Annotated in this window: 81 protein-coding genes and 3 pseudogenes (2 of these 84 running past the window's edge); 44 read left to right on the top strand and 40 right to left on the bottom strand. The window is 70.3% G+C overall.

All coding sequences use genetic code 11. From position 1 onward, the window contains the following. The 3 genes from ACIQD6_RS29000 to ACIQD6_RS28990 all read right to left on the bottom strand — a co-directional run. Nucleotides 1–4,754, bottom strand: the 5' portion of a protein-coding gene (locus ACIQD6_RS29000; protein ID WP_401887903.1) for a type I polyketide synthase. The gene continues 10,996 nt to the left of window position 1, outside the view; only the first 4,754 of its 15,750 coding nucleotides appear in the window; it begins with the start codon at nucleotides 4,752–4,754; its stop codon lies beyond the left edge, outside the window. Next, nucleotides 4,751–18,676, bottom strand: a complete 13,926-nt coding sequence (locus tag ACIQD6_RS28995; protein ID WP_401887901.1) for an SDR family NAD(P)-dependent oxidoreductase — start codon at nucleotides 18,674–18,676, stop codon at nucleotides 4,751–4,753. The genes ACIQD6_RS29000 and ACIQD6_RS28995 overlap by 4 nt, the downstream gene beginning before the upstream one ends. Before the next feature lie 241 nt (nucleotides 18,677–18,917). Continuing rightward, nucleotides 18,918–19,691 carry a thioesterase II family protein gene (locus ACIQD6_RS28990; protein WP_401887898.1) on the bottom strand — a complete coding sequence of 258 codons (774 nt, stop codon included), beginning with the start codon at nucleotides 19,689–19,691 and terminating at the stop codon, nucleotides 18,918–18,920. 187 nt (nucleotides 19,692–19,878) lie between these two features. On the opposite strand from ACIQD6_RS28990, the pseudogene ACIQD6_RS28985 reads away from it, so the two are divergent. Continuing rightward, nucleotides 19,879–20,173 (top strand): annotated as a pseudogene (locus ACIQD6_RS28985) (hypothetical protein); the annotation flags it as partial. 4 nt (nucleotides 20,174–20,177) lie between these two features. On the opposite strand, the gene ACIQD6_RS28980 reads toward ACIQD6_RS28985, so the two are convergent. Both ACIQD6_RS28980 and ACIQD6_RS28975 read right to left on the bottom strand, forming a co-directional pair. Then, nucleotides 20,178–22,928, bottom strand: coding sequence for an AAA family ATPase (locus ACIQD6_RS28980; RefSeq protein ID WP_401887895.1), 2,751 nt, complete (start codon nucleotides 22,926–22,928; stop codon nucleotides 20,178–20,180). Between the two features lie 585 nt (nucleotides 22,929–23,513). After that, nucleotides 23,514–23,675: an aldo/keto reductase gene (locus ACIQD6_RS28975; protein ID WP_401887925.1), complete on the bottom strand. Its 162-nt coding sequence runs from the start codon at nucleotides 23,673–23,675 to the stop codon at nucleotides 23,514–23,516. Nucleotides 23,676–23,974: 299 nt separating this feature from the next. On the opposite strand from ACIQD6_RS28975, the gene dhaK reads away from it, so the two are divergent. The 5 genes from dhaK (at nucleotide 23,975) to ACIQD6_RS28950 (ending at nucleotide 29,605) form a co-directional block, all read left to right on the top strand. After that, entirely contained in the window at nucleotides 23,975–24,967 is a 993-nt protein-coding gene (gene dhaK, locus ACIQD6_RS28970; protein ID WP_401887892.1) for a dihydroxyacetone kinase subunit DhaK, read from the top strand. A gap of 116 nt (nucleotides 24,968–25,083) precedes the next feature. Continuing rightward, complete coding sequence (dhaL, locus tag ACIQD6_RS28965) at nucleotides 25,084–25,686, top strand: dihydroxyacetone kinase subunit DhaL (RefSeq protein ID WP_401887922.1); 603 nt, start codon at nucleotides 25,084–25,086, stop codon at nucleotides 25,684–25,686. Between the two features lie 2 nt (nucleotides 25,687–25,688). After that, nucleotides 25,689–26,099: a dihydroxyacetone kinase phosphoryl donor subunit DhaM gene (gene dhaM / locus ACIQD6_RS28960; RefSeq protein ID WP_401887889.1), complete on the top strand. Its 411-nt coding sequence runs from the start codon at nucleotides 25,689–25,691 to the stop codon at nucleotides 26,097–26,099. A 276-nt stretch (nucleotides 26,100–26,375) separates the two neighbouring features. Then, on the top strand, nucleotides 26,376–27,830 hold the full coding sequence (locus tag ACIQD6_RS28955) for an NAD(P)/FAD-dependent oxidoreductase (protein ID WP_401887887.1): 1,455 nt from the start codon (nucleotides 26,376–26,378) through the stop codon (nucleotides 27,828–27,830). 134 nt (nucleotides 27,831–27,964) lie between these two features. Beyond that, complete coding sequence (locus tag ACIQD6_RS28950) at nucleotides 27,965–29,605, top strand: SDR family oxidoreductase (RefSeq protein WP_401887886.1); 1,641 nt, start codon at nucleotides 27,965–27,967, stop codon at nucleotides 29,603–29,605. A gap of 121 nt (nucleotides 29,606–29,726) precedes the next feature. Here the strand turns inward: ACIQD6_RS28950 and ACIQD6_RS28945 are convergent, their stop codons facing one another. Both ACIQD6_RS28945 and ACIQD6_RS28940 read right to left on the bottom strand, forming a co-directional pair. Continuing rightward, on the bottom strand, nucleotides 29,727–30,698 hold the full coding sequence (locus ACIQD6_RS28945) for a M56 family metallopeptidase (RefSeq protein ID WP_401887883.1): 972 nt from the start codon (nucleotides 30,696–30,698) through the stop codon (nucleotides 29,727–29,729). Between the two features lie 4 nt (nucleotides 30,699–30,702). After that, nucleotides 30,703–31,254, bottom strand: coding sequence for a BlaI/MecI/CopY family transcriptional regulator (locus ACIQD6_RS28940; protein ID WP_401887881.1), 552 nt, complete (start codon nucleotides 31,252–31,254; stop codon nucleotides 30,703–30,705). A gap of 123 nt (nucleotides 31,255–31,377) precedes the next feature. Here ACIQD6_RS28940 and ACIQD6_RS28935 point away from each other — a divergent pair, with 123 nt between their 5' ends. Beyond that, nucleotides 31,378–31,953: a TerD family protein gene (locus ACIQD6_RS28935; protein ID WP_401887878.1), complete on the top strand. Its 576-nt coding sequence runs from the start codon at nucleotides 31,378–31,380 to the stop codon at nucleotides 31,951–31,953. 129 nt (nucleotides 31,954–32,082) lie between these two features. On the opposite strand, the gene ACIQD6_RS28930 is transcribed toward ACIQD6_RS28935, so the two are convergent. Further along, nucleotides 32,083–33,387: a cation:proton antiporter gene (locus tag ACIQD6_RS28930; protein WP_401887876.1), complete on the bottom strand. Its 1,305-nt coding sequence runs from the start codon at nucleotides 33,385–33,387 to the stop codon at nucleotides 32,083–32,085. A gap of 7 nt (nucleotides 33,388–33,394) precedes the next feature. Further along, entirely contained in the window at nucleotides 33,395–33,880 is a 486-nt protein-coding gene (locus ACIQD6_RS28925; protein WP_401887873.1) for a cation:proton antiporter regulatory subunit, read from the bottom strand. Between the two features lie 474 nt (nucleotides 33,881–34,354). Here ACIQD6_RS28925 and ACIQD6_RS28920 point away from each other — a divergent pair. Continuing rightward, nucleotides 34,355–34,588, top strand: a pseudogene (locus ACIQD6_RS28920) (response regulator transcription factor); the annotation flags it as partial. A gap of 129 nt (nucleotides 34,589–34,717) precedes the next feature. Continuing rightward, the gene (locus ACIQD6_RS28915; RefSeq protein ID WP_401887870.1) at nucleotides 34,718–35,608 is read left to right on the top strand and encodes an ABC transporter substrate-binding protein; all 891 of its coding nucleotides are present in this window, start codon (nucleotides 34,718–34,720) and stop codon (nucleotides 35,606–35,608) included. A gap of 58 nt (nucleotides 35,609–35,666) precedes the next feature. Here the strand turns inward: ACIQD6_RS28915 and ACIQD6_RS28910 are convergent, their stop codons facing one another. Together ACIQD6_RS28910 and ACIQD6_RS28905 are read right to left on the bottom strand one after the other, a co-directional pair. Then, nucleotides 35,667–36,080, bottom strand: a complete 414-nt coding sequence (locus tag ACIQD6_RS28910) for an ATP-binding protein (RefSeq protein WP_401887867.1) — start codon at nucleotides 36,078–36,080, stop codon at nucleotides 35,667–35,669. Between the two features lie 280 nt (nucleotides 36,081–36,360). Further along, the gene (locus ACIQD6_RS28905; protein ID WP_401887864.1) at nucleotides 36,361–36,507 is read right to left on the bottom strand and encodes a hypothetical protein; all 147 of its coding nucleotides are present in this window, start codon (nucleotides 36,505–36,507) and stop codon (nucleotides 36,361–36,363) included. Nucleotides 36,508–36,808: 301 nt separating this feature from the next. On the opposite strand from ACIQD6_RS28905, the gene ACIQD6_RS28900 reads away from it, so the two are divergent. Next, on the top strand, nucleotides 36,809–37,303 hold the full coding sequence (locus ACIQD6_RS28900) for an NUDIX domain-containing protein (RefSeq protein WP_401887862.1): 495 nt from the start codon (nucleotides 36,809–36,811) through the stop codon (nucleotides 37,301–37,303). Nucleotides 37,304–37,424: 121 nt separating this feature from the next. Further along, nucleotides 37,425–38,318 (top strand): glycoside hydrolase family 75 protein, encoded by an 894-nt coding sequence (locus ACIQD6_RS28895; RefSeq protein ID WP_401887859.1) that lies wholly within the window; start codon nucleotides 37,425–37,427, stop codon nucleotides 38,316–38,318. A gap of 56 nt (nucleotides 38,319–38,374) precedes the next feature. Here ACIQD6_RS28895 and ACIQD6_RS28890 read toward each other — a convergent pair whose 3' ends face one another. Both ACIQD6_RS28890 and ACIQD6_RS28885 read right to left on the bottom strand, forming a co-directional pair. Beyond that, nucleotides 38,375–39,904: an amino acid permease gene (locus tag ACIQD6_RS28890; protein WP_401887856.1), complete on the bottom strand. Its 1,530-nt coding sequence runs from the start codon at nucleotides 39,902–39,904 to the stop codon at nucleotides 38,375–38,377. 171 nt (nucleotides 39,905–40,075) lie between these two features. Next, entirely contained in the window at nucleotides 40,076–41,095 is a 1,020-nt protein-coding gene (locus ACIQD6_RS28885) for a hypothetical protein (RefSeq protein WP_401887854.1), read from the bottom strand. Nucleotides 41,096–41,767: 672 nt separating this feature from the next. Here ACIQD6_RS28885 and ACIQD6_RS28880 point away from each other — a divergent pair. The 4 genes from ACIQD6_RS28880 to ACIQD6_RS28865 all read left to right on the top strand — a co-directional run bounded on the left by ACIQD6_RS28880 (nucleotide 41,768) and on the right by ACIQD6_RS28865 (nucleotide 48,457). Next, nucleotides 41,768–43,267 (top strand): FGGY family carbohydrate kinase, encoded by a 1,500-nt coding sequence (locus ACIQD6_RS28880; RefSeq protein ID WP_401887852.1) that lies wholly within the window; start codon nucleotides 41,768–41,770, stop codon nucleotides 43,265–43,267. Nucleotides 43,268–43,422: 155 nt separating this feature from the next. Further along, complete coding sequence (locus ACIQD6_RS28875; RefSeq protein WP_401887850.1) at nucleotides 43,423–44,850, top strand: FAD-dependent oxidoreductase; 1,428 nt, start codon at nucleotides 43,423–43,425, stop codon at nucleotides 44,848–44,850. Beyond that, the gene (locus ACIQD6_RS28870; RefSeq protein WP_401887849.1) at nucleotides 44,847–46,211 is read left to right on the top strand and encodes an FAD-dependent oxidoreductase; all 1,365 of its coding nucleotides are present in this window, start codon (nucleotides 44,847–44,849) and stop codon (nucleotides 46,209–46,211) included. Before ACIQD6_RS28875 ends, ACIQD6_RS28870 begins: the two co-directional genes overlap by 4 nt. A gap of 515 nt (nucleotides 46,212–46,726) precedes the next feature. Then, the gene (locus tag ACIQD6_RS28865) at nucleotides 46,727–48,457 is read left to right on the top strand and encodes a TIGR03767 family metallophosphoesterase (protein ID WP_401887846.1); all 1,731 of its coding nucleotides are present in this window, start codon (nucleotides 46,727–46,729) and stop codon (nucleotides 48,455–48,457) included. On the opposite strand, the gene ACIQD6_RS28860 is transcribed toward ACIQD6_RS28865, so the two are convergent. Both ACIQD6_RS28860 and ACIQD6_RS28855 read right to left on the bottom strand, forming a co-directional pair. Further along, on the bottom strand, nucleotides 48,447–49,031 hold the full coding sequence (locus ACIQD6_RS28860) for a TetR family transcriptional regulator (protein ID WP_401887843.1): 585 nt from the start codon (nucleotides 49,029–49,031) through the stop codon (nucleotides 48,447–48,449). The two genes, ACIQD6_RS28865 and ACIQD6_RS28860, sit on opposite strands and share 11 nt — an antisense overlap. Further along, on the bottom strand, nucleotides 49,028–50,488 hold the full coding sequence (locus ACIQD6_RS28855; protein WP_401887841.1) for an MFS transporter: 1,461 nt from the start codon (nucleotides 50,486–50,488) through the stop codon (nucleotides 49,028–49,030). Before ACIQD6_RS28855 ends, ACIQD6_RS28860 begins: the two co-directional genes overlap by 4 nt. A 163-nt stretch (nucleotides 50,489–50,651) precedes the next feature. On the opposite strand from ACIQD6_RS28855, the gene ACIQD6_RS28850 reads away from it, so the two are divergent. Beyond that, nucleotides 50,652–51,908 (top strand): DUF4032 domain-containing protein, encoded by a 1,257-nt coding sequence (locus ACIQD6_RS28850; RefSeq protein ID WP_401887839.1) that lies wholly within the window; start codon nucleotides 50,652–50,654, stop codon nucleotides 51,906–51,908. Between the two features lie 57 nt (nucleotides 51,909–51,965). Here ACIQD6_RS28850 and ACIQD6_RS28845 read toward each other — a convergent pair whose 3' ends face one another. From ACIQD6_RS28845 to ACIQD6_RS28835, 3 genes are read right to left on the bottom strand one after another with little or no spacing between them, the layout of a single operon-like run. Beyond that, nucleotides 51,966–52,991 (bottom strand): NAD(P)/FAD-dependent oxidoreductase, encoded by a 1,026-nt coding sequence (locus ACIQD6_RS28845; RefSeq protein ID WP_401887837.1) that lies wholly within the window; start codon nucleotides 52,989–52,991, stop codon nucleotides 51,966–51,968. Continuing rightward, nucleotides 52,988–53,512 carry an isoprenylcysteine carboxyl methyltransferase family protein gene (locus ACIQD6_RS28840; protein ID WP_401887835.1) on the bottom strand — a complete coding sequence of 175 codons (525 nt, stop codon included), beginning with the start codon at nucleotides 53,510–53,512 and terminating at the stop codon, nucleotides 52,988–52,990. The genes ACIQD6_RS28845 and ACIQD6_RS28840 overlap by 4 nt, the downstream gene beginning before the upstream one ends. A 46-nt stretch (nucleotides 53,513–53,558) precedes the next feature. Beyond that, nucleotides 53,559–54,611: a type III polyketide synthase gene (locus ACIQD6_RS28835; protein WP_401887832.1), complete on the bottom strand. Its 1,053-nt coding sequence runs from the start codon at nucleotides 54,609–54,611 to the stop codon at nucleotides 53,559–53,561. A 188-nt stretch (nucleotides 54,612–54,799) separates the two neighbouring features. Between ACIQD6_RS28835 and ACIQD6_RS28830 the strand changes: the two genes are divergently transcribed. Together ACIQD6_RS28830 and ACIQD6_RS28825 are read left to right on the top strand one after the other, a co-directional pair. Beyond that, complete coding sequence (locus ACIQD6_RS28830; RefSeq protein ID WP_401887829.1) at nucleotides 54,800–55,702, top strand: UbiA family prenyltransferase; 903 nt, start codon at nucleotides 54,800–54,802, stop codon at nucleotides 55,700–55,702. Between the two features lie 123 nt (nucleotides 55,703–55,825). Continuing rightward, entirely contained in the window at nucleotides 55,826–56,002 is a 177-nt protein-coding gene (locus ACIQD6_RS28825) for a hypothetical protein (RefSeq protein ID WP_401887827.1), read from the top strand. Between the two features lie 60 nt (nucleotides 56,003–56,062). On the opposite strand, the gene ACIQD6_RS28820 is transcribed toward ACIQD6_RS28825, so the two are convergent. Both ACIQD6_RS28820 and ACIQD6_RS28815 read right to left on the bottom strand, forming a co-directional pair. Next, nucleotides 56,063–56,767 (bottom strand): dienelactone hydrolase family protein, encoded by a 705-nt coding sequence (locus ACIQD6_RS28820; protein WP_401887824.1) that lies wholly within the window; start codon nucleotides 56,765–56,767, stop codon nucleotides 56,063–56,065. A gap of 198 nt (nucleotides 56,768–56,965) precedes the next feature. Then, nucleotides 56,966–58,066, bottom strand: coding sequence for an acyltransferase family protein (locus tag ACIQD6_RS28815; RefSeq protein WP_401887920.1), 1,101 nt, complete (start codon nucleotides 58,064–58,066; stop codon nucleotides 56,966–56,968). 216 nt (nucleotides 58,067–58,282) lie between these two features. Here ACIQD6_RS28815 and ACIQD6_RS28810 point away from each other — a divergent pair, with 216 nt between their 5' ends. After that, the gene (locus tag ACIQD6_RS28810; protein WP_401887821.1) at nucleotides 58,283–59,047 is read left to right on the top strand and encodes an MgtC/SapB family protein; all 765 of its coding nucleotides are present in this window, start codon (nucleotides 58,283–58,285) and stop codon (nucleotides 59,045–59,047) included. A 121-nt stretch (nucleotides 59,048–59,168) separates the two neighbouring features. Here the strand turns inward: ACIQD6_RS28810 and ACIQD6_RS28805 are convergent, their stop codons facing one another. Both ACIQD6_RS28805 and ACIQD6_RS28800 read right to left on the bottom strand, forming a co-directional pair. Beyond that, a complete protein-coding gene (locus tag ACIQD6_RS28805; RefSeq protein WP_401887819.1) occupies nucleotides 59,169–60,032 on the bottom strand; it encodes an SRPBCC family protein in 864 nt (287 codons plus the stop codon). Continuing rightward, nucleotides 60,029–60,346 (bottom strand): ArsR/SmtB family transcription factor, encoded by a 318-nt coding sequence (locus ACIQD6_RS28800; RefSeq protein ID WP_401887818.1) that lies wholly within the window; start codon nucleotides 60,344–60,346, stop codon nucleotides 60,029–60,031. The genes ACIQD6_RS28805 and ACIQD6_RS28800 overlap by 4 nt, the downstream gene beginning before the upstream one ends. A gap of 309 nt (nucleotides 60,347–60,655) precedes the next feature. On the opposite strand from ACIQD6_RS28800, the pseudogene ACIQD6_RS28795 reads away from it, so the two are divergent. Both ACIQD6_RS28795 and ACIQD6_RS28790 read left to right on the top strand, forming a co-directional pair. After that, nucleotides 60,656–61,057 (top strand): annotated as a pseudogene (locus ACIQD6_RS28795) (hypothetical protein); the annotation flags it as partial. Between the two features lie 399 nt (nucleotides 61,058–61,456). Further along, nucleotides 61,457–61,828 carry a VOC family protein gene (locus ACIQD6_RS28790; RefSeq protein WP_401887816.1) on the top strand — a complete coding sequence of 124 codons (372 nt, stop codon included), beginning with the start codon at nucleotides 61,457–61,459 and terminating at the stop codon, nucleotides 61,826–61,828. A gap of 25 nt (nucleotides 61,829–61,853) precedes the next feature. Here ACIQD6_RS28790 and ACIQD6_RS28785 read toward each other — a convergent pair whose 3' ends face one another. After that, nucleotides 61,854–62,342: a GNAT family N-acetyltransferase gene (locus ACIQD6_RS28785; RefSeq protein WP_401887813.1), complete on the bottom strand. Its 489-nt coding sequence runs from the start codon at nucleotides 62,340–62,342 to the stop codon at nucleotides 61,854–61,856. Nucleotides 62,343–62,504: 162 nt separating this feature from the next. On the opposite strand from ACIQD6_RS28785, the gene ACIQD6_RS28780 reads away from it, so the two are divergent. Continuing rightward, complete coding sequence (locus ACIQD6_RS28780) at nucleotides 62,505–62,861, top strand: PRC-barrel domain-containing protein (protein WP_401887810.1); 357 nt, start codon at nucleotides 62,505–62,507, stop codon at nucleotides 62,859–62,861. Between the two features lie 105 nt (nucleotides 62,862–62,966). On the opposite strand, the gene ACIQD6_RS28775 is transcribed toward ACIQD6_RS28780, so the two are convergent. Further along, entirely contained in the window at nucleotides 62,967–64,034 is a 1,068-nt protein-coding gene (locus tag ACIQD6_RS28775; RefSeq protein ID WP_401887808.1) for a GDSL-type esterase/lipase family protein, read from the bottom strand. A 241-nt stretch (nucleotides 64,035–64,275) separates the two neighbouring features. Here ACIQD6_RS28775 and ACIQD6_RS28770 point away from each other — a divergent pair, with 241 nt between their 5' ends. Next, entirely contained in the window at nucleotides 64,276–65,196 is a 921-nt protein-coding gene (locus ACIQD6_RS28770; RefSeq protein ID WP_401887806.1) for a YhjD/YihY/BrkB family envelope integrity protein, read from the top strand. 121 nt (nucleotides 65,197–65,317) lie between these two features. On the opposite strand, the gene ACIQD6_RS28765 is transcribed toward ACIQD6_RS28770, so the two are convergent. The 3 genes from ACIQD6_RS28765 to ACIQD6_RS28755 all read right to left on the bottom strand — a co-directional run bounded on the left by ACIQD6_RS28765 (nucleotide 65,318) and on the right by ACIQD6_RS28755 (nucleotide 67,128). Next, entirely contained in the window at nucleotides 65,318–65,773 is a 456-nt protein-coding gene (locus ACIQD6_RS28765) for a tellurite resistance TerB family protein (protein WP_401887803.1), read from the bottom strand. Nucleotides 65,774–65,839: 66 nt separating this feature from the next. Further along, nucleotides 65,840–66,418 carry a TerD family protein gene (locus tag ACIQD6_RS28760; RefSeq protein WP_401887800.1) on the bottom strand — a complete coding sequence of 193 codons (579 nt, stop codon included), beginning with the start codon at nucleotides 66,416–66,418 and terminating at the stop codon, nucleotides 65,840–65,842. Between the two features lie 134 nt (nucleotides 66,419–66,552). Beyond that, nucleotides 66,553–67,128, bottom strand: a complete 576-nt coding sequence (locus ACIQD6_RS28755; protein ID WP_401887797.1) for a TerD family protein — start codon at nucleotides 67,126–67,128, stop codon at nucleotides 66,553–66,555. Between the two features lie 325 nt (nucleotides 67,129–67,453). On the opposite strand from ACIQD6_RS28755, the gene ACIQD6_RS28750 reads away from it, so the two are divergent. From ACIQD6_RS28750 to ACIQD6_RS28735, 4 genes are all read left to right on the top strand, one after another. Further along, nucleotides 67,454–67,897 (top strand): BlaI/MecI/CopY family transcriptional regulator, encoded by a 444-nt coding sequence (locus tag ACIQD6_RS28750; protein WP_401887918.1) that lies wholly within the window; start codon nucleotides 67,454–67,456, stop codon nucleotides 67,895–67,897. A 232-nt stretch (nucleotides 67,898–68,129) separates the two neighbouring features. Continuing rightward, a complete protein-coding gene (locus ACIQD6_RS28745) occupies nucleotides 68,130–69,524 on the top strand; it encodes an LCP family protein (RefSeq protein ID WP_401887794.1) in 1,395 nt (464 codons plus the stop codon). A gap of 328 nt (nucleotides 69,525–69,852) precedes the next feature. After that, on the top strand, nucleotides 69,853–71,187 hold the full coding sequence (locus ACIQD6_RS28740) for a hemolysin family protein (RefSeq protein ID WP_401887792.1): 1,335 nt from the start codon (nucleotides 69,853–69,855) through the stop codon (nucleotides 71,185–71,187). Further along, entirely contained in the window at nucleotides 71,184–72,215 is a 1,032-nt protein-coding gene (locus tag ACIQD6_RS28735) for a hemolysin family protein (protein ID WP_401887790.1), read from the top strand. Before ACIQD6_RS28740 ends, ACIQD6_RS28735 begins: the two co-directional genes overlap by 4 nt. A gap of 406 nt (nucleotides 72,216–72,621) precedes the next feature. Here the strand turns inward: ACIQD6_RS28735 and ACIQD6_RS28730 are convergent, their stop codons facing one another. Then, entirely contained in the window at nucleotides 72,622–73,401 is a 780-nt protein-coding gene (locus tag ACIQD6_RS28730) for an SAM-dependent methyltransferase (protein ID WP_401887915.1), read from the bottom strand. Nucleotides 73,402–73,915: 514 nt separating this feature from the next. Here ACIQD6_RS28730 and ACIQD6_RS28725 point away from each other — a divergent pair. The 4 genes from ACIQD6_RS28725 to ACIQD6_RS28710 all read left to right on the top strand — a co-directional run bounded on the left by ACIQD6_RS28725 (nucleotide 73,916) and on the right by ACIQD6_RS28710 (nucleotide 77,878). Next, the gene (locus tag ACIQD6_RS28725) at nucleotides 73,916–74,515 is read left to right on the top strand and encodes a sigma factor-like helix-turn-helix DNA-binding protein (RefSeq protein WP_401887787.1); all 600 of its coding nucleotides are present in this window, start codon (nucleotides 73,916–73,918) and stop codon (nucleotides 74,513–74,515) included. Nucleotides 74,516–74,518: 3 nt separating this feature from the next. Next, entirely contained in the window at nucleotides 74,519–75,238 is a 720-nt protein-coding gene (locus tag ACIQD6_RS28720; protein ID WP_401887784.1) for a hypothetical protein, read from the top strand. Nucleotides 75,239–75,474: 236 nt separating this feature from the next. After that, nucleotides 75,475–76,530: a hypothetical protein gene (locus ACIQD6_RS28715; protein WP_401887783.1), complete on the top strand. Its 1,056-nt coding sequence runs from the start codon at nucleotides 75,475–75,477 to the stop codon at nucleotides 76,528–76,530. 223 nt (nucleotides 76,531–76,753) lie between these two features. Then, entirely contained in the window at nucleotides 76,754–77,878 is a 1,125-nt protein-coding gene (locus tag ACIQD6_RS28710; protein WP_401887912.1) for an MFS transporter, read from the top strand. A gap of 55 nt (nucleotides 77,879–77,933) precedes the next feature. Here the strand turns inward: ACIQD6_RS28710 and ACIQD6_RS28705 are convergent, their stop codons facing one another. From ACIQD6_RS28705 to ACIQD6_RS28690, 4 genes are all read right to left on the bottom strand, one after another. Further along, complete coding sequence (locus ACIQD6_RS28705; protein ID WP_401887780.1) at nucleotides 77,934–78,977, bottom strand: glutathione S-transferase family protein; 1,044 nt, start codon at nucleotides 78,975–78,977, stop codon at nucleotides 77,934–77,936. Nucleotides 78,978–79,108: 131 nt separating this feature from the next. Then, complete coding sequence (locus ACIQD6_RS28700) at nucleotides 79,109–80,581, bottom strand: MFS transporter (RefSeq protein ID WP_401887778.1); 1,473 nt, start codon at nucleotides 80,579–80,581, stop codon at nucleotides 79,109–79,111. A 223-nt stretch (nucleotides 80,582–80,804) separates the two neighbouring features. Continuing rightward, the gene (locus tag ACIQD6_RS28695; protein WP_401887775.1) at nucleotides 80,805–82,430 is read right to left on the bottom strand and encodes a M4 family metallopeptidase; all 1,626 of its coding nucleotides are present in this window, start codon (nucleotides 82,428–82,430) and stop codon (nucleotides 80,805–80,807) included. Between the two features lie 400 nt (nucleotides 82,431–82,830). After that, nucleotides 82,831–85,788 (bottom strand): glycoside hydrolase family 48 protein, encoded by a 2,958-nt coding sequence (locus ACIQD6_RS28690; RefSeq protein WP_401887773.1) that lies wholly within the window; start codon nucleotides 85,786–85,788, stop codon nucleotides 82,831–82,833. Between the two features lie 258 nt (nucleotides 85,789–86,046). Between ACIQD6_RS28690 and ACIQD6_RS28685 the strand changes: the two genes are divergently transcribed. From ACIQD6_RS28685 to ACIQD6_RS28660, 6 genes are all read left to right on the top strand, one after another. After that, nucleotides 86,047–87,528, top strand: a complete 1,482-nt coding sequence (locus ACIQD6_RS28685; RefSeq protein ID WP_401887770.1) for a cellulase family glycosylhydrolase — start codon at nucleotides 86,047–86,049, stop codon at nucleotides 87,526–87,528. After that, nucleotides 87,525–89,255 carry a glycoside hydrolase family 6 protein gene (locus ACIQD6_RS28680; protein ID WP_401887768.1) on the top strand — a complete coding sequence of 577 codons (1,731 nt, stop codon included), beginning with the start codon at nucleotides 87,525–87,527 and terminating at the stop codon, nucleotides 89,253–89,255. Before ACIQD6_RS28685 ends, ACIQD6_RS28680 begins: the two co-directional genes overlap by 4 nt. Nucleotides 89,256–89,540: 285 nt before the next feature. After that, the gene (gene lanKC / locus ACIQD6_RS28675; protein ID WP_401887765.1) at nucleotides 89,541–92,189 is read left to right on the top strand and encodes a class III lanthionine synthetase LanKC; all 2,649 of its coding nucleotides are present in this window, start codon (nucleotides 89,541–89,543) and stop codon (nucleotides 92,187–92,189) included. 58 nt (nucleotides 92,190–92,247) lie between these two features. After that, on the top strand, nucleotides 92,248–92,379 hold the full coding sequence (locus ACIQD6_RS28670) for a SapB/AmfS family lanthipeptide (protein WP_401887763.1): 132 nt from the start codon (nucleotides 92,248–92,250) through the stop codon (nucleotides 92,377–92,379). A 226-nt stretch (nucleotides 92,380–92,605) separates the two neighbouring features. Further along, nucleotides 92,606–94,528: an ABC transporter ATP-binding protein gene (locus ACIQD6_RS28665; protein ID WP_401887760.1), complete on the top strand. Its 1,923-nt coding sequence runs from the start codon at nucleotides 92,606–92,608 to the stop codon at nucleotides 94,526–94,528. Beyond that, the gene (locus ACIQD6_RS28660; protein ID WP_401887758.1) at nucleotides 94,525–96,372 is read left to right on the top strand and encodes an ATP-binding cassette domain-containing protein; all 1,848 of its coding nucleotides are present in this window, start codon (nucleotides 94,525–94,527) and stop codon (nucleotides 96,370–96,372) included. The genes ACIQD6_RS28665 and ACIQD6_RS28660 overlap by 4 nt, the downstream gene beginning before the upstream one ends. A 79-nt stretch (nucleotides 96,373–96,451) precedes the next feature. Here ACIQD6_RS28660 and ACIQD6_RS28655 read toward each other — a convergent pair whose 3' ends face one another. Then, nucleotides 96,452–97,060: a LuxR C-terminal-related transcriptional regulator gene (locus tag ACIQD6_RS28655; protein WP_401887755.1), complete on the bottom strand. Its 609-nt coding sequence runs from the start codon at nucleotides 97,058–97,060 to the stop codon at nucleotides 96,452–96,454. 308 nt (nucleotides 97,061–97,368) lie between these two features. Here ACIQD6_RS28655 and htpX point away from each other — a divergent pair, with 308 nt between their 5' ends. Together htpX and ACIQD6_RS28645 are read left to right on the top strand one after the other, a co-directional pair. Beyond that, nucleotides 97,369–98,271, top strand: coding sequence for a zinc metalloprotease HtpX (gene htpX, locus ACIQD6_RS28650; protein ID WP_401887752.1), 903 nt, complete (start codon nucleotides 97,369–97,371; stop codon nucleotides 98,269–98,271). Nucleotides 98,272–98,389: 118 nt separating this feature from the next. Further along, a complete protein-coding gene (locus ACIQD6_RS28645) occupies nucleotides 98,390–98,974 on the top strand; it encodes a hypothetical protein (protein ID WP_401887750.1) in 585 nt (194 codons plus the stop codon). A 95-nt stretch (nucleotides 98,975–99,069) separates the two neighbouring features. Here the strand turns inward: ACIQD6_RS28645 and ACIQD6_RS28640 are convergent, their stop codons facing one another. Further along, on the bottom strand, nucleotides 99,070–99,921 hold the full coding sequence (locus ACIQD6_RS28640) for an SMP-30/gluconolactonase/LRE family protein (protein ID WP_401887747.1): 852 nt from the start codon (nucleotides 99,919–99,921) through the stop codon (nucleotides 99,070–99,072). A gap of 192 nt (nucleotides 99,922–100,113) precedes the next feature. Between ACIQD6_RS28640 and ACIQD6_RS28635 the strand changes: the two genes are divergently transcribed. Continuing rightward, nucleotides 100,114–101,679 carry a purine-cytosine permease family protein gene (locus ACIQD6_RS28635; protein WP_401887745.1) on the top strand — a complete coding sequence of 522 codons (1,566 nt, stop codon included), beginning with the start codon at nucleotides 100,114–100,116 and terminating at the stop codon, nucleotides 101,677–101,679. Between the two features lie 115 nt (nucleotides 101,680–101,794). On the opposite strand, the gene ACIQD6_RS28630 is transcribed toward ACIQD6_RS28635, so the two are convergent. Beyond that, nucleotides 101,795–102,778, bottom strand: coding sequence for a LacI family DNA-binding transcriptional regulator (locus tag ACIQD6_RS28630; protein WP_401887910.1), 984 nt, complete (start codon nucleotides 102,776–102,778; stop codon nucleotides 101,795–101,797). A gap of 382 nt (nucleotides 102,779–103,160) precedes the next feature. On the opposite strand from ACIQD6_RS28630, the gene ACIQD6_RS28625 reads away from it, so the two are divergent. The 4 genes from ACIQD6_RS28625 (at nucleotide 103,161) to ACIQD6_RS28610 (ending at nucleotide 108,708) form a co-directional block, all read left to right on the top strand. Beyond that, nucleotides 103,161–104,096: a carbohydrate ABC transporter permease gene (locus ACIQD6_RS28625; RefSeq protein WP_401887742.1), complete on the top strand. Its 936-nt coding sequence runs from the start codon at nucleotides 103,161–103,163 to the stop codon at nucleotides 104,094–104,096. Nucleotides 104,097–104,098: 2 nt separating this feature from the next. Next, the gene (locus tag ACIQD6_RS28620) at nucleotides 104,099–105,040 is read left to right on the top strand and encodes a carbohydrate ABC transporter permease (protein WP_401887739.1); all 942 of its coding nucleotides are present in this window, start codon (nucleotides 104,099–104,101) and stop codon (nucleotides 105,038–105,040) included. Between the two features lie 87 nt (nucleotides 105,041–105,127). Beyond that, nucleotides 105,128–106,459 carry an ABC transporter substrate-binding protein gene (locus ACIQD6_RS28615; protein WP_401887736.1) on the top strand — a complete coding sequence of 444 codons (1,332 nt, stop codon included), beginning with the start codon at nucleotides 105,128–105,130 and terminating at the stop codon, nucleotides 106,457–106,459. 170 nt (nucleotides 106,460–106,629) lie between these two features. Beyond that, nucleotides 106,630–108,708, top strand: a complete 2,079-nt coding sequence (locus ACIQD6_RS28610; RefSeq protein ID WP_401887734.1) for an RICIN domain-containing protein — start codon at nucleotides 106,630–106,632, stop codon at nucleotides 108,706–108,708. Between the two features lie 128 nt (nucleotides 108,709–108,836). On the opposite strand, the gene ACIQD6_RS28605 is transcribed toward ACIQD6_RS28610, so the two are convergent. From ACIQD6_RS28605 to ACIQD6_RS28585, 5 genes are all read right to left on the bottom strand, one after another. Continuing rightward, nucleotides 108,837–111,344: a CBM35 domain-containing protein gene (locus ACIQD6_RS28605; protein ID WP_401887732.1), complete on the bottom strand. Its 2,508-nt coding sequence runs from the start codon at nucleotides 111,342–111,344 to the stop codon at nucleotides 108,837–108,839. A 179-nt stretch (nucleotides 111,345–111,523) separates the two neighbouring features. Next, nucleotides 111,524–112,315, bottom strand: coding sequence for a carbohydrate ABC transporter permease (locus tag ACIQD6_RS28600; RefSeq protein ID WP_401887908.1), 792 nt, complete (start codon nucleotides 112,313–112,315; stop codon nucleotides 111,524–111,526). Nucleotides 112,316–112,413: 98 nt separating this feature from the next. After that, on the bottom strand, nucleotides 112,414–113,340 hold the full coding sequence (locus ACIQD6_RS28595; RefSeq protein WP_401887729.1) for a carbohydrate ABC transporter permease: 927 nt from the start codon (nucleotides 113,338–113,340) through the stop codon (nucleotides 112,414–112,416). 51 nt (nucleotides 113,341–113,391) lie between these two features. Next, nucleotides 113,392–114,714: an ABC transporter substrate-binding protein gene (locus ACIQD6_RS28590; protein WP_401887728.1), complete on the bottom strand. Its 1,323-nt coding sequence runs from the start codon at nucleotides 114,712–114,714 to the stop codon at nucleotides 113,392–113,394. A gap of 89 nt (nucleotides 114,715–114,803) precedes the next feature. After that, a protein-coding gene (locus ACIQD6_RS28585) for a LacI family DNA-binding transcriptional regulator (protein WP_401887725.1) crosses the window boundary here: on the bottom strand, nucleotides 114,804–115,343 show its 3' portion. The gene runs 507 nt beyond the window's last position; only the last 540 of its 1,047 coding nucleotides appear in the window; its start codon lies off the right edge, out of view; its stop codon occupies nucleotides 114,804–114,806.

Raw genomic sequence — 115,343 nt, 5'->3', positions numbered from 1 at the left:
GGCGAGCGCACCCCGCCGGGCAGTCGGCAGGCGACTGCCACGATCGCGATCGGTTCGTCGGCATCCGGCGCGGTCGCCGCCGGCCCGGGCCCCTCCACCTTCGCCCGCGTCGTGCTGTCGGCCCCGCCCAGTTCGGCGTCGAGGCACGTGGTCAGCCGGCCGACGGTGGGATGGTCGAAGACCAGCGTGGCCGGCAGCGTCAGGCCGGTCGCCACAGTGAGCCGGTTGCGCAGCTCAAGACCGGTCAGCGAGTCGAAGCCCAGCTCCCGGAAGGGGCGTTCGGATTCGATGGCGGTCGGATCGGCGTGTCCCAGGACCGCCGCGACCTGATCGCGGACGAGGTCGAGCAGGGCCGTGTGGCGTTCGGAACCGGGCAGGGCGGCGAGCCGCAGCGCCGTCTCCGGCAAGGCGGGGCCCGTGGCGTCGGCAGTGGGCGCGCCGTCCGAGGCGAGAGCGCCGCGTGCGTCGGGCAGGTCGGCGAGAAGCATGCTGGAGCGTGCGGCGGTGTACGCGGGCGTGAACCGGGACCAGTCGACGTCCGCCACCAGCACGGTGGTCTCGTCGGCGCCCAGCGCCCGTCCCAGGGCGGCGAGCGCCAGTTCGGGCGCCATCGACCGGACACCGGTGCGCCGCAGCCGCAGCACGGTGGCCGCGGACCGCGCGGCCATGCCGTCACCGGCCCAGGCCCCCCACGCCATCGCGGTGGCCGGCAGCCCGGCGGCCCGGCGCTGCTCGGCCAGCGCGTCCAGAACCGCGTTGGCAGCGGCGTAGTTGCCCTGCCCTGCGCTGCCGAGCACTCCGCCGAACGCGGAGAAAAGCACGAAGGCGGCCAGTGGCAGGTCACGCGTCAGCTCGTCCAAGTACCCGGCGGAGGTCGCCTTGGCGTCCAGCACCGACGACAGCCGGCCAGGGGTCAGCGCCGACAGCGGGACGTCGTCCAGGACGGCGGCGGCGTGCACCACTGTGGTCAGGGGGTACGCGGCGGGCACGGCGGCGATTGCCTCGGCCAGCTCGGCGCGGCAGGTGACGTCGCAGGCTCGGAGGGTGACCCGGGTGCCATGTGCCTCCAGGTCCCGCCGGAGGTCGTCGGCGCCGGGGGCCGCCGGGCCCTGACGGCTGAGCAGCACGATGTGCTCGGCGCCGCGCTCGGCCAGCCAGCGGGCGACGTGCCCGCCGAGGGCACCTGTTCCGCCGGTGATCAGGGTGCTGCCGCCGGGCGACCACTCCGGCTCGCCGTGCGTGGGGGGCGTGGCGCGGCGCAGACGACACGCGAGCATCCCGGTTGCGCGGACGGCGACTTGGTCCTCGCCCGTGGCTCCGGTCAGCACGAGCCCGAGGCGCTGGTACGCCGGGACGTCCGGGTCGGCGGGCAGGTCGATCAGCCCTCCCCAGCGGTCGGGGTGTTCCAGGGCCGCGACCCGGCCCAGGCCCCAGACCGCGGCGGTCTCGGGAGCGCGCACCGGGTCGTTGTCTTCGGTGCCGACCGCACCGCTGGTGAGGCACCACAGCGGCGCGATCACCCCGGCGTCACCCAGCGCCTGCACCAGCGCCAGACTGTCGGCCGGCCCGGTCCAGTCCCCGGGCACGGTGCCGACGGGAAGGGCCAGAGCGGACAGCACACCCGAGAGGGGAGCGGCGTTCACGGACAGCGCGCGCAGCCGGTCGGCGAGCGCGTCCCGCCCGGTACCGGGCTCGATGGTCAGTACCTCCGCCCGGGCCCCACAGCTCTCGACCATCGCGGCCAGCGGCGCCGACGCGCCCTCGTCATGGCCGACGACCAGCCAGGTGCCGGTCAGGGCGGCGGGGGTGGCGGGCTCCGGTACGGCCTTCCAGGTGACCTGATAGCGCAGATCGGCGAGGGCCCGCCGCTCCTGGTAACCGCGCCGCCACGCCGTCAGAGCCGGAAGCACGGCACCGGGAGGGGTGCCCTCCCCCAGCCCCAGAGCTTCCAGATCGTTGCGTTCGACCGCCTCCCAGAACTCCACCGTACCGGGGTCGACGTTCGGCTCTGATACGGAGGAGACTGACGCCTCCAGCCAGTAACGGCGCCGCTGGAACGCGTACGTCGGCACCTCCACCGGCTGCCGCGTCCGGGGAACCCAACGGTCCCACTCCACCCCGACGCCGTGCACATGCAGCCGGGCCAGACCGGTCAGCACACTCATGACCTGGTCCCGGTCACGCCGCAGGAAACTCGCGACAACCTCACCCGCACGCTCTTCCATCACGGCGGAAAGCGCGGGCTGCGGACCGACCTCGGCCCAGACGCGGGCCCCCAACTCCCGCGCCGTGTCCACTGCTTCAGAGAACCGCACCGGCTGCCGGGCATGCTCCACCCAGTACGCGGCGCTACCGAAATCAACACCAGCCAACTCCCCCGACACCGTCGAGACGACCGGGATCCCGGCAGGCCCGAAGGTCAGATCAGCAATGGCGGCGGAGAAGTCCTCCAGCATCGGGTCCATCAGCGGGGTGTGGAAGGCGTGACTCACCGGCAGCCACCGCGTCCGCACACCCTCGGCTTCCAGCTTCTCGACCATGCCGCGTACCGCGTCCGGCTCACCGGCCAGCACCACCGACTCCGGCGCATTCACCGCAGCCACCCACACACCGGCAACTCCGCCAACCCGCTCCTCGATCTCCTCAGCAGAGGCAGCGACCGACGCCATCACCCCACCGGTCATCCCTCCCATCAACCGGCCACGAACACACACCAACCGCACCGCATCAGACAGACTCAGCACACCCGCCGCGACAGCCGCACTGATCTCACCGACCGAATGCCCCACCAGCACATCCGCCCGCACACCACACTCGACCAGGACCCGCCACAGTCCCACCTCCAGTGCCACCAACCCCACCTGAGCGAAGACAGTCCCCTCGATCAGATCACCACGACCACCCTCACCGAACAACACCGGACGCAACCCCTCCGGCAACAACTCATCCGCCACCGCACACACTTCATCCACCACACCGGCGAACACCTCAAACCGCTCATACAACACAGCGCCCATACCAGCGAACTGGGAACCCTGACCGGTGAACAACACCGCCGACTTCCCACCCACCGGCGAACCCGTCACCAGGCCCTCGGCCGAAACGCCCTCAGCCAACGCATCCAGCCCCGCGACCAGCCCCTCCGCACCGGAGCCCACCACCACGGCTCGCGAGTCCAACGAAGCCCGGCCAACCAGCCCCGCAGCCGCCCCGGCAAGCCACTCACGGTCAACCGCACCCGCAGCCTGCTGCTCGCGTACAAAGCCCGCCAGCCGCGTGGCCTGTCCCCGCAGCCCCGCATCGCCCCGACCCGACACCACCCACGGCACCGGACCCTCACCCACCGGTGAGACAGCAACCGGCTCCACGACGGGCGACTCTTCAAGGATCACGTGCGCGTTCGTGCCGCTCACACCGAACGAGGACACCCCCGCCCGCCGCGCCCGCCCTTCACGCGGCCACGGCACCGGCTCCGTCAGCAGACGCACCCCACCCGCAGACCAGTCCACATGCGGCGACGGCTCATCCACATGCAGCGTCTCGGGCAGTTTCCCGTGCCGCATCGCCATCACCATCTTGATCACACCAGCCACACCCGCAGCAGCCTGCGTATGACCGATATTCGACTTCACCGACCCCAACCACAACGGCCCGTCCCCCGAACGGTCCTGACCGTACGTCGCCAGCAACGCCTGCGCCTCGATCGGATCACCCAGCGTCGTACCGGTGCCGTGCGCCTCCACCACATCCACATCACCGGCGGACAGACCGGCGTTCGCCAACGCCTGCCGGATCACCCGCTGCTGCGAAGGCCCGTTCGGCGCCGTCAAACCATTCGACGCACCGTCCTGGTTGACGGCCGAGCCCCGAAGCACCCCGAGCACCCGATGGCCGTTCCGACGAGCGTCCGACAGCCGCTCCAGCAGCAGCAGACCCACGCCCTCGCCCCAGCCCGTACCGTCCGCAGCAGCCGCGAACGGCTTGCACCGCCCGTCGGGCGCCAGACCGCGCTGACGGCTGAACTCCACGAACGTCCGCGGCATGGACATCACGGAGACCCCGCCCGCCAGCGCCAGCGAGCACTCGCCCGCCCTCAGCGCCTGCGCGGCCAGGTGCATCGCCACCAGCGACGACGAACACGCCGTGTCCACCGTCACCGCCGGACCCTCAAGACCGAACACATAGGCCACCCGGCCCGACGCCACGCTCGCCGCGTTCCCGATCAGGGAGTAGCCCTCGACCTCCTCCGGGACGACGGGGAGCCGGTGAGCGTAGTCCTGCCCGTTGGTGCCGACGAACACGCCGACCCGGCTACCGGCCAGACCGTCCGGGTCGAGGCCGGCGCGCTCGAACAGTTGCCACGACGTCTCCAGCAGCAGCCGCTGCTGCGGGTCCATCGCCAGCGCCTCACGCGGACTGATCCCGAACAGCTCGGCATCGAAGTCGGCCGCGTCGGAGAGGAAACCACCCTCGCGCACGTACGACGTACCGCTCCGCTCGGGGTCCGGGTCGTACAGGGCGTCCAGGTCCCAGCCACGGTCCTTCGGGAAGCCCGAGATCGCGTCGCCGCCGGCGGCGACCAGATCCCACAACTCCTCGGGAGACTCCACCCCACCGGGGAACCGGCAGCTCATGGCAACGATCGCCAGCGGCTCGCGCCGGTGCTCCTCGGCCTCGCGCAACTGCTTCCGTGTCTGACGCAGTTCCGCCGTGGCGCGCTTGAGGTAGTCAAGGAGCTTCGCGTCCTCGGTCATCGTGCACTACCTCCCTGCGGCCCGGAGGGTGCCGCCAAGTCGTCGAGTTCCTGATCGAGAATCGCGAACACCTCGTCCGCGGTGGCGGCCTCGATGTCGCTGTCGTCGTCGGTTTCCGGCTCCGGTCGCCGGTCCTGGTGCGCCGCGGTGTCGGTCAGCGCGGCCAGCAGCCCCTGGAGCCTGCCGACCACCCTGTCCCGGACCGCCTCGTCGGCGTCCAGGGACGACAGGCTGGTGTGCAGTTCGGCGAGGTGCGCGAACACCAGGTCGGTGGCGGCGGAGCCGAGCACCTCGGTGCGCAGGTGCGCGGCGAGGGCGCGCGGGGTGGGGAAGTCGAAGGCCAGCGACGGCGAGAGCGTGCGCTCGATGGCCACGGCCAGCCGGTTGCGCAGTTCCACTGCGGTCAGCGAGTCGAAGCCGAGTTCCTTGAACGCGCGGTCCGGGTCGACGTGTTCGGCGTCGGCGTGCGTGAGTACGTCGGCGACCGTGCGCCGGACCAGGGTGAGTACGGCTTCCTCACGCTCCCGCTCCGGCAGACCGGCCAGTCGCCGGGCGAACGGTTCGGCTTCCGGGCCCGCTCCGGCGGCCTGTCGCGAGGGTGCGCCGTTCGTCTCCCACAGCACGGGCGGAAGTTCCGCGGCCGGTCGGCGGGTCGTGTCGATGCCTGCCACCGTGAGCGGCAGGTCGGCCGCCAGGGCAGCGTCGAACAGTGCGAGGCCCTCGGCGGTGGACATCTCCAAGGCCCCGTCGCGCAGGATCCGGCGTACGTCCGTCCCGCCCAAGTGCCCTGTCATCCCGCTGCGTTCCGCCCACAGCCCCCAGGCGACAGAGGTGGCGGGCAGGCCCTCGGCCCGGCGCCGATGGGCCAGGCCGTCGAGGAACGCGTTGGCGGCGGCGTAGTTGCCCTGCCCGGCGGAGCCGAGCGTGGACGCCGCCGAGGAGAACAGCACGAAGGTCCGCAGCGCCGCCTGATCGCGGGTCAGTTCGTGGAGATGCCACGCGGCGTCGGCCTTGGGGCGGAACACGGTGGCGATCCGGTCGCCGGTCAACGAGGTGACCGTCCCGTCGTCGAGCACCCCGGCCGAGTGGATCACCGCGGTGAGCGGGTGTTCGGCGGGCACCGCGTCGAGCACCGCTGCCAGCGCGTCCCGGTTGCCGACATCGCAGCTCTCCACCGTCAGGTCCGCCCCGGCCCCGGTCAGCTCGGCGATCAGCTCGGGCATACCCGGCGCGGTGGCGCCCCGGCGGCCGACGAGCAGTAGCCGGCGGACCCCGTGCTCGCGGACCAGGTGCCGCGCGACCAGACCACCGAGGGTGCCGGTCGCCCCGGTGACAAGCACGGTTCCGGACGTGTCCAGCAGCGGTGCCTCGTCGGCCTTCCCGCGCGGTACGGGGCGTAGCCGGGGGACGAACAGAGCACCGGACCGCAGCGCAGCCTGCGGCTGGCCCGTCCCCAGTACGGCGGGCAGCGCGCTCACCGACTCGGCGCGCTCGTCGATGTCCACCACGACCAGTCGGCCGGGGTGTTCGGCCTGCACCGACCGGGCCAGGCCCCAGACGGCGGCACCGGTCAGGTCCGCCACGTCACCGCCGTCGGTGGATACGGCGGAACGGGTCACCAGTACCAGGCGGCCGGTCGCGAAACGTTCGTCCGCCAGCCAGGACTGGACGATCCGCAGCAGGTGGGCCACCACCGTGTGCGCGTCGCCCGCCGCATACGCCTCGCCCGGCGCGTGCGCCTCGTCCTCGTACACCTCGCCCACCGCGAGCACATGGGCCGGCCCGACCGGGACGAGCACGGTCTCCGCTCCGGTTGCCTCGGTCAGCTCCGCGTACCGGCGGATGTCGGCACCCTGGCTCCGCAACACCTCGAACAGAGGGCCCTCTCCCCCGCCCAGCACGGCGTAACGACCGGGTACGGAGGGCCGGGACGGCACACCGAGCGCTTCCCAGGCCAGACGATGCAACGGCCGGACCGTTCGCTGCCGCAGGGCACGCGCCTGCGCGGCGGTCGGAGGCCGCAGGGTCAGCTCACCCACGTCCGCCACCCGCACGCCGTCCGCACCCGCCAGGCGCAGCGACAGCGTGTCGAGCCCGGTCGAGGTCACCCGGACACGGATGTCGCCGGTGATGCCACGTACCGCCACGAGGTCCCGCCAGCGGGTGGCCGTCCGAGGCTCGGGGGCGGCCTCCATCGTCAGCGCGGCGACGGCTTGCAGCAGCGCGTGCGTGAACCGGTCGGCGGCAAGCTCCTCCCCCGCCGGTATCCGCCCTTCCACGAGCACACCGTCGCCGGTCCGCCAGAGCCGCCCCAGCCGGGCGAGCACGTCCTCGGTGTCGTATCCCCCCTCGGTGAGGGCCTCGCGTACGGCGTCTTCCGCGATCGGTTCCGCGTCGGCCGGGGGCCAGGGCGTGGGCACGGGCGCCGGTTCGCCGCTCGGGCGAGCTGTCAGGAGACCGGTGGCGTGTCCGCGCCAGTCGCCCTCCGTGTCGTCGGCCGGCCGGGAGTAGAGGTCCACCTGTCGGTTTCCCTCGTCGTCCGGCCCGCCGACGACCAGTTGGACCTGGACCGCCTCGTCCGCCGGGAACACCAGTGGCTCGGTGATCGTGAGATCCGCCAGTCGAGGACAGCTCACACTCCCACCGCCGTACAGGGCCATCTCCACGACGATGGCGGGCGGTACGACCACTGATCCGGCCGTCATGTACTCCCGGAGCCACCCCTGGGTGTGCGGAGCGAGCCGACCGACGAACAGCCGGGCGTCGTCACCGGGCAGGACCGCCATCGCGTTCAGCAGCGGATGGTCCACGGGCGTCAGACCGGCCGGAGCGACACCCGCCATCGCCGGGGCGGGCGCGTCCAGCCAGTAGCGCTGCCGCTGGAAGGCGTACGTGGGCAACGCCACCGGCCGCGCGGCGGGCAGCAGCCCCCGCCAGGCCACCGGCAGACCAGCGGTCCAGGCAGCACCCAGACTGCTCAGCAGCTGCGCCGCCTCCGGTCGGCCCCGGCGCAGCGTGTGCAGCACCGGGCTGTCACTGACCGTCTGTTCCATCGCCAACGACAGCACCGGGTGCGGACCGATCTCCACGAACGCCCGGGACGCCAGGTTCTCCAACCGCCGGACCGCGGTCTCGAACAGCACCGGCTGTCGCAGGTTCCGGTACCAGTACCCCGCGTCCAGCTCCCCATCGGCAACCAGCTCGCCCGTGACCGTGGACCACATCGCCACGTCGCTGCCGCGCGAGGACAACCCCTCCAGCCCCGCCCGCAGGTCGTCCGCGATCTCCTCCACCTGCGCGTGATGGGACGCGTAGTCCACCTCGATCCGCCGGGCGCGTACCCCCTGCTCGTCCAACCGCGCACACAGCGCGGCCACTTCATCCGGTGGGCCGCTCACCACGATCTGCCCCGGCGCGTTCACCGCCGCCACCGTCACCGACGACGGCAGATACGCCTCCGCCTCCTCCGGGTCCAACGCGACCGATGCCATCGCCCCGCGCCCGGCCAACTCCCGCAACGCCTGCGAACGCAACGCCACAACCCGGGCGCCGTCCTCCACACTCAGCCGACCCGCGACCACCGCAGCCGCAATCTCACCCTGCGAATGACCCACCACCGCATCAGGCTCAACCCCTACCGCACGCCAGGCCTCCGCCAGCGAAACCATCACCGCCCACAACACCGGCTGAACCACATCCACCCGGCCCAACCACACCTCGTCCGAGCCCGACAGAACCTCACACAACGACCAGTCCACAAACGGATCCAGAGCCCGCTCACACACAGCCATCCGCTCGGCGAACACCGGCCACGAACTCAGAAGTTCACGACCCATCCCGACCCACTGACCACCCTGACCAGGGAAGACGAACACCACACCGGAGTCCGCCCGAGCCGACGGCGACCGCCCACCGACAACCAACTCATCCAGACCGGCCAGCAGTTCATCCACATCCGTGCCGGTCACCACGGCCCGATGCTCCAGACCAGCCCGACCCGCCAACCCCGCAGCCACACCCGCAATCCACTCACGGTCGACAAGGCCGGCAGCCCGCTGAGCTCGCACAAAGCCCGCCAACCGCGCCGCCTGCGCCCCCAGCCCCGCATCACCACGACCCGACACCACCCACGACACCGGACCCGACACATCCACCACAGGCGCGGGGACAGATGCAGCCGCAGGAGCCTCCTCCAGGATCACGTGCGCGTTCGTGCCGCTGACCCCGAACGAGGACACACCCGCCCGCCGCGGACGACCACCAGCCGCCCACGGCACCGGCTCCGTCAGCAGACGCACCCCACCCGCAGACCAGTCCACATGCGGCGACGGCTCATCCACGTGCAGCGTCTCGGGCAACTGCCCGTGCCGCAACGCCATCACCATCTTGATCACACCAGCCACACCCGCAGCAGCCTGCGTATGACCGATGTTCGACTTCACCGACCCCAACCACAACGGCCGGTCACCGGGACGACCCTGACCGTACGTCGCCAGCAACGCCTGCGCCTCGATCGGATCGCCGAGTGTGGTGCCGGTACCGTGCGCCTCCACCGCATCCACATCACGAGTACCGAGACCCGCGTTCGCCAACGCCTGCCGGATCACCCGCTGCTGCGAAGGACCATTCGGAGCCGTCAGACCATTCGACGCACCATCCTGATTCACCGCCGAACCCCGCACCACGGCCAGCACCCGATGACCGTTCGCCACCGCGTCGGACAGCCGCTCCACCAGTACCAGGCCGGCGCCCTCGGCGGGGCCGAACCCGTCCGCCACCGCCGAGAACGCCTTGCACCGTCCGTCGGCGGACAGGCCCCGCTGTCGGCTGAACTCCACGAAGGTCTGCGGCGTCGACATCACGGAGACCCCGCCCGCCAGCGCCATGGAGCACTCGCCGGAACGCAGCGCCTGTGCGGCCATGTGCAGCGCCACCAACGATGAGGAGCAGGCGGTATCGACCGTCACCGCCGGCCCCTCGAAGCCGAAGGTGTACGCCACCCGGCCCGAGGCGACGCTGCCCGCGCTGCCGTTGACGAGATAGCCCTCCAACTCCGGTGGCGCTGAGCCCAGTCGGGTCCCATAGTCGTGGTACATGAGCCCGGCGAACACACCCGTGCGGCTCCCCCGGAGCCCCGCCGGGTCCACACCGGCGTGCTCCAGCGTCTCCCAGGCCACCTCCAGCAGCAGCCGCTGCTGCGGGTCCATCGCCAGCGCCTCACGCGGACTGATCCCGAAGAACTCGGCGTCGAACTCGGCGGCGTCGTGCAGGAAGCCGCCCTGTCGGACATAGCTGTGGCCGGGGCGGGCCGCGTCGGCGTCGTAGAGCTGCTCGACGTCCCATCCGCGGTCGCCGGGGAACGGTCCTACGCCGTCCACGCCGTCGGCGACCATGCGCCAGAGGTCGTCGGGGGAACCCACGCCGCCCGGGTAGCGGCAGCCGATCCCCACGATGGCGATCGGTTCGGCGGTCCCGGTCGCGGCCACTGTCGCGGCCCGGGGCGACGCGCCGGTCCCTTGCTGTTCTTCGGTCTGTCCGGCGGCCGGGAACAGCCGCTCGTGCAGCAGCTCGGCGACGGCGGCCGGGGTGGGGTGGTCGAACAGCAGCGTCACCGGCAGGCGTATCCCGGTCGCCGCGGCCAGGCGGTTGCGCAGTTCGACCGACGTGAGCGAGTCGAACCCGGCGTCCTTGAACGGCCGGCCGGTGTCGACGTCCGCCGCAGAGGTGTGGCCGAGGACGATCGCGGTCCGGCTGCGGACCAGGTCGAGCAGCAGGGTGGCGCGCTCGGTGCCGGGCAGTGTCTCCAACCGCGCCCGGAGGTCTCCGTCAGACGGTTCCGTCGCGCCCGGCGAGGCGGCTCTTGCGATGCGCCGCGGTGGTACGGCGGCGAGGCCGCGCAGCATTCCGGTCGCGGGCAGCTGGGTGGGGTCGATCTTCACCGGTACGACGTGGGCGTCCTCACCGGCCAGCGCGGCGTCCAGGAGGAGGAGAGCCTCCTCGGTGGGCAGTGGGCGCAGTCCGGCCCGGTGCAGCCGGGCCAGGTCGGCGCGGCCGAGGTGGCCGGTCATGCCGCTGGCCTGCGCCCACGGCCCCCAGCCGAGGGAGAGCGCGGGCAGTCCCTCGGCACGGCGGTGCTGCGCGAGGGCGTCGAGGTAGGCGTTGGCCGCCGCGTAGTTGGCCTGTCCCGGGCCGCCGACCGTGGCCATCACCGAGGAGAAGAGGACGAAGGCGGTGATGTCGAGGTGCCGGGTCAGGTCGTGCAGGTGCCAGGCGGCGTCCACCTTCGGGCGCAGGACCGCATGGACGTGGTGCTCGTCGAGCGACGGGAGTGTGGCGTCGGCGAGCAGGCCGGCGGCATGAAACACCGCGGTGAGCGGGTGCTCGGCCGGGATGTCGGCGAGCAGCGCGGCAAGCGCGTCGCGGTCGGCGGTGTCGCACGCGGCGAGGGTGACCTCGGCGCCCAGGGCGGTGAGTTCGGCACGCAGGCTCTCGGCTCCGGGCGCGTCGGGCCCCTGACGGCCGGCCAGCAGCAGTCGGTCCACGCCGTGCCGGGTGACCAGGTGCCGGGCGAGCAGCATGCCGAGGGTGCCGGTGCCTCCGGTGATCAGTACGGTGCCGCCCGACATCGGGCGGGTGGACCCACCGCCCCGGGCACCGGGCCAGTGCACCAGCCGGGGCGTACGGATCTCACCGGCGCGCAGGGCGAGTTGGGTCTCCCCGGTGGCCATCGCGGCGGCCAGCGTGTCGGGGGTCGGGTCGGCATCCGTATCCAGCAGCAGGAACCGGCCGGGGAGTTCCGACTGTGCCGACCGGAGCAGGCCCCAGACCGCCGCCGCGGCGAGGTCGTCGGGGCCGTCGGACGGGCCGGTGCGGACCGCCGAGCGGGTGACCACGGCCAGCGGAACGTCCGTGAACTGCTCATCGGCCAGCCACTCCTGGAGGAAGCCGAGCGTCTCGGTCACCAGGTCGTGTGTCCCGGCCGGTTGCGCCGGGCCTCCCGCCGGTCCGACGTCGGTCTGTCCGGGGCGGTAACAGACCAACGTCGGAACCGGCGCGCCGCCGTCCACCGCGCGGGCCAGCTCGGCGAGCCCGGGATAGGTGTCGATGCCCCGGGGGTGGGCATCGGACGGCGGGCCGACGACCGCCCAGTCGCGGGCCGGTGGGGGAAGGTCCGGCGCCTCGATGGTGGTCCAGTCGACCAGGTACAGATCGTGCCGCGCGGCCGGGGCGGCGAGCTGCTCCCCTTCGACCGGCCGCAGCGTCAGTGCCTCCACCTCTGCCACGAGCCCGCCGACGGGGTCGGTCGCGGTCAGGCGGGTGCCGCCGTCGGGTCGCCGACGCAGGTGTACGCGCAGCGCGGTTGCAGCGCTCGCCCGCAGCCTCACTCCGGTCCACGAGAAGGGCAGCGAGAGGCGGTCGTTGTCCCACACCAGCGGGTGCAGGGCGGCGTCCAGCAGGGCGGGGTGCAGTCCGTACGAGGCGGCGTCCGGGGTGAGCGTGCCGTCCAGCTCGACGTCGCAGAACAGGTCGTCGCCCAGCCGCCAGAGCCGACGCAGCCCACGGAACGCGGGCCCGTAGCCGAAGCCCAGTTCGTCGAGGTGGGCGTAGACATCGTCCACCGGGACGGTCCAGGCTCCTGCCGGTGGCCATGAACGTACCGGTTCCGTCGGAAGGGCCGCGTCGGCGGCGGGCGCGAGGGTGCCGCGGGCGTGGCAGGTCCATTCGGGCCGCTCGCCGCTCCTGGCGGTGTGGATGCTGACCGGCCGTCGGCCGTCCGGGTCCGGGGGTCCGACGACCACCTGGGAGCGGACGTCGCCGACGGTGGGCAGCACGAGGGGAGCCTGGAGCACCAGTTCTTCGATGTCCGGGCAGCCGGTCCGGTCGCCGGCCTGTACGGCCAGCTCGACGAAGGCCGTGGCGGGCAGCAGGACCGTGTCCAGGACGGCGTGGTCGGCCAGCCACGGCAGGGTCCGGAGCGCCAGCGTGCCGGTCAGTGCGACCCCGCCGCTGTCGGCCAGCGGTACGGCTGCGGGCAGCAGTGGGTGCGCGGTGGTGTCCAGGCCGGCCGCGGACACATCCGGCCCGGCGTCCGGGGGCGTCAGCCAGTGGCGCTGTCGGCGGAAGGGGTAGGTGGGCAGCTCGACATGGTGGGCTGGGGTGGGCTCGCCGGGCGTGCGCTCACCGGAAATGGTCTCGCCGGGCGTGGACTCGCCCGGTGTGGGCTCGCCCGGCGTGGCGGTCCAGCGGACGGGTGTACCGGTCACGTGCAGGCGGGCCAGGGAGGTGAGGAAGTTCGCCAGGCCGCCGTCGTCCCGGTGCAGGGTGCCGGTGACGGTCGCGGCCGTGTCGCCGTCACCGTGGTGTTCGACAGTGTCCTGGAGGCCGGGGGTGAGCACCGGATGCGGGCTGATCTCGACGAAGTTCCGGTGTCCGGCGGCGAGCAGTGCGCCGGTGGCGTCGGCGAAGCGGACCGTGTGCCGGAGGTTGCGGAACCAGTAGTCGGCGTCCAGTGTGCGGGTGTCGGTGATCTCGGTGCCGGTGACGGTGGACTGGAAGGGGATGTCGCTCCGCCGCGGCACGATCCCGGCGAGCGCGGTGGCCAGCTGTTCCCGGACGGGTTCCACCTGCGCGGAGTGCGAGGCGTAGTCGACGGCGATGCGGCGTGCGGACACCTGCCGTTCGGCGCATGCGGCAAGCAGTTCGGTCAGGGCCTCCGGGTCCCCTGTGACGACGACGGCCGTGGGGCCGTTGACGGCTGCCACCTCCAGGCGCTCGCCCCAGCGGTGGATCAGCTCGGTGACCTCGGGCAGCGGAAGCGGTACGGACGCCATGCCGCCCCGGCCGGCGAGCACCGCGAGGGCCTGGCTGCGGCGGCACACGATCCGGGCGGCGTCGTCCAGTGACAGCGCGCCCGCGAGGTGGGCGGCGGCGATCTCGCCCTGGGAGTGCCCGACGACAGCGTCGGGCCGTACGCCGTGCGACTCCCAGGTGCGGGCCAGGGAGACCAGTACCGCGAAGAGCACCGGCTGGACGACGTCGACCCGGTCCAGGGTGGGCGCGTCCGGATCGCCGCGCAGTACGGCGGTCGGCGAGAACTCCAGATACGGCTGGAGCGCTTCGGCGCAGTCGGTCACATGCCTGCGGAAGACCGGCGACTCGTCCATCAGCCGCACGCCCATCCCGGCCCACTGCGAGCCCTGGCCGGGGAAGACGAAGACGGTCCTGCGGTCGTCCGTGGCGGTGTCCTGGACCACGTGGCGGGTGGTCTCGCCGTCGGCGAGCGCGCGCAGGCCGGTCAGGAACGCGTCGCGCTCCGCGCCGACCACTACGGCCCGGTGGGTGAGCGCGGCCCGTCCCGCGTCGAGGGTGTGTGCGACCTCGGCGGGCGAGGCGTCGGGGTGGTCGCGCAGCCAGTCGTGGAGCAGCTCGGCCTGGCGGCGCAGGGCGCGCGGGTCGCGGGCCGACAGCGGCCACGGATCGGCCGCCCGGACAGGGCCGGAGCCCTCGGATTCCGGCTCCGGCGGCGCCTGTTCCAGGATGATGTGGGCGTTGGTGCCGCTGATGCCGAACGACGACACCCCGGCGCGGCGCGGCCGGTCGACCTCCGGCCAGGGGGTGGATTGGGGCAGCAGCGCGGCGGCGCCCGTGTCCCAGTCGACGTGCGAGGAGGGGCGGTCCATGTGCAGGGTGCGCGGCAGCATGCCGTGCCGCATCGCCATGACCATCTTGATCACACCGGCGACGCCGGAAGCGGCCTGCGTATGCCCGATGTTGGACTTGAGCGAACCGAGCAGGACCGGCCGGCCGGCAGGCCGGTCCTGGCCGTAGGTGGCGAGGACGGCCTGCGCCTCGATCGGGTCGCCCAGCGTCGTGCCGGTGCCGTGTGCCTCGACCGCGTCGACGCCGGCCGGCGAGAGCCCGGCCGTGTCCAACGCCTGCCGGATGACCCGGCGTTGGGCACCTCCGTTCGGCGCGGTGAGGCCGTTGCTGGCCCCGTCCTGGTTCACCGCGGACCCCCGCAGAACAGCCAGCACCCGGTGCCCGTTACGGGTCGCGTCGGACAGCCTCTCCAGCAGGAGGACACCAACGCCCTCGCTCCAGGCTGTGCCGTCGGCGGCCTCTGCGAACGGCTTGCAGCGTCCGTCCGGGGCCAGTCCGCGCTGCCTGCTGAACTCGGTGAACATGCCGGGCGTCGCCATCACGGTCACCCCGCCGGCCAGCGCCATGGAGCACTCGCCGCGCAGCAGCGCCTGCCGTGCCAGGTGCATCGCCACCAGCGAGGACGAACACGCTGTGTCGACGGTCAGCGCGGGTCCCTCCAGGCCCAGCGTGTATGCCACTCTCCCGGACGCGACACTGGACGTACTGCCGGTCAGCACGTACCCCTCGTAGCCGGCCGGCGCGGCGTCCAGCCGCGAGCCGTAGTCCTGCGAGGTCGCGCCGAAGAACACACCCGTGCGGCTGCCATGCAGCCCGGCCGGGTCGATCCCGGCTCGCTCCAGCGCCTCCCACGAGGTCTCCAGCAGCAGCCGCTGCTGGGGGTCCATCGCATCGGCCTCGCGCGGGCTGATACCGAAGAAGGCCGCGTCGAACCGAGTCGCGTCGTGCAGGAAGCCGCCATGCCGGACGTAACTGCACGCGCCGCTATCCCGGCCCGGGTCGAAGAGCTCGTCCAGCCGCCAGCCACGGTCGTCGGGGAACTCCGAGATGGCGTCGGATCCTTCGTCCAGCAGCCGCCACAGGTCCTCGGGGGACCGGACCTCACCAGGGAAGCGGCAGCCGATGCCGACAATCACGACCGGCTCGTCCTTGCCGGGATCCGCGGTAGGGGCGGCCGTCGCGGCGTGCGCCGTCGGGAGCAGTTCGCTCCACAGGTGGCGGGCCAGCCGGGCCGGGGTCGGGTGCTCGAACAGAACGGTGGGGGGCAGGTGCAGACCGGTGGCGGCATTCATCTGCCGCCGCAGCTCGACCGCCATCATCGAGTCGAAACCGAGCTCCCGGAACGACCGGTCGGCATCGACACCTTCCGCGGAGCGATGCTCCAGCACCTGTGCCGCCCGGTCCCGGACCAGGTCGAGCATCATCCGGTCGCGGTCGGCCGTGCGCAGTCCCGCGAGACGGTCCGCCAGGGACTGCCGGCCGGCTGCCGCGGTGGGCGGCTCGACGTCCACGTCCGTCTCCGGGTCCGGTATCCGCGTGGAGGACGGTTCCGGGGCGACGGACGCCGACGCCGGGCCGGCAGGCGCTTCCCACCAGTGGCGCTCACGCTGGAAGGGGTAGGTGGGCAACGACACACGCCTTCCGCCCGGGTGGGCGAGGACCGCGGACCAGTCCACAGGTATGCCGTGTGTGTGGGCCTCGGCCATACTGGTCAGGAACCGCCGCTGGCCACCGTCACCACGACGCAGGGAACCCACCGTGACGGCGGGCACCCCGGCCGCGGCGGCCGTGTCGGCCACTGCGGCGAGCAGAGCCGGGTGCGGACTGCACTCCACGAACTGCCGGTGCCCGTCGGCCAGCAGCAAACGGACGGTCTCCTCGAATCGGACCGTCTGCCGCACATTCCGGAACCAGTAGCCGGCATCCAGAGCAGCTGTGTCCACCACCTCACCAGTGACCGTCGAGTAGAACGAGATCTCCCCCGAGCTGGCGGAAACCCCGGCCAACGACTCGAAGAGGTCCTCACCGATCTCCTCCGTCTGCGCCGAGTGCGAGGCATAGTCGACAGGCAGACGACGCGCCTGGAACCCCTCCCCGGCCACCTGTTCCACGAAGCCGTCCACCGCGTCGGGCTCACCGGCGATCACCGTCGACACCGGCCCGTTCACCGCCGCGACCGACACATCACCGGCAACATCCCCGAGACGGCGCGCCACCTCGTCCGCGGGCATCGACACCACGGCCATCGCACCCCGGCCCGACAGTCTCCGCAGCGCCCGGCTCCGCAGTGCAACCACACGAGCCGCGTCCTTCAGGGACAGCGCCCCCGCCACATAGGCGGCCGCGATCTCACCCTGGCTGTGACCCACCACGGCCGCCGGACTCACACCCAGCGAATCCCACAGACGCGCCAGCGACGTCATCACCGCGAACAGAGCCGGCTGCACCACATCCACCCGGTCCAGCGACGGCGCACCGGGCTCCCCTCGCAGCACCGGCAGCAACGACCACCCGACGTGCGGCTCCAACTCCTCGGCACACGCCCGCAGATGATCCGCGAAGGCCGGGAACTCCTCGTACAGCTCCAGCCCCATCCCGACCCACTGCGACCCCTGACCGGGAAAGACGAACACGGCGTCACCCCGGACGACCTGTCCCGTCACCACATCCGAGGAGGACTCCGCACGGGCCAGCGCCGCCAGCGCACCCACCCGCGCCGTATGGTCGTCACCCATCACCACGGCACGGTGCTCGAACAGGGCGCGGTATTCGACCAGTGTCCGGCCGACGTCGAGGGGCCTCAGGTCCGGTTCGGACACGACGCGGGCACGCAGTCGGTCCGCCTGGTCACGAAGCGCGGCGGCGGAGCGGCCCGAGAGCACCCACGGCACCGTACGCGGTGGGGCCTCGTCTCCCGCACCGTCGCTGTCACGGCCGCCGATCCCGGTGGCGGACCGGTCCGGTGCCGGCTCCGCGGCCAGAACGACATGGCAGTTGGTGCCGCCCATGCCGAACGAACTGACACCGGCGACAGCCGGGCCCCCGCCGTCGGGCCAGGGCATCATCTCGCGGACGACGTCCAGCCGCAGCTCGTCCAGCGGGATGTCCGGGTTGGCCCGGGTGAAGTTCAGGCTCGGCGGGATCTGGCGATGCGCCAGCGCGAGTACCGCCTTGACCAGACCGGCAATGCCCGCGGCGCCCTCCAGATGGCCGATGTTCGTCTTCACCGATCCGACCAGCAACGGCCTGTCCGCCGACCGGCCGGCGGACAGTGCGGCGCCCAGCGCGCCCGCCTCGACGGGGTCGCCGACGCGCGTACCGGTGCCGTGCAACTCCACGTATCCCACGTGGTCCGGGGTCACTCCGGCACGTCGGTACGCTGCCCGCAGCACCTCCGTCTGCGCCCGCCCGCTGGGACTGGTCAGGCTCGCACCGCCGCCGTCGTTGTTGACCGCGCTGCCCCGGATCTCGCAGTAGACGACGTCACCGTCGGCTCGTGCCCGGTCCAGAGGCTTGAGCACCACCATCGCCCCGCCCTCGCCGCGCACAAATCCGTCGGCGCGGTCGTCGAAGGTGTGGCAGCGGCCGGTGGGCGAGAGCGCGCCGAACCGGGCGGCGGTCACGGCACTCTCCGGAACGAGATTGAGGTGTACTCCACCGACGAGCGCGATCTCGGACTCGCCCCGGCGCAGGCTCTCCGCCGCCAGATGCACCGCGACCAGGGACGACGACTGGCCGGTGTCGACGGTGAGGCTCGGCCCGTTCAGGCCGAGGCTGTAGGAGACCCGGTTGGCGATGAGACTTCGGTGCAGGCCGGTGATGCTGTGCGAGCCGATCGACGACATGCCCTGGCGGTGCAGCAGGCGAGCGTAGTCGTCCGCGATCGCGCCGACGAACACACCGGCCGGCCGGTCTCGCAACGTGCCCGGGACGATGCCTGCGTCCTCAAGGGCCTCCCAGCACAGTTCCAACGCCAGCCGCTGTTGCGGGTCCATGGTCCGCGCCTCGCGAGGCGAGATACCGAAGAACTCCGCGTCGAATTGGTCGACCTCGTCCAGAAACGCACCCAAGTGGGCTTCCTGCTCAGACGGTTCATCCGTCCAACGGCCGGCCGGTACCCGCCCAACGGCACTGCGTCCGTCCACCAGCATGCGCCAGAGCGCTTCAGGTGTCGCCGCCTCCGGGAGCCGACAGGACACTCCGACCACGGCTATCGGCTGACAGCCGTGACGGCCGTATGCGTCGGTCACCGATTCCGGCATTGCCGAAATCACCTCCATAGTCGCGAGGAGAACGAGCGAGGAAACCGGGGATACCAACGCCTGGCGGAATTACCCCGTACACGGTCGGCCGAGATGCCTACCGGAGAAAGAGAACAGAAACAGAACCGTGGGAATTCGGGCGCGGAGGGGAGTGGGGAGCTATCGGATGCCGATTCCCGGAGCTGTGCCCGCGGCGGCGTCCCGCACCATGCGCAGGTCCGCACACGGGCACACCGGCCGGTCAGGACACACGTGCCCGGCCCTGAAACACAGCGATGCGGTCGGCGATCGTGGACGCCACGTCGGCCCACTGCTCGACCAGATAGAAATGTCCCCCGGGGAACGTTCGCATCGAGAAGTCGGCATCGGTAACCTGCTGCCAGGCCCTGGCGTCGTCAAGACTCACGCGGGGGTCGATGTCGCCCACAAGCGCGGCAACCGGAGCACGCAGCCGGTCGCCTTCGCGGTAGCGGTAGCTCTCCACCGCCCGGTAGTCGGCCCGCAGCGCGGGCAGGGCCACGCGCAGCAGTTCCTCGTCGGCCAGCAAGCTCGGAGCGGTACCGCTCAGGGCACGAATTTCCGCGATGATCTCGTCGTCGCCACGCCTGTGAACGTCCTCGTCCCGGTGGACAACCGGAGCCCGGCGGCCGGATGCGATCAGCCCGAGCAGCGCGTCCGGCGCCGAGCGCTCGATCCGCAGTCCCAGTTCGAATCCGAGGACCGCGCCCATGCTGTGCCCGAGGATGACCAGTTGCTGTGACGGCCGGGGCGCCAACAGCTCGCACAACCGGTCAGCGAGGGTGCGCAGGTTGTCGACCGGCGTCTCCCTCCGCCGGTCCTGGCGCCCCGGGTACTGTACGCACACAACCTCGACGGCCGGAGCCAGTTCCTGGGCCAGGGGGAGAAACTGTGGTGCCCCACCGCCCGCGTGCGGCAGACAGATCAACTGGACGGCGCCCGGCGCCGCAGGTACGTATCTGCGGAACCAATTGTCCCGGTCCGCGGCTACGTTCATCGGTTCAAGACCCCTCATTCTCAGCGCAGTCGGCCGGCGCATCCAGCGCATGACCTGTACGGGAACTCCCTGCGATCGAGCCTCAACGTACCGGCGATCAAGCGCGGCCCCACCCCTAATCACCCCCCTATCGTGGCGGTCGTCCTACCCCAGCGCGCTGCCCGCGACCGGCTCTCATCAGGCTTGCCTGCTGACAGTCCTGCGTGCGAGTGATCCGGAACTACGCAGTGCTCGGCGGCACCTTGGCGGAGTGCGACCACGTCGGCGACAGCACACCGACCACTCCGCCAAGCGCCGCCGCCACGGCGTGAACGTGCGGGTCGTCACCGACCCGGCCGGGAGGGTGCTGGGGCACTGCGGCGTCCGCGCTGTCGCACAGGCTGCTGCGGTCGACCTGGCGCATCTTCCGCAGATCCCGCAGCAGCCCGCGTCGAATGACGTCAATCGGCAAGCCCGGCCTCGCTCTGGAGCAGTACCGCTAAAAACTCAGTGGTCCGCCGAGCCCATCAGGTACAGCTCCGCCGGCAGGCCTGAGCGACTGCTCACTCGGAGTTTTCGGTAGACCTTGGTGAGATGCTGCTCCACCGTGCTCACCGTGATGAAAAGCGTTCGGCTTATCTCGCGGTTGCTCCGCCCCTGCGCCGCCAGCGCCGCAACCTTGCGCTCGGACTGGCTGAGTACAGTGAAGCCCGGAGTGTTCTCCTGAGTTTTCGGAGTATCGTCCTGTTTCTCCGCGCCACCAGTTTTCTGCAGCCGCCAGTAGAGCGGTTCGGCACCGCAGAACTTGGCCATCCGTTTCGCTTGATGTGCACTGAGCCTGGATTCAACGAACCGGCCGTATTCCAGTTCGACGTCGCTCGCATCAGCGAGCGCGATGGCCAACTCAAACTGATCCCCGGATTTGAAGAGAACCGTCACCGCGTCACTCAGCATGGACGCTCGGGCTGGAATGTCCAACGTGGCGGCCATGATGCGCAGGGAGCAACCGCGCACTCGCTCGTCCTCGACGTTCGCCAGTATCAACTGCTCATCGAGGGCAGCTCTGGCGCTGAGCGGGTCCCGGAGAAGTAACCACGCCTCGGCCAGGTCACTACGCCATGGGATGAAAGCAGGATGGTCGAGGTGAGAATTCACGAGAAGGGTGCCGCATTCTCGAAGATCCGCCAGCGCGGCGTACGGCCGGTTGATTGCGACGTAAAAACGACCGCGCGCGTGCAAGAAATGCAACCAGAATGCATTCTGATGAACCTCAGGAAGTGCCTCTTTTATGAGCGCCTCCGCTTCGCTCGTTTTCCCCATCGCCGTGGTGGCGTAGACGAGACAGGACAGCGGTAGACCGACAGCCGCACCCCAATTGTGTGGAGGCATCACGGTCAAAGCTCGGCGAGTATGCCGTTCGGCATCAACCAGGTCACCCCTGCGCAGCGCCACCATCCCCTCGACAGCCGCAAGCAGGGCCACCCAGGCCACGGCCCGATACGCTTCTGCCTCCGTCCTGAGCATTGCGCACCAGCGCTGGGCGTCGTCCAATCTGTTGCCGTAGACCAGTGTGAGCAGAGCGGACAGCACTGCGACCGGTAGAGCGTCGGCAAGTCTGCAGCTCTCCAGGACCTGTTCGGCGCTCATTACGAGGTCACTCCACGACTCGCCCTCGACCGCCTCCTCGCCGGCACAATCCGCCCGTGCTATTCCATCGGCACGGCCTTTCCCTTTGAGAGGCGAAACCCAGCGAAGCCATTGACGTACGAGCATCAACTCGGCAGTGGCGATCAGATCGAACTCGCACTGTTGCGTGTCAAAACGCTCAAGTACCATCGCCGCCTCTACCGCACGGCCTTGCCAGGCGAGGGAGCTACTGAGCATCACAATGCCGCGGCCGTCCAGACTCCCGACTTCGAGTGCCGAGCGCAGCGGCACCAGTAGCGAGGTCACCGCTGACGGCTTGACCAGCCACAGGACCCGTGCCAGGGCCCCTACGATCTCGGCCCGCTCGTGGGCATCGCCACAGGCTCCACGGGCGACCTCAAGGAACTCGGCCGCGCGGCTCGGATCCCCCTCCCTCATTGCCTGCCGGGCCGCGTCACGGAGGACTCCCACGGACCATTTCTGCGGGGTGCCTCCGGCGGCGACAAGGCGTTCGGCAACCTTCGACGGCACTACGCCGTCATGGTGAAGGAGCAGGGCGGTGCGCTCGTACAGCGCAGCGAGTGCGTCCCCATCGAGCCCGCTCAACGCAGCGGCCTGGACGGCGGAATCACGGAACCACCCGGAACGAAGCAGTCCTGTGTCGGTGAGAGCGCTCAACGCCTCTACCACCGTCCGGCGTTCACTCCCCAGCAGCCGCACCAATTCGGCAGCGGACGCCGGTCCACCGAGAGCGGCCAAGCCGCGAGCCACTTCAAGCAGTTGAGGGTCCCAGCGGTGCAGGCAGGCCTCAATAGCGACCTGGAAGTGAGCCCCTACGGAAACCTCGTCCTCCGCGCGAACCAACTCGACGTCTTCGGAATCAGGCTCGGCGCGCCCGGCGAACTGATCTTGACACAGTGCTTGCAGGAGCAGTGGGCTACCCCCTGTCACCGCAAGGAAAGAAGGGGCAAGTCGCTCCGCACGCGCCTCGCTAAAACGTTGCTGCCGCAGAAAATTGGTCACGCCCCCAAGAGAGAGCGGGCCCAAATTCAGGTAATGGAAATATGGCTGCTTGATGCACTCGGACAGAATCCCCAGGCGCTTGGAGTTAGATATCCTCCACTCGGCGAATGCAGCGATGACAGGCCTCGACGCAAGTCGACGCAGCATCAGAAGAAGCGCCTGCAAACTGGCCGAATCCGCATACTGCATATCATCCAGGGCCAGCACCAAAGGGCGACCGTCGGAAGCTTCGAGCAGAAAGTCCGTCAGCTCATCCACGGCGCACGCACTCAGCCGGGAACCCCGGGATTCCAGCTCTTGCGAGGCCAGGATGAACTCAAGACGCTCTTTTCCCTCGGCGCTCAACTCAAGAGAACGAAATATCTGCCTCAGCACACCCAGACCGTGGGTTTGCTCAGAACGGGCTCCGGATGCACTCAGTACCAGTGCGCCGACACTCTTGGCATACCCAGAGAAACCCGTCAGGAGTGTTGTTTTTCCAACGCCCCCCGGGCCCGCGATCAGGGCCACCTTTCGACCGGTCAGCTTGCACTCGTCCAGCATCCGCTTCAGGTTTTGCAGCTCAGCATGCCGCTCAACCAAGATCATTGAATCACCCCCGTTCAAAGCCCTCCCAGTCAACATTGCCTGGACTTTAAGGACTTTGATCGATCATTAATGTATCTCCACCCCCCAGCGATCAGTCAAGATCCCCCCGACTCGCCCCTCAAGCAAAAAGGCAAAACAATCCAATATCGGACAAAAAAACCGGGGCTTCATAGCCGGCACGACCTCACCCTCAGCACCCCCACCTCGCCCTGACAAGCCGAAGTCAGTACGGCCTGCGCGGAACATCGTTCGGTCCGGCCAGGCCCTGTCTGACAAATAGCGCCGTCCGCCGGTAGGGCGGGGCTCGCGGCGCCTGGGGCGCGCAATCGCAAGGCGGAGGATCGCCCGTGTACTGGACGTACTCGGGCGACTCCGACAACGCAGCGAGTGTGCGTGCCAGGCGTCGCGAGCCAGGCGGGATTTGTCAGACAGGGCCTAGGTGCCGCGTGAACGTGCGCCCGCCAAACAGCCCCGGCCAATGCCAAAAAGTCCGCGTCGCTGTTTTCCACCCCCTGCCGCGCCGACGTTCTCCCCCAGATGCGCGACGCTCGACGTCCCCGGAATCGGCAGCATGACTGACGAGCGTCAGGGCAACCACGCTATACCGAGCCGCTCAGCACGGTCGAGCACTGATTCGGACTGCCGGTCCGTGATGTCGTAGCGGTTGCGCACCGAGACGATCGGCGCGGTCTCTCGCACCTGTTCCAGCTCTGCCGCGGAGGCTTCGGACAGCCCGATGTACCGAATCTCGCCTTCACCTCACCTGAAACAGAACGGATCCGCATACGCCTCGCCCCGCGAGCACGTCGTATGCCGTGCCACTTGGCCGGGTTCGATCGATACTGGAAAGGGGCGGCAGACCGCCCCGCCGGACCGCCTCGGAGGGAGCTGACGATGCATCAGGAAGTGGGCATGAGGTCGGCATCAGCACCGTCGGCCCCCCGCTTCGAACCGCCGCGTACCACCAAGATCAAAAAGCGCCCGCATGGGATCTGGCCTGCGAAAACGCTGGTCAGAGGCACCGCCAGCCTACTGAGGAGGCAGCCTTGAAGATGCTGATCAATGTGCCGGAGACCGTGGTCGCCGATGCCCTGCGGGGTATGGCCTCGGCGCATCCCGGGTTGTCCGTCGATGTCGACAACCGTGTGGTGGTACGGAAGGACGCGCCCGTCGCCGGGAAGGTGGGGCTGGTCTCCGGAGGCGGGTCCGGGCATGAGCCGCTGCACGGTGGCTTTGTCGGGCCGGGGATGCTCTCCGCCGCCTGTCCTGGTGAGGTTTTCACCTCTCCTGTCCCGGACCAGATGGTGCGCGCCGCGGCCGCCGTCGACGGCGGGGCCGGGGTGCTGTTCATCGTCAAGAACTACACGGGCGACGTCCTGAACTTCGACATGGCCGCCGAGCTGGCCGAGGACGAGGGCATTCAGGTCGCGAAAGTGCTGGTCAACGACGATGTCGCGGTGACCGACAGCCTGTATACGGCGGGGCGGCGCGGTACGGGCGCGACGTTGTTCGTCGAGAAGCTGGCAGGCGCCGCGGCCGAGGAGGGGGCGCCGCTGGAGCGGGTCGAGGCGATCGGGCGGCAGGTGAACGAGAACGCGCGGAGTTTCGGCGTGGCCCTGACCGCCGTCAGCACGCCCGCCAAGGGCAGTCCCACCTTCGATCTGCCCGAGGGGGAGCTGGAACTGGGCATCGGGATCCATGGCGAGCCCGGCCGTGAGCGGCGCGCGATGATGACCTCGCGCGAGATCGCCGACTTCGCCGTACACGCGGTGCTGGAGGATCTGCGGCCCTCGGGGCCGGTGATCGCGCTGGTGAACGGCATGGGCGGGACGCCGCTGCTGGAGCTGTACGGATTCAACGCCGAGGTGCAGCGCGTGCTGGCCGAACGGAACGTACCGGTGGCCCGTACTCTCGTCGGCAACTATGTGACCTCGCTCGACATGGCAGGCTGTTCGGTGACGCTGTGCCAGGTCGACGAGGAACTGCTGCGTTTGTGGGACGCGCCGGTGGAGACACCCGCGCTCCGTTGGGGCCGCTGAGAACGGCAGGGACGGGAAGGGACGACAGAGACGGCAGGGATGGCAGAGACAGCACAGGCGGCGGGGAACGACGCAAGGGGCGAGGAGATCACGTGACCGATCAGAATGCCGACCGGATGCTCGACGGCGATTTCTTCCGCCGCTGGCTGGCGGCCATGGCCGCCGCTGTGGAGCGTGAGGCGGACCGGCTCACGGAGTTGGACTCGGCCATCGGCGACGCCGATCACGGCAGCAATCTCCAGCGCGGTTTCCGGGCCGTCACCGCCACGCTGGAGAAGGAGCCGCCGGCCGGCCCCGGCGCCCTGCTGTCCCTGGCGGGACGGCAGCTGATCTCCACGGTGGGCGGTGCGTCCGGGCCGCTGTACGGGACGCTCCTGCGCCGTACGGGCAAGGCACTCGGTGATTCCGACGAGGTCACCCCCGCGCAACTGACCGAGGCACTGCGCACGGGCGTGGCGGCGGTCGCGCAGCTGGGCGGGGCGAAGGCCGGGGACAAGACGATGCTGGACACGCTGGAGCCGGCGGTCGAGGCGCTCGGTACGTCGTTCGCCGCGGCGGCCGAGGCGGCGGACCAGGGCGCGCTGGCGACCGTACCGCTCCAGGCGCGCAAGGGCAGGGCGAGCTATCTGGGCGCGCGGAGCATCGGGCACCAGGATCCGGGCGCCACGTCCGCCGCGCTGCTGATTTCCGCCCTCGCGGCGACGGCGGAGGAGGCCTGATCATGAGCATCGAGGCGCCGGTCGGCATCGTTCTCGTGTCGCACAGCCGGGCGGTGGCCACGGCCGTCGCCGCGCTGGCGCAGGGATTGACGGGCGGCGCCACCACCGCCCCGGTGGCACCGGCCGGCGGCACCCAGGACGGCGGGCTCGGCACCAGTTCCGAGCTCATCTCGACCGCGGCCGCGGCGGTGAACCGGGGCGCGGGCGTCGCCATCCTGGTGGATCTCGGCAGCGCCGTGCTGACCGTCAAAACGCTGCTCGCCGAGGGGGACGAACTGCCCGACAACACGCGGCTGGTGGACGCCCCCTTCGTGGAGGGCGCGGTGGCGGCGGTGGTCACGGCCTCCGCGGGCGGAGACCTGGACGCGGTGGTGGCCGCGGCGTCGGAGGCGTACCAGTACCGCAAGGTGTGACGCCGTACCGCAAAGAGTGACGCCGGTTCCCCGTACCGCAACCGGATCCCCGTACCGCAAAGAGTGACGCCGGATCCGCCCGCGCTCCCCTACGATCCGCGCCGCCTCCGGCAGGGGCCGCGTCAACGGGGGCGCACGCCCCTTCGGGGATATGCCGAAAACGGCGCGGAGTCGTCGTGATCCGGGCAACGTGCCACAGGAATACTGAACCGGCATGAATCAGTGGCGGCGCCAGTAGCAGCGCCGGTGGCAGCACGGGCCCGGAGGGACAGAAGCATGGTGAATTCGACAGGCGCGCAGACCGGCAGGGCGGACGCGGACGGCCCGCACCACTCCCCTGACCGGCAGGGACGCCACGCCGTGGTCATCGGCGGAAGTATCGCGGCGCTGCTGGCCGCCCGTGCGCTCAGCGCCCACGCCGACCGGGTGACCGTCGTCGAGCGCGACCGGTTCCCGGACGGGCCGGAGCCCCGGGCAGGTGTTCCGCAGAGCCACCATACCCATGTCCTGCTGGAAGGCGGTCAGGAGCCCCTGGAGGAATTACTCCCCGGGGTCGTCGCCGAGTTGCGTGAGCACGGCGCGCCCCGGGTCGGCATGCCGAGCGACATTGTGCAGTGGCAGGACCGGCGCTTCTACCGGCGTACCGTCGCCACGGCCCATCTCCTCACCGGCTCCCGTCCCCTGCTGGAGTGGCTGGTACGGCGCCGGGTGCTGGCCGATCCGCGGATCACGGCGGTGGAGGGTACCGAGGTCGTCGGGCTGGTGGGCGACTCCACGCGTGTCCGGGGCGTACGGCTGCGCGAGCGCGGGGCTCGGACCCGTCACGACGTACGGTCGCTGACCGCCGACCTGGTCGTGGACGCCTCCGGGCGGAGCTCGCGCGCCCCCGACTGGCTGGCCGCGATCGGCGCCGAACCGCCCCACGAGGAAACCCTCGACACGGGACTCGCCTACGCGACCCGTCTCTACCGGAGCGGAGAGGACGACGAAGGGACGGACTGCGTCGGCTACTACTTCGTACCGGGCCGCGACGAGGCTCACGGCGCGGTCGCCCTGCCCATCGAGGGCGGCCGGTATCTCGTCACTCTCTCGGGGCTGCGCGGCAGCGAACCGTCCTCGGACGAGGCCGCGTTCACCGATTTCGCGACCCGGCTCCCCCATCCGGTGCTGCACGACTGGCTGTTGAAGGCCAAGGCCGAGTCGCCCGTGCACGCGTACCGCGCGACGGCCAACGTCCGGCGCCGGTACGACCGTCCGGGCCGTCGCCCGGCCGGTTTCCTCGCCACCGGCGACGCGCTGTGCGCCTTCAACCCGGTGTACGGGCAGGGCATCGCGGTCGCCGCGCTGAGTGCGCTCGCGCTGCGCGACGCGCTGGCCGGCACCCGCCGGGCGCCGACGACCCGCCGTGTTCAGCTCGCCCTGCTCAAGGCCTCGCAGCAGGCCTGGGACATCGCGTCCGGGGCCGACCGGGACCTGCCGGGAGCGAGGGGCGACGCGGCCAGGACGCGGGCGGTGGACCGGCCCGCGGCCTGGTACATGGCGCGGGTGATCCAACGCGCCCCCGGTGATCCGGTGGTCGGGGCCGCGTTCCGTGCCGCGTGCGCGCTGACGGCGCCGATCAGCGCGCTCTTCGCACCGGATGTCGCCCGTGCGGTGCTGTTCGGGCCGGTTCTGCCGGCGCCGGCGGAACCGCCGATGAGGCCGGAGACCACCACGCTCAGGGCCCGCTGAGCCGTCGGCCGCCCCGGCCCCCGCGCCCTGTCCCTCGTCTCCTTGACCACGTTTGTCTCCTTGACCACGCCTCCGCCTTGCTGATCCCCGGCTCCGGGCACACGCTCGTCCTGGGGGCCTCGAAGGAGCGGCACATGACAACGGACAGGGAAGCCGGGCAGTCGGAGGCGCGGCCGGGCGCCGAGGGCCCGGGGCGGCGCTGTCTCGTCACCGGCGCCACGGGCTACATCGGCGGCCGGCTGGTGCCCGAGCTGCTGGACGCGGGCCACACGGTGCGCGCTCTCGCCCGGTCGCCGGAGAAACTGCGCGATCACCCCTGGGTCGGCCGCGTCGAGGTCGTACGCGGCGATGTCACCGATGCCGAGTCGGTCGGCGCGGCCATGGCCGGAGTCGATGTGGCGTACTACCTGGTGCACGCGCTGGGCACCGGCCGGGATTTCGCGGCCACGGACCGCCGTTCGGCCCGGATCTTCGCCGAGCGGGCGAAGGCCGCGGGTGTCCGGCGCATCGTCTATCTGGGCGGCCTCACCCCGGCCGGGGTGCCGGAACGCCGGCTCTCACCACACCTTCGCTCACGCGCCGAGGTCGGCCGTATCCTCCTCGGCTCGGGGGTTCCGACCGTGGTGCTGCGGGCGGCGGTCATCATCGGCTCGGGCTCCGCCTCCTTCGAAATGCTGCGCTACCTCACGGAGCGGCTTCCGGTGATGGTGACGCCGAGCTGGGTGCGTACGTCCATCCAGCCGATCGCGGTACGGGACGTGCTCAGGTATCTCGTCGGCTGTGCGCGCATGCCCGAGGAGGTCGACCGGGCCTTCGACATCGGCGGACCCGAGGTGCTGACGTACCGCGACATGATGCAGCGCTACGCGGCGGTGGCCGGGCTGCCGCGGCGGCTCATCCTTCCGGTGCCGGTCCTGACGCCGGGCCTGTCCAGTCACTGGATCGGGCTGGTGACTCCGGTTCCGCGCTCGATCGCCCGGCCGCTGGCGGAGTCGCTGCGCCATGAAGTCGTCTGCCACGAGCGGGACATCGCACGGTACATCCCCGATCCGCCGGACGGCCCGGTCTCCTTCGATCACGCGGTGGAACTGGCGCTGCGGCGCATCCAGGACGCCGAGGTGACCACCCGCTGGTCGTCCGCCTCGGTGCCCGGCGCGCCCAGCGATCCGCTGCCCACCGACCCCGACTGGGCCGGCGGCAGTCTCTACACCGACCACCGCGAACTGACGGTGAACGCGTCACGCGAGTCGCTGTGGCGCGTCATCGAGGGCATCGGCGGCGACAACGGCTGGTACTCCTTCCCGCCGGCCTGGGCGGTACGGGGATGGCTCGACCGGCTGGTCGGCGGCGTCGGGCTGCGCCGGGGAAGACGGGACGCGCAGCGGCTGCGGGTCGGTGACTCGCTGGACTTCTGGCGGGTGGAGGAGATCGAGCCAGGCAGGCTGCTGCGACTGCGCGCGGAGATGCGGCTGCCGGGGCTCGCCTGGCTGGAGCTGCGGGCGGACCCGGACGGCGAGGGCCAAGAAGTCGACGGGAGCGGGGACGGCCCGAATCCGGGTGGCGGCGACCGGAGCGACGGGCACTCGGACGGCGCGGATCCTGGCGGCGGAGGGCGGAGCGTGTTGCGGCAGCGGGCGGTGTTCCATCCACAGGGGCTGCTGGGGCACGCGTACTGGTGGAGCGTCTCGCCGTTCCACGCGGTGGTCTTCGGCGGGATGGCACGCAATATCGCGCAGGCGGCCGGATCCGCCGCGGCCGAGCCATCGCGCGCCTGACCCGACCCGCTTCCTGTGCGGCCTGCTCGCAACCGGGCTGGTTGCGAACAGGCTCAACCGCCTCGCCTCGACGGCGCCGCCGCCTTCCGTACAGGTGCCCCTCCTTCTCCGCCTCCGCCGCTCACAGTGGGGTGGCGGCCTTCAGGACGAGGAGGAGCGTGACGGTCGCGTTCGCCGAGGACAGGGCGGAACCGAGAGTTCCGGCCGCCGCCGTCCAGGCGGCCAGGCCCACCGCGGTGAACACCGGCGGCCAGCTGACGGCCGACGGCGCGGGCTCCAGCAGGGCGGCCACCCGGCGCGGCACCGGACCTGGCGCCGGCGCGGCGAATCCGGCCAGCGTCGGCGTGGGAGTGCCCCGGGAGACGAGCGCGGCCTTGCCGATGGCGCGCGCCACGACCGTACGCTCGCCGGTCACCCGGGCCGCCTCCTCGTCCGCCCAGCGCTCCGTCGTGTACGCCACGGCCGAGCGCAGTGGACGCAGCAGCGGATTGGCCCGCGCAGCGAGCCGCACGGCCAGCAGGAACCGGTGGTGCTGCCCACTGAGATGCGCGTGCTCGTGCGCGATCAGGGCCTTCCGCTCCTGGGCGCCCAGGCACGCGAGCATGGCCGTCGACACCACGATCCGGCCGCGCGCCCCGGCACCGCCTCCGGAGCCGGGCAGAGGTCCGGAGCCGGGCAGCGCGTAGGCGTACGGGGCGGTGTCGGTCAGGACGGCGAGTTCGCCGTCGGGCAGGCCGGCCAGCACGTGGTGCGCGCGGCGACGCACCCGGCGGTGGCGCCCGGCGGCCGTGGCGCAGCCCAGGGCGACCGCGGAGAGGGCGACGATGGCCGCCTTTCCCGCGACCTCGTCGTACGGAACCGCCTCCCGTACCTCGGGGTCCGACCAGCCGTCGGGCAGCGGGTTTCCGGGGAGTTGCGCGGTACCGACGACCACCAGCAGTCCCAGACAGAGGGTGCTGCAGACCGCCAGGACGCAGGCCAGTGCGGACAGCAGCCGGGTGGCGATGCGGGGATGGAGGTGCTGCTCGGCCAGGCGGGCTATGGGCAGCGCGGTCAGCGGCAGTACGAGTGGCAGAAAGACGAACACGCCCACCGCGTCAGCCCTCCGTCCTGTCGGAGTCGTCGGAACCGCCCGCGATATCGAACCTGCCCACGTCGCCGGGCGTGTTCGCGTCGCCGGGCGGGTCCGCCTCCTCGGGCCCGTCTTCGGGCAGCCCGAGCAGATCGCGCAGCAGCCGTTCGTCGTCCGGGGAGAGAGTGGTGACGAAGCGGGCCAGTACGGCCTCGCGGTCCGTCTCCCCGTCCAGCACCTTGCGCATGCGCAGAGCGGCGAGCCCCGCCTCGTCGGACGACGCGCGCCATTCGAAGGAGCGGCCCGCCCGTTCCCGGGTGACCGCCCGCTTGGCCTGGAGCCGGGTCAGGATGGTCATCACCGTCGTGTACGCGAGACCGCCGCCGAGGCGTTCCTGCACCCAGGCCGCCGTGACGGGGCCCGGCGCCTGACTCAGCGCGGCGAGGACCTGGGCCTCCAGCTCGCCCTGGCCGCGTCGGCGGGGGCGCTCGTCCGGACTGCCGTGAACCCTCACGTTGTGTCCCTCACGGTGTGTCTCCCTCCAGCCGTGCCGCCTCAGCACGGGGCAGCCGTACATGCTACTGAGCCCGGCCTCCCCCGCGCTCGTTCCGCCGCCTCACCAGCGCTCTTCCCTCCACCTTCTACAGTGTTGTAGATTTTGATTCCGATCACCGATTCGGTTCAGCTCAGGAGGAGCAGCGTGGGAGTTTCCCTGTCCAAAGGCGGCAATGTCTCGCTCAGCAAGGAGGCACCTGGACTGACGGCTGTCCTTGTCGGCCTCGGCTGGGACGTCCGGACGACGACCGGCACCGACTACGACCTCGACGCCAGCGCCCTGCTCTGTGACGAGTCCGGCAAGGTCGGCTCGGACCAGCACTTCATCTTCTACAACAACCTCACCAGCCCGGACGGCTCCGTGGAGCACACCGGCGACAACCTCACGGGCGAGGGCGAGGGCGACGACGAGGTCGTCAAGGTGAATCTGGCGGGCGTGCCGGCCGAGGTCGCCAAGATCGTCTTCCCGGTCTCGATCCATGACGCCGAGAACCGCGGCCAGAGCTTCGGCCAGGTGCGTAACGCCTATATCCGCGTGGTCAACCAGGCCGGCGGCGCCGAACTGGCCCGCTACGACCTGAGCGAGGACGCGGCCACCGAGACCGCGATGGTCTTCGGGGAGCTGTACCGCAACGGCGCGGAGTGGAAGTTCCGCGCGGTCGGCCAGGGATACGCCGCCGGACTCGCCGGGATCGCGTCGGACTTCGGCGTCGGGGTCTGACGCCGGACCGGAAACGGAACCCGGACCAGCAGGGGCACAGGACGCCGGGCGCGCGTCCTGTGCCCCTTTTGCCGTCCCTGATGGCTCGTGCAGCGGGAGGGATCCCGCCCGCTCGCCCGTGAGGGCCGCTCAACCGTGAGAGGGCGCCGTGCCCTTCGGTTCCGCCACGGGCGTCGCGGGCGTCTCGGACACCTCGGACGACGCCGAGTCGCCCACAGCCGGTACCGCGGGCTCGGAAGCCGTACCGGAACCGGCGGCAGAGCCGGACGCGGGAGCGGAGGCGGAGCGCCGGAAGATCCGCCGGGCCAGGGGCTCGGTCCAGCGGGCTGCCAGCGGGCCGAGGATCACCAGTATGAGGACGTACGCGGTGGCCAGCGGCCCGACCCGCGGCTCCACACCGACCGCCAGACCCGCGATGACGATGGAGAACTCGCCGCGCGCCACCAGCGTGCCGCCGGTACGCCAGCGGCCGGCCGTCCTGACTCCGGCCCGTTTCGCCGCGTACCAGCCGGTGCCGATCTTCGTCAGGGTGGTGACGGCGGCCAGGATGAGGGCCGGTACCAGGACCGGCGGAATGGCCGCCGGATCGGTGCTCAGGCCGAAGAAGACGAAGAAGACGGCGGCGAACAGGTCACGCAACGGGGCGAGCAGGTTGTGCGCGCCTTCGGCGACCTCGCCCGAGAGCGCGATACCGACGAGGAACGCGCCGACGGCCGCGGAGACCTGGAGTTCCTGGGCGACTCCGGCGACCAGGACCGTGAGGCCGAGGACGACGAGGAGCAGCATCTCCGGGTTGTCGGACGAGACCGCGCGGCTGATCAGCCGGCCGTGGCGCAGGGCCAGATAGAGGACCGCGCCGACCGTACCGAGCGAGATCAGCAGCGTGAGGCTGCCGCCCGCCAGGCTGAGACCGGCGAGCAGGGCCGTGAGCAGCGGCAGATAGACCGCCATGGCGAGGTCTTCGATGACCAGAACGCCGAGAATGACCGGCGTTTCACGGTTGCCGAGCCGGCCGAGGTCACCGAGGACCTTGGCGATCACACCGGAGGAGGAGATCCAGGTGACACCGGCCAGGGCCACCGCGGCGACCGGCCCCCAGCCCAGGATCAGCGCGGCGGCGGCGCCCGGCACGGCGTTCAGTACGAAGTCGACGATGCCGGAGGGGTACTGGGTCTTGAGGTTGGTGACGAGTTCGGAGGCGCTGTATTCCAGCCCCAGCAGGAGCAGCAGCAGAATGACGCCGATCTCGGCGCCGGTGGCGATGAACTCCTCACTGGCGTTGAGCGGAATCAAGCCGCCATGGCCGAAGGCGAGCCCGGCGAGCAGGTAGAGCGGAATGGCGGAGAAACCCACTCGACCGGCGAGCCGGCCGAGTATCCCGAGGCCCAGGATGATGGCGCCGAGTTCGATGAGCAGTGCGGTGGTCTCGTGCACGGGACCCTTATCCTCCGGTGATCAGTTCGGCGACGGCGTCCACGCCCTCCCGGGTACCCACGACGACGAGGGTGTCTCCCAGGGCGAAGCGGAAGTCCGGGGTGGGCGAGGGGAATGCGTCGGTGCGGCGCAGGACGGCGACGATGGAGGCGCCGGTACGGCTGCGCACCTGGGTGGCGCCCAGCGTCCTGCCCACGTACGGGGACCGCTTGGTGACCGGGATGTGCTCGGTGAGCAGATCGATCTCAAGATGCTGGTGCAGATGCGCGACGGGGTCGGGCGTCAGGAGCTTGGAGAGGGCGGTCGCCTCGTGCGGGTCGAGGGCCGCGGCCTCCTTGCAGTTGTCGTCGTCCTCGGGATCGTGGAAGGCGAGAATGCGCCGCCCGTCCTGGTGCACGACGACCGACAGATGCTTTCCCGCCTCGGTGTTGAGGTCGTAGCGGGTACCGACCCCTGGCAGGGTGGTCTTGCTGACGTGAGCTGTGGGCTCCATAGGAAACGGCTCCATGCGGGCGTGGCGTGAGGGAATGCGGGCATGAGGGCCCCTGGGCGCGCGGCAGGCCGGACGCACCGCCCACCGCCGGACAGGGATTCTGCGTCACGCGCCGCGGGGCAGCACCGGTAAGGGCACCCGCGACGGGACTGACGCCGCGTCAGTCGGCCGCGCGCGGGGAATCGACAGGGGTGCGCGCATATGGAACCGCCCCCTCAGACCCGCGTATTCGGCCGACCGCCCAGCATCTCGGTAATGGGTACCCCATCGCTCAAGAGAGCGCTGGTCACCCGAAAACCATTTTAACGTAAAATAAAATGTGCTTTTTGCCCTTTATGAAATGAAGGCGGTCATTCAATCCGTAGTGGTCTGCCCCCGGCCGGAGGCAGACCACCGGCCCCGGTCGGCATCGAAGAGATGTCCGGCCGCCCCTGCCAGCACCAGTCCGCCCGCGATGAGCAGCCCATGGCCGATCTCGACCGGGTACGGCAGGGCGACAGCATCCCGGACAACGCCGTCACGCCCCGCGAGGAGGAGATCCTCAAGTTGGTGACCGAGGGGCACACTTCGAAGCAGATCGCCGGCATCCTGCTCATCAGCGCGAAGACCGTCGAACGCCATCGCGCCAACCTCTTGCAGAAACTCGGCCTGCGGGACCGTCTTGAGCTCACCCGCTATGCGATCAGAGCAGGTCTTATCGAACCGTAGGGCGTGAAATGCGCACCATAAGAGTCCGCGCGCCCCGTGTTGGGCATGGAGTCGGTGGCACCTGCACGAACCCGCGTACGAGTGCCGCGCACAAAACACCGCACCAACACGAGCGGAACGAGGCGAGACATGAACCCGAGCAACAGCTGGGAGTTCACCGACGACCGCGGCCAACTGGCCGTGTCACGACGCCACCCGGCCCGGGTGGTGGCCTACATACAGGCGGGCGCGACGCTGTGGGACCACGGTCTGCGTCCGCTGGGAATCTTCGGTTCCCATCATGACGGGGACGCCCCCGACCCGGCGAAGGCGGGCGAGCTTCCCCTCGCCGACCTGCGCTCCTTCGGCGCGGGCAGCGCCCTGGACCTCGATGGTCTCTACGCGGCCGAGCCGGATCTGGTGGTCGCCGTCAGCTACGGCGGCGGGCAGGTGTACGGCATCGACCCGGAGGCGGCCAAGCATCTGGAGGAGCGGCTGCCCGTCGTCGTCCTCGACGTGGGGAAGGACCGGTCACTCGACGGCATCAGGGACCGGTTCACGGCGCTGGCCGCCTCTCTGCGTTCGCCGCTCCAGCCGACCACGACGGAACTGGAGCGCGCTCAGGCCCGGCTGCGTACGTCGGCGGCGCGGCCCGACGCGCCCCGGGTACTGGCTCTTTCGGCGGCCGGACCGGAGACCGTACATCTGGCCCGGCCACTGAACTGGCCCGATCTGCGGGCGCTCAGCGGGCTGGGGGTGGGACTCATCGATCCCGAGGAGGGCTCCGGGTCCAACTGGCGTACGGTCGAATGGTCCGTGGCCGCCGCCTTCGAACCGGACATCGTGCTCACCGACGTACGCGCGAACGCGACGCCGCGCGAGCAGCTCCAGGGCAACGCGCACTGGCGTGCCATCGAGGAGCGGGCGCGGTTCGTGGCGTGGAATCCGGAGACCCCGGGCAGCCACCACGCGCACGCCCGGTATTTCAACACCGTCGCTGATGCCATCGACGGAGCCACGCGGGACACCCAGGCGCTCTAGCCGGGTACGGAGGAGCGCGGGCGGGGGCGTCGCTCTTACCTGAACAGGCGGGCTCGCCTCAACAGGCGAGGATCGCTTGTACGGTCTTGCCCCCGCCCGGGCTTCCGAGCACGGAGAACCGGCGCGAGAGTTCACGGACCATCGCGATTCCCCTGCCGCCCTCGGACAGGATGTCCGGTTGACGCAGTCGCGGCTGTACGGGGCTGTGGTCATGGACTTCGACGGTCACCTGTCCGCTCGCCACGCTCAGTTGCAGCCGACAGCAGCCGTGTCCGTGGCGGGTGGCGTTGGTGACCAGTTCGGAGACGACCAGCGTCGCGTCCTCCACCTGGTCCGCGGACACCCGTTCACCGCAGCCGCGGTTGAGGTAGGCGGCCGTCAAATGCCTCGCCCAGCGGGCAGAGGTCTCCGACCGCGGCAGAATGTACGTGGCGCGTGCGGAACGCCGCCGGGCGTGCTCATACGCACGCATGGAAATCACTCCCTCCGTCAAGGACCGGCACCCGCTCCGGACGGGCCGACCGCCGGATGGTTCCTGTACAAGGTTCCCGTACAGCGACCGGTCCGTCCGCTGTCTTCTGCTGGTGCCCGGTTATGTGATCGACAATCCTGAATCATGGCCTAAGCATCACAATGTGAGATGAGCCGACGCGAGACGTAGCCGCGCCTCGGCGACGCCCCTCATGACGGGCGGTCCGGGCGGCGAGGCCTTGGCGTGAGAGCCGGTCCTGCGGCCCCGTCCCCCCGTCCACTCAGCGCCTTCCGCGCAGCTTGCCGAGCAGCCGGCGGGCCTGAGCACGCTTCCTCGGATCGGCGGAGGCCTGCCGTACCTGCTGCGTCACTCGCCGCCCCTGCGGACTGCGGGCGAACTGTTTGATGCGCTCGATCATTCCGGGCATGTCATCTCCTGCGCTTCGAGAGCCAAGGCGGTCTTCGACCGTCTACCCGGTGACGGCGCGGCAACGCCTGGCTCAGGACCCGGCCGACGGCCGGTCGCCCCCGGACAGCGCAACGACTCCTACGGTCGGACCAGCAGCTCACTCGATCTGACCGGCAGCGTCACTCCAAAGCTCCGGCGTGTCATTCCACACCGACGCCCCGGTGGCCTCGGCACGAGCTGGAACCGACCGGGCCGAGGACGGCGTACACCCCCCGGCCCACGAATGGCGACGCGATCTGCCCGCGCACAGACTTGACCGCATGTCGGGCAAACGAAGCGCGGGCCTTCTCCTGTACCGGGTCACGGACACGGGCGCCGACGTGCTTCTCGGGCACATGGGCGGGCCGTTCTGGTCGGGCCGTGATGCCGGTGCCTGGTCGGTCCCCAAAGGGGAGTACGGCCCGGAGGAGCAGCCGGAGGCCGCCGCCCGCCGGGAGTTCCAGGAGGAGCTGGGTCTGGTGCCGCCGGAGGGACCGTGGATCCCGCTCGGCGATTCCCGCCAGCGGGGCGGCAAGACGGTCACCGTGTGGGCCGTCGAGGGAGATCTCGACCCGGCACAGGCGGTGCCCGGCACCTTCACCATGGAATGGCCGAGAGGATCGGGAGTCCTGCGCGAGTTCCCCGAGCTGGACCGGTTCGTCTGGTTCCCGCTGGCAGACGCCGTGGAACCGCTGGTGACAGGGCAACGGGTGTTCCTCGAACGGCTGGGCCGGTGCATAGGCGACGGCCACCGGCTGTCTCCGCCCAGCCACTGACGTCGGTTTCGTAAGCCTCTCTCCGAGCCCCGCATCTGTCCCCGGAGCCGCTCAGTCCCGCCGTCACGCCCGTCCGCCGTCCCGCCGTCCCGCCGTCCCGCCCAGGAAAGGCGTCACCTTCGTGCACCCTCGCACCCCCGCCTGCGTCGCCGTCGGTACGGCGATGCTGGCCGCTGTCGTCGTCATCCCGTCCTTGACCGACCCCCCGGAAGCCCCGCCCACCGCCGCACCGCCTCTCGACGCGTCGCCCGTCGAGCCGGCGCCCACCGGGTTTCCGCCCATCTCCCTGCCACCGGACGCGGGTGGCGCGGCAGGACCACCTGCCGGAAGGGAGCAGCCGGCCAAGCGCGCGGTGTCCCCCGGGCCCGGCAGCCCCACTGAGCCTGCCGAGCCCGCGGACTCCGCCGACTCCGCCGACTCGGTCAAGGAGGGCCCGGTCAGCGCGGCGGCTCTGCTCGCCAAGGCCGGCCGCTGCGACCAGATCTCGAAGGGCAACTACCGCGCCGACGACGACAGTCCCGCCTCGATCCCCATCTGCGACGCGAAGGGCGCCGTGTTCTGGAAGGCCGATCTGGACATCGACTGCGACGGCCAGGTCACGGCACGGTGCAACAGCCGGTCCGATCCCTACTTCCAAGACACGACCGCCTATACGCGGTCCGACGGCAGCCCGCTCAATGCCGAGGAACTGCCGTACATCGTCGTACCGACTCCGAGCCAGATCTGGAACTACCGCTCGTCAGGCATCCGGGGCGGCTCGGTCGCGGCCGTCATCCACGGTGACAAGGTGCGGTACGCCGTCGTCGGCGACACCGGACCGCCCGGGATCATCGGGGAGGCGTCGTACGCGGCGGCCCGGGGACTGGGGATCCTCACCGACCCCGCGGGCGGCGGTGCGAGTTCGGGGGTGACGTACGTCCTCTTCAAGAACTCGAAGGTCTCCCCCCTCGAAGACCAGCACGCCACCGCCCGGCTCGGCGCCGAACTGGCGAAGAAGTTCCTCAAGGAGAACTGAACAGGCGGGGGCCGGCTCTCGGGCCGGTCCCCGCCATCACGTACACGGGAGGGGCACTAGACAATGCTGTCGGCGATCTCCGACTGTTCGCGAGCGTTGCCGTACGCCTGTGGGGTGCTGTACGAGCCACGGGCCAGGTACCACCACACGGTTGCCAGGACCAGCACCACGGCCAGGGCGATCACCGCGTAGTTCATCGAGTCGACGGTCACCGGGTTCGACTGGGGCAGGCAGAAGAGCACGGTCACCAGAGCCACCCACACCACGGCGATCCAGCCGATCGGCTTGCTCCAGCGGCCCAGGCTCCACGGCCCCGGCTGGAAGCGGCCGCCGGCGCGCAGCTTCAGGTAGATGGGAATGGCGTACGCCGGAGTGATGCCGATGACGTTGATCGCCGTCACCGCGCCGTACGCCGTCGCGGAGTACAGGGACGGTACGGCCAGCAGGCCCGCGACGATCACCGACAGCCAGACCGCGGGAACGGGTGTCTGCGTACGTCGGCTGACGCGCCGCCACAGCGCCGAGCCCGGCAGGGCGTTGTCCCGGCTGAAGGCGAACACCATCCGGCTGGCTGCGGCGACCTCGGCGTTGCCGCAGAACAGCTGGGCCACGATCACGAGCAGCAGCAGCGCCGTGGCCCCGCTGGTGCCGAGAGCGTCGATCAGGATCTGCGCGGGCGGCACGCCGGTGGCGCTGTTCTGGGCGCCCGCGTAGTCCTGGATCGCGAACGTGATGCCGATCAGCAGGGCGAAGCCGGCGATCCAGGAGACCCAGATGGCCCGGACGATGCCGCGCGCGGCCGTGACCGACGCGTTCGAGGTCTCCTCCGAGAGATGCGCCGAGGCGTCGTAGCCGCAGAAGGTGTACTGCGCGAGCAGCAGACCGATGGCCGCCACATAGAGCGGGTTCTGCCAGCCGGTGTCATTGACGAACTCGGTGAAGACGAACGAGGGCGACTGGTGGTGATCGGGGACGATCGCCAGGGCGCCGACGATGACAGCGACACCGATCAGATGCCACCACACACTGATCGAGTTGAGCACACTGACCAGCCTCACACCGAACAGGTTCAGTAGGGCGTGCAGCAGCAGGATGCACATGAAGATGACAAAGGTCGAGCCGGGGGTGGGCTCGAAGCCGAACTGGAGATTCAGGAAGGCCCCGGTGAACAGGGCCGCGCCGTAGTCGATACCGGCGATCGCGCCCAGCAGCCCCAGCAGGTTGAGCCAGCCGGTGTACCAGCCCCACTTGCGGCCACCCAGCCGGTCCGCCATGTAGTAAAGAGCGCCGGAGGTCGGGTAAGCGCTCGTGACCTCGGCCAGCGCCATGCCGACGCAGAGCACGAACAGGCCGACGCCCACCCAGCCCCAGAGCATCACGGAGGGGCCGCCGGTGCCCATGCCGAAGCCGTACAGGGTCATGCATCCGGAGAGTACGGAGATGACCGAGAAGCTGATGGCGAAGTTGCCGAAGCCTCCCATACGGCGGGCGAGGACCGGCTGGTAGCCCAGCTCACGAAGCCTCTGCTCTTCATCCTTCTGCGGCCCGAGATCGGGCTTCGACCAGGCCGGTGGGGAAACGGACATGGCGGTACCTCCGGTAGAGAAACCAATACGGCGATAGAAGGGGACGGAAGTGGTGCGGTTGAGCGGACACGGGGTGCGCGCCGCGGGGGACGGTGCGGGTGGCGCGTGGTGCGGGCAGTGCGCGGGACTCCGGAAGAGCGGGACGGCGGGGCAGCGGGCCGACAGGACCACTCAGCCGGACGAACCCCTCGACGAACCCCGCCTCCGCTCGTCACGGACGCTCAGACAGCGGGTCCGGGCGCGGAGGAACACCTCCTCGGCCTGTGCGGCGTCGCCGGGGCTGCGCGTACGGTATGTCCACGGCACGGTGGCGTAGTACGGTCCCAGCGCCTCGAACACCCGGGCCGCTTCGGCGAATCGGAGCGATCCCCACAAAGCGTGCGCCAGATGGTTGAGGTCGAGCAGCGATGCCTCCGGGAGAGCCGTCCGGTCGAACCACAGGCCCAGGGCCCGCAGCGCGTCCCGTGTGGCGTCCTCCGTGACCCAGTGGAGGTCAAGCGCCTTCTTGTGCCCGTTCTCCCGGCGGTAGCGCTCCACCCTGACGAACAGCGGCAGAACGTGCAGCGCCGAGCCCACCGGCGCCGAAGAGGCAGCCCACTGAACGAAATTGAACGCTTCGGACACCGACCCGTCGGTCCGTCGCGCGTACACGAACTGGAGCATGCGGTGGTGGGCCTCGCGGTTGTACGGATCCCGCTTGTCGGCCTCGGCCAGCAGGGCCCAGGGGCCGGGGAACAGCATCGGTCCCGGCGGAGGCAGCCGGTGTTCCTCCAGCCGCTGCCGGTCGTCGAGTTGGGCCAGTGCGAGCAGGCACACCCAGGGCACGGGGTCGTCGGGTGCGTGGCGTGCGGCGTCACCACACGCCTCCCACGCCTGCTGCCACAGTTCCTGGGTGCGCGCGTGGCCTTCGCGGTGGGCCCGCAGGGCGCGCTCCACCATCACGCGGGTGTGCATCACGATCGCGGCGACGCTCCGGGGCTCCTCGGCACGCCATGCCTGGACGGCGTCGGAGCCGGCGGCCACGGTCGCCAGTACCTGGGTCCGCTGGGTCCACATCGTCCAGTCGAGCGTCTCGGCGAGGAGGTTGCGCATCGAGAGCCAGCGCCCGGTACGCAGATCCTGTACCGCGGCGCGCAACTCGTTGTCATGGCCTGCCGGGTGATAGACCGGGCGAGAGCGTTCGGCAGCCATCAGCTCGACTCCGTCCACGCGTGCGACGACCGGGCGCACAGGGGCCGGACGGGAGAAGCTAGCACCGGTCTCCGGCCCCCGCCCCCGGTGGCCCCAGGACTCGACGGTGACAGGTGCTCCCGTACTCCGGACACCCGGACGCCGAGGGCGTCGCGGCCTTCCCGCCTGTCGCGGGCATCCTGCGGGCCGTACTCAACCGGGCGCAACCGGAGTTGCGCCCGGGCGAAGACATGGTCGTCATAGATCCTCTAGGACGGTGAGGGTGAGGTGATCCGGTTTGCCACGAAGGCACGGGCCTGCCGTGCCCACGGACAAGGACGAACTGGTCGAGGGCACCCTGTCGCTGCTCGGCGATCAGTGTAGGGGCCTGAACAGTCAGGCTCGAACACTTTGCTGATCTTTCGCAACTCTCTGTTGATCAAATGGAGTTAGGCGACGAACCTCGCACGGACTCACTCATCCTTTCCAGGAGGAACCGGGCGGCACCCTCCGTCATCCGGCGTTCGCAGACGGCTCCGAGAGCCCTTGACGCCCGCCCTCACCTGCACCACGCTTTCGCACAGCGATCACCCACGCCGAGACAAACCCACACGACTGCCCCGCACGACCGACCCCCGCGACCGACCCTTGCGACAAACCGCCGCGACCGACTCTGCGACCGAAGAACGGGACATGCCGCCTGCCCAGTACACGCAACACGCCTCCGCCCGCTCGGCCGGCCGGCCCGTGCTCGCCATCGACCAGGGCACCTCGTCGACCAAGGCGCTGGTCATCTGTCCCGAACGCGGGGTGATCGGCACGGGAGCGGCCCCGGCACCTCCCCGCTACGGCGCCGACGGGCTGGCGGAGGTCGATCCGGCCGTCCTGCTCGCCTCCGTACTCGACGCCGGACGCCAGGCCGTCGCCGACGCCGCCGAACCGGTCGCGGCTGTCGGCCTCGCCAACCAGGGTGAAACCGTGCTCGCCTGGGATCCCGCCACGGGTGCTCCGCTCACCGACGCGATCGGGTGGCAGGACCGGCGCGCCGAGCCGCTCTGCGCCGGCCTCGCCCCGTACGACGAGCAGTTGAGGCGGCTGACCGGGCTCCCCGTCGACCCCTACTTCGCCGCGCCCAAGATGGCGTGGATCCGGCGCGAGCTGACCCGCGAGGGCGTGGTCACCACCAGCGACTCCTGGCTGGTCCACCGGCTGACCGGCGGCGCGTTCGTCACCGACGCCGCGACCGCGGGACGCACCCAGCTGCTGGACCTCGACCGTGTCGACTGGTCACCGGCGGCCCTGGAGATCTTCGGGCTGTCCGACGAGGAGCTGCCCCGCATCGTCGACGCGGCGGGCCCGGTCGGCGCCACCACCGCCTTCGGCGGCGAGATCCCGCTGACCGGCCTGCTCGTCGACCAGCAGGCCGCGCTGTTCGCGCAGGACGTGACCGAACCGGGATCGGCCAAGTGCACCTACGGTACGGGGGCGTTCCTGCTCGCCCAGACCGGCGACCGCCCGCGCCGGGGAACGAGCGGACTGGTCAGCTGTGTCGCCTGGCGGCTCGGCGGACGTACGAGCTACTGCCTCGACGGACAGGTCTACACGGCGGCTTCGGCCGTACGCTGGCTCACCGGTCTCGGGGTGATCTCCGGGGCCGCCGATCTCGATCCGGTCGGCTCGTCCGTACCGGACAGCGGTGGCGTCACGTTCGTCCCGGCGCTGGCCGGACTGGCCGCGCCGTGGTGGCGCACCGATCTGCGTGGCTCGGTGACCGGCCTGGGGCTGGACACCGGAGCCGGGCATCTGGTGCGCGCGCTGGTCGAGGGTATCGCCGCCCAGGTGGTGGAGCTCGCCGACGCGGTGGCGACCGATCTCGGCACGCCGCTGACCGGCCTGCGGGTGGACGGCGGGCTGACCCGGTCGGCGCTGCTGATGCAGACCCAGGCCGACCTGCTGCAACGCCCCGTGGAGGTATCGGCGTTGCCCGACGCCACAGCGCTGGGCGTGGGCGCCCTCGCGCGTCTCGGGCTCGATCCGGAGCTGACGACCGCGGGGGTGATCCCGGAGTGGAAACCCTCCGCGGTCTACGAACCGCGGATCGGCGCGGCCGAGGCGGCCGACCGTCTGGGCGTCTTCCGCTCCGCGGTGGCCACGCTGCTCGACCGTACTCCCCCGCCCACCGCCGGGCGTTGAGAGCGGTCCCGAGGCCGGAGCACCCCGGGCCTGGACCCACTCTCGGCGACCCCCCACCTGAAACCGGACCCGAAACCGGGACCTGAAACCGGGACCTGAAATCCGGACCTGAAAGCCGGACCCGAAACCGGACGTGGACCTGAACCTGGAGCCCCATGACTGTCACGACCTCGGGAACCCTGCCGGACGAGGTGTACGACGTCGTCGTCATCGGCGCCGGAGTGGTCGGTACGGCCATCGCCCGCGAGCTGACCCGCTACCCGCTGCGTGTCGCGCTGGTGGAGGCGTCCGACGACGTCGGCGACGGTACGTCGAAGGCCAACACGGCGATCCTGCACACCGGTTTCGACGCCGTGCCCGGTTCGCTGGAGTCCCGGCTGGTACGCGACGGGCAGCGGCGGCTGTCGGCCTACGCGGCACGTAGCGGTATCCCGGTCGAACCGCTCGGCGCCCTGCTCGTCGCCTGGGACGACGAGCAACTGGCCGCCCTGCCACGGCTGGTGGAGAAGGCCGAGCGCAACGAGTACCACGAGACGCGCGTCATCGGCCCCGACGAGCTGTACGCCCGCGAGCCCTCTCTCGGCCCCGGCGCGCTGGGCGCGCTCGACGTCCCCGGCGAGAGCATCATCTGTCCGTGGACGACGACCCTCGCGTACGCCACCCAGGCCGTGCGGGAAGGGACCGCTCTGCATCTCAACTGCCGGGTGGAGAGCGTCACCAGCGGGTCCCCGCGTGAACTGATCACCACGCGCGGCCCGTTGCGTACGCGTACGCTCGTCAACGCGGCCGGCCTGTACGCCGACGAGATCGACCGCGCACTCGGCCACGCCGACTTCACGGTGACTCCGCGACGCGGGCAGCTCATGGTCTTCGACAAGCTCGCCCGTGGCCTGGTCCGGCACATCCTGCTGCCGGTACCCACCGCGCTCGGCAAGGGCGTACTGGTGGCACCGACGGTGTACGGCAATGTGATGCTCGGCCCGACCGCCGAGGACCTGGCGGACAAAGGGGCCACCGGCTCCTCCGCCGAAGGGCTCGCCTTCCTCCGGGAGAAGGGCGGGCGGATCCTGCCGGAACTGCTGGAAGAAGAGGTCACCGCCGTCTACGCCGGGCTGCGTGCCGCCACCGAGGACGACGACTACCGGATCCGCTGCCATCCCGGGCAGCGGTACGTCACGGTGGGCGGCATCCGTTCCACCGGCCTGACGGCGTCGATGGCGATCGCCGCCCATGTCGTGGAGCTGCTGGCCGGCACGGGCCAGGATCTGGGGACACCGCGAGAACTTGCCCCCGTGACGATGCCGAACATCGGGGAGGCGTTCCCCCGTCCCTATCAGCGCGCCGACCTGATCGCGTCGGATCCCGAGTACGGACGGATCGTGTGCCACTGCGAACGCGTCTCACGCGGGGAGATCCGCGACGCCCTCGCCGGCATCGTCCCGCCCGGCTCGCTCGACGGGCTGCGACGCCGTACCCGTGCGCGGGGCGGCCGGTGCCAGGGCTTCTACTGCGGAGCCGCCGTACGCGCGCTGTTCGCTCCGGACGGCGACGAACCATCCCTGCGGCCGGAGGTCGGATCATGAGCGCGACAACGAACCGGGGCGTTCCGTCGGCCCCCGAGCCCGGCCGGCGGCGGCGTACGGTCGATGTGCTGGTGATCGGCGCGGGTCCGGCCGGGCTGGCCGCAGCTGCCCGGCTGTCCGCCGCGGGCGCCGGTACGGTCGAAGTCGTCGACCGCGAGGAGCAGGCCGGGGGTGTCCCACGGCACTGCTACCACGCCGGATTCGGGCTGCGCGAGCTACGGCGGCCGATGAGCGGCCCCGCGTACGCCCGCCACTGGTGCGACCTGGCGACCGGGGCCGGAGCCGTCCTGCGCACGGGGGTCTCCGTCACCGGCTGGGCGGGGCAGCACGAGCCGATGGGCCCGTTCCGTCACGAAGACGCGCCCCTCGGCCGTCAGGACACGCCCGACGCCCCGACCCGGCTCGCCGTGGACACCACCGCCCCGGACGGGCTGGAGCGCCTCACGGCCGGGGCGGTCGTCCTCGCCACCGGTGCGCGCGAACGCCCGCGCAGCGCACGGCTGGTGCCGGGCACCCGGCCGGCCGGTGTGTTCACCACCGGCGAGCTCCAGCGGTCCGTCCATCCGCACCATCAGCGGATCGGACTGCGGGCCGTCGTCGTCGGCGCCGAGCCCGTCAGCTATTCCGCCGTACGGACCCTGCGGAGCGCGGGGGTCGAGGTCGCCGCGATGATCACCGACCAACCGCGTCACCAGACCTCCTGGGCATCGGGGCTCGACGCCCGGCTGCACCGCCGGATCCCCCTCCTCACCGGCACGACGGTCGCCGGACTGCTCGGCCGGGGCCGCCTCCGCGGTGTCGCGCTCCGGCACACCGACGGCAGGACGACGACCGTCGCCTGCGACACGGTCGTCTTCACCGGTGACTGGATCCCCGACCACGAACTGGCCAGGCGGGGCGGGATCGCCCTGGACCGGGGCACCCGGGGCCCGGCGGTCGACACATCGTTCCGTACGGCCGCGCCCGGGGTCTTCGCCGTCGGCAACCTGCTGCACGCCGTCGAGCCCGCCGGCACCGCCGCCCGGGAGGGCCAACTCGTCGCGGGCCCGGTGCTCCGGTATCTGGCGGACGGCGCCTGGCCGGGCGGACAGGTGCCGGTGGAGGTGGCCGCGCCGCTGCGATGGGTCGCGCCGAACCGTATCGATCCGCACGGCCCCCGGCCGCCCCTGGGCCGGTTCACACTGCGTACGGCGGAACCGGCGGGCCGGCTGTCCGTCCTGGTCATAAGCCAGGGCGGGCGGGTGCTGCACCGGGAGCGGCTGCTCCGGGGCGCGGTACCCAACCGGCCGTTGTACGCCTCCGCCGACTGGATCGACCGGGCCGACCCCGGCGGAGGGCCTGTCGTGATCACCACCGGCTGAGCGTGATCACCTCTGCCCTTGATCACCTCTGCCCCTGATCACCACCGGCTGAGCGTGTCCCGGCCCGGTCGGGTCGCTCACGCCCCGGACAGGCGGCCACCGCCCGTGATCCAGGCCGGAAAAGTATGGCCCCACCGGCGAAGGGGGGGTGCGCCGGTGGGGCCGAGGAGCTCGAACGGCGGGGGGGGAAGGCCGTGAGCTCAGCTCAGAGAGGCGTGTGCCCGCTCCCTCAAGGGTTATGCGCATCAGATTCGTTCTTCTTTTTTCTCCTCCGGTCACCCCAGCTCAGGAGCTCCCGCTTCCCTCTGCGGTGAACGGTAAGTGACCGGCTCCGGTCCGGCGGCCGAGGGCCCGGCGACGGTTCGCCGATCAGGTGTTTCCCGTGCGGTGATGGGCGTCGGCCGTTGGAACGTCGTTCACGCGCAGGCCACGCCGAGTGCCAAACATCAAGGAGTAGCCAGGGGGCCGTCCCCCGGCGCGCCTTGCTGATGCGCTCGTACTCGGGAGACCGCCCCATGACACGGATACGCTCCGCAGCCAACGCCGTCGACCGTCGCTCCTTCCTCGCCGCGACCGGAGCGGTCGGCGTTTCGGCGGGGATCGGACTGGCGCTCGGCGCGGGTGGTGGCACGGAGGAGGCCTCGGCCGCACCCGGGAAGACCACCGCGCCCACGGTGCCGGGGCCCCGTACCTCCGCCTCACCCACCCGCACCGTTCCCGCCCGTACGACGCTGGACTCGGTCGCCACACCACTCGACGAATCCGCCGCCTTCCGGCGGCTCGGTGACGGCCCCGGCTGGGACCTGGTCGTACGGGACGAGCTCGCCTCCGGCAAGTCCGGCCGCGCCGAGCGCCGTACCGTCCTCAGCTCCTTCGTACAGCTCACCGATCTGCATCTGACCGATGTCCAGCACCCGGTGCGCACCGAGTACATGCGCGCGGAGAAGGTTTCGGCGTGGCGGCCGCACGAGGCGCTCACCGTGCCGGGCGCGGTGGCCCTGGTCGAGCAGATCAACGCCCTGACGGAGGGGCCCGCGACCGGGGCTCCGCTGTCCTTCGCCGTGACCACCGGGGACAACACCGACAACAACTCCCGGGCGGAACTCGACTGGTTCCTCACGGTGATGAGCGGTGGCCGGATCTCCCCCAACACGGGGAACTCCCGGCAGTACGAAGGCCCGCAGAATTCCGGCGAGCGTCTGTACTGGCACCCGGAGGACGGCCGCCGGGACACCGACAAGGAGCTCGGCTTTCCCCGTATCGACGGGTTCCTCGCCGCGACGATCCGCTCCGTGAACAGTCCGGGACTGCGGATGCCGTGGTACTCGACCGCGGGCAACCACGACGGTCTGGCCAGCGGCGCCATCGCCGACACGTCCGGCTTCCTCGCTGAATTCGCCGTGGGGTCACGGAAGTTGTACGCCGTCCCGGACGCCGACGCGAAGCGGCTGATGGAGATCATCTCGAAGGGCGGCGACCCGACCGGAACGGCGTTGGTCGAGCTCCTGCGCGACTCGAAGCGCCGGATGCGCTCCATCACCCCCGACCCGAGCCGGGCACCTTTCACGCCGCACGAGTACCTGAGCGCGCACCTCGACCCGAAGCAGGCGGGGAAGGGACCGGCCGGTCACGGCTACACCGCGGCCAATCTCGACAGCGACACGCTCTACTACACCTTCCCCATGGGGGAGAAGGTCACGGGCATCAGCCTCGACACCACCGACCGCGCGGGGCACTTCACCGGCTCGCTCGACACCACCCAGCTGAAGTGGCTGGAGCGGACGCTCAAGGAACTCCGGGACGAATACGTCGTCGTCTTCAGCCACCACAACAGCTGGACGATGACCAACACCCACCCCGACCCCACGGGCGATGCCCGGCACAACGGCGACGAGGTCCTCGCCCTGCTCAAGCAGCACCGCAATGTGCTGGCCTGGGTCAACGGCCACAGCCACCGCAACTCCGTTCTCGCGCACGACAGTTTCTGGGAGATCTCCACCGCCTCCCACATCGACTTCCCGCAGCTCGCCCGGGTCATCGAGATCGCCGACAACGGGGACGGCACCCTGTCCCTGTTCACCACGCTGATCGAGTCGTCGGCGCCGCACCGCACCGACTTCGAGGACCTCTCGCAGACCGGTCTGGCCGCGCTCTACCGGGAGTTGGCGCTCAACGCGCCGGGTTCCACCACCAAGCCGGCGGGCAAGTCGGCCGACCGCAACACCGAATTGCTGCTCAAGCGCTGATCAGGCGCTGGAGCCCGGGGCCGTACAGATCCGCCAGCCGCTCGGGCGTGGCCTCAGCGCTCGCGCCCGCGCGGCGCAGGCTGAGCGTGGCGCCCAGGCCGAGGAGCTGGCCGGCGATCAACTCGGCCCGCAGGGTGCGCTCCTGACCGGTCAGGAGCGCGGCGAGCCGCTCGATGATCTGCTCGCCGAACCGTTCGCGCAGCAGGGTGCGTTCGTCGTCGTTGCCCAGTGAGAACACCACGCGCAGCAGTGGGTCCCCCTGCTGCTCGCGGCGGCTGCGCACCAGGGTCAGCACCAGGTGCCGGCCCAGCCCGTCCAGGGGCGCGGCGAAGAGCCGGTCGGCCGCGGGGCCGAAGTCGGCGATGGTGTTGAACAGCCCTTCCTTGGTGGCGAAGTGCTTGACGATCAGCGAGGCGCTCACCCCGGCGTCGGCCGCGATGCCCCGCAGGGTCACCTCGGCATAGGGACGGAAGGCGAACGCGCGCCGGGCGGCCCGCAGAATCGCGTCACGGCCGGTACCCGCGTCCGAAAGAGCCGCGCCGCCCGCCGTTCCGCCGGTTGCCTGCCCGTTCATACGCCCTCCTGGGCGAGCGACGCCGTCCGGTCCGGCTCGACCCCGCCGGTGGTCCGGCGTCGCTGACGTGGCAGACACAGCGTGACAGCGAGGGCGAGCACCGCCGCACCACCCGCGATGAGGAAGACCAGCAGGTAGGCGTGGAGCGTCGGGGCCGTACGACCGCCGGCCTCGAAAGTGACGTTGGCGAGAACGGCCGCGACGGCCGCGCTGCAGAAGGCCTGCCCGACCGACCGCATCAGGGTGTTGAGGCCGTTGGCCGCGCCGGTCTCACCGACCGGCACCGCGCTCATCACGAGCGCGGGCAGCGCCGAGTAGGCGATGGCCGTCCCCGCGGCGACGACGGTGGCACCGAGGATGATCGTCCACAGCTGATGGCTGGTGAAGAAGCGCACCACATAGCCCACGGCCAGGATGGCGGAGGCGAGCGCCAGGGTGGTCCTGGGCCCGTGCGCGGCGGAGATCCGGGCGGACACGGGCGACAGGGCGACCATCGTGAGACCGCCCGGCAGCAGACACAGCCCGCTGACGACGATGGACGCGCCCAGGCCGTAACCGGTGCTCGTGGGCTCCTGCACCATCTGGGCGGTGGACAGCGAGTTGGCGTAGAAGGCGAAGCCGATCAGCAGGGCGGCGATGTTCGTCAGCAGCACCGCGGGCCGCGCGGAGACCCGCAGGTCGACCACGGGGGTGGTGGCACGCAACTCGTAGCGGCCCCAGAGCAGTCCGATCACCACGGCGAGGACAAGCAGCCCGAGGGTGCGCGCGGACGTCCAGCCCCAGTCGCCGCCCTGGGTGACCGCCAGCAGCAGACAGACCAGAGCCGCGGACAGACCGAGCGCGCCCAGGGCGTCGAAGCGGCCGCGCGAGCGCAGGGGCGACTCGGGGACGCAGAGCAGTACGAGCACGATGTCGAGCAGACCGAGCCCGGCCGAGGCCCAGAACATGGTGTGCCAGTCGTAGTGCTCGACGACCAGGGCGGCGACGGGAAGTCCGACGGCCGCGCCGATACCCAGGGTCGAGCTCATCAGCGCGACCGAGGGCAGCACACGGTCCGGCTGGAGCTCGTCGCGCATGATGCTGATGCCCAGCGGTACGACGGCGAGCGCGGCGCCCTGGAGCGCACGGCCCGTGATCAGCACGGCGATGTGGGAGCTGACGGCGCACAGCACGGAGCCGGCGACCAGCACCCCGAGGGAGGCCAGGAGCACCCGGCGCTTGCCGTACATGTCGCCGACCCGTCCCAGTACGGGGGTGCAGACGGCCCCGGTCAGCAGCGTGATGGTGACCAGCCAGCTGGCGGCGGTGGGGGTGGCTCCGGTGAGCGCCGGGACATGCGGCAGAAGGGGCACGACCAGCGTCTGCATGACCGCCACGACCACACCGCAGAAGGCCAGGACGGCGACCAGGAATCGGGGGTGCGGGGCCTCGGTGGGAGGGGATATCGCTCCGGTCATCTCGCTCCGTACGGGGTGGGTCGCGGCAGGGGTGCACAGCTGTTCACCGCCAGGGTAAACGCTTGTGCACCCCCTATGCCAGGCCGCGGTGTCCGTGGGATCCGGCACACTGTTCTCGGCGGTCGCGGTTCCGTCTCCGCCGACGACCGCTGTGGGAGGCACGATGGGGCTGCAGATCAGCGCGACCAATCCGGAGCAGCCCGCGGTGCTTCTGGATCTGCCGTGGAACACCCCGCTCGACCGGTGGCCCGAGGAGTGCCTTGTCGCGCTCCCGCGCGGTATCTCCCGCCATGTGGTGCGCTTCGCGTCCGCCGGGCCCGAGGTGGTGGCGGTGAAGGAGATCTCCGAGCGGGGCGCGGTGCGCGAGTTCGGGCTGCTGCGCGATCTGCACCGCCTCGGCATTCCGGCCGTCGACCCGGTGGCGGTGGTGACCGGGCGGGTGGACACCGAGGGCGCCCCGCTGGAGCCCGCGCTGATCACACGGCACCTCAAGGGGTCCCTGCCGTACCGCTCGATGTTCGAGTCCACGATGCGTACCGGTACCGTCAAGCGGCTGATGGACGCGCTGGCCGTGCTGCTCGTGCGACTGCACCTCGCCGGGTTCGCCTGGGGCGACTGCTCGCTGTCCAACGCGCTCTTCCGGCGGGACGCGGGGGCGTACGCCGCGTATCTGGTGGACGCCGAGACGGGGCAGATCCAGCCGAGTCTGAGCCGGGGGCAGCGCGAGTACGACATCGAGCTGGCCCGGGTGAACATCGCCGGGGAGCTGATGGACCTGGAGGCGTCGGGCGCCCTGCATCCTTCGGTGGATCCGGTGCCGTTCGGTGCGGCGATCGTCCGGCGCTACGAGGATCTGTGGCACGAGCTGACACGCGAGTCGGTGTACCCGGTGGACAAGCGGCACTACATCGACCGGCGGATCCGCCGCCTCAACGACCTGGGCTTCGACGTGGCGGAGATGCAGATCGGACGCTCCCCTGCGGGCGGCACGGTGACGTTCCTGCCGAAGGTGGTGGACGCGGGCCATCACCAGCGGCAGCTGCTGCGGCTGACGGGTCTGGACGCCGAGGAGAACCAGGCGCGGCGCCTGCTCAACGACCTGGAGAGCTGGATGGCCGGCGAGGAGGACTACGCTCCCGGCGATCCGCTGGGGGCCCGGCCCGAGGTACTGGCGCACCGCTGGGTCCGCGATGTCTTCCGGCCGACCGTACGGGCCGTACCGCGCGAGCTGCGCGGCGAGATGGACGCGGCGCAGATCTACCACGAGGTGCTGGAGCACCGCTGGTATCTGTCGGAGAGCGCGGGCCACGACGTCGGCCTGGAGACGACGATCGAGGACTACCTCACCCATGTGCTGCCGCACTCGGCGAGCGCGACGACACGGCCGGCGACGGACACGACGGGCGACCTCTCCCCCTGACGCCGCGCACACGCGCGGCTTCTGACGGGCCGCGGGCGCCGGAGCGCGCGTCCGTGATCACTGCAACGCGCGGACCGCCGCGGCGAAGAGCGGCGGCATCCGGGCGGCGGCCGGGACGATCAGACGGGCGCCCGCCGCACGCCCGCTGACCCGCAACAGCCCCTCCGTCAGCAGCCGGTGGCGCCGGGACAGACTCCGCCAGCGCCCTTCGTAGTCCTGCGGCCGTCCGGCCCGCAGACACCGCACGGCCGCCTCGGCGGACGCCAGCGCGAGGGCGATGCCCTCGCCCGTCAGGGCGTCGACGTACCCGGCCGCGTCGCCCACCAGCAGCACCCGGCCCGCCGTACGCCGGCGCACCCGCTGCCGCAGAGGTCCGGCCCCGCGCACGGCGTTCACGGACGGGCCGTCCAGCAGGGACAGCAACCGCGGGAAAGCGGCCAGATGTTCGTCATAACCGCGCTTCACGCCGCTCAGCACGGCCACCCCCACCAGGTCGTCGGCCACCGGTGTCACATAGGCCTCGCCGCCCTCCCCCGCCGACGACCAGTGCACCTCCACGAAGTCCGTCCACGGCTTGACGCGGTAGTGCCTGCGCTGGCCGTAGCGCCGGGGCCCGCGATCGGGCAGGCCGAGCCCGAGACGGTGCCGTACGGGCGAGTGCAGCCCGTCGGCGGCCACCAGCCAGCGGGCCCGCAGCCCGCCCGCGTACACGGAGTCCGCGCTCTGCTCCACCTCGCCGACCCGGCCGGTCACGACCTTGACGCCGGTTTCGTCGGCCCTCCGCGCCAGGGCCGCGTGCAGGTCCGTACGCCGCACACCGAGCCCCGGTCCGTCGTCGAACGGGGCCTCGGCACTGCGGGATTCGCGTACGTACCGGATGCCGCGCAGCGGGTGGCCCGGTGGCATGTCCAGCCCGAGCGCGGTCAACGCGCGTACGCCGCTGGGCATCACGCCTTCGCCGCAGGCCTTGTCCACCGGAGTGGTGCGCGGTTCGATCACGACTGTTTCCAGGCCGGCCAGCGTGGCATGGACCGCCGTGGCCAGACCGGCCGGCCCGCCTCCCGCCACCAGCAGATCGATCATGCGCGCGCTCCTGCGGCGGCCAGGCCCAACGCACGGTTCTCGCACCGTATCCGGACGGTCAGCAGCGCCGCGTTCAGTACGGTGAACACGAGCGCGGTCAGCCAGGCGCCGTGCACGAGAGGCAGCGCGACGCCCTCGGCCACCACCGCCACGTAGTTGGGGTGACGCAGCAGCCGGTAGGGTCCGCCGGTCACCAGCGGAAGACCCGGCACGACCAGCACCCGGGTGTTCCAGCGTGGCCCCAGCGTACGGATGCACCACCAGCGCAGGCCTTGCGCGGCCAGGACGACGGCGAACATCGTCCAGCCGAGCACCGGCACGAACGGCCGGTCGGCCGCCCGGACTTCGGCCAGGCAGCCCAGCAGCAGTCCGGTGTGCAGCAGGACCATCGCCGGATAGTGCCCGCGCCCCCGCTCGACGGCGCCGCGCTCCGTGCTCCAGCGCGTGTTGCGGCGGGCGACGACCAGCTCGGCGACGCGTTCGGCGACGACGGCCAGGATCAGCACCGGATACCAGATCATGTCTTCCCCTCCTTCTCCGCCGGCGGACTCTCCACCAGCGAACTCTCTACCAGCGGAGCAGGACGAGTTCGGAGCAGAAACCGGGCCCCATGGCGAGCAGCAGTCCCGCCGTGCCGGCCGGTGGGCGCCGCTCGGCCAGCGTGTCGCGCAGGACGTGGAGCACGGATGAGGAGGACAGATTCCCCACGGCCGCCAGCGAGCGCCAGGTGACGTCGAGCGCCCCGTCGGGCAGTGCGAGGGCCTCCTCGACGGCCTCCAGCACCTTCGGCCCGCCGGGATGACAGACCCACGCGGTGATGTCCTCGCGTACGAGACCGTGACCGGCGAGAAAGCCGTCGACGTCCGCGGCGAGGTTCTTGCGTACGAGGTCCGGGACGCACGCGTCCAGGACGATACGGAAGCCGGAGCCGGTGATGTCCCACCCCATCACCTGCTCGGTGTCCGGGTAGAGGTGGCTGCGGGTGTCGACGACGACGGGCCCGGTGGCCGGGCGCCGGGCGCCGCAGGCGACGACGGCTCCCGCGCCGTCCCCGAAGAGCGCGGTGGCGACCATGTTGGCCGGAGAGATGTCGTCGCGCTGGAAGGTCAGCGAGCACAGCTCGACCGAGAGCAGGACGGCCACGCCGTCCGGCCGCCCGAGCAGGAAGTCGTGCAGCCGCGCGATTCCCGCCACTCCCGCGACACAGCCCAGGCCGAAGACCGGTACGCGCTTGACGTCGGGGCGCAGGCCGAGCCGTCCCACGAGCCGCGCGTCCACGGACGGCGCGGCGATGCCCGTCACCGAGGTGAACATCAGCAGGTCGACATCGCGCGGGGACAGCTCCGCCGCGTCCAGCGCTCCCGCGACGGCCTCGGCGCCCAGCGGTACGGCCGCCGCGATGAAGGCGTCGTTGATCGCGCCGAAGTCCCTGAGGTCGTCGTACCGGTCGAGCGGCAGTGTCATATGGCGCGTGGCCACACGCGCGCTCCGGTGCAGCCGGTCGAGCACCCGGCGGTCGGACCCTTCGGGAAGACAGGCCTTCGCGACCATGTCCGTGATGTCGTGTTGGGTGTGCTGATGCGGAGCCAGGGCTCCGTGGACGGCTGCGATGCGGGTCATCTGCGGTCCGAGGTCGGGGGCGACTGACGTGCAATCCCTCCCCCCGCACCACGACGCCACACACGAAGTCCCCTGTACGGCCCCTCGACGAGCCGGTGCGGTGGGCCTCGCACGTGGCTGTTCCGTACCCGGACGGGTGCGGCCACGACGCACCCGTCCGGTGGTGGTGTGACACCTACGATGGGCGCGTGGACGCCATCGACCGGGCAGGGACCAGCGACCGCGCACCACTCGCCCGTACGCCCGGCACACCTGACGGGGCACCCGGACCGCGGCCGCGAGAGGCGGCGGTCGCCCTGCTCGGGGCGTGCCATCCGGTGCCCACGGTCGCGGTGACCCTGCTGACCGTTGGCCTCGCGGTGGCCGCCGGGCAGGACCCAACGGGGTGCGCGCTCGCCGTGGTGGCCGTACTGGCCGGGCAATTGTCGGTCGGCTGGAGCAACGACGCCATCGACGCGGCACGCGACACGGCGGTGGGACGGAGCACCAAGCCGGTCGTGGGCGGGGCCGTGAGCGCACGGACCGTACGGACCGCGGCCCTGGTCGCTGTGGCGCTGTGCGTGCCGCTGTCCCTCGCGTACGGACTCCTCGCCGGCGCGGTCCACCTGGTGGGCGTGGCCGCGGCCTGGACGTACAACGTACGGCTCAAGTCGACCGTACTGTCCTGGCTGCCGTACGCGATCGGGTTCGCCTCCCTGCCCGCCTTCGTGACGCTCGGTCTGCCAGGGCAGCCCTGGCCCGCGTGGTGGGCGGTGACGGCGGCGGCGCTGGTGGGGGTCGGCGCGCATCTCGGCAATGTGCTGCCCGACATCGGGGCCGATCTGGCCACGGGGGTACGCGGCTGGCCGCAGCGTCTGGGGCCGACGGCGGTACGGCTGCTGCTGCCGGCCCCCCTGGTGGCGGCCACGCTTCTGCTGGCCCTCGTCCGGCCCGGCACGCTCGGTGCGACCGCCGTGGCCCTGGCGCTGATCGCGGCGGTGGGCGGATCGCTGATGGGCCGTCGCCGGCCGAGGGTGCCGTTCCTCGCGGCGATCCTCGTGGCGGGCGTCGATGTCGCGCTGCTGCTGCGGCAGGGGGCGGCACTCTCCTGAGCCGGTGTCGGGTCCGGAGCGGCGACGCACGACTGATCCGGTTCCCGGCGGGCACTCGGCGAACAACGGTACGGCCATCGCGTCCAGCCGTGGCCGGCCGTCCAATCAGCAAGGAGTGGACAGATGTTGGGTTTCGCTGCAGCAGTGCTCTTCGCCATCGCATTCATCATCAATGCCAGCGACACAGCGGTCGACACCCTCTTCGCGCCGACGAGCCTGATGCTCCTCGGTCTGACCCTGCTCGCGCTGCATATGGCCGGCATCGGCGCCGGCTGGGCGCCGCGGGGCCGCCGGCGCTGACCCCGGCTCCGTGAGCGCCGGGCCGGGCCGGCGCTCACGGGGTGCCGTGGTGCCGACCGGTCAGCCGGTCCCGGTGAGCTGGGTGCGCAGGAAATCGAGTGTGCGCTGCCACGCCTGGGCGGCGGCTTCGGCGTGGTACGCCTCGGTGCGGCCGTCGTTGAAGAAGGCGTGGCCCGCGCCCGGGTAGAGGTGGAACGTCGGGACGATGCCGGACTGGGCCTCGATCGTCTTCCCGAGTTCTTCGAGGCTCGCCGGCGGCACGGTGGGGTCCTGCTCGCCGTAGTGGCCGAGGATCTCCGCCTGGAGGTGTGAGAAGTCGGGGATGCCGTCCTGATTGACGCCGTAGAACGGGACGGCCGCGGAGACCCGCTGGTCCTTGGCCGCGAGGCCGAGGACGAATCCGCCGCCCATGCAGAAGCCGACGGCCCCGACCGTGTCACCGTCCGTCTCGGGGCGCTTCAGCAGGTGGCCGACCGCGCCGGAGAGGAGTTCGACGCCCCGCGCGGTGGGCAGTTCGCTCATCATGCGCAGTGCCTCGTCGGCGTCGTGGGCGACCTGGCCGCCGTACAGGTCGGGCGCGAGCACGACGAAGCCGGCCTTCGCGAACCGGTCGGCGACATCCTTGATGTGGGCGGTCAGGCCCCACCATTCCTGGATGAGGATGATGCCGGGACCGTGTCCGGCGGGCGGTACGGCGAGGTAGCCGTACGCGGTGGTGCCGGCACTCGGGAACGAGACGTTCTGGAGGGTGGGCCCGTTGGCCATGGGGATGCTCCCAGCTGTTGATCGGTGATGCCGAAATCGTATGAAGGAGGAGGCCCGGAGTCCGGATGCCTCTCCGGGGCCCGCCGTCACCCACGGCCTGCCCGGAGTTCGGCCTCTGTCCCGGCTGACCCGGACATGATGCGGGGCGGTGGCCGTCGGCCGCCGCCCCGCATCATGTCCGGGTGTCCCCGGCCCCGGTCAGCTCTTCCCGCCGGTCCGTTCGGCGGGCTCCTTCTTGAAGGCCCAGGCCATCTCCGGCTCCAGCGCGAAGCGGAAGAGCCGCTGGACCGGCGGCGTGCACAGCGCGGTGACGACCACGGCGGCGAAGACCGTGAGGAAGACCGCCCCCTGCGGCTGGTGCAGCCAGCCGACGTCGTACCAGTCCCAGATGCCCGCGGCCTTGACGAGGAGTCCGTGCAGCAGATAGCCGCAGAGCGTGCCCGCGCCCAGGGCCGTGAACCACATCGGGCGACCCGGGACCCAGGCGTAGAAGCAGGCGGTCAGGACGAGCGAGCAGCAGAAGAGCGCGAGCGTCATCACGGTCCCGGCCCACCAGGGCGCTCCCAGTTCCTGCGCACTGTCGCGGTGGAAGAACCACGCCATGTTCATCCGCGTCACCGCCCAGTAGGCGAAGACGACGGTCGCGGCGAAGACCGGAACGGCCAGAATGCGTACTTCCCTGCGGCGGACGAGCTGGAAATGCTCGGGCTTCAGCCGCAGACCGAGCACGAAGAACGGCAGGAACTGCAGCACTCGCTGGAGATCGAGGTCGTCACCGATGTCCGGCGAGATGGTCGCGAGCATCGCGATCGCCAGCGACAACGGCACGGGCCACCGGACCAGCCGCCAGATCGGCGCCGTCATCCGCCAGACGAAGAGAGCGAGCAGGAACCAGGTGAGGTACCACGGGTCGAGCAGGCTGATCTCCATGGACGGGTCGTCCGCGGCCCACCGGTTGAAGAGGCTGTAGGCGACCTCGAACACGATGTACGGCACGGCGATGCCGGTGATCAGACGGCGCACCCGGTCGGGCCGGAAGTCGAAACTGCGCGAGAAGTAGCCGGAGATGATGATGAACGCCGGCATGTGGAAGGTGTAGACGACGATGTAGAGCGCCGAGACCGCTCTGCTGCCGTCCCGCAGCGGCTCCCACGCGTGTCCCATCGCGACCAGCACGATCGCCAGATACTTCGCGTTGTCGAAGAAGGCGTCCCGCTTCTTGGCCGGCGGCGCGGCGGGCCGCGCTTCCGCTTCCGCCGTCCCGCGGGCCGAGGCGGTCCGTACCGCCGGATCGGTAATCTGCGTCACAGGGCCTCCCAGCGGGAACCCGGCTCGGCGAAGACGCCTCTTGGCAGAACTGTGGGGGGAAACAGCGGAGCAAACATTCAAGGCACCCTAACGAGGGTTCCCGCCTTCCATTCACCCGGGTGTCACGGACCGGCCATGCGCGAGCCACGCGACTAGGATCGCCCGCGTCGCCGTACCAAGGTGCCGCACCATGGTGAGGAGGTTCCGTTGCACACCGTCGCCATCCCCCTGTTCGATCCTTCCGCAGGCCAAGGTGCACGCCAGTTCACCGAACTGGGCCTGGCCCTGCTGTTGTCGACTCTCATCGGCGCCGAGCGGTCGACCCAGCAGAAGAGCGCGGGGCTGCGGACCCATACGCTGGTCGGTGTCGGCAGCGCGCTGTTCATGGTGGTGTCGCAGCACGGCTTCAACGCGGTGCTCGGGCTGGAAAACGTCTCTTTCGACCCGTCCCGTGTCGCCGCGCAGATCGTCTCCGGCATCGGCTTCATCGGCGGTGGTCTCATTTTCGTACGGCGCGATGCCGTACGCGGTCTCACCACCGCCGCCACCGTCTGGCTCACCTGTGCCATCGGCATGGCATGCGGTGGCGGCCTGCCTCTCCTCGCCATCGGTGCCACTCTCGTGCACTTCCTCGTCATCCAGGGCTACCCGTGGGTGACCCGGCGGATTCCCTCCTTCACCAGCGCCGAGCAGGCGCGGCTCCATCTCAGCTACCACATCGGCACGGGCGCGCTGCCGCGGATCCTGGAGTACGTGACGGGCAAGGGATTCCAGGTGCTGCGGATCCGGGTGGACCGGGCGGGCCGGACGGTGGACGTCGACGAGGAGGAAGCGGAGCCGGAGGATGCCCGGACCGCCTTGGTGTACGTGGACATCGAGGGCACCGGAAGCGTGTATCAACTGGTCGCGGAGATCGCCGAGTTCGAGGAAGTGCTGAGCGTCTCGTCCCTCAGGTCCGAGATGGCGGACTGAGCCTTCGTACCGGACCTGAGGGGCGAGACGCGGGTTGATCCGCCGTACGAGACCCACTCCTCGAAAGGTCGCGCTCGCCCGCGTTCGCCCCCGAGAAGCCCGGTCCACCGAGAAGCTCGGCCTATGCCGTGAGAAGTCCCTTCGCGAGCCGTTCGATCCGGGTCTGCCAGGCGGCCAGCGCCGCGTCCGTGTCGAAGTTCTCCGGATCCTCCGGGCCGGTCTGGGTGAGGAAGAGCCGGGCACCGTGGCCGGTGCCCTCCCTCAGTTCCCAGCGGACCGTCCCCTCGGACCGCCAGACGTACGTGAGCGACGTGGGCGCCCGCACCTCCGTGACGGGCCCCGCCGGAGCCCTGTCCGTGGTGAACCCTTCCGGGACGGGCAGCCCCGCCACCGGCTCGATGCCCGCCGACAGCGCCGCCCATACTGTCTCGGCGGGCCGTACCAGCTGGCGCTCGAAGCGGATCCGCTTGCCGCCGTCGACCGTTTCGACGGTGCCCCGGCCGAGGCCGAATCGCTCGGCGTAGGACTCGTGCAGTTCCCCCGCGTCGGGTCCCGCGTCGACGGGGTTGCCGTCGAGCAGCCGGCTGAGCGCGCTGATGCAGAGGTGCCAGCCGGAGGCGAAGCTCGCCGCGCCGGCGCGGTCACCGAAGGTATGGACGAGGGTGAGCAGCGAGCCGTCGCCGTCGGGGGTGATGGACCAGCTCAGATGATCGGTGCCCCAGGTGAAGGCGAAGAGCCGGGGCTTGTCGACATCGGTGACGGTACCGGTCATGCCCGGTCCGCTGTCGCCGGGAAAGTGGAAGCCCATCTTGCCGCCCGGAGTGAGCTCCACGGTGACCTCGGAGGGAAACCAGTGCCCGAGAGCGGCGGGGTCGGTGATCGCGGCCCAGACCGTCTCGGGAGGGTGCGCGAGCCGGCGCTCCATCCGCAGGGCGGTCCGGCCGTCGGTGGTGGTCACGCTGTCGTCGTGCGGGTTCATGTTCATGAGGAGTCGTTCTCCATGGCGTCGAGATGCCGTTCGAGCGCGTCGAGCGCGCCGGACCACAGATGCCGGTAGTGGGCGAGCCAGGCGTCGAGTTCCGCGAGAGGCTCGGGCCGTAGCTCGTACCAACGGCGCTGAGCCTCCTGCCGGACCCCGACGAGTCCGGCCTCGCGCAGCACCCGCAGATGCTTCGAGGTGCCGGGCTGGCTGAGGCCGAGGTTCTCCGTGAGCTCACCGACCGTGCGCGGGCGCTCAAGCAGGAGATCGAGGATCTTCCGCCGGTTCGGCTCTGCGAGGACGTCGAACGGTATGGGCATGCATCGAACATACCCCATGGGCTATATAACCGCATGGGCATCCTTGGCATTCATGAATCATGGGTGACCGTTCCCGCACTTGCGCATTTCGGCCATTGGGCAGAGGAATATGTCGCAACTCTGTCCGGAACCACGTCGTGACAGCGCGTCAGTCGAGCATTCATAGTTGTAAGTTCGGGCGACCGAAAGTCGATCTCCACTCCCTCACGCGTCACCTCGCGGATTCACCCCGCGGCACCGTGCAACGCCACCGCGAAAGAATGCGGCCCAGGCCACCCGGCCCCACAGAACGGCGCAAGGAGAGCGGCCGTGCATGACGAATTCCTGTGCCATGTCACCGCGTACGGATTCTGCGGCGGACAGCGCATCGGCGTCCCTCTGGGCACGTATCGCGCCCCCACTCTGTCCCTTGCACTGTGGTGGTTGCGAGATCGCGCGACCTGGATCGCGGAACGACTCGACCCCACCCCCGAAAGCCGTCATTTTCCGGCCGAAGCGCTCGCCCCGGTGGCGCAGAGCGTGCCGGACGTCCCGACGACGCTCAGGAACTGGCGGGACGACGTGAACCACCAGGACATGGTCGCGGAGCATCTGGCCGCGGGCCGTCTCCTGCGGGTCGCCACACGCGACGACACCACGGAATACGAACTGCTGGCGGAATCGGTGGACGCGCTGCGTATGGACCGGGCGCTTCCAGTTCTGCTCACCCCGGCGGAAATGCCGGAAAACCATCGCCGCGAACGTTCTCTCACCGCTTCGGCGCTGGCCGCGGCGTACGAGTACCGAAGAAAATCCGGCGCCGGACAGCTGATCGCGAGCAATGATCCACTCGGGGACACCTTGCGGTTCGGCCGACTGTACGGCTGAACCCCGCCCGCCGGCCACCGGAACTCACGTCAATTCGCGGGGATTTCCCTCTGGACGTTTTCTCTGCCTGCGTGCAGATCCTCGGCCGCCCTCACCGCCGTCGAGGAGGGAGTGCGGCACACCGATGAGTCCCGGGCTTCGCGGGCGTCTACCTCTTCGGCGGCCCCATCCAGCAAGAACGTGAGAGCGCGAGGGGCCGGAAGACGGCCGGACGGCCGGACGGACCGAGGAAAGGACATGGTCATGCTCGGCAACAGCAAGGCGTTCAGCGGATTCGCCGTGGACGACATCGAGAAGGCCAAGCGCTTCTACACCGAGACGCTGGGGCTGGACGTCGCCGAGGAGCACGGCATGCTCCACCTGCGGGTCGCCGGTGGCACTCCCGTGCTCGTCTACCCCAAGCCCGGCCACACACCGGCGTCGTTCACGGTCCTCAACTTCCCCGTGGACGACATCGACGCGGCGGTCGACGAGCTGACCGGCCGGGGTGTGCGCTTCGAGCGCTACCCCGGCATGGACGCGGACGACAAGGGCATCTTCCGCGCGGCCGGTCCGTACATCGCGTGGTTCACGGACCCGGCGGGCAACACCTTCTCGGTGCTTCAGGAGCGGTGAGGCACACCCCCCGAGCCCCGTGTGCTCAGAGCTTGAGGTGCATGATGTGCAGCCCGACATAGCCCTTCACCGGGTGCAGGAAGCCCTCGGGCAGCGTGCCCAGGATCTCGAATCCCAGGGATTGGTACAGCTTCACCGCGTACTCATTGGTCTCGACGACGGCGTTGAACTGCATCGCGCGGAAGCCCGCCGTACGGGCCCAGTCGATCGAGTACTCACAGAGCGCCCTGCCCACGCCGCGCCCCGAACACGCCGGGTCGACCATGTAGCTGGCGCCGGCGACATGCCCGCCGTTACCCATGTGGTTCCGGTTCATCTTGGCCGTACCCAGAATCGCGCCGGTGTCGTCGACGGCGACGACGGTGCGGTTCGGTGCCTTCATCAGCCACCAGTCACGGCCGTCGGTCTCGCCGAGGTCGACCGGGTAGGTGAATGTCTCGCCATCGGCGACGATCCGGTGGAAGAACGGCCAGATGGCGGGCCAGTCCTCGGTGATGGCTTCTCTGATCAACATACGGCCAGGATGCCGGTCCGGTCCGGGTGACCGCCAGCGGTTTCCTGGCGGGCGAGGTGACTCCGTACCGGAGCTCCGGCGGGTACTGTCCTGGAAATAAGGGGTATCCACGACTATCAGATGACACAGACATCACTCGGCGAATAAGAGGCGAAATCGCTCATGTTCGAAGCTGACGACATTCGGGAATGGCGGGGCCACGATGTGGTCGATGCCGGAAATCGGAAGATCGGCTCGCTGGAAGCCGTATACGTCGATACCGCGACGGACATGCCGTCGTTCGCCACGGTCACCATCGGCCTTCCCACCAAACGACGTCTGATCTTTGTCCCGCTGACCGATGCCACGGTCGGGCCGGGCTACCTGAAGGTCGCCTGGGACAAGAAACTGGCCAAGGATTCCCCGTCCATCGACGTCGACGGGGAATTGCTCGCCGAGGACGAACCGCAGATCTTCGCGCATTACGGACTGCCGTACGCGACCGGCGCGAACGGCGAGCGCCGGCTCGGCCGCCGCTGAGGAGTCGGGCGACGCCCCGGCCCGACCGGCCGTGCGGTCCGCCACCGGGGGTCGGCCGGGAGCCTGCCTCCCGGTGGCGGGCGGGGTTCCGTACGGTGCGGCCGCTCAGATCTTCGCCGCGATGACGGGGGCCAGCCGGTCCGCGATGGCGCGGTGGCCGAGGTCGTTGGGGTGGACGGAGTCCGTCAGACCACCGTCGGGGATCCAGCCGTCGGTGTTGACGAAGAAGACGTTCCGGTCGCCCGCGTCGGCGCGGGCCTGGACGGCGGCCTGGGTCTGGGGGACGAACCGTCCGCGGAAGGTCTGCAGGGCGAAGATCGCCGCGTTGGGGTACTTGGCGCGGACCGTGCCCAGGAAAGCGGTGTATGCGGCCTGGAATTCGGGCGTGTGGACCCCGTGTCCGACGTCGTTGGTGCCGAGGTTGATGACGACCGCGTTCGCCTGGTACCGGGAGAAGTCCCAGGGGGGCGAGCCATCGGCCGCGCCGAGGTGGGTGAAGCGCTCACTGAGCCCCTCACAGCCGTCGGCGGTCTCCACCAGGCAGGCGCCGCCCTGGGCGATCTGAGTGTGTTCGACACCCAGTTTCTCGGCGGCCAGCCAGCCGTACGCGGTGAGAGCGAGCTTGCTGCTGGTGGTGCCGGCGGTGATGGAGTCGCCGATGAACTCGACCACCTTCTTCGAGGAGGTCTGCGGCGCCAGGGTCGAGGCTCCGGAGTCGAGGACGAGGCCGCCGAAGACGGAGTCGCCCGTGTAGGAGCCGGCGACCTGTCGGTAGGAGACGACGAGGGTGTGGTTCCCGGCGGCCAGCTTGGTCGGCGTCAGGTCCACCGTGCCTTTGACGTTCTTGTAGCTGACGAACTCCTTGCCGTCGATGGCGGCCCAGAACTCGACCGCGTTCCGCTGCTTCAGTTTGACGGTCGTGCCGCTGAAGCGGGTCCGGAGGTAGGCGCCGGTCCAGTGCGAGGCGTAGGGCGCCGAGGAGGTGTTCCAGCGGCCGACGTACGTGATGTTCGGGTCGGACGGACTGCCGTCACCGGCCGCCGTGACGTCCGGCCGTGCGACGGTGAACGACGACGCCACGGCGGCCGGCGGCGCGGTCAGGATCCCGGCGAGGAACGCGGCCACGGCGAGCACGGTCCATAACGGTCTGCTCAGGTGCGCGAAGACGGGCATGCGGGTGCCTCTTCTCTTCATCTTCGGTGAATCGTGGGAGGAACCGAAGGTAAGACCGACCGGCGATTTCCCAATCGCCGGTCGGTCTCAGCGCTTTCTCGCAGAAAATAAGCGATGCGCCGACGGATGAGAAGGGGCAGCGCCGCGCGAGGAGTGCCTCCGCACCGCGCGGGGTGCCGTACGGGCACCCATCCGGGGGCCGCTCAGGGAGCACCGCGCGCACCGGGGTAGTAGACGACACATGACCCGAAAGCGTTTCGGTGCGCCGGAAGACGGCCGACGGTTCCTGAGCCTGTACCGCGGGATCGCCGACTCTCCCGCCGTACTCGCCTGGAACCGCGGCCGTGAGATGGAGCTGATGCATCGGGCCATGAGCTTCGCGGCGCTCGGCTTCCTGACCCTGGTGCCACTGCTGATCCTGGTCGCCGCGGCCGATCCGGCGAGCGGCCAGGGGTTCGCGCGCTGGCTGGGGCAGGGGCTGGGGGTGTCGGCGTCGTCCCAGGGGGAGATCCAGCAGCTGTTCGGCAGGCCGGGACAGGCCCTGCAACGTACGACGGCGTTCGGTCTCGCCGCCCTCGCCGTGTTCGGCCTGACGTTCGGGTCCGCCGTACAGACCGGTTACGAGCGGGTCTGGGAACTGCCGACGGCCCGCTGGCACACCATGTGGCGGCACGTCCTCTGGCTGGCCGTCCTCGTCTTCTTTCTCGTGGCCTTCGTCAATACGTCCGTCACGTCCGACTCCCTCGTCAACACGGTGCTCGTGACCGTGGGCGATCTGATCGGGACGCTGCTCTTCTTCTGGTGGTCCCAGCGCATGCTGCTCGCCGGGCGGGTCCGCTGGCGGGCGCTCTTCCCCGGCTCCGTCGCGATCGCCCTCGGCCTGCTCGGCCTGCGGATCTTCTCCCGCGTCGTCTTCTCCCCGCTGATCGCCTCCAACGCGGTGACCTACGGCCCGTTCGGGACGGTCCTGGTCATCCAGTCCTGGCTGGTCGGCGTCGGCTTCGTCGTCTACGGGGGCGCGCTGGTGGGCCGCCTCTTCCACGAACACCGGATGCACCGGCGGCTGCAGCGTGAGATCGAGCAGGCCGACGAAGCCGAGAGCACCGGACGGACCGGAGGAGCGAACGGGGTCGGCGGGACCGCGGAGGGGCCGGGCGTCTGACACGTCCACACCGCCGTACGGGCGGTCAGGCGCCAGCGGGAACGGAAGGGCGCGCCGCGCTGAAGCGACGCGCCCCGGGTGATCACCTGCACTCCACCGGCGGATCAGCGGATGGCGACCGTCAGAGGTCGAACTCGCCCGGCTCGATGCCGACGGCGAAACAGGCCTCGCGGACCACGGCCTGCTCCGACTTGTCGAAGTCGCCGTCGGCGCCGCCGATGACGATGCCGATCTGGATGACGGCGCGCGCCTCCGTGGGCTTCTTGGCGACCTTGCCGATGGTCTGGAGGATGCCGACCTTGCCGAAGTCGAAGTCGGTCGTCAGTTTCTGGCAGTAGTCGTTGAACCGCGTCTGGAGGTCGTCGGCGGGGAAGTTCTGGAGGACGTCATTGGTCATGATCAGCGAGGCGACACGCTGGCGCTCCGCCGGGTCGATGGAGCCGTCGGCGGCGGCGACCAGGGCGCACATGGCCATGCTGGCGTCACGGAAGGCGCCGCTCTTGAGGTCGTTCTTCTTCGAGTTGAGCTGCGTCTGCATCGACGCGGCGGAATCCTTGATGCGGTCCCACAGGGCCACGGTGAGTCTCCTCGGAGGATGGTGGGTTGCCGGACTTACGGGTCCGTAGGCAATGCCCGGAGGGGCCTACAGGTGCGGCGCGACGGCCGGCATGAGGTCCTGGAAGGTGCGTCCGTCAGCGGGGGATCCGATGGCGGCCATCTCCCAGCCGGCGCCGGAGCGGGACACCTTGGCCATGATCTGGGCGGTGTGCCGGCCACCGCCGGTGAGCGTGTAGCGGGCCAGTTCCTGGCCGTTGGTCTCGTCGACGAGCCGGCAGAAGGCGTTGTCGACCTCTTCGAAGGTCTGGCCCGTGAACGAGTTCACCGTGAAGACGATCTGGTCGATGTGGACGGGGACGCGCTGGAGATCCACGACGATCGATTCGTCGTCGCCCCCCTCTCCCGCGCCGCCCACCCGGTTGTCACCGGTGTGCCGCACCGAGCCGTCGTCGCTGGTCAGATGCTGGAAGAAGACGACATCGACGGCCTCCTTGCCGGCGAAGAGCAGCGCCGAGGCGTCCAGGTCGATCTCGCGGGCGGTCATCCTGGCGAGGAATCCCTTGCGCGCGGCCTTCCAGCCGAGTCCCATGCGGATGACGGTGAGTTCACCCCCGCCGGACTTGGTGAGGCTGATCTGCTGGCCCTTGGAGAGATTGACGCTCATTCGTGGCTCCTTGGAGGTTGTGACTGCACGGCGTGGACGCGGGTGCCCGGCTCAGGTGCGGAGACGGGGGCGGTACGGATACGGGGAACGGCATACCCCGATCGGGAGACCGGATCGGGTACGGATTACGGGTGTCAGACGTTGACGCCGTAGTCGGAGGCGATTCCGGCCAGCCCGGAGGCGTATCCCTGGCCGATGGCCCGGAACTTCCACTCGGCCCCGTTGCGGTACAGCTCGCCGAAGACCATCGCGGTCTCGGTCGAGGCGTCCTCACTGAGGTCGTAGCGGGCCAGTTCGGCGCCGCCGGCCTGGTTGACCACACGGATATAGGCGTTGCGGACCTGGCCGAAGCTCTGGCCACGGGATTCGGCGTCATGGATCGAGACCGGGAAGACGACCTTGGTGACCTCGGCGGGTACGGCGGCCAGATTCACCTTGACGGTCTCGTCGTCCCCCTCGCCCTCACCGGTGAGGTTGTCGCCGGTGTGCTCGACCGAACCGTCCGGGCTGACGAGGTTGTTGTAGAAGACGAAGTGCCGGTCGGAGACGACTTTTCCGGAGCCTTCGCACAACAGGGCGCTGGCGTCCAGATCATGATCGGCTCCGGTGGTGGTACGCACATCCCAGCCGAGGCCGACCACGACCGCCGTCAGACCAGGAGCCTCCTTGCTCAGCGAGACGTTGCCGCCCTTGGCGAGGCTCACACCCATGTTGCTTTCCCTTCGTCCGTCCCATGAATCCGGGCGCGCCGGACGCCCCGGCGCCGCGTTGCGCCGTGTGGCACGATCTCAAATCTACAACACTGTAGAAACTGGGCGGTGCTCGGTTCGTGAGATGCGAGAGGAACGGCTGGTTACGACGCCCCGGCACCAGGGTGGCTGGGACGGCAGCGCGGGAGGGGGCCACTTCGTGGTCGGGAACGTCGGGAACGTCGGAAACACGGGGGACCTCGGGAACCTCGGGGACTTCGGGACCCTCGGGCAGCGAGACGACCGGGAAGAGACGTCCCGCGCCCGCAGACGCGGCCAGGGCCAGCTGGAGTCCCAGGTGCTGGCGATCCTGGGCTCGGCGACGACGCCCGTGGCGGCCACCTGGGTACAGGAACGGCTCGACGGCGAGTTGGCGTACACCACGGTGATCACCATCCTGACGCGCCTTCTCGGCAAGCGGGCCGTGACCCGCAGCCGGTCCGGGCGCTCCTTCCGCTGGACTCCGGTGGCGGACGAAGCGGGCCTCACCGCACTGCGCATGCGCCGTCTTCTCGACGAGCGGGACAACCGCGACGCGGTGCTCTCCAGCTTCGTGTCGGCCCTGTCGCCACACGACGAAGAGGTGCTGCGCTCACTGCTCAAGGACGCCGGCCCCGGCACGGACGACACAGCCGGTGCCGGTGGCACGGACAGTACGGGCGAGGCGTTCCGTACCGGCGCTCCCGGCACCCGCCGTACGGTCCCGAACGAACCGGCGCGCTCTTCGTGACGCTCGAAGCCGCGATGACGCCGCTCTGAGACCTGGCATCCGCGGAGCGGCAGGTCCGGCACCCCCGGCCCCTTCTACATATCTGTAGAGCCAGTAGAGTTCAGGCGTCGTACAGAACGACGACCGGGCAGAACGAGGGCCGGGCAGAGCAACGACCGTACAGAGCGAGGACCGGCGTGAGCGGCGGGCGACCGCCGGACGGCAGGCCGGACAACGGGGCGGAGGACGCGGCATGGGCAGGGAATCCAGGGGTCGACGGGGCCCGGCGGCAGGCGTCGGCCGCGGCGGCGGCAGGACCAGGCTGACCCGGCGGGGCCGCATAGTCGTCTGGGCCGGCGGGATCCTGGCCCTGGCGCTCATCGGCGTATCCGGAACGGCGGCATGGATCTACCAGGACCTCAACGGCAACATCCACTCCGCGGACATCGACAACAAGATCGGCGGCGGCCGGCCGGTCAATCTGAGCCCGGGGTCCAAGAACATCCTCGTCGTGGGCTCCGACTCGCGTGAGGGCGCCAACGCGAAGTACGGCAAGGACCTGGCCACCATGCAGTCGGACACGCTGATGGTCATGCATGTGGCCGCCGACCGGAAATGGGCCACGGTCGTCTCGCTCCCCCGCGACTCCTGGGTGAACATCCCGGCCTGCGACCGGGGGGACGGCAGTACGTCCGACCCGCACCAGTTCAAGATCAACGAGTCGTTCGCGATAGGCGGTACGGGAGGCGAGGTCTCCGGCGCCGCCACCTGCACCATCAAGACGGTGGAGCGCAACACCGGTCTGCGGATCGACCACTTCATGTCGGTCGACTTCCAGGGCTTCAAGGGCATGGTCAACGCGCTGGGCGGCATCGAGGTCTGCCCCGAGGCGCCGATCCACGACAAGAAGGCCCGCCTCGACCTGGACGCCGGCTGCCAGACGGTCAAGGACGAGCAGGCCCTGGGTTACGTACGTACGCGCTACAGCCTCGGCGACAGTTCCGACCTGGGCCGGATCGGACGGCAGCAGGAGTTCATGGAGGCGCTGGCCGCCAAGGCCCAGCAGAAGCTGGCCAGTCCGAACGCGCTGTACGGATTCCTGGACTCGGCGACCAAGTCGCTGACCACGGACAAGGCCCTGGCCGGGATCAAGCCGCTCTCGGGCCTCGCCTCCGAGGTCAAGGGAATCCCCCGCGACCGCCTGACGTTCCTGACGGTACCGAACTACTCGCGCCAGGCCGACGTGCCGACCGACCAGGCCAATGTCGTATGGCAGTATCCCCAGGCCGGCGACCTGTTCACCTCCCTGGCGAAGGACAAGGAAGTCGACAAGGAGAAGCTGGAGGCCGCTTCCAAGAACCCGGTCTACGCCCGTACGGTGCGCGTACAGGTCCTCAACGGCACCAGCACCCAGGGGCGGGCCGCGAAGGTCGCGGACACACTCCGTACGGCCGGATTCACGGTCACGAACGTCGGTAACGCGCCCGAGGCCACGAAGAGGACCACGGTCGGCTATCCGCAGGGCCTGGGAGCCTCGGCCGAGGTGCTGGCGTCCCGGCTGCCGGGCAGCGCCGCGCGGCAGGACTCGGGAGCCACGCCGGGCGTGGTGACACTGACCGTGGGAACGGACTTCGAGGTGGTCCGATGACCTCCCGGTGACCGGCCCCGCGATGTGATGTCGGGGAGCCGCCCCCACGATGTCCCGTGGCCGCTCCCGCGACGGATTGGCGGACATCGGCCGTTCACAGCACATTGCATTGCTTTGCGATTCCTTTACTATTGGCGGACGGGGTGCCCGCCTCGTGCCGACGCGAGGTGCCCGCCCCGTGCCGGCACAGGGTGCCCGCCCCGCCGACCGTCCGATCCAAGAACCCGACACCTGATCCGAGAAGGAGCTGCGGTCCCGCAATGGGTGAGCCTCCCAGTACGAGCCGTGCCATACCCGTCCCGCCGAACCATGGGACGGAGGTGGCACGGTGACCGAAGTGCTTCTGCTGCTTCTCGCTCTCGCGCTCACACTCGCCTGCGCGCTGTTCGTCGCGGCCGAGTTCTCCCTGACCACCATCGAGCGCGGTGAGCTCGAACGCGCCGTCGCGGCCGGTGAGCGGGGCGCCGCCGGTGCGCTGGAGGCGGCCAAGCGGCTGACCTTCCAGCTCTCCGGCGCCCAGCTGGGCATTACGGTGACCTCGCTGGTCATCGGCATGCTCGCCGAGCCCTCGCTGGCCGTGCTGCTGCGTGGTCCGCTGGAGGCCGCCGGTCTGCCGGACGGCGCGGTGCCCACCGTCGCCACCCTGCTCGGCGTCGCCCTCTCCACGGTGGTGCTGATGGTGATCGGCGAGCTGGTACCGAAGAACTGGGCGATCTCCAGCCCGCTCGCCGTCGCGAAGGTCGTGGCCGGCCCGCAGCGCGGCTTCACCGCCGCCTTCGCCCCGCTGATCCGGCATCTCAACAACACCGCCAACCACCTCGTACGCCGGTTCGGCCTGGAACCCGCCGAGGAGCTGGCCTCCGCCCGTACCCCCGAGGAACTGGTCGCGCTGGCGCGGCACTCCGCGCGGGAGGGCGCCATCGAGCAGGACTCCGCGGAGCTGTTCGTACGGACGCTCCACCTGGCCGAGCTGACGGCGGAGAACGTCATGACGCCCCGCGTGGACGTCCGGGCCCTGGAGGCGCACGCCACCGCCGCGGACGCCGCCAATCTGACCCTGGCCACGGGACTGTCGCGCTTCCCCGTCTACCGCGACAGCCTGGACGAGGTGATCGGCACCATCCACATCCGCGACGTCCTCGCCCTGGACGAGACCAAGCGGGACCGGACGCTCGTCACCGAACTGGCGACCAGCCCCCTGCTCGTCCCCGACTCGCTCCCGGTGGACCGGCTGCTGCGGCGCCTGCGCGCGGCGCGGACGATGGCCGTGGTCATCGACGAATACGGCGGCACCGCCGGAGTCGCCACCGTGGAGGACATCGTCGAGGAGGTCGTCGGAGAGGTACGCGACGAACACGACCCGGACGAGACCCCTGACCTGGTGTCCGGCGAACCGGCCGTGGACGGCCGCCTCGTCTGGCAGGCGGACGGAAGTGTCCGTCTCGACCAGCTCGAGGAGATCGGCTTCAACGCCCCGGAGGGCCCCTACGAGACGCTCGCCGGGCTGCTCGCGACGCGGCTGGAGCGGCTGCCCGTGCTCATGGACCGACTCGACGTGGACGGCTGGCAGTTCGCCGTGCTGCATATCGAGCATCACCGGGCCGACCGGGTGCGGATCACCGCGCCCGTCCCGGCCGCACAGTTCGCGGAGGACGCCCGATGACCGGCCTGCAGCTCGCCATCGGCGCGCTCACCCTGCTCACCAACGCGTTCTTCGTCGGTGCCGAGTTCGCGCTCATCTCCGTACGCCGCAGCCAGATCGAGCCTCAGGCGATCAAGGGCAGCCGCCGGGCGAAGAGCACCCTGTGGGGTCTGGAACACCTGTCCGCGGCCATGGCCACCGCGCAACTCGGCATCACCATCTCCTCGCTGGTCCTGGGCGCCGTGGCGGAACCGGCCATCGCCCATCTGCTGGAGCCGCCCTTCGAGGCGATCGGCGTACCGGAAGCGCTGATCCACCCGATCGCGTTCGTGATCGCGCTGACGCTGGCGACGTATCTGCACATGCTGATCGGCGAGATGGTGCCGAAGAACATCGCGCTGGCCGCGCCCGCGCCCACCGCGCTCGCTCTGGCGCCCGCTCTGGTCGGGCTGACCCGGGCGCTGCGTCCGGTGATCTTCGGGATCAACGCGTTCGCCAACAGCATCCTGCGGCTGCTGAAGGTCGAGCCCAAGGACGAGGTCTCCTCGGTCTTCACCGACGACGAACTCGCGCGCCTGGTCAAGGACTCCAGTGAGGCCGGGCTGCTGGATCCCGCGGACGGCGAGCGGCTGCGTGACGCCCTGGAGCTGGGCACACGTCCGGTGGGTGAGGTGATGGTCCCGCTCAACCGAACGATCACCGTCGACCACCAGGTCACCCCGCAGCAGTTGGAGCGTGCCGCCGCGTCCTGCGGTTTCTCCCGGCTGCCGGTCACCGGACCGGACAACACGATCCTCGGCTATCTGCACATCAAGGACGCCCTGGGGGTCGCCGAGCGCACCCGGCCCTTCCCGCGCAGCGCGCTGCATGTGGTGATCCGGGTCGAGATCGACACCCCGCTCGACGACACCATGACGGCGATGCGCTCCGGCGGTACGCATCTCGCGGCCGTCACGGGCGACAAGGGGACGGTCATCGGCTTCGTCACCATGGAAGACGTCCTGGAGGAACTCGTCGGCCCCGCCGCCGGCGCGCAGACCGCCGCCTAGCCGAGTGGCGGAAGAGCGGCCGGTGCCCCGCCCCGGGCACCGGCCGCTCACCTTTGTCCCCAGCCGTATTGGCACCGGCCCCTGCGGATGCCCCGCCGCCACGTCCGCCGGCGAGTGAGCCGAAGGGGCGCGCCGCTGTCGTAAGGGAGGACGCGCGCAGGCCCCGAGGAACGAGGGGGCGAGCACGGTCGACCGTCGACAGCGGCTCAAAGCGCCCCGGAGGCGAACCGAGCCTCGAAAAAGAAGGTGTGTGAGCCGAAGGGGCGCGCCGCTGTCGTACGGGAGAGCGCGCAGGCCCCGAGGAACGAGGGGGCGACGGTCGACCGTCGACAGTGCCCGCGGCCGGAGACCGCTGATTGACACAGCAAGCGCCCCGGAGGCGAACCGAGCCCTGAATGAGGGGGCGTCAGGGTTTGCGTGCGACGCCCACATAGCAGGATGCGACCTCGTTGGTGATGCTCTCGCTGCCGTCGCCGGGGTCGGGACGCCACTCGTGCGAGGGAACGATCCCCGGAGGGAACAACTCCCAGCCCTCGAAGAAGCGTGCGATCTCGTCGTGGGTACGGGCCTGCGCGAGGGTGCCGGCGGCGCGGTACGTGTCGATGAGGCGGGTGATGCCCTCGGGGTCGAACTCCGCGGTGACATGGGCGATCGCGAGCGTGCTGCCGGACGGGAGCACGTCCTTTAGGTGTTCGACGATGTCATGGGCGCGGTGGTCGCCGGTGACAAAATGCAGCAGCGCGTTGAGGCTCAGGGCGATCGGCCGCGCGAAGTCGAGCGTCCCGCGCAACTCCTCGGCGGCCAGCAGGGCTTCGGGCTCGGTGGCATCGGCGTGGACATACGCCGTGCGCCCCTCGGGACGACTTTGGAGCAGCGCGCGGGCGTGGGCCAGGACGATCGGGTCGTTGTCGGTGTAGACGACGCGCGCCCGCGGGTCCTCCGTCTGGGCGACCTCGTGGAGATTGGGGGAGGTCGGGATGCCGGTCCCGATGTCGAGGAACTGGCTCATGCCGTCCCGGGCCAGGAAACGGACGGAGCGGTGCATGAAGCGCCGGTTGATGGCGGCGGTGGCCAGGACGGAGGGGAAGGCCGCCCGAGCGCGGGCCGCGGCCTCGCGGTCGGCGGGGAAGTTGGTGGTCCCGCCCAGGTAGTAGTCGTACATGCGCGCCGAATGCGCCCGGTCCATCTCCAGATCCACCGCGCCGTTGTCCGCCACCGTACGACCCCCGTAATCCGTGCCGGCTGACAGTCGGTCCCATTCCCGGACAGTCATTCCCGGACACTCGTTCATTCCCGCCACTCCCGGACGACAGTCAGTAACTGCCCATCAAGGGATACGGACAACCGTACGAGATGGATCAACTCCGCCTGCCTGTGCCCCCGCTGGGGCCGGCAGACCGGACGAGAGCGCGGCTCACAGGCACTTCACCCAAGGAATGCGTAATCATATGATGACTGTCAGCGAAAAATCTCGGGGGTGTCCTGCACACTGAGGGCAGTCATCGGGTTGGCTGACAGGTGAGAGAACACATCTCTCGCACCGACGCCCTCCGCCGTGGAGCGGCGCGGTGCCCAGTGAACGGGGCGTTTGTGCGAGTCGATCAGTCAGGCCCTGTCCGGCCGGTCTTCGCCGGGCCCGGAACGCCCCGAGAGGACCTGATAGCGGTGGTCCGGAGTACCACTGAGGGGAGCGGCTTCTGATGCCCCCTGCCACCAACGGCGCCCAGGACGTGGGCGATCGTGGCGTACCACACTCCCCCGACCTCCCCGAGCGGCGGCTGGCGTTGACCTTCGACGCTTTTGACGCGCACCACCACACGCTGTGGCTGCGTTACGCACACACCCAGGTCGGTGGCCGGGCCGCCGCCGAGACCGTGGTGGACACCACCTGCGCCCGCCTGCTGGAACACTGGCCCCATGTCCTGGCACAGGAATCGGTGGCCCGGTACGCGTGGGCCGTCCTCAAGGAGGAGGTGGCGCGGTGGCTGTACGAACACGATCTCCAGCCGGTCCTGGTCGACACGGCCGCCTTCCACGCCGCCATCCGCAAACTCCTCTTATACGAGACACGGGACCAATTCGCCGTCCTGCAAGGTGAGGTCGGCCTGTACGCGGCCATCTCCCGGCTCCCGGAGCGGCAGTACGACGTGATCGTGCTGCGCTATGTTCTGCACGTTCCGGACGAGGACGTCGCCGAATACATGGGCATCGAGGTCGCCACGGTCCGTTCTCATGTACGGCACGCCAGGCGACGGCTGGCCAAGGACCTGGACGTACGAGACACCGAGACGGGAGAGTAGACCGTGCGCCGCACCGACAAACCCGCGCCCATAGACATGCTGCTGGAGGACGCGGAGGTCCTCGCCGACACCTATGACGACGCCGACACCGAAGCCTCCCGCAGGCGCAACGCCGCGCGGCGGGCCGCCGCCGAGGAAGCGGGTCCCGGGGGCGGGAACAGGGCGGAGGCCGTACCGCGCGGCTACCCCTCCGCCCACGAGCAGGCCGCTCACGACCTGAACCTCGCGGTCGCCCTGGTCATCAACGCGCCCGAGGCGGCGGCCAGTCTGGCCCGCCTGGTCGACCATGACCGTATCGACCCCGAGGGCGCCGTCGTCTTCGCCGCCCTTCTTCATCTGATCTGCCACAAGGACGCGGCCCAGTTCTGGTGGCAGTTCGCCGCCGGCGGTGGCAACCGGACCGCCGCGTTCTGTCTTTTCCTCGCCCACCAGCAGCGCGCCGAGTTCAAGGACGCCGCGTACTGGCGCACCCAGTCCCGGCAGCTGTCCCGGCCCGGCCGGACGCAGGCACCCCCCACGCTGTCGGCCCTGTCCTCCCTGCTGCCGGAATCGGTACGGCACGAACTGCTCAGCCAGTGCCGGCAGGGCCGGCGCCCCACGCTGCCCGCCTCACTGGAAGCCGTCATCAACCGTCTGCGCGTCGACAGCGCCGACGAGGACTTCGGTGAAGTGCCCCAGCCGGACGTCAGTCTGACCACGGACCTCAGCGGTCCCGAGGAGTAACTTCGGGCTCCCGCCCGAGGAGCGATCTCGGGTTCCTGGCGGGGCGGGCAGGACGCATGAGGCATAAGGCATGAGGCATGCGACCCGGGGCTCCGTCCTGCGCCCTCTTATGCCGGTTCCAGATGGCGGGAAACTCCGATATGGGCATTTGATGGAGCGAAGCGTGCGCCCGTATGGCGCACGGTGACCATCACGGTGTGTGCCCATCCGTGGAGTTCGGCAAAGGGAGCCGCGCCATGTCTCTTGATCCCCACCTCTCGGCCGAGGACCAGCTCGCCGGCCGTCCGCATGCGCCCGTCGCCGGCCGGGCCGGCGGTGAGACGCCGGCCCGGGACCCCGGCGCCGAGCCGATACGGACGCTGCTCTGGACGGCGGCGACCATCCGGCCGCTGGAGGAGGTTGCCGCGTTGGTGAGTCTGCTGAAACGGACCGGGGAAGTCCCCAGCCCCGGCGACGAAGCGCTGCGGGCCGCCGCCGTGTCCCGGCCCGTGGCGGAGGTCAGGCAGCTGGTCGCGCTGCTGGCCGAGGCTCCGCACGAAGTCGACGAGGCCGACACGACGCTCCGGGCCGCGGCCGTCGGCCGGCCGATCGAGGATGTGGCGCAGCTCGTGACCATCCTCGGAAGTAGCGAGAGCGACGTGCCGCCCACGGTCCACCGCGAGACTCCCTCCGAGGCCCGCTCCGAACTCCGCTCCGGGGTCCGCTCCGAAGAGCTGTCGAACGCGCGGAGCGATCAGGGCGGTGCGGCCGGCGCGGTCCGTCACGGCGGCTCGAAGCCGGCCGGCGGACGGACCCCTGAGCCGGGTGTCCCGTCTCGGCATCTGGCCGAAGGCCCCCGTATCACGGCGGGGCTCGCCGCCCTGGCCGGTGCCGAGGCCAGAAACCGCGCCGCCTCCCCCGCCGTACGTTCGGTACTACGCTGGCCCGCGGCGATCGTGCTGCTTTCCTGCGGCATGATCCATCTGCCGACGGACGTCACGGCGCTGCGCTCCGGCGGCCTCTCGGACGTGCTCGCGCTGGCCTTCACCGGTCTCTGTCTGATGCTCGGCGTCTGGCTGGCCGTACAGGACACGGTCCGGATCTGGGCCGCGAGCGGCGCGACGGCCGTCGGGATCATCGCCGCTCACTCGTTGTCGGGCGCCGGTGGCCTCAATCTGCTGGAGAGCAGCGTGGGCGATTCCCTCGCCTGGGCGAAGGTGTCGGCGGTGGCCTGTGCGGTGCTCACCGCCGTCCTCGCCGGTGCGGTCCTGATGCGCCGCGAGAAGGCGGCCGAAGTGGCCAACGACGGCTGAGAGTCCAGGCTTCCGGCTCCCGGGCTCCCGGCAGCGACGCCGCGCCACCGCCGGGGCGCGGCGTCGCTGCGGCTCACGGTTCACGGGGCACCTCGGCCGATCCACTCATACGGGGGTGGCTTGCATGAACGCTCGCAGAAGCGAGAGCGGGAGCGGGAGCGGAAACAGAAGCGAGATCCGGCGCTTCCGCTGTCCGGTGGCCGCGGGAGTGTTCGCCGTCGGCATGGCCGGCACGACCCTGCCCACTCCGCTGTACGGGCTCTACCGGAAGCAGCTCGGCTTCTCCGAACTGATGGTGACGGTGGTGTTCGCCGTCTATGTCGTCGGGGTGATCGCCGTACTGCTGCTGGCGGGCAACTCCTCCGACGAGGTGGGCCGGCGGCCGGTGCTGCTCTGTGCGCTGGGGCTGTCCGCGGCCAGCGCCCTGTGCTTCCTGTTCGAGGGCGGGCTTCCGGCGCTGTTCGCGGGCCGGTTGCTGTCGGGGTTCGCCGCCGGGCTGTTCAGCGGCGCCGCCACCGCCGCGGTGATGGAGCTGGCCGCACCGGGACATGAGGCACGCGCGGGACTCGCCGCCACGGCGGCGAACATGGGCGGCCTCGGCTGCGGCCCGCTGCTGGCCGGGCTGCTCGCGCAGTACGCGCCGTGGCCGCTGCGGCTGCCCTTCCTCGTGCATCTGGCGCTGGTGGCGGTGGCGGCCGTACTGACCTGGTTCCTCCCCGAGACCGTCAAGAACCCGAAACGGCGGCCGCGACTACGGCCCGGCGGCCTGACGGTGCCGCCCGAGGTCCGTGGCGTATTCGTGCCGTCGGCGCTCGCGGCGTTCGCCGGATTCGCGCTGCTGGGGCTGTTCACCGCGGTGGCGCCGACCTTCGTGGCCCAGACCCTCGATGTGCCGAATCTGGCTGTTTCGGGCGCGGTCGTCTTCTCCGCCTTCCTCGCCTCCACGGTCGGGCAGGCACTGATGGGGCGTCTGGGGGTACGCCGGGCGCTGCCGGGAGGCTGCCTGGTCCTCGTGGTCGGCCTGGTGCTGGTGGGCACCTCCCTGGCGGTGGAGTGGCTGCCCCTGCTCGTGGCGGGCGCGCTCTGCGGCGGGCTCGGCCAGGGGCTGGCCTTCCGTGCCGCCGTGACCGCCGTCAGCGGCGCGGCTCCGCCCGAGCGCAGGGGCGGCACGATCTCCGCGCTCTTCGTCGTCGCCTACACCGGCATCTCGTTGCCGGTCGTCGGCGTCGGCGCGCTGACTCTGCTGCTGGGCCTGCGGGGCGCGGGACTGACGTTCTCGGTCTGTGTGATGCTGCTCGCGGCGGGCGTCGGACTGTACGTACTGCGGCGCCCTCCGGCGGTGAACTGACGAAGCTCCTTCCGGGCACGCCTCGCCCGCCGTACAGGAGCCGCCGCGCCCGTACCTACGGGAGCCCCGCCGCGGGGATTTCCTCACCCCGCGGCACCGGCCCCGGAGGGGTGCCGTCCCCGAACGGCCGTCCGCCCAGCTCCTCGCGGTGGTGCGGGCTCAGAAAGCCGGACAGGTCCGGGCCGAGGGGCACGATGCCGGTCGGGTTGATGCCGGTGTGAACCTTGTAGTAATGCCGCTTGATGTGGTCGAAGTCGACCGTGTCGCCGAAGCCGGGGGTCTGGTACAGGTCCCTGGTGTAGGCCCACAGAACCCGGTCCTCGGCCAGCTTCGACCGGTTGCACTTGAAGTGTCCGTGATAGACGGCGTCGAAGCGCACCAGGGTGGTGAACAGCCGGATGTCGGCCTCCGTGATGGTGTCCCCCACCAGGTAGCGGCGGTCGGCCAGCCTCTCGGACACCAGGTCGAGACGGCGGAACACATCGCGGTAGGCGTCCTCGTACTCGCTCTGCCGGGTCGCGAAACCGGCCCGGTACACACCGTTGTTGACGTCGCGGTAGACGCCCTCCATGACCTCGTCGATCTCGCCCCGCAGCGCCTCGGGATACAGATCGGGCGCCCCGCTCCGGTGCAGCGCCGTCCATTGGGTCGCGAGGTCCAGCGTGATCCGCTGGAAGTCGTTGGTGACCAGCTTCCCGCTGGGTACGTCCACGATCGCGGGCACGCTGACCCCGCCCGGATAGTCCGTCTCCCGCGCGTCGTACGCCTCGCTGAGAAAGCGGATGCCCAGCACGGGGTCCCGGCCGTCCGGATCGAGGGTGAAGCGCCAACTGCGGTCGTCCTGGATGGGGTCGGCGACAGCGACCGGGAGCGCGTCCTCCAGGCCGAGCAGCCGCCGTGAGACGAGCGCGCGGCTCGCCCAGGGACAGGCGCGGCTGACGACGAGCCGGTAACGGCCGGCCTCGACCGGCCAGCCGTCCCGGCCGTCGGCGGTGACGCGGTCGGCGAAATGGCTCCTCGACCGCTTGAAGGGTTTCCTGCCGAACTCCGTATTGCCTTCTGTATTGCCTTCCGTGGTGCGGTGCGCGGGGTTGCTCATCACGGTCCCCTCTCCTCAGGTGCGTTCTCTTGCGATGCGCTGCCGGCATTCCGTGCGTCGATGCCTCGGTGCGGCGCGTGCGGGCCTTCCCGGATCGGACGGGTTGTCCACCTCGTGCTCGCCACGCCCCTTCACGAGGAAGACGTCCGCGCCGCGCGCTTCCTGTCCCGGCGACCCGCCGCCACGTCGGCCAGCGCGACCAGCAGCGCCACCAGCACGAACGCCACCGCCACGACCAGCCCGTGGTCGTACGCCGTCGCCCAGCCGTCGCCGGGCACCTGGGCGAAGAAGACCGACCCCACCGCGGCGATACCGACCGCGGACCCCACCCGCTGACCCGTCTGGAGTGTGCCGCCGGCGCTGCCGGCCATGGGCACCGGCACCTCGGAGAGCGTCAGGGTCTGGTTCGGCGCGATGACGAGTCCGCTGCCCAGCCCCGCCAGGAGCAGCGGCGCCGCCATCGCCCACCCGGCGCCGCGTCCCGGCACCAGGTGCACCGCGAGCGCGGTGGCCGCCAGGCCGACGACCACCATGGTCAGCCCGACGGCGACCAACGGCCGGCCGAAGCGGCTGACCAGCCGTCCGCCGATGCCCGCGGCCGCGCCGGAGCCCAGGGCGAACGGGGTGATGGCCAGTCCCGACTGCAGGGCGGTGTAGTGCAGTCCGCTCTGGAGGTAGAGCGTGCTGATGAAGAAGATCGAGGTGAACCCGGCGAAGTACAGCAGGATCAGCAGACAGCCCAGCCAGAAGGCGCGGACCCGGAAGAGGGACAGGTCCAGCACCGGCTGGGTGCCGCCCGGCCGGCACCGTGACTCCCACTTCACGAAGCCGGCCAGCAGCAGGGCCGCGACCACCAGCAGCAGCCACTTCTCGTCGCCGTGCCATTCCTGCTGCTGCACGAAGGGCAGCAGCAGCGCCAGTACTCCGCCGCCGAGCAGCAGCACGCCGAACGGGTCGAGGTCGCGGATCCGGACATGGCCGGCCGACGGGGTGTCCGGCAGCAGCCTGCGGGCCAGCAGCAGGCAGACGATGCCCAGCGGCAGATTGACGTAGAACACCCACCGCCAGCCCTCCCGCGCTCCGGCCGCCTCGATGAGCAGTCCGCCCAGCAGCGGCCCGACGGCGGTCGAGATTCCGACCACCGTGCCGAACATGCCGAACGCCCGGCCCCGCTCCCGGCCGGAGAACATCTGCTGGATCAGCGCGGAGATCTGTGGCGCGACCATGCCGCCCGCGAGGCCCTGCACCAGCCGGGCGATCACCAGCCAGAGGCTGGACAGGGCGGCTCCGCAGGCCGCGGAGGAGAGGGTGAAGAGAGCGAGCCCCGCCATGAACACCGCGCGCCGGCCGCGGGCGTCGCCCAGCCGCCCGGCGGGGATCAGGAACAGCCCGAAGGCGAGCGCGTATCCGGACAGCACCCACTGGAGATCGGCCTCCGAGGTGCGCAGCCCCGTTCGGATGGAGGGCAGCGCGACATTGACGATGGAGACGTCCAGCAGCGTCATGAACCCCGCCACCAGACACACCGCCAGCGCCTTCCAGCGCCGCGGGTCCGGCTCCGCGGGGGCGTCCTCGCCGCTCCCCCGCCCGTTATGTCCGGCCATGATGCGCACCCTAGTTCGCGCGCCCCGATCCCTCACCTGGAGCGTGCCGACCGGTGGAGGGCGTCGACCGGCGGACGGGCTTGATCACCCCGGATCGCCTCGGATCACCCCGGAGCGGGCCGGACCAGTCCGGACCGGTCCGGAACCGAACGCGGGCCCGCGCGAACGAACGCGCGGGCCCGTGCCCCGTGTGCTACCCGTCAGTCACATCGGACCGTACGGGTCACTTGACGTTGATCGCGGTCCAGGCGGCGCCGACCGCCTTGTACTGGGTGCTGGTCGTGCCGTACAGGGCGCCCGCCGCGCTGAGCGTCGCGGTGCGCGCCTTCGCGTAGTTGGTGCTGGACGTCATGTACGTGGTGAGCGCCTTGTACCAGATCTTCGTGGCCGCGTCCCGGCCGATGCCGGTGACCGTGGAGCCGTCGGACGTGGGGCTGTTGTAGCTCACTCCGTTGATGGTCTTCGCGCCGCTGCCCTCGGACAGCAGGTAGAAGAAGTGGTTGGCCGGGCCCGAGGAGTAGTGGACGTCGAGGTTGCCCAGCGTGGACGACCAGTAGTCCTTCGAGCCGCCGTCCTTGCTCGGCTTGTCCTGGTAACGAAGCGGGGTTCCGTCACCGTTGATGTCGATCTTCTCGCCGATGAGGTAGTCGCCCGGGTCGCTCGCGGTGGCGGAGTAGAACTCGACCGCGGTGGCGAAGATGTCGGAGGTCGCCTCGTTGAGACCGCCGGACTCACCGCTGTAGGTCAGGTTGGCGGTGGCGGAGGTGACGCCGTGGCTCATCTCGTGCGCGGCCACGTCCAGCGAGGTGAGCGGGTTGGCGTTGCCGGAGCCGTCGCCGTACGTCATGCAGAAGCAGCTGTCGTCCCAGAACGCGTTCACATAGCTGTTGCCGTAGTGGACACGGGAGTAGGACGCGACGCCGTTGTTCTTGATGCCGTTGCGGCCGAGCACTTCCTTGTAGAAGTCCCAGGTCTCCGCCGCACCGTAGTGCGCGTCCACGCCCGCGCTCTGACGGCCGCCGCCCCACACGTCGTCGGCGTCGGTGAAGAGCGTGCCGGTGCCGGAGGTCTTCTGGTTCAGGTCGTACGTCTTGTGGTTGCCGCGGCCGCTGTCGGTGAGGCTGTACGTGCTGCCGCTCTTGGTGGTGCCGAGCGTCACCTTGCCGTTGTACTCGCCGGTGCCGGTGCCGGTCTCGATGGCCTCGTCGCGGAACAGCTCCTTGCCCGTGGCCGCGTCGGTGACGACGTGCAGCGCGCTCGGCGTGCCGTCGGGCTGGACGCCCTTGACGACGGTCTCCCAGGCCAGTACGGGCGTGCCGGTGGCCGCCCAGATCACCTTGCGGGGGGCGGTGTCGGCCGCCGCCTTGGCGGTCTTCTCCGCCGAAGCCGCCTTCAGCGCGGTCTTCTTCGCGCCGGCCGAGCCGACCTCGGCGTCGGTGGAGGCCACGGATATTCGGGCCGTGGTCGCCTTGGTGACACTGGCCTTGCCGTTGGGGGCCTGGTGGACGACCAGGTCGCCGCCGAGCACGGGCAGGCCCGCGTAGGTCCGCTCGTACCGGGTGTGCACCGTGCCGTCGGCGTCCTTGATGACGTCCCGGACAACCAGCTTCTCCTGCGCGCCCAGCCCGAGGGACGTGGCCTCGCTCGCGGTGTCCGCCTGGGCGGACTTGATGGCTTCGACGCGCTGCTCGGGCGTGAACGCCACGGCGGTGGCGCCCTTCTCGCGGGCGGTGTCGGGCGCGGCGCTGGCCGGTCCCGACTGGACGCCGACGACCACCATGGCGGCGGAGGCGACCAGCGCGGCGACACGGGCGGTGTTCTTCCTGGGGGTGGAAGCTACGAGTCTCACTCAGTCTCCAAAAGGGTCGGGCCGCCCGGCGAGCGGCTCCGTGTGGGGAGGGGTGGCCTTGGGGGAGCCACCACCTGAGCGTGCTGATCTGTGCGGGTGTCAAAAAGCGGACCCGTCACGCTTGTCTACGCGCGAAGAGCCGTCCAGAGAGTTGCATCGAACGGTCAGTTTCGAATAGGCCGGAAACCAGGATTTGACCTTGTGTTGCCCTTTTGATAAAGGCAAACGGTCATCAAACGGTCGTAGCGGAACGGGACTTGAAAACCCCGCGCGGGCACCGGTACGCATACCGGACGTGCGCCGCAGGACCCGGCGCATCGCAGAGGGCCCCGGCACATGCCGGGGCCCTCCACCGTCGCCGCGCAGGAGACGCTGTTCGAAGAGAGCTACTCGAAGAGAGCTACTCGAAGAGATCGGAATACGCGCCGAGAGCCAGCGCGATGTCCGCCTGTGCCCAGAAGCGGTGGTACGTGAAGCTCGGCGCCGCCCCACCGTTCAAGTAGGCCTCGACCTTGGACCAGGCCGGGTCGCTCTCGTAGAAGGACCGGATCGACGCGAAGGTCGAAGCGGAATCGATCCTGTCCCCGTTGGGCATGGCGCCGGTCCAGCCGCTCGGGACATAGACCGGGTCGTCGAACCGGCTGTAGTCGGCGCGGGTTTCGGGGACCGCGATGCCCAGGGCGTCCTGGTGGTGGTCCCACATGCCGTCGAGCAGCGCCTTGGCGGTGCTCTTGGCGGCGGCGTGGCCGGACTTCGCCGCGTAGTACGAGAGCGTCTTGGCGTAGGCGGCGGCCACGCCCACGTCGTCGGTGTAGTCGGCGACGGTGACATGCAGACCGGCGTTGGCGCCGGGGGTGGTCGCGTTCCAGGTGTCGGGCTTGCCGGACCACTGGAGGGTCGACGGGATCCGGTAGGTGCCGTCGGGGTTGACGGTGGTCTTGGACAGCGCCCAGGTGACCCACTTGTCCAGCACCGCCTTGGCGGCCGAGTCACCCGTCCTGTTGTAGTACTCCGCGACCCGCTCCATCGACCACGCCTGGAAGCCGAACCACTGGTTGGACGGCGGGTCGTGGTAGACGGGGGCCTCGTCGTAGTACATGCCGTAGAACGTCGACGTGCCGGCCGGAGGCTGGGCGTAGCGCCCCTGCCAGCTGTTGGTGGCGCCGCCCGCGATGCCGCCCTCGGAGGACTGGAGCCAGCGGTAGAACTCCACCTGCCGCTTGAGACTGGTGCTCCAGTCCTGCTGGCCGGTGGCGGACTTGGGCTTGAGGTCGGCGTACGAACTCAGGGCCCAGGCTGCCATCGGGTTCTGGTAGCCGCTGTGCGCGAAGCTGGAGCCGATGCGCCAGGCCCAGCCGGCCGAGGTGTCGGTGGCGCCACCCCAGGCGTAGTACCAGGAGAGCAGGTAGTGCGAACTGTTCTTCCCGCTGCCCGCGGCGCAGGCGGTCTCGCCCACGCAGTTGCCGATCTTCTTGAAGTACTTGTCGTACATGGCGTAGCGGAGGTAGTCGCCCATCTTCGCCGCCTTGGCGACATTGGCCGACACCTGGCTGCCCTTGCCCTGCTCCTTGGCCCATTCCGAGGCCCAGTAGGCGGCCTGCACGACCCGGGCGTCGGCGTCCGGAGCGTTGGTGAACTTCCACTGCTTGGCGTAGGCGGCGTCCCCGGTGAACAGGTCGAGGTAGCCGTTCTTGCCGCCGTACTTGAAGGCGTCGCAGGTGGGCTGGGTGACCGTCTCCCAGACGGATTCCTGTGCCCCGCGCTGGAAGGTGTTGATGTACGAGGGGCCCGTGTCGGCCGGTCCGGCCTCGCACTTGCCGGGCGCGTTGCCGAAGCCGTAGACGTTGTCGACGTCCTGGATCCAGTGCATGCCGTAGATGTCGTCGGTGCCGTACGCGCTCTTCAGCTCGCCCGCGATCGGATCGTTCCCGACCGGCACATTGCTGTTGAGCTGCGAGGGGTACTGGGAGGGCTGGTCCCACTCCGGCGCGTAGGTGGCGGGCTTCGACGCCGTGTAGAAGCTGTTCGTGGGCTGGTCGGCGTGGGTGGGGATCATGTACTTCTCCATGATGTCCCACGCGCCGTTGAACTTGGCCCAGTCGCCGGTGACTTTGCCGTACATGGCCTGGAGCCAGATCAGATAGCTGTACGCCTCGGATGTCGTCTCGTGCCCCTGGTCGGGCGCCTCGACGATCAGCGTCTCCACGGAGTGGTACGGGATTCCCTCCGGCGAGAAGTAGCCGGCGGCCGGGTCGGTGATCTTGCCGTACAGCTCCAGGAACCGGGCGTCGTAGCCGGCGGCCGCCGCCAGCTGGGTGACGGTGACATCGGCCTTGGTCTGTCCCGGCGCGGTCGCGGTGAAGGTGGCGGCGCCGGTGCCGGTGGCCGCGGCGGCGACGGTCACCTGCTGGGCGGTGTCCCAGTTGGCGGTGGTGAAGGTGAGGCTTCCGCCGGCGGCGACGGTCAGAGCGGTGTTGCCCGCGGTGCGGGCGACGGTGACCGTCACCGCGGCGGTCGGCCGGGCGGAGAGCTTGACCCCGAACGTGCCGGTCTTCCCCTGCTGCACGCCGAGTTGGGCGGGGGTGGCGACCAGCGACGGGCCGGTGGCGACGCGCACGCCGACCGGGGTGGACTCGGCGGAGGCGCCCTGGCCGTCGTACGCCTTGGCGTAGAGCGAGAGGTCACCGGCCGGGATGTTCGCGTAGTCGAAGGTATAGGGGGACGTGGTGTCGGTGCCGAGCAGCGTGGTGTCGCTGTAGAACTCGACCTTGGTGACTCCGGCGCCGTCGGCGGCGACCGCGGTGGCGGCCATCGGGATGGTGCCGCCCGCGCTGAACACCGCCCCGGGGGCCGGGGAGGTCAGCACGGCGAGGGGCGGCTGGTGCGCGCCGGCGCAGGTCACGCCGTTGACGGCGAAGACCGTGGGCGCGGTGTTGGCGCCGCTGTAGGTGAAGTTGGCACCAGTGGTGGCCGCCGCGCCGGGTGCGATCTTCCCGTTGTGGGAGGCGTTCTTGACGGTGACGGTCTTCCCCGACTGCGTCCAGACGCCGTTCCAGCCGCTGGTGAGGGTCTGGTTGCCGCCGTAACCGTAGGTGAGCGTCCAGCCGTCGAGGGCGTCCGTACCCCGGTTGGTGACGGTGAGATCGGCCGTGAAGCCGGAGCCCCAGTCATTCGTCTTGTAGTCGACACCGCACTGGACAGCGGCGGCGTGCGCGGGAGTTCCGTTGACCGCGGTCAGACCCAGCGGCAGCGACAGGGCGGCCGCCAGCGCGGTCAGCAGCCGCCGCACTCCACGCCGCCGGCGCGGCCTGGTGATCGGCGGCGGCGCCCCTGGTGGGGATCCTCGTGAGACGAGCATGGGGTGGTCCTCCTCGCGGTCCGGTGCGGGTGTGTGGGGGGTACGAACCAGTGGGAGCGCTCCCAAGCGTCGAGCGGGACCGCGAAGGTGTCAAGAGTTTGAACACGACCCACGTCCAGGCGAGTTCGCGGGTAAAAGAAGTCAACTGGACTGTTGACTCATGCCACTTCGGCGCTACCGTCGAACAGAACCAGTGGGAGCGCTTCCATCAGTCATACGCCGTGTCAGGCGGCGTATCGGCCATCGAGGAGTCGCTCCATGCGACCACCACCGCGCCTCAGTGCGCTGTTGGCCGCCGCGGCCTTGGCCATGGCGGGTACCGCCCTTGTTCCACAGGTGACCGCGTCGGGAACCGCTGCCACCTGCACCGTCGAATACAGCACCACGAGTCAGTGGGACAGCGGCTTCCAGGGCGGTGTCACGCTGACCAACAACGGACCACCGATCGAGAACTGGTCCCTCACCTTCGACTTCCCCGGAAGCCAGAAGGTGACCCAGGGCTGGAGCGGGAAGTGGTCTCAGTCCGGCAGGACCGTGACCGCCGTCAATGAGAGCTGGAACGGAAAGATCGCCACCGGCGGCTCGGTCGGCGCCGGATTCACCGCCTCCTGGTCGGGGTCCAACCCCGCACCCACGACGTTCAGGCTCAACGGCGTCACCTGCAACGGCGACGCGGGCCCCGGTGACCCCACGGACCCGCCGACCGATCCGCCCGAACCCGGCGGCGCCCCACCGAAACTGCGCGTGTCCGGCAACAAGCTGGTCGACGAGAACGGCGCGACCCGCCGCATGCTCGGAGTCAACCGCTCCGGCGGCGAGTTCATGTGCGTCCAGGGGCACGGAATCTTCGACGGTCCGGTCGACGACGCGTCCGTGCGAGCCATCGCGGACTGGAAGGTGAACACCGTACGGGTGCCGCTCAACGAGGAGTGCTGGCTCGGCCTCCCGCATGTGAACGCGGCCTATTCCGGAGCGAATTACATCAACGCGGTCAAGGCGTATGTGACCAGGCTGGAGGCGCACGGCATCACACCGGTCCTGGAACTGCACTGGACCCACGGGAAGTACACGGGCAATGACAACCACTGCCCGGACACCGAGTACGCGACCTGCCAGAAGCCGATGCCGGACGCGCGGTACACACCGGCGTTCTGGACCTCGGTGGCGACGGCCTTCAAGAGCGATCCGGCCGTGGTCTTCGACCTGTTCAACGAGCCGTTCCCGGACCGGGCCACCACCAGCCCGGACGCCGCCTGGACCTGCTGGCGCGACGGCGGCAACTGCCCGGGGATCGACTACCCGGTGGCCGGGATGCAGACCCTGCTGAACGCGGTACGGGCGGCCGGCGCCCAGAACGTGGTGCTGATCCCCGGCATCGCCTACTCGAACGACCTGCGGCAGTGGCTCGCGTACCGGCCGTCCGACCCGGCCGGCAATGTCGCCGCCGCCTGGCACTCGTACAACTTCAACGCCTGCGCGAACGAGAGCTGCTGGAACGAACAACTCGCCCCGGTGGCAGCCAAAGTGCCTCTCGTGGCGGGCGAGATCGGCGAGAACACCTGCGCGCACGGCTATGTCGACCGGGTCATGGCCTGGCTCGACAGCCATGGCTCCTCGTACCTCGGCTGGACCTGGAACACCTGGGACTGTTCTTCGGGCCCCTCCCTGATCAGCGACTACAACGGCACGCCGACCTCCTTCGGCGTGGGACTCCGTGACCATCTGAAGGGACTCTCATGAGCCGCACCACCTCACCTCCACGCCGTACCCGCACCGCGGTGCTCGCCGCGTACGCGCTGGTCGCCGCGGCCGCCGGCACCGTGACGGCGCTGGACGGCCCCGCCTCCGCGGCGGCGGCCGGCTGCACCGTCGACTACTCGATCCAGAGCTCCTGGTCGGGCGGCTTCACCACCGCGGTCGCCGTGACCAACACCGGTGACGCCGTGAGCTCCTGGAAGCTGGAGTGGAACTTCGCCGGCAACCAGAAGGTGACACAGGGCTGGAGCTCCACGGTCACCCAGAGCGGCACGGCCGTCTCCGCCACCAACGCGAGCTGGAACGGCACCCTGGCCACCGGCGCCTCGGCCTCCTTCGGCTTCAACGCCACCGCCACCGGGACCAACGCGGTGCCCGCCGCCTTCAAGCTCAACGGCGTCACCTGCAACACGTCGGGCGGCGAGGATCCCACGGACCCGACCGATCCGCCGCCCGCGAACGCCAAGGTCGACAACCCGTATACGGGCGCCGGGGTGTACGTGAACCCCGAATGGTCCGCGAAGGCCGCCGCCGAGACGGGCGGCAGCCGGATATCCCGTCAGCCGACGGGTGTCTGGCTGGACCGGATCGCGGCCATCGAGGGCGTGGGCAACGGCATGGGGCTGCGCGACCACCTCGACGAGGCGGTACGGCAGGCGGCCGGCAGGCCGTTCGTCGTCCAGCTCGTCATCTACAACCTGCCGGGCCGCGACTGCGCCGCGCTCGCCTCCAACGGTGAGCTCGGTCCGACCGAGATCACCCGCTACCAGAAGGAGTACATCGACCCGATCGCCGCCATCCTGGCCGACAGCAAGTACGCGGGCCTGCGGATCGTGACGACCGTCGAGATCGACTCCCTGCCCAACCTGGTCACCAACGTCAGCCCGCGCGTGACCGCCACGCCGCAGTGCGATGTGATGAAGGCGAACGGCAACTACATCAAGGGTGTCGGCTACGCCCTCAACCACCTGGGCGCCGTCCCCAACGTCTACAACTACGTGGACGCGGGCCACCACGGCTGGATCGGCTGGGACGACAACTTCAACGCCTCGGCGCAGATGTTCAAGCAGGCCGCGACGGCCGAGGGCAGCACGGTCGACAAGGTGCACGGCTTCATCGTCAACACCGCCAACTACGGTGCGACGAAGGAGAACAACTTCACCATCAACGACAGCGTCGCGGGCAAGTCGGTGCGCGAGTCGAAGTGGGTGGACTGGAACCGGTACGTCGACGAGCAGTCGTTCGCGCAGGCGTTCCGTCAGGAAGCGGTCAATGTCGGCTTCCCCTCGGGCATCGGCATGCTGATCGACACCTCCCGCAACGGCTGGGGCGGTACGGCCAGGCCCGGCGGACCCGGCGCGCAGACCAGTGTGGACACCTATGTGGACGGCGGCCGTTACGACCGCAGGATCCATCTGGGCAACTGGTGCAACCAGGCCGGTGCCGGACTCGGCGAACGGCCGAAGGCATCGCCCGCCACCGGGATCGACGCGTACGTCTGGATGAAGCCCCCGGGCGAGTCCGACGGCGCGAGCAAGGTGATCCCGAACGACCAGGGCAAGGGATTCGACCAGATGTGCGACCCGGCCTACACGGGCAACCCGCGCAACAACAACCATATGTCCGGCGCTCTGGGCAACGCGCCGCTCTCCGGTGACTGGTTCTCCGCGCAGTTCCAGGAACTGATGAAGAACGCCTACCCGGCGCTGTAAAGCGCCCGCAGGGCACGAGCGGGCAACGGGCCCGCACCGGGACCGGCGGACCTCGACGTCCGCCGGTCCCTCGCCCCGCTTCGGCCCGGCGCCCTTCCGCTCACCGCTCGTCCCTCACCGCGTGTCACCTCACGTCGCCTCATTTCGCCGTGTTTCATCACTGGTTACTCGTGCGTAGTCCATGTCGGAGAAGTGACATCGGCGACTGTCTCGCGTTTCCACCGCCATGACACGGTTGGCGCTGTCGCCGGCCGAGGGAGCGCGTGCGAACACGAGGGAGCGCGTGTGAACAAGGGATACGCCGTATTCTGTGATGCCGACCGGCATTTCTACGACTCACCGCACCGGCTGTCGTCCACCGTCGGCACGGGCCGTCAGGCCCCGTACGAGGCCGCTCTGCGGCCCGCCCCCGCCGGCTGGCAGCAGCACCGCACCGGCGACTGGCTTGCATGGCGCCCGCTGGACGGCCAACTGCCGTCCCAGGGCTGGAAGATCCATGTGTCGGCGTGTCTGGACAACGCCGAGTCAGTGCTGGACCGGGTCATGGAGTACTGCGTACCGCGCAACATCGCCTTCAAGTTCGTGCCGAGCAGATACCTGCTGCACACCCGCAACGCCAAATACGCGGACCGCGCAGCCAGCGGGAAGTTCATCACCGTCTACCCGGCGGGCGTCCTGGAGTGCGGCACGATCGCCTCGGAACTCGACAGCCTGCTGGCCGGTGAGCCGGGGCCGTACATCCTGAGCGACCTGCGCTGGGGCGAGGGCCCGGTCCACCTGCGCTACGGCAGCTTCACCCAGCGCAACTGCTACGACGCCGACGGCGAACTCCGCCCGGCCGTCGAGAACGGCGAAGGGAAACTCGTTCCGGACCTGCGGGGCCCGGTGTTCCGGATACCCGACTGGGTCGCCCCGCCCGCCTTCCTCCGGCCGCATCTGGAGGCGCGGAAGGCCATGACCGTCGCCGACCTGCCGTACACGATCGAGCAGGCACTGCACTTCTCCAACGGCGGCGGGGTCTATGCCGGCCGGGACAGCAGAACCGGCGAGAAGGTCGTACTCAAGGAGGCCCGTCCGCATGCGGGGCTGGCCGCCGACGGGGCCGACGCGGTGACCCGTCTCAAGCGCGAACAGGACGCGCTGGAACGGCTGTCGGGGCTGAGATGCACCCCCGAGGTCCTGGACAGTTTCGTCATGGGGGGCCATCACTTCCTCGTACTCGAATACGTCGAGGGCAAGCCCCTGAACACCTTCTTCGCCCGCCGGCACCCGCTGATCGACCCCGAACCGGGCGCCGAACGGCTCGCCGAGTACACCGCGTGGGCGCGCCGGATCCACGGCCTGGTCGAGGAGGCCGTCGCGGCGGTGCACGGGCGCGGGGTCGTCTTCAACGACCTGCATCTGTTCAACATCATGGTGTCCGAGGACGAGTCGTCGGTGGTGCTTCTCGACTTCGAGGCGGCGGCGCACATCGATGACAACGGGCGTCAGACCGTGGCCAATCCGGCCTTCGTCGCTCCGTACGACCGGCGCGGCTTCGATGTCGACCGGTATGCCCTCGCCTGTCTGCGGCTGGCCCTCTTCATACCGCTGACCAGTCTCTTCGCCGTCGACCGGGCGAAGGCCGCGCATCTGGCGGAGGTGGTGGCGCGGCAGTTCCCCGTCGAGCGCGCGTTCCTGGACGAGGCGGTGGCCGAGATACTCCGTGACCCCGCGAGCGATTCCGGCCTCGCGAGTACCGGTGGGCGCCCCGCTCGTACCGTCGAGCACCCCGCTCGTATCCCCGGGCCTCGCGCCGACGAGGGGCGGTATCTTCCGGCCGAGCCGGCCGACTGGCCGCGCAGCCGGGACTCCATGGTGAGGGCCATCCTCGCCTCCGCCTCCCTGGACCGCGAGGACCGCTACTTCCCCGGCGACATCGCCCAGTTCGCCACGGCGGGCGGCGGTCTGTCCTTCGGCTACGGCGCCGCGGGGGTGCTGTACGCGCTGGACGAGAGCGGCGCCGACCGGTGCGGGCCGGCGGAGGAGTGGCTGCTGCTGCGGAGCAAGCAGCCCGCCTCGGGCACACCGCTCGGTTTCTACGACGGCCTGGCGGGTCTGGCCTGGACACTGAACCGGCTCGGACATACCCAACACGCCCTGGAACTGGCCGAGCTGACGCTGGATCAGCCGTGGGAGGGCATCCCGTCCGATCTGCACGGCGGCGCCGCCGGTCTCGGTCTCGCACTGAACGACCTCGCGTCCCAGTCCGGGGAGTCCGCGCTGCACACGGCGGCGCTGCGCTGCGCCGACCTGGCGGCCCGCTCGTTGTCCGGCGATCCGGCCCGGCCGGGAGGCCAACTGCCCCGTGCCGGGCTGCTGCACGGCGCGGCAGGCGTCGCCCTGCTCTTCGTCCGCCTCTACGAACGCACCCGTGACACCGCGCTGCTGGACCTCGCTGCCGACGCGCTGCGGCGCGATCTGGCCCGGTGCAAGGTCAGCGCCGGCGGCACCCTCCAGGTCGACGAGGGCTGGCGGACGATGCCCTACCTGGGAGCGGGCAGTGTGGGCATCGGCATGGTGCTCGACGACTATCTCGCCCATCGCGCCGACGAGGAGTTCGAGCGGGCGCGCGGCGAGATCGTACGGGCGGCGCAGGCCACCTTCTACGCGCAGCCCGGCCTCTTCCGCGGCGCCGCCGGCATGGTGCTGTACCTCAGCCGTACGACAGCCACCGGACCCGGCACCGAAGTCGCCGACGTACGAAGGCAGATGGACGCACTCGCCTGGCACGCCATGGCGTACCAGGGCCATCTCGCCTTCCCCGGCGAGCAGATGATGCGGCTGTCCATGGACCTTTCGACCGGCACCGCAGGCGCTCTCCTGGCGCTCGCCGCCGCTTCGCACGAACGGCCGGCGCAGCTGCCGTTCCTCCCGCCGCTCAGGCGGCCCTAGAGCCGGCTCCTTCCGGGAGCCGTAACCGAGCACAACGTCCCCAATGAGAGGAAACATCATGACCCTTCTCGACCTGCAGTCGATGGAGACCCCGAAGGAAGAGGCCACCGGCGAGGTCGCGACCGGCGGCAGCCGCGCGAGCCTGCTGCTCTGTGGTGACAGCAGCCTGAGCGTCACCACCTGCAACTGACGCCAAGCGTCAACGCCTGTGGCTGACGCCGTCGGTCACAGGTCCCGCCGGAGGGTCAGCCCATCCGGCGGGTGGGGGTTGAACCTGCGCCACGACCGGCAGGGTGTGCGCCGTGACGGGGCAGACCCTGCCGGGAGGGGCACGTGGTCCCGGGCGGTTGACCGCCCGGGACCTTCCCGCCCCCGGAGAGCTTTCGTGCCCCTGGACCGGAGGAGGCCCCTCCCTGATGGTGTTCCCGCGTCGTGGCTCGCGCGGTCCCCGCGGCTCTCTCAGCGCCTCCGGCCCCCGCGACCCGTCGGCTTCGGAGCGGGCCGGCCGCGGTCTGCTGCTCGCCGCCGCCCGGCACAGCGCGGGCCGTACCTCGGCGGTGTTCGTCTGCTCCGCCGCGTCGGCCGTCGCGTCCCTCGCACTGCCCGCGGTCATCGGCCGGACGCTGGACCTGCTGCTGAACCGCGACGACGAGGCCGGTTTCTGGCTCACCCTGTGTGCCGTCGCGGTCGCCGCGGAGGTGCTTCTCGACGCTCTGGTCGCCCTGGTGAGCGGGACGGCCAACGCCCGGTCGACCGCCTGGCTGCGGGTCCGTGGCCTGAGCCGGTTCCTCGCGGCGCGACCGGAACACGGCGCCCGCTTCTCGCCCGGCGATGTGGCGGCCCGGCTGTCCGCGAACGCGACGGAGGCCGGCATCGCGCCGGTGACCGGTGCGTCCGTCGCCGCGTCGTTGCTCGCTCCCGCCGGGGCGATCGTCGCCCTGTTCCTCATCGACCTCTGGACAGCTCTGGCCTTCCTCGTCGGTCTGCCCCTGCTCGTCCTGGTGCTGCGCGCCTTCACCCGTGATTCCTCCGACAGCGTCGCGCGCTACCAGCGGGTGCAGTCGGACATCGCCGCCCGGCTCGTCGAGGCGCTGGGCGGGGCGCGGACCATCGCCGCCGCGGGCACGGCGGAGCGGGAGCGTGCCCGCATCCTCGCGCCCCTGCCCGAACTCAGCGCCCAGGGCGCGCGCATGTGGAGTGTGCACGGCCGGGCCGTCGCCCGCAGCGGCGTCCTGATGCCCCTCCTGACGACCGGGGTCCTGGCGGTCGGCGGCACCCGGCTGGCCTCGGGCGCGATCAGCGTCGGCGAACTGATGGCCGCCTCCCGCTACGCGGCGCTGGCCGCGGGTGTGGGCGCGGTCGCGGGTCTGCTCGGCTCGCTGGTACGGAGCCGTTCCGCGGCCCGCAGGACCGGCGAACTGCTGGCCCTGCCCGCCCTGACGTACGGCACCGAGTCGTTGCCGCCCGACGGGCCGGGCACGCTCGAACTGCGCGGGGTCAGGGTCGTGCGCGACGGCCAGACCCTGCTCCATGACGTGCACCTGGAGATCCCCGGGGGCGTCTCGGCCGCTGTGGTGGGGCGTTCGGGGGCGGGCAAATCCATGCTGGCCGCCGTCGCCGGCCGGCTCACCGATCCGGACGAGGGGCACGTACGGCTCGACGGCGTACGTCTGGAGGCTGTCGAGCACGGCCAGTTGCGCCGTGAGGTCGGGTACGCCTTCGAACGGCCGGTGCTGTTCGGCGACACGATCGGCGAGGCTCTGGCCTCCGGCGCCGAGCCGGTCCCCGCGAGCCGGGTGCGGTCGGCGGCGCGTGCGGCGAGCGCGGACGCGTTCGTACGACTGCTGCCGTACGGGTACGACACGCCGCCGGGCGACGCGCCACTGTCCGGCGGCGAACTCCAACGGCTGGGTCTGGCACGTGCGTTCGCGCACGCCGGGCGGCTGCTGATACTCGACGACGCGACCTCCAGCCTGGACACGGTCACCGAACGCCAGGTGGAGCGCGCGCTGGTCCAGGAGGTCCGGGCGGGCACCCGGCTGATCATCGCGCACCGGCTCTCCTCGGCGGTCCGGGCGGACCTGGTGATCTGGCTGGAGGAGGGGCGGGTACGGGCGGTGGGCCCGCACGCGGACCTGTGGCGGTTCCCGGCGTACCGCGAGGTCTTCGCGGTGCCGGAATCGGACTCGGTCCCGGTCCCGGTCCCGGTCCCGGAATCGGAATCGGAATCGGACTCGGCATCCGCGCACGTGCCGGTGCCGGTGCCGGTGCCGGACACTCCCGTACCGTCCGGGACAGGGCTCGCGGCGGACACCTCCGCGGAACGGCCCGCCCGGTGACGGCCGCGGATACGGCCGCCCGGAAGATGGACAGCCTGCACGCGAAGGGCCGGGACGCGGAAGGCCGGGGGGCGCTGCGCCGGATCCTGCCGCAGGGCAGGCGTTTCCTGCTGCGCAGAAAGGGTGTCCTGGTCCGGCTCGCCGGCTGGTCCCTGCTGGAGTCCGCGCAGACCTTCCTCGGCGGGTACTGCCTGGCACGGGCCCTCGACCGCGGTTTCCTGGCCGGACATACGGGAGTCGGCCTCGGCTGGCTGGCCGTGGCGGCGGCCGCGATCCTGGTCGGCGGCCCGCTCGTTCGTGGTGTCTTCACCCAACTCACCGCGCTCGTCGAGCCGTTGCGGGACGCCCTGGTCCGGCGGGCGGTGTCGCAGTCGCTGCGGCGGGCCGTGGCCGACCCCGCGCGGGCGGACGGCGGCGCGGTCTCGCGGCTCACCCATCAGACCGAGATCGTGCGGGACAGTTTCGCCGGGCTGGTGCTCACCGCGCGGTCCTTCGTCTTCACCACGGTGGGAGCGCTGGCCGGGCTGCTGACGCTGGCGCCGCAGTTCCTGCTGGTGGTCCTGCCGCCGCTGCTGCTGGGGCTGCTGCTGTTCCTCGCCACGCTCGCGCCGATGGCCACCGCCCAGCGGGCCTTCCTGGACCTGGACGAGGCCATCGCCGACCGGGTCGGCACGATCGGCGCCGGGCTGCGTGACATCGTGGCGTGCGGTACGCAGGCGGAGGTGGCGGACCGTACGGAGCGGCTGATCGACGCGGGAGCACGGGCGTCGCGCGTCCTGGCCCGCTGGGCGGCCGTCCGGACCCTGGCGCTGGGGGTGGCCGGCCAGCTGCCCGTGATCCTGCTACTGGCCGCCACTCCATGGCTGCTGGACCAGGGGGTGACGGCCGGCGCCATGGTGGGGGCCCTGGCCTATCTCGTCCAGGCCCTGTTGCCCGCCCTCCACACGCTGATGACGGCGCTGGGCGCGGCGGGTACCCGGCTGCTGGTGGTGCTGGACCGGTTCGAGGACGGTACGGCCGGTAAAGGAACCGCGGAGACTCTTCCCCCCATATCCGCGCCCCTCCCCGCCCGAGTGACGACGAGAGGCGGTACTCGGCGGGACGGCGGCGGACCGGGGTCACACCGGATGCCTCCCGCCGCCGAGGTCCGCTCCGTGACCCTGGCGTACGGGCCCGGTGCGCCGCCGGTGCTGGAATGTCTCGATCTGGTCGTCGAACAGGGCTCGCATGTGGCGGTAGTGGGCCCGAGCGGTATCGGCAAGTCCACCCTCACGGGCGTCATCGCGGGGCTCCTCTCCCCCGACCGGGGAACCGTTCTGCTGGCGGGCAGGCCCGTGTCGGGCCGGGACGCGGGCGACCTGGCGGAGCAGCGGGTGCTGATACCGCAGCAGGCGTACGTGTTCACCGGTACGGTCCGCGACAACCTGCTGCATCTGCGTCCTGACGCGTCGGCCGCCGAACTCGGCCTGGCCGTCGGCGCGTTGCGCGCCGACGGCCTGATCGAACGGCTCGGCGGGCTGGACGCCCCGGTCGAGCCCGCCAAACTGTCGCAGGGCGAGCGCCAGTTGCTGTCCCTGTGCCGCGCGTATCTGTCCCCCGCGCCCCTCATGCTCCTGGACGAGGCCACCTGCCATCTGGATCCGGTCGCCGAGGCGCGGGCGGAACTGGCGCTGGCCGAACGTCCCGGCACGCTGATCGTTGTCGCGCACCGCCTGTCCTCCGCGCGCCGCGCGGACCGCGTCCTGGTGCTGGACGGGACCAGGCCCGCGTACGGAACCCATGACGAGTTGCTCGTCCGGTCCGCGCTCTACCGTGATCTGGTGGGCCACTGGCAGAGCGGCTGACGGAGCCGGTGACAGAGACGGAGCCGGAGCCGACGACCACTGAGGACGGCCGAGCCGATGGCGGCCGGCTCGTACCGGCTCACAGCCAGCCCGCGCCCTGCGATATTCGAACGGCGTCCAGTCGGTTACGTCCACCGACCTTCCGTATGGCGGCCGCCAGGTAGTTGCGTATCGTCCCCTTGGAAAGATGCAGCGATCTCGCTATTTCATCGATCGGCGCCCCGTCGGCAGCCAGTGCGAGAACGCTCAGTTCACGTGGTGTCAACGGCATCTTCGCCGCCTGGAAGAAATCGAAAGCGAGCGATTCATCAATGAATCGCTCGCCTCGGGCGACTTGGTGTATGCCTTCCACTAAACGTCCCGGCTCACCGTCCTTGTTGACGTATCCAAGAGCTCCCGCGTCAAAAGCTTTACGGAGGGCCCCCGGCTTCCGCGCGGTGGTGAGAACCAGCAGCGCCGGCTCATGGTCCAGGTCACGGTGGGTGGGCCCCACTCCATCCCCTTCACACCCAAGGGAATCCAGACAGTCGATATCGGCCACATAGACATGGGGCGGAACCCCGTATGCCATGCGGAATGCCGTACGTCCACTTGCCGATGACACGTCCAGCTCCGTTTCCGAGCGTAACAATGCCACCAGCGCCGAGCGGATCAGCCCCACATTGTGCACAACAAGAACCCTGATCATGCCGCTACCCCCCTCTTACCACTGACTGCCAGTCTTACCACTGACGGCCGGCAAAACGTTTTTGTCGTTTACCCTGTTCTACCTCCTTCGCACACGCCTGGCTGCCCCTGTAATGCATTGAACACTCCGGCATGCGGCAGCAAGGGAGGCATTTCCCGGGGTTCTGTAAGCCCCGCGTACAGCAGTGCGCCGTCGTGCGCCCCCTAGCTGGCCTGCGACAAGTCCTACACCTTCCATATACCCGGCTTCCTCCGTTTCGCCGGAAAAGGAGGAAGATTGACAGAGGAGTGAGCGACTGGAGGGCGACGATGACAAAATCCCGCTACACCCCGGACCGGGGTCTGACCACACGCATGGTGACCACCATGTTCCTGATCGGTCTGCTCTATGTGGTCCTCGTCGGTGTGCTGATCGCCGTACTGCACGGCGCCTGGCCGATCATCCTGATCCTCGCGGGTGCACTGTTCATCGCGCAGTTCTGGTTCAGCGACCGCATCGCGGCCTTCAGCATGGGGGCGCGCGAAGTGACCCCCGAGCAGGCACCGGAGCTGCACGGCGCCATCGACCGGATCTGTGCGCTGGCCGATATGCCCAAACCGCGGGTGGCGGTCGCGCAGAGCGACATTCCCAATGCCTTCGCCACCGGCAGGAGCGAGCGCACCGCTCTCGTCTGTGCCACCACCGGCCTGCTGCGCAGGCTGGAGCCCGAGGAACTGGAAGGAGTCCTCGCGCACGAGATGTCGCATGTCGCGCACCGCGATGTCGCGGTCATGACCATCGCCTCCTTCCTGGGCGTGCTCGCGGGCCTGATCACCCGGTTCGCGCTCTTCAGCGGCCTCTCCAGGAGCCGGGGCTCCGACCCCGTCGGTATCGCGCTCATGCTGATACCGCTGGTCAGCGCGGTGGTGTACGCGATCGGCTTTCTGCTGACCCGGCTGCTCTCCCGGTATCGCGAGCTCTCCGCCGACCGCACCGCCGCGCTGCTCACCGGTCGGCCGTCGGCGCTCGCCTCTGCGCTGACCAAGGTGAGCGGCCAGATGGCGCGGATCCCGACGGAAGACCTGAGGAAGGCCGAACCGTACAACGCCTTCTTCTTCGTCCCCGCGTTCTCCTCGAAGGAGAGCCTGGGGCGGCTGCTCTCCTCCCACCCGACACTCGAACAGCGCCTGGACCAGCTCGGCCGTATCTCCGCCGAACTGGCCCGCCCGTAACGGCCGTCACCGGTCGTCACCATTCGTCACCGCCTTCACCGGCCGTGGCGGCCCTACCGGCCGTACTGGACCCGGCGGCGAAAAGCCGTCACCACAGCCACAGCGAGGAGCTGGTCACGTGGGCCTTCTCGACACCATCCTCGGCCGCAGCAAGCCCGTCCGCCCCAACCTCGATCAGCTCTTCGCCCTGCCGTCCGCCGCACTCACCCTCCAGGCCGGTGCCGGATTCGCGCCCACCGGGCTCGGCTCGGTCTGCTTCGCGGGCGTGGAGGGCGGTGGATTCGCGCGGATCCGCCAGGACGTACAGGAGCTGCTCGACGCGGACTCCGACCGGAGCGGCCCGCCCGTGTCGTTCAGCCAGGACGCGTACGGCTACACCTGGCTGCTGGCGCAGCGGTCGCCCGACGACACGGCCGCCCTGGTCAACGATCTGCACGCGGTGAACACACTGCTCCAGGACGGCGGCTTCGGCCCGCAGCTCCTCTGCTCGCTGCTCAGCTTCCGGGACCCCGAGCAGCGGTCCCTCGCTCTGGTCTATCTCTACAAGCGCGGCAGTTTCTACCCCTTCGCACCGCTGCCCGGCGCCGTCGAGAAGCGCGACAGTCAGCGAGAACTCCAGGTCAGGGCGGTTCTCGGTGATGACCTGCGGATCGAACCCGATCTCGCCCGCTGGTTCCCCGTCTGGGGAGCGCCGAGTCTGTGACCCGGGGGCATGACGGCGGGCGGCCCCGGCGGACGAGCTACCCGCCGGGGCCGCCCGCCGTCGGTGACCTGCCCGCCGGGGCCGCCCGCCGTGACCTACCCGGCGTACGGTAGCGGCGCGAGTCCGGCGATCCCCGGTCGCACGGTGAACACCGAGCCCGCCGCCGGGTCGTCGCCGTCCGCGATGTCCTGGCGCGAGGTGGTGATGAACAGCCGGCCGTAGTCGTCGTCGCCGAACGAACAGGCGCTGACCTGGCGGGCGTTGACCTCGACCACCTCGTCCAGGGTGCCGTCGGCCGTGTAGCGACGCACCGCCGACCCGCCCCACAGAGCGACCCACACGCCTCCTTCGGCATCCACCGTGATGCCGTCGGGGGCGCCGTCGCGGCGGTCGATCGTGACCCAGGGCGCGGGGGTGGAGAACCGGCCGGTCGACGGGTCGACCGTCACCCGGGCGACGGACTGCGTGGGGGTGTCGACGTAGTACGCGAAGCTGCCGTCCGGGGCCCAGGCGAGGCCGTTGGAAATGGTCACGCCGGTGTGCGCGACGGAGATGTCGCCGCCGGGAGTGAGCCGGTACACGGAACCGGCGCCGGGGCGGGCGTCGTAGGCCATCGACCCGCAGTAGAAGTTTCCGGCCGGGTCGCAGCCGCCCTCGTTCATCCGGACCCGGGGGTCGGACCACAGCTCGTCGCCACGGGTGACGGTGCCGTCCGCCGCTATCAGGACGAAGCCCCGTTCGACGGCCGCCACGATGCCACCGGAGCGCCGGGAGCGCCAGGCCGCCGCGACGTCGCCGACGTGCTGCCGTTCGTACGCGCCGTCGGCGTCGAAGGTGAGGATGTCCCCGGCCAGCATGTCGACGATCCTCAACTGTCCGGTGTTGGCGTCCCAGTTGGGCCCCTCACCGTGATAAGTGACAACTCCGGTCCACTGCTCGGCACGCATGGCGGGCCCCTCTCGTATCAGCTCCGGTGGTGATCACGGGCATGCTAGTGCCGCGACCGGCACTAGATGAGTAAGTCCGAAGTCGCCCCCATCCCCCACCCCGCGCCACCGACGGTTGCCGCTGGTCAGGGGCGGGACGCAGACTGTGGCCACGCCCCTGACCACGGGGCGATGCCACAGCCGGACCGGAGGATGAAGCCCGTGACCACGTCGATCACCGAGATCGAGACCCATGGCGTCGAACGCATACCGGACGAGGACCGGTCGGCCCGCCCGATCGACCTCTTCCGGCTGGCTTTCGGCGGCGCCAACACCTTCGCGACCTGCGTACTCGGTGCCTTTCCCGTCCTGTTGGGGCTGTCCTTCCTGCAAGGTCTCGCGGCGACCGTCCTCGGCCTGGTCGCCGGGGCGCTGCTGCTCGCCCCCATGGCGCTGTTCGGCCCGGCGAACGGCACGAACAACGCGGTCTCGTCCTCGGCGCACCTGGGAGTCCACGGCCGGATCGTCGGCTCGTTCCTCTCGCTGCTCACCGCCATCGCGTTCTTCTCGATCTCGGTGTGGTCCTCGGGTGACGCGCTCATCGGCGGGGCCCACCGGCTCGCCGACGTACCGGAGTCGGAGTTTTCGTACGGCGTCGCCTACGCGGTGTTCGCGGTCCTCGTCCTCATCGTCTGCATCTACGGCTTCCGCTTCATGCTGCTGGTCAACAAGGTTGCCGTGACGGCCGCGTCGGCGCTCTTCGTGCTGGGCGCCGTCGCCTTCGGCGACGATTTCGACCCCGGCTACGCGGGCACCTTCGCCTCGACCGCCGACCCGCTGTTCTGGCCGTCGTTCATCGGCGCCGCACTGATCGTGCTGTCCAACCCGGTCTCCTTCGGCGCCTTCCTCGGTGACTGGTCCCGCTACATCCCGGCCGCGACACCGCGCCGCCGGGTGATGGGCGCCGCGTTCCTCGCCCAGCTCGCCACCCTGCTGCCGTTCGTCTTCGGCCTGGCCACCGCCTCGGTCATCGCCACAAAGGCCGCCAAGTACGTCGACCCGGCCGCCCCCAACTACGTCGGCGGGCTGCTGGCGATCTCGCCCGGCTGGTACTTCCTGCCGCTGTGCCTGATCGCGCTGATCGGCGGCCTGTCCACCGGCACCACGGCGCTCTACGGCACCGGCCTCGACTTCTCCAGCGTCTTTCCGCGCTTCAGCCGGGTCCGGGCGACCCTCCTCATCGGGGCACTGTCGATCGTGTTCCTCTTCCTCGGCCGGTTCGCCCTGAACCTGACCCAGTCCATCTCCACCTTCGCGACGCTGATCGTCACCTGCACCGCGCCCTGGATGATCGTGATGGTTCTCGGCTATGTCACCCGCCGTGGCTGGTACGACGCGGAGGCGCTGCAGGTCTTCAACCGCCGTCAGCGCGGCGGCCGTTACTGGTTCACTCACGGCTGGAACTGGCGCGGGATGTCCGCCTGGCTGGTGTCCGCCGTCGTGGCGCTGCTCTTCGTGAACCTGCCGGGCCAGTTCGTCGGCCCGCTGGGCGACCTCGCGAACGGGGCCGACATCTCCCTGCCGGTCGGTCTCGCCCTCGCGGCCATGAGCTACCTCGGCCTGCTGATCGCGTTTCCCGAACCGCGCGCGGTGTACGGGCCGGACGGCCCCCGCCTCGTGCGGGCCTCCGCCGCCGACACCCCGCCCATCACCGACTCCCCGGGCGGCCCCGACGACCTCTCCGCCACCGCGACAGCTACCGCTACCGAGCACACCTGACCGGGACCGCCGGTCCCGGCCCACACACCACACAACCCTCGACGGCCCGGTGAACCTATGCGGTCACGGCACCAGGAGGACGTACCGAGGGGGAGGTGTTGATCACCGAGTCGGTTCAGGGCGGCGGCGCGGTGCTCCGGCGGATCACCATCCGGGTGGGCACCAGCGTGGTGCCGCGCTCGTCCGCGCCCGTGCCGATCTGCCGCAGCGCGCCCTCGACGCAGCGCCGGCCCACTTCGGCGAAGTCCTGGTGGACGGTGGTGAGCGGCGGTACGTACGAGCCCGCGTCCGGGATGTCGTCGAAGCCGACCACACTGACCTGGTCCGGCACCGTACGGCCGGACTCGTGCAGGGCCCGCAGCAGTCCGAGCGCCATCTGGTCGTTCGCCGCGAACACCGCCGTACAGCCGGCTTCCCCGGCCAGCCGGAGCCCGGCCCGGTAGCCCGATTCGGCCGACCAGTCGCCGCGCAGGGGTGGCGGCACCTCCCGGCCGGCCTCCCGCAGGGTGGCCCGCCAGGCGTCGGCCCGGCGCTGCGCGGCGAACGACTCCTCCGGGCCCGCCAGATGCCAGACCGTCGTATGGCCCAGATCCAGCAGATGCCGCACCGCCTCCCGGGCGCCGCCCGCCTGGTCGGTGTCGACCACGCTGTACCGGTCGCCGGCGTCGGAATCGGCCACCACCACTCCGACGTTGGGCGGCAGCGAGACGGTGGCCGCGTCCAGCAGATGGACCTCCATGATGACGATGATGGCGTCCACCGCCAGCTCGCCCAACCGCGTGAAGGCGCCGCGCACTTCGTCCTGGGTCGGGACGGCGACGGGGAGCAGGGTGGTGGCGTACCCCTGCTGCGCCGCCGAGGTGGCGATGGCCTCCAGTGTGCGGACGTTACCGGTGGTCGAGAGCGTGAACAGGATGATGCCGATGGTGCAGAACTCGCCCCGTTTCAGCGCGCGGGCCGCGCTGTTGGGCCGGTAGCCCAGTTCCTTCATCGCCGCGATCACCTGCTGTCGCGTCGACTCCACCACGCCCTGGTGGCCGTTGGAGACACGGGAGACGGTCTGCGAGGAGACCCCGGCCAGCCGGGCGACGTCCGCCATGGACACTCTGCGCTGCCGGCGCGGCGGCGCCTCGGCCACACCGGCCGCCGGTGGACGGCCGCCGTCCGTCTCCGCGCTGTCCACGCTCTTCTCCACCCGTGCCCTCACGTTCCTCGTCATCAATTCGGCCGTCGGCCCCGCCCTCGATCCGGCCGTCAGTCCCGGCCGTCCCGTTCGACCCGTCGGCCGTCCGGCAGGGGGCTCTGCCGTCGGCTCAACTGGCTCTGTCGAGGATCTTGACGCCCTCCAGTGCCCGATGTAAGCATCCCATTAACCAATGTTTACGTAAACATCGTGGTGGTCGGCACATCGGGCCACGGCACGTCCACGGACGTCTTCCCCCGGTGTCCGGGTGGAAGGAACGACGAGCGAGGAACCAGCCATGACGGCATTGTCACCGCCCTCCATCGCGGGACGCCCTGCCCCACGCGGGGGTCCTCGGCGGGGACTTCAGCGCGGACGGGCATGGGTCGGGTGGGGTTTCATCGGCCCGTTCATGGCGGTCTTCGCCCTGGTGTTCCTCGCCCCGATCGCGTACTCGGTCTACCTGAGCTTCTATCGGACCCAGCTGATCGGCGGCACCTCGTTCGTCGGCCTGGAGAACTACCAACGCGCCCTGGAGGACCCGCAGTTCTGGTCCGGGCTCGGCCGGGTGGGCCTCTTCCTGGCCGTTCAGGTGCCGGTCATGCTGGGGATCGCGCTGCTGGTGGCGCTGGCCGTCGACAGCGGACGGCTCCACGGAAAGAGCTTCTTCCGGATCGCGATCTTCCTGCCCTACGCCGTACCCGCCGTGGTCGCGGCCCTGATGTGGGGCTTCATGTACGGCACCCGCTTCGGACTCGTCGGCAACATCAACGACGCGTTCGGTCTGAGTCTGCCCGACCCGCTCTCCGCCGACCTGGTACTGGCCTCCATCGGCAACATCGTGACCTGGGAGTTCGTCGGCTACAACATGCTGATCTTCTACTCGGCACTGCGGGTGATCCCGAACTCGCTCTACGAGGCCGCGGAGATCGACGGCGCCGGCCAGTGGCGGATCATCGCCGCGATCAAGCTGCCGGCCATCCGGGGCGCGCTGGCGATCGCGACCATCTTCTCGATCATCGGCAGCTTCCAGCTGTTCAACGAGCCCAGCATCCTGCGGAACCTGTCCCCCAACACGATCACCACGCACTTCACCCCCAACTTCTACACCTACTCCCTGGCCTTCTCCGGCCAGCAGCACAACTACGCGGCCACGGTGGCGATCATCATGGGTGTCATCACCATGGTCATCGCCTATGCCGTACAGCTCCGCGGCATGCGAAAGGAAGCGTGACGATGGGAGCCACCGCCCCCACCCCGGTTGCCCCGCGTGAGGAGCACCTGCCGCGCCCGGCCGCCACGCTGCGCACTCCGCGCAAGCCGCACAGCGTCGACCGCCCCCGCCGCAGCGTGCTGCTCACCGTGCTCACCGGCCTCGTACTGATCTACGCGCTGGTACCGCTCGGCTGGCTCGTCATCAACTCCACCAAGACCCAGGAGGGGCTGCTCAGCTCCCCCGGCCTCTGGTTCGACAGCGACTTCGCGCTGTGGAGCAACATCAGCGACACACTCACCTACGACGACGGTGTGTTCGTCCGCTGGCTGCTGAACACCCTGCTGTACGTGGTCGTGGGCGCGGGCGGCGCCACCCTGCTCGCCGTGCTCGGCGGCTACGCGCTCGCCAAGTTCGAATTCCCCGGCAAGCGCGGGGTGTTCGCCGTGGTCATCGGGGCCGTCGCGGTGCCCGGAACGGCACTGGCCGTCCCCACCTTCCTGATGTTCAGCGAGATGGGCCTGACCAACACCCCCTGGGCCGTGATCATCCCCTCGCTGATCTCGCCGTTCGGCCTCTATCTGATGTGGGTCTTCGCCGCCGAGGCGATCCCCGGTGAGCTGCTGGAGGCCGCGCGGATCGACGGCGCCGGCGAGTTGCGCACCTTTTTCACCGTGTGCCTGCCGCTGCTCGCGCCGGGCATCGTCACCGTCCTGCTGTTCACCATGGTCGCGACCTGGAACAACTACTTCCTGCCGCTGATCATGATCAAGGACCCGGACTGGTACCCGCTGACCCTCGGGCTCGACGCCTGGAACGACCAGGCCATGACCAACGGCGGCAAGGCCATCTTCAACCTGGTGATCACCGGCTCGCTGCTCACCATCATCCCGCTGATCGCCGCGTTCCTGCTGCTCCAGCGGTACTGGCAGTCGGGCCTCGCCGCGGGAAGCGTCAAGGAGTGACGGACGCTCCCCTCCCCCGCACTTTCGCACCTCCCTGGTTCTCCGGGTTTCACAGCGGTTCTCTGACAACGAAGTGAGATGACACTGATGATCAGCACAGCGCGGCTGCGCCTGCGCGGCATCGGCCTGGCGTCCGTCATGACGCTCGCCCTCGGCCTGACGGCCTGTGGCTCCTCCGACAACAGCGGTACGGAATCGGCGGGTGACGTCGATGCCGCGCTGAAGAAGGGCGGCAACCTCACCGTCTGGACCTGGGACAGCACCATGGCCCAGGTGGCCAAGGACTTCGAGGCGGCGCACCCCAAGGTCAAGATCAAAATTGTCAACGCGGGCACCAGTGAGGACCAGTACACCGCCCTCCAGAACGCCATCTCGGCCGGCAAGGGCGTGCCCGACATCGCGCAGATCGAGTACTTCGCGCTGGGCCAGTTCTCGCTGGCCAAGTCCCTGGTCGACCTCTCCGGTTACGGCGCGGACAAGCTGACCGGCTCGTTCTCGCCCGGCCCCCGGAGCGCGGTCACGTCGGGGGACAAGGTCTTCGCGCTGCCGCTGGACTCCGGCCCGATGGCCCTGTACTACAACAAGAAGATCTTCGACAAGCACAAGATCGAGGTCCCCAAGACCTGGGACGAGTACGTCACGGCGGCCGAGAAGCTGCACAAGGCCGACCCGAAGGTCTTCATCACCAACGACATCGGCGATGCCGGGTTCACGACCAGCATGATCTGGCAGGCCGGTGGCCGCCCGTACAAGGTGGACGGCACCAAGGTGTCCGTCGACTTCTCCGACGCCGGCAGCACCACCTACACGAAGACCTGGCAGAAGATGATCGACGGCAAGCTGCTCGCGCCCGTCGAGTCCTGGACCGACGAGTGGTTCAAGGGCCTGGGCGACGGCAGCATAGCCACGCTGGCCACCGGCGCCTGGATGCCCACGAACCTGGAGACGGGCGCGCCGAAGACGGCCGGTGACTGGCGGGTCGCCCCGCTGCCGCAGTGGAAGGCGGGCGGTACCGCCGGCGCCGAGAACGGCGGCAGCTCACTGGCCATCCCCGAGGCGAGCCCCCACAAGGAACTCGCCTACGCCTTCATGGAGTACGCCAACGCCGGCGCCGGGGTGAAGTCCCGTGTCGACAACGGGGCGTTCCCGGCAACCACGGCCGACCTCAAGTCCAAGGAGTTCCTGGCCAAGAAGTTCGACTACTTCGGCGGACAGGAAGTCAACAAGATCTTCTCCGAGTCGGCGTCCCAGGTCGCCGACGACTGGTCGTACCTGCCCTTCCAGGTCTACGCCAACTCGGTCTTCAACGACATCGTCGGCAAGGCGTACGTCTCGAACACCAAACTGGCGCAGGGCCTGGCGGACTGGCAGAAGGCGTCGCTCACCTACGGCAAGGACCAGGGTTTCAGCACCGACTGACCACGGCCGATCCGGCCGTCGAGGTGCTCGATTCGTACTGGCTCCGCGCGGCGTCGCGGTGGTACGCCGCTGAGGGCCCTCCCCGAGAGAAGGGACGCGCACCCCCACCACCGCAGGCACGTCGGCACTTCTCCCCCGATGACGCGACACGGACAAGGGAAGACCTCACGATGAACCGATCACGTACCAACCGGTACCGGTATCTGCCGGTGGCTCTCGCCGTCACGCTCGCCGCCGGCGGTGTGCTGGCGGCGGGGCCACCGACGGCCGCGGCCGCCGACGAATCCGCCTCCGCCTCCGCCGTCACCGTACGGCCCGATCCGTCCTACCCGGGCCAGGAGTTCGAGGGCTGGGGCGCCAGTCTCGTCTGGTTCGCCAACGCGACCGGCGACTATCCCGAGGAGATACGCGAGCGGCTGGCCGAACTGATCTTCGGCGACGAGGGCCTGGCGCTGAACATCGCGAGATACAACATCGGCGGCGGCAACGCCCCGGACGTCAAGGACTACCTGCGCGCGGGCGGCGCGGTGGAGGGGTGGTGGAAGGCGCCCGCGGGCACCACCCGCGACGACATCGACTGGTGGTCCGCCGACGACCGCGCCGACTGGAACCCGCGGGCGGATGCCACGCAGCGCTGGTGGGTGGACCGGATCAGCGAGGACATCGATCACTGGGAGGCGTTCAGCAACTCCCCTCCCTGGTTCATGACCGAGAGCGGTTACGTCTCGGGCAACTTCAATGCCGGAGCCGACCAGCTGCGCCCCGACGCCGTAACGGACTTCGCCGCCTATCTGACCGGCGCGGTGGAGCGGCTGGAGAAGGCGAACAAGATCAAGGTCGACACCATCGACCCGTTCAACGAGCCCAACACCTCGTACTGGGGCACCACGCTGGGCCCGGACGGTGAGCCGGTGGGCGGCCGGCAGGAGGGCGCCCACGTAGGTCCCGAGCGGCAGCAGCAGGTCATCAGGGCGCTGGCGGAGCGGCTGGGCAGGTCCAGTTCCGACGCGGTCATCTCCGCGATGGACGAGACCAATCCGACGACGTTCGCCCGTAACTGGGAGTCGTATCCGCAGGACGTGCGGGACCGTGTCGCCCAGCTCAATGTCCATACGTACGGCACCGGCGGCCGGACCACGGTCCGGGACATCGCCAAGGCCGCCGGCAAGCCGCTGTGGATGAGCGAGGTCGACGGCGACTGGGGCGACGGCCAGGACTTCAAGAGCATGAAGCCGGGCCTCGGGCTGGCCCGGCACATCGTGGACGACCTGCGCGAACTGGAGCCGTCCGCCTGGCTGTTCTGGCAGCCGGTGGAGGACTACGACAACATGAAGCCGGGCAGTGAGTCCGCCAAGGGCGGGAACTGGGGCACTGTCCAGGTGCCGTTCAGCTGCACCGCGACGGACACCCTGGAGACCTGCCCGGTCCGGACGAACACCAAGTTCGACACCGCCAGGAACTTCACCCACTTCATCCGCCCCGGGGACCGGCTCGTGGGGGTGAACGACACCACGAGCACGGCGGCCGTACCAGCGTCCGGACGCGGCGCCACGATCGTCCATGTCAACGACTCGACGCAGGCGCGCGAGGTCACCGTGGACCTCTCCGGCTTCGCCGAGGTGTCCCCGGGCGCGACGGTGACACCGGTCGTGACGGACACCAGCGGTGCGCTGGTCAGGCGGGCACCGGTCGCCGTCTCGGGCACCAGTGCCACCGTCACCGTGCCGGCCCAGTCGGTGACCAGCCTGCTGGTGACGGGCGTCTCCGGTGCCGCGCGGGACGCGGCACCGGTCCAGCCGGGCCGGCCGTACCGGCTGACCGGCACGGGCAGCGGAAAGGCGCTCGACGTCTCGGACGACGGCACCGGCGCGGTCATCCGTACCACCGACGCGGCCGACCGCGGCCAGCTGTGGCGGGTCAAGAGGGTGCCGGACGGAAACGACAAGGGCGAGAAGCGGGGCAACCGCGCCGACAACCGGGCGCGTTATGTGGTCACCAGCGCGGTGGACGGCCGCCGGCTGGCGGTACGCGACGGCGCCCCGGTCCTGGAGAAGGACCGGGGACGCCCGGGACGGGCCGCCCAGTGGATCCTGTCCTCCACCGGTGACGGCTCCTACACCCTGGTCGGCGCGGACGGCGGCAAACTGCTGGAGGTCGCGGGCCAGGCGACCCAGGACGGCTCCCGCGTCGGGGTCTGGGCCCCCAACTCCGGTGCCCATCAGCGCTGGACCATGACCGCCGTCAGGTGACGCGTGCGGGTCCCCGGCCGAGGTGGACCGGGGACCCGCGAACGGGGCCGCACATGCGTGAGGGCCGGTCCGACACCGTACGTCGGACCGGCCCTCGTGTGCTGTCGGGAGATGGCCGGGTGACGGCATCAGCCCCGGATCGGGGCGAGTTCGACGCGGTCGATGTTCGGCGCCCAGGCGGACGCGTTGCCGATGGTGAGGGTGTTGCTGCCCTGCTTCAGGGTGACCGGGACGCCCAGGGTCCAGAAGTCGTCCCAGCTCCAGGTGTTCTTGAAGGTGACCTTCTGGGTGGCGCCCCCGACCGTGATGTCCGCCGTCCGGGACATGATGTCGGTGTTGTAGGCGTGCCCGTTGTCGCGCCGGTCGTTGTGACCGTACGAGACGACAAGGGCGTACCGGCCGGCGCGCGGCGCGTCGACGGTGAAGGTGGCGGTGCTGGCCGCGCTGTTGCCGAGCCAGCCGATATAGGTGCCCGCCGAGGCGGTCGCGCTCTCCACGAGCCTTGCTCCGCCTACGAGTTGGGCCTGGGCGCCCTCGTAGCTGAGCGTGCCGGGCGTCGAGCCGGAGCCCGCCACGTCGAGGGAGCGCAGGGTCGCGCCGCCGGACGCGGTGACGCGGTTGTTCCCCGCGACGAGGTAGAGCTTCAGCGCCTGGCCGGGGGCGGCGGTCACGGTCTCGCCGTGCAGGGAGAGCTGGACGGCGGCGGAGGCGCGCGAGGTGACCGTGAAGTAGCCGTCCCTCGGGGCGTACACGTCGAACACGGCCTTGGCGCCGGAGCCCAGGACGAGTCCGCCCGTACCGGTGCCGGAGGAGTCCCGGTAGTCGTACGACACACTGCCGGAGACATCGGCGAGTGTGGCCTCGTAGGCGGTCGACGGTGTCGTGTGCGCGGTCAGGTCGATCCGGTCGAGGGTGACCTCGCCGGTGCCCTTGGCCAGGGTGAGGGTGTGGGTACCGGCCGTCAGGTCGACGGTGAGGTCCTTCTTCGCCCGGTAGGTCCAGTTCTCGGTGGACGGATAGCCGACCGTCGTGGCCGCGCCGCCGTCGACGGAGAGCAGCTGGGTGGACGGGGCGCCGCTCTGGTTGCCGTACAGGATCGACAGGTCGTACGTTCCGGTGCTCGGGACGGAGACGCTGAAGTCGACCTTGCTGCCCGCCGTGTTGAGAGAGCCGACGTCCTTCGTGCCGGACGTCGCGTAACCGTTGGCGTTGGAGACCGTGCCCTGGGTGTAGACCTGACCGCCGGTGATCCTGGCGTTCTCGGCCTCGTACGGGGCCGACCACGGGACCGAGGCCGCCGCGGGGGTGCCGGAGCCGGCCGGGGTGAGCACGATCCGGTACGCGGACATCTGCTTCATGCCCTTGACGGGCACGGTCACGGAGCCGTCCGACGCGACGGTCAGCTTCGTACGCGACAGGACGCGCGGCGCGGCGTGCCGGCCCTCGTAGCCCGACCACGCGGCCTCGGCGACGGTCGCGGTGACCGAGGTGCCGAAGACCTTCGGGTCGACGTTCCGTACGGCCACGTCCGCGTCACCGGACGCCCCGCCGATCAGCGCCTGGGCCTGCCCTCGCGCGGGGTCGACCGAGGCGAGGCCCTGGAGTGTGTCGACGGTGTTGGCCGAGGGCGGGGTGACCTTGACGCTCTGGCCGGTCATCCCCGCGTACCAGCGGAAGAACCACCAGCCGCCGTTGGGGATGTTGGTCTGTACGACATTGCCGCTGAGGTTGCCCGCCGCGTCCCAGTACGCCTGGTTCGCGAAGACCTTGTTCCGTTCGAACATCGAGACCCACTGGACGAGTTGGCCCGGTACGGAGAGGTCACGCCGGTTGGCGTACTCGTCGATGTTGACCGTCCTCGGTGTGATCCCGAGGTTCTTCTCGATGCCGCGGTAGTTGTCGTAGTGACCCTGGAAGTCCCGCAGCGAGTTCGGTCCCAGCTCGTGCCAGGTCGTCACCTCCGGCAGGACGTTCTCCTTCTTGGCGAAGGTGAGGAAGTCCGTCAACAGCCGTGTGTGGTAACTGGATTCGTTGGGTCCGGCGATCCTGGCGTCCGGGTCGATCGCGCGGATGCGCTGGTAGACGGTCTTCCAGTCCTTGAGGAAGCGGTCACGGTTGGCCTCGTACGTCGCCTGGTCGGCGACGCCCAGCTGGTACCAGATCTGGTCGGGCTCGTTGAACGGCACGTAGACGAAGCGGCCGCTGTTCGGGGCGTTCGCGATATCCCTGGCGATCTTGTCGACCTTGCCGAGGTAGTCGGCGATGCCGAGGTCCTCGTACGGCCACTTGGAGTAGACGTCCTGCATCAGTACGAGGACGTCCCCGCCGCCGTTGCGGAAGAAGGACTTCGAGACGGTCACCGCGTCGCCGTTGGGGTGCTGTGCCCCGCCCTCCGGCTTCTGCGAGACACTGGTGATCTTCAGCGGGGCGAGGGCGGCGTCGCTCGGCACTCCGTCGTCGCCCAGTCCGTACAGGGCGCCGTTCGCGCCGAGCGTGACCTTGCCCTCGGGGGCGGCGAGGTCGACGGTGAGGCGCTGGGCCGCCGCCTGAGCCGCCGTCCGATCGGCCCGCTGCTCGGTCCGGTGTTCCGTCCGCTGTTCAGCCTGGGCTCCGGCGGGGAGGAATCCTGCCGTCATCACCGCTCCAAGCAGGGTCGTTCCTATGACGGTTGCCAGTCGGCGCCTGGGGCCTCTCGTTTGGATCTTGCCGGGCTCGCGGACCCTGGCACCGCTCCCTGATCCGGCCTTGTCCAAACGAAAGACCCTGGTTCTCCCGACAGCACGGACTGGGCGGAATGTGTTCATCGGACCTCCGGTTACTTCACGGCTCCACTGGTGATTCCGGACACGATCTTGCGCTGGGCCACCAGGAACACGGCGACCATCGGCAGACTCATCACCACCACGTACGCGAAGATGAGATGCCAGTTGTTGAGATAGAGCTGTGCGCCCGCGACCTGGTAGAGGTTGATCGGCAAGGTCGCCGCGCCTCCGCCGCCGAGGACGAAGAAGGCGTAGAAGATGTCGCTCCAGGCGTAGAGCATCACCATGATCGTCGCGGTGGCCACGACCGGCCGCAGCAGCGGCAGGATGATGCGCAGGAAGATCCGCGCCGGCTTCGCCCCGTCCAGCCGGGCGGCCTCTTCCAGCTCGACCGGGATCGTACGGATGAAGCCCGTCATGAAGAAGATCGATGTGGACAGGTACATCCCGGTGTAGACGGCGACCATGCCGGGGCGGGTGCCCGCGAGGCCGAGTTGCCGCAACTCCATGACGATGGTGATGACGGCGGGCGGCAGCAGCAGTCCGCTGATGGTGAGGGCGTACGCCGCCGACACGAGTTTCGAGGAGCGGCGGGCGAAGACCCAGGCCGCGCCCGCTCCGAGCACCAGTACCAGCGCCACCGAAGGGACCACGACCAGCAGGGAGTTGACGAAGCCCCGGAGCATCTCGCCCTGGCCGACGGCGTCCGCGTAGTTGTCGGCGCTCTGCCAGTGTCGCGGCGGATCGAGGTTGGGCTTGACGGCCTCACCCTGTGGCTTGGCCGAGGTCACCAGGACCAGCCACAGCGGTACGCCCACGGCCAGCCCGGCGAGCAGCAGCACCAGGGCGGGGCGGGCGCGTCGCCAGACGCGGGCCCCGCTTCCTCCACGTACTCCCGCACCTCCGTGGGCCCCGCTTCCTCCGTGGGCCGGGTGAACCGCGGTCACAGCATCTGCTCCCTTCGGCGCAGCCCGATCACGAGCGGGATCGCGACGGCGACCACGATCAGGAAGAGGACCAGGCTCATCGCGGACGCCTGCGCGTACAGGCCCTGTCCGAAGACCCGGAACATATAGATGTTGAAGACCTCGGTGGAGGCGGCGGGGCCGCCGCCCGTGGTGGCCTGGACGATGTCGAAGGTGTTCATCGAACCGATCAGCGCCGTGGTCACGTTGAAGGTGAGGGCGGGCGCGAGCATCGGCCAGCGCACCGACCGGAAGGTCCGCCAGGGCCCCGCCCCGTCGACCTTCGCGGCCTCCAGCATGTCGCCGGGGATGCCCTTGAGCCCGGCGAGATAGATCAGCATCGACAGGCCCATCCACTTCCAGCCGTGGATGACGGAGACGAGCACCAGCGTCCAGGTGGTGGAGCCCAGCCACGGAATGTCCGTCCCCAGCACGGCGTTGACCGCGCCGTCCTGGTCGAGCAGCGCCTGGAAGACATAGCCGACGGCGAGCGCCGAGATGAGGACGGGAAGGAAGAAGACGGCGCGGAAGAAGCGGTTGAAGCGGGTGTCCTGTTCCAGGAGCAGCGCCAGGCCGAGCCCGAAGCCGTTCTGGAAGAGGGCGGCCAGGGCCGCGTACACGAGCGTGGTCCTGATGGCTCTCAGCAGCGAGCCGTCGTCCGCGATCGTCCGGAAGTTGTCGAGTCCCGTGAAGGCCACGTCCGGGTGGTACGAGGACCAATTGGTGAACGGGTAGTAGAAGTTGAGCAGGTTCGGCACCAGGAAGAAGGCCACGAAGACCACGACCGCCGGCAGCGCGAACCACCAGGGGTGGTGAACGGCCGCGCGGGGCAGCCGGCCCGCCCGCTTCTCCTGCCCGCGGGCGGGCGGTGCCGCCCTCCGCGTACGTACGGCTGTGTCCGCCACGCTGACATCCCTCGCTCGCTCAGACCTGACCTGGCTCCATCTGATTCAGCATCAGAATCCGGGCGCGCCCTGCGCCTTGGCCACCTGCGCGAACTGGTCCTGGATGGCCTCCGCCACCTGCTTCGGGGTCTTCTTGCCGTAGATCATGTCGGCGAGATACAGGTGGGTGTCCGGGGCGACGATGGCCTTGGCCTGGAAGACGCCGTTCGCCGTGGGCAGCGCCTCGATCTGGGCGAGTGAGGTCTCCGGGAGCCCGTCCGGGCTGGGCACACCGGGCTGGACGGACGGGATCTTCATCATCTTGATGTAGTCCGCGTAGTCGGTGTCGAGCCAGAAGGCCAGAAACTGGCGGGCGGCGTTCTGCCGCTTCTCGTCACCGGTCTTGAAGGCGACGACGCCGTTCGTCTGGTCCGGCGAATACATGCCGGTGTCGTCCGAGTGGGAGATCGGGAACCAGCCCAGCTTCTTGTCGATCTCCTCGGTGCTGTGCTTCGCCTGCAGCTGCGACTGGAAGGAGGTGACATTGAGGACCATGCCGGCCTCGCCCTTCCACAGCGCGTCTGCCGACCCGGTGAAGGTGCCTGTCCTGTAGTTCTTCTGCGCGAGTCCGGCGCCGAGCAGTTGCCGCTGGTACGTGGTGATGGCCTTGACGACGACGGGGTCGGTCCACTTCTCCTCGTTCTTGTTGAGGCCGGCCCACCAGCGCTTGTCGAGGTCTGTCAGCTGTACCTGCATCTGCCACTGCATGGGCCACTTGTCGCCGCCCGCCTCGTAGAAGGCGGCGGCGTCCGTCGTGTCCTTGATCTTGTGGCCGAGCTTCAGCAACTCCTCGTAGCTCTTGGGGAATTGGGCCTCGGTGATGCCCGCCTTCCGGAAGACGTCCTTGTTGTAGTAGACGCCGAGCATGGCGGGGCTGGTGACGATCGCCGCGTAGCGCCTGCCGTCGACGACGCCCAGCGACTTCTCGGTGTCACCGAGCTTGTTCACCCAGGGTTCGTTGTCGAGGGTGAGCAGATTCTGCCGGGGCTGGATGAAGGGCAGAGTGGAGAGGGAGGGCTGCCAGAACATGAGGTCCGGCTTGTCGCCCGAGGCGAGCTTGGTCGGCACGTTCTGCTCGTACAGGTCGGGGATCGCCTGCGTGTCGACGGTGGCGCCGGTGGCCTTCTCGAAGGCGTCGATGACCTGCTCGGGTGCGTTGACCGTGTTCTGCGCGGTCCACATGGTCAGCTTCACGCCGTCGAGCTTCGCCGTGGGATCGGTCTTCGCGGCGGCCCCGGAACCGGCACTGTCCCCCTGCACGGTCGGATCGCTGCACGCGGTGGCGGTCAGGGCGGTGGCGCATATCAGGACGAGGGCGGGGAGGAGTCTCTTCATCGCGGGATCTGCCTCACTGCGTAGAAGGTCGTGGCGGAGGGGGCGTGATACGACGGGCGTGGCGCGAAAGGTCGTGGCGCGTGGTGCTGTTACCGCGAGTCGACGGGTGCCGGTGGTGGCCCCGAGCTCTCCCTGACCACCAGTTCGGGTACGGATACGGGGTGCGGGGCCACCGGCGCCGACTCCTCGACGACCCCGTGCAGCAGCCCGAAGGCCGCCCGTCCCAGGCCCGCGAAGTCGAGTCGTACCGATGTGAGGGACGGGGTGAGGTACGCGGAGCCCGGCGCATCGTCGAAACCGGCCACGCTCACCTCGCCGGGAACCGCCCGGCCCGCTTCGTGCAGCGCCCTGATCACACCGAGCGCGAGATCGTCGTTGCCGCACAGAATCGCGGTGACGGCCGGGTCCCCGGCCAGCCTCCGGCCCGCTTGGTAACCGCCGGCCGGGCCCCAGCCGCCCTGGATACAGGGTGGTTGGGCCGCTCCCGCCTCGTCCAGCGCGGCGCGCCAGCCGGCCGTACGGGGCGCGGTGCCGCCGGTACTGGACGGGATGGCCACGTAGTGCACGGTCTCGTGACCGAGGCCGAGCAGGTGGCGGGTGGCGTCGAAGGCCGCCACCCGGTCGTCCGT

The organism is Streptomyces sp. NPDC088400 (genome assembly GCF_044753355.1).
GTDB lineage: Bacteria > Actinomycetota > Actinomycetes > Streptomycetales > Streptomycetaceae > Streptomyces.
Note: the sequence above shows the minus strand (reverse complement) of the source record. Positions and strands in the feature narration are given on the sequence as shown.

Coding starts and splice junctions, on each gene's coding strand:
- ACIQD6_RS28995 (WP_401887901.1), bottom strand. CDS start 18,676: ATGCCGGAATCGGTGACCGACGCATACGGCCGTCACGGCTGTCAGCCG.
- ACIQD6_RS28990 (WP_401887898.1), bottom strand. CDS start 19,691: ATGAACGTAGCCGCGGACCGGGACAATTGGTTCCGCAGATACGTACCT.
- ACIQD6_RS28980 (WP_401887895.1), bottom strand. CDS start 22,928: ATGATCTTGGTTGAGCGGCATGCTGAGCTGCAAAACCTGAAGCGGATG.
- dhaL (WP_401887922.1), top strand. CDS start 25,084: ATGCTCGACGGCGATTTCTTCCGCCGCTGGCTGGCGGCCATGGCCGCC.
- dhaM (WP_401887889.1), top strand. CDS start 25,689: ATGAGCATCGAGGCGCCGGTCGGCATCGTTCTCGTGTCGCACAGCCGG.
- ACIQD6_RS28955 (WP_401887887.1), top strand. CDS start 26,376: ATGGTGAATTCGACAGGCGCGCAGACCGGCAGGGCGGACGCGGACGGC.
- ACIQD6_RS28950 (WP_401887886.1), top strand. CDS start 27,965: ATGACAACGGACAGGGAAGCCGGGCAGTCGGAGGCGCGGCCGGGCGCC.
- ACIQD6_RS28940 (WP_401887881.1), bottom strand. CDS start 31,254: ATGTACGGCTGCCCCGTGCTGAGGCGGCACGGCTGGAGGGAGACACAC.
- ACIQD6_RS28925 (WP_401887873.1), bottom strand. CDS start 33,880: ATGGAGCCCACAGCTCACGTCAGCAAGACCACCCTGCCAGGGGTCGGT.
- ACIQD6_RS28915 (WP_401887870.1), top strand. CDS start 34,718: ATGAACCCGAGCAACAGCTGGGAGTTCACCGACGACCGCGGCCAACTG.
- ACIQD6_RS28910 (WP_401887867.1), bottom strand. CDS start 36,080: ATGCGTGCGTATGAGCACGCCCGGCGGCGTTCCGCACGCGCCACGTAC.
- ACIQD6_RS28905 (WP_401887864.1), bottom strand. CDS start 36,507: ATGCCCGGAATGATCGAGCGCATCAAACAGTTCGCCCGCAGTCCGCAG.
- ACIQD6_RS28900 (WP_401887862.1), top strand. CDS start 36,809: ATGTCGGGCAAACGAAGCGCGGGCCTTCTCCTGTACCGGGTCACGGAC.
- ACIQD6_RS28890 (WP_401887856.1), bottom strand. CDS start 39,904: ATGTCCGTTTCCCCACCGGCCTGGTCGAAGCCCGATCTCGGGCCGCAG.
- ACIQD6_RS28885 (WP_401887854.1), bottom strand. CDS start 41,095: ATGGCTGCCGAACGCTCTCGCCCGGTCTATCACCCGGCAGGCCATGAC.
- ACIQD6_RS28880 (WP_401887852.1), top strand. CDS start 41,768: ATGCCGCCTGCCCAGTACACGCAACACGCCTCCGCCCGCTCGGCCGGC.
- ACIQD6_RS28875 (WP_401887850.1), top strand. CDS start 43,423: ATGACTGTCACGACCTCGGGAACCCTGCCGGACGAGGTGTACGACGTC.
- ACIQD6_RS28870 (WP_401887849.1), top strand. CDS start 44,847: ATGAGCGCGACAACGAACCGGGGCGTTCCGTCGGCCCCCGAGCCCGGC.
- ACIQD6_RS28865 (WP_401887846.1), top strand. CDS start 46,727: ATGACACGGATACGCTCCGCAGCCAACGCCGTCGACCGTCGCTCCTTC.
- ACIQD6_RS28860 (WP_401887843.1), bottom strand. CDS start 49,031: ATGAACGGGCAGGCAACCGGCGGAACGGCGGGCGGCGCGGCTCTTTCG.
- ACIQD6_RS28855 (WP_401887841.1), bottom strand. CDS start 50,488: ATGACCGGAGCGATATCCCCTCCCACCGAGGCCCCGCACCCCCGATTC.
- ACIQD6_RS28850 (WP_401887839.1), top strand. CDS start 50,652: ATGGGGCTGCAGATCAGCGCGACCAATCCGGAGCAGCCCGCGGTGCTT.
- ACIQD6_RS28845 (WP_401887837.1), bottom strand. CDS start 52,991: ATGATCGATCTGCTGGTGGCGGGAGGCGGGCCGGCCGGTCTGGCCACG.
- ACIQD6_RS28840 (WP_401887835.1), bottom strand. CDS start 53,512: ATGATCTGGTATCCGGTGCTGATCCTGGCCGTCGTCGCCGAACGCGTC.
- ACIQD6_RS28835 (WP_401887832.1), bottom strand. CDS start 54,611: ATGACCCGCATCGCAGCCGTCCACGGAGCCCTGGCTCCGCATCAGCAC.
- ACIQD6_RS28825 (WP_401887827.1), top strand. CDS start 55,826: ATGTTGGGTTTCGCTGCAGCAGTGCTCTTCGCCATCGCATTCATCATC.
- ACIQD6_RS28820 (WP_401887824.1), bottom strand. CDS start 56,767: ATGGCCAACGGGCCCACCCTCCAGAACGTCTCGTTCCCGAGTGCCGGC.
- ACIQD6_RS28805 (WP_401887819.1), bottom strand. CDS start 60,032: ATGAACATGAACCCGCACGACGACAGCGTGACCACCACCGACGGCCGG.
- ACIQD6_RS28800 (WP_401887818.1), bottom strand. CDS start 60,346: ATGCCCATACCGTTCGACGTCCTCGCAGAGCCGAACCGGCGGAAGATC.
- ACIQD6_RS28790 (WP_401887816.1), top strand. CDS start 61,457: ATGCTCGGCAACAGCAAGGCGTTCAGCGGATTCGCCGTGGACGACATC.
- ACIQD6_RS28785 (WP_401887813.1), bottom strand. CDS start 62,342: ATGTTGATCAGAGAAGCCATCACCGAGGACTGGCCCGCCATCTGGCCG.
- ACIQD6_RS28780 (WP_401887810.1), top strand. CDS start 62,505: ATGTTCGAAGCTGACGACATTCGGGAATGGCGGGGCCACGATGTGGTC.
- ACIQD6_RS28775 (WP_401887808.1), bottom strand. CDS start 64,034: ATGCCCGTCTTCGCGCACCTGAGCAGACCGTTATGGACCGTGCTCGCC.
- ACIQD6_RS28770 (WP_401887806.1), top strand. CDS start 64,276: ATGACCCGAAAGCGTTTCGGTGCGCCGGAAGACGGCCGACGGTTCCTG.
- ACIQD6_RS28760 (WP_401887800.1), bottom strand. CDS start 66,418: ATGAGCGTCAATCTCTCCAAGGGCCAGCAGATCAGCCTCACCAAGTCC.
- ACIQD6_RS28755 (WP_401887797.1), bottom strand. CDS start 67,128: ATGGGTGTGAGCCTCGCCAAGGGCGGCAACGTCTCGCTGAGCAAGGAG.
- ACIQD6_RS28745 (WP_401887794.1), top strand. CDS start 68,130: ATGGGCAGGGAATCCAGGGGTCGACGGGGCCCGGCGGCAGGCGTCGGC.
- ACIQD6_RS28735 (WP_401887790.1), top strand. CDS start 71,184: ATGACCGGCCTGCAGCTCGCCATCGGCGCGCTCACCCTGCTCACCAAC.
- ACIQD6_RS28730 (WP_401887915.1), bottom strand. CDS start 73,401: ATGGACCGGGCGCATTCGGCGCGCATGTACGACTACTACCTGGGCGGG.
- ACIQD6_RS28725 (WP_401887787.1), top strand. CDS start 73,916: ATGCCCCCTGCCACCAACGGCGCCCAGGACGTGGGCGATCGTGGCGTA.
- ACIQD6_RS28715 (WP_401887783.1), top strand. CDS start 75,475: ATGTCTCTTGATCCCCACCTCTCGGCCGAGGACCAGCTCGCCGGCCGT.
- ACIQD6_RS28710 (WP_401887912.1), top strand. CDS start 76,754: ATGGCCGGCACGACCCTGCCCACTCCGCTGTACGGGCTCTACCGGAAG.
- ACIQD6_RS28705 (WP_401887780.1), bottom strand. CDS start 78,977: ATGAGCAACCCCGCGCACCGCACCACGGAAGGCAATACAGAAGGCAAT.
- ACIQD6_RS28700 (WP_401887778.1), bottom strand. CDS start 80,581: ATGGCCGGACATAACGGGCGGGGGAGCGGCGAGGACGCCCCCGCGGAG.
- ACIQD6_RS28690 (WP_401887773.1), bottom strand. CDS start 85,788: ATGCTCGTCTCACGAGGATCCCCACCAGGGGCGCCGCCGCCGATCACC.
- ACIQD6_RS28685 (WP_401887770.1), top strand. CDS start 86,047: ATGCGACCACCACCGCGCCTCAGTGCGCTGTTGGCCGCCGCGGCCTTG.
- ACIQD6_RS28680 (WP_401887768.1), top strand. CDS start 87,525: ATGAGCCGCACCACCTCACCTCCACGCCGTACCCGCACCGCGGTGCTC.
- ACIQD6_RS28670 (WP_401887763.1), top strand. CDS start 92,248: ATGACCCTTCTCGACCTGCAGTCGATGGAGACCCCGAAGGAAGAGGCC.
- ACIQD6_RS28665 (WP_401887760.1), top strand. CDS start 92,606: ATGGTGTTCCCGCGTCGTGGCTCGCGCGGTCCCCGCGGCTCTCTCAGC.
- ACIQD6_RS28655 (WP_401887755.1), bottom strand. CDS start 97,060: ATGATCAGGGTTCTTGTTGTGCACAATGTGGGGCTGATCCGCTCGGCG.
- htpX (WP_401887752.1), top strand. CDS start 97,369: ATGACAAAATCCCGCTACACCCCGGACCGGGGTCTGACCACACGCATG.
- ACIQD6_RS28640 (WP_401887747.1), bottom strand. CDS start 99,921: ATGCGTGCCGAGCAGTGGACCGGAGTTGTCACTTATCACGGTGAGGGG.
- ACIQD6_RS28635 (WP_401887745.1), top strand. CDS start 100,114: ATGAAGCCCGTGACCACGTCGATCACCGAGATCGAGACCCATGGCGTC.
- ACIQD6_RS28630 (WP_401887910.1), bottom strand. CDS start 102,778: ATGGCGGACGTCGCCCGGCTGGCCGGGGTCTCCTCGCAGACCGTCTCC.
- ACIQD6_RS28625 (WP_401887742.1), top strand. CDS start 103,161: ATGACGGCATTGTCACCGCCCTCCATCGCGGGACGCCCTGCCCCACGC.
- ACIQD6_RS28620 (WP_401887739.1), top strand. CDS start 104,099: ATGGGAGCCACCGCCCCCACCCCGGTTGCCCCGCGTGAGGAGCACCTG.
- ACIQD6_RS28615 (WP_401887736.1), top strand. CDS start 105,128: ATGATCAGCACAGCGCGGCTGCGCCTGCGCGGCATCGGCCTGGCGTCC.
- ACIQD6_RS28610 (WP_401887734.1), top strand. CDS start 106,630: ATGAACCGATCACGTACCAACCGGTACCGGTATCTGCCGGTGGCTCTC.
- ACIQD6_RS28605 (WP_401887732.1), bottom strand. CDS start 111,344: ATGACGGCAGGATTCCTCCCCGCCGGAGCCCAGGCTGAACAGCGGACG.
- ACIQD6_RS28590 (WP_401887728.1), bottom strand. CDS start 114,714: ATGAAGAGACTCCTCCCCGCCCTCGTCCTGATATGCGCCACCGCCCTG.